Origin of the sequence: Pseudomonas sp. PA27(2017), assembly GCF_001945445.1 — a bacterium.
Classification (GTDB): Bacteria; Pseudomonadota; Gammaproteobacteria; order Pseudomonadales; family Pseudomonadaceae; genus Aquipseudomonas.
The window spans coordinates 1-88,893 of sequence record NZ_MSXW01000018.1 but is presented as its reverse complement, the minus strand read 5'-3'; the positions used below and the strand labels follow the sequence as shown (position 1 = coordinate 88,893).

Annotated in this window: 80 protein-coding genes and 1 pseudogene; 51 read left to right on the top strand and 30 right to left on the bottom strand. The window is 63.9% G+C overall.

What is annotated here, in order from left to right:
* The 6 genes and pseudogenes from BVH06_RS09910 to ggt all read left to right on the top strand — a co-directional run.
* Positions 1-305: pseudogene (locus BVH06_RS09910) on the top strand (hydrolase); the annotation flags it as partial.
* A 171-nt stretch (positions 306-476) separates the two neighbouring features.
* Positions 477-860 (top strand): phosphopantetheine adenylyltransferase, encoded by a 384-nt coding sequence (locus BVH06_RS09905; protein ID WP_075933954.1) that lies wholly within the window; start codon positions 477-479, stop codon positions 858-860.
* A 121-nt stretch (positions 861-981) separates the two neighbouring features.
* Positions 982-2,403 carry a coniferyl aldehyde dehydrogenase gene (locus BVH06_RS09900; protein WP_075933953.1) on the top strand — a complete coding sequence of 474 codons (1,422 nt, stop codon included), beginning with the start codon at positions 982-984 and terminating at the stop codon, positions 2,401-2,403.
* Positions 2,404-2,516: 113 nt separating this feature from the next.
* Positions 2,517-2,999 carry a pantetheine-phosphate adenylyltransferase gene (gene coaD, locus BVH06_RS09895; protein ID WP_013789299.1) on the top strand — a complete coding sequence of 161 codons (483 nt, stop codon included), beginning with the start codon at positions 2,517-2,519 and terminating at the stop codon, positions 2,997-2,999.
* A gap of 127 nt (positions 3,000-3,126) precedes the next feature.
* Complete coding sequence (locus tag BVH06_RS09890; protein ID WP_075929801.1) at positions 3,127-3,378, top strand: YfhL family 4Fe-4S dicluster ferredoxin; 252 nt, start codon at positions 3,127-3,129, stop codon at positions 3,376-3,378.
* Positions 3,379-3,380: 2 nt separating this feature from the next.
* On the top strand, positions 3,381-5,075 hold the full coding sequence (gene ggt, locus BVH06_RS09885) for a gamma-glutamyltransferase (protein ID WP_083651967.1): 1,695 nt from the start codon (positions 3,381-3,383) through the stop codon (positions 5,073-5,075).
* Positions 5,076-5,136: 61 nt separating this feature from the next.
* Here the strand turns inward: ggt and BVH06_RS09880 are convergent, their stop codons facing one another.
* From BVH06_RS09880 to BVH06_RS09870, 3 genes are all read right to left on the bottom strand, one after another.
* Positions 5,137-5,478, bottom strand: coding sequence for a multidrug transporter (locus BVH06_RS09880; RefSeq protein WP_075929802.1), 342 nt, complete (start codon positions 5,476-5,478; stop codon positions 5,137-5,139).
* Positions 5,479-5,595: 117 nt separating this feature from the next.
* On the bottom strand, positions 5,596-6,408 hold the full coding sequence (gene mutM, locus BVH06_RS09875; protein WP_013789295.1) for a bifunctional DNA-formamidopyrimidine glycosylase/DNA-(apurinic or apyrimidinic site) lyase: 813 nt from the start codon (positions 6,406-6,408) through the stop codon (positions 5,596-5,598).
* A gap of 32 nt (positions 6,409-6,440) precedes the next feature.
* On the bottom strand, positions 6,441-7,253 hold the full coding sequence (locus BVH06_RS09870; RefSeq protein ID WP_168172900.1) for an HDOD domain-containing protein: 813 nt from the start codon (positions 7,251-7,253) through the stop codon (positions 6,441-6,443).
* 220 nt (positions 7,254-7,473) lie between these two features.
* On the opposite strand from BVH06_RS09870, the gene BVH06_RS09865 reads away from it, so the two are divergent.
* From BVH06_RS09865 to gloA, 17 genes are all read left to right on the top strand, one after another.
* Positions 7,474-8,013: a type 1 glutamine amidotransferase domain-containing protein gene (locus BVH06_RS09865; protein WP_075933952.1), complete on the top strand. Its 540-nt coding sequence runs from the start codon at positions 7,474-7,476 to the stop codon at positions 8,011-8,013.
* A gap of 102 nt (positions 8,014-8,115) precedes the next feature.
* Entirely contained in the window at positions 8,116-9,312 is a 1,197-nt protein-coding gene (locus BVH06_RS09860; RefSeq protein ID WP_075933951.1) for a class I SAM-dependent rRNA methyltransferase, read from the top strand.
* A 521-nt stretch (positions 9,313-9,833) separates the two neighbouring features.
* Positions 9,834-10,556: a sensor histidine kinase gene (locus tag BVH06_RS09855; protein WP_075929806.1), complete on the top strand. Its 723-nt coding sequence runs from the start codon at positions 9,834-9,836 to the stop codon at positions 10,554-10,556.
* Positions 10,557-10,566: 10 nt separating this feature from the next.
* Entirely contained in the window at positions 10,567-11,205 is a 639-nt protein-coding gene (locus BVH06_RS09850; protein ID WP_075929807.1) for a response regulator transcription factor, read from the top strand.
* Between the two features lie 183 nt (positions 11,206-11,388).
* Positions 11,389-12,546 (top strand): methyl-accepting chemotaxis protein, encoded by a 1,158-nt coding sequence (locus BVH06_RS09845; protein WP_075933950.1) that lies wholly within the window; start codon positions 11,389-11,391, stop codon positions 12,544-12,546.
* Positions 12,547-12,554: 8 nt separating this feature from the next.
* On the top strand, positions 12,555-12,923 hold the full coding sequence (locus BVH06_RS09840) for a response regulator (RefSeq protein WP_013789289.1): 369 nt from the start codon (positions 12,555-12,557) through the stop codon (positions 12,921-12,923).
* The gene (locus tag BVH06_RS09835) at positions 12,920-13,240 is read left to right on the top strand and encodes an STAS domain-containing protein (RefSeq protein ID WP_075929809.1); all 321 of its coding nucleotides are present in this window, start codon (positions 12,920-12,922) and stop codon (positions 13,238-13,240) included. Before BVH06_RS09840 ends, BVH06_RS09835 begins: the two co-directional genes overlap by 4 nt.
* A gap of 5 nt (positions 13,241-13,245) precedes the next feature.
* Positions 13,246-15,429 (top strand): chemotaxis protein CheA, encoded by a 2,184-nt coding sequence (locus tag BVH06_RS09830; protein WP_075933949.1) that lies wholly within the window; start codon positions 13,246-13,248, stop codon positions 15,427-15,429.
* Positions 15,422-15,955, top strand: coding sequence for a chemotaxis protein CheW (locus tag BVH06_RS09825; RefSeq protein WP_075933948.1), 534 nt, complete (start codon positions 15,422-15,424; stop codon positions 15,953-15,955). The genes BVH06_RS09830 and BVH06_RS09825 overlap by 8 nt, the downstream gene beginning before the upstream one ends.
* 33 nt (positions 15,956-15,988) lie before the next feature.
* Positions 15,989-17,632, top strand: coding sequence for a methyl-accepting chemotaxis protein (locus BVH06_RS09820; RefSeq protein WP_075933947.1), 1,644 nt, complete (start codon positions 15,989-15,991; stop codon positions 17,630-17,632).
* 3 nt (positions 17,633-17,635) lie between these two features.
* Positions 17,636-18,154: a chemotaxis protein CheW gene (locus BVH06_RS09815; RefSeq protein WP_075933946.1), complete on the top strand. Its 519-nt coding sequence runs from the start codon at positions 17,636-17,638 to the stop codon at positions 18,152-18,154.
* Positions 18,154-18,975 (top strand): protein-glutamate O-methyltransferase CheR, encoded by an 822-nt coding sequence (locus BVH06_RS09810; RefSeq protein ID WP_075929814.1) that lies wholly within the window; start codon positions 18,154-18,156, stop codon positions 18,973-18,975. Before BVH06_RS09815 ends, BVH06_RS09810 begins: the two co-directional genes overlap by 1 nt.
* Positions 18,968-19,486: a chemotaxis protein CheD gene (locus tag BVH06_RS09805; protein ID WP_075929815.1), complete on the top strand. Its 519-nt coding sequence runs from the start codon at positions 18,968-18,970 to the stop codon at positions 19,484-19,486. Before BVH06_RS09810 ends, BVH06_RS09805 begins: the two co-directional genes overlap by 8 nt.
* Entirely contained in the window at positions 19,483-20,544 is a 1,062-nt protein-coding gene (locus tag BVH06_RS09800) for a chemotaxis response regulator protein-glutamate methylesterase (RefSeq protein ID WP_075929816.1), read from the top strand. The genes BVH06_RS09805 and BVH06_RS09800 overlap by 4 nt, the downstream gene beginning before the upstream one ends.
* Positions 20,545-20,770: 226 nt before the next feature.
* Complete coding sequence (gene ilvD, locus BVH06_RS09795) at positions 20,771-22,609, top strand: dihydroxy-acid dehydratase (protein WP_075929817.1); 1,839 nt, start codon at positions 20,771-20,773, stop codon at positions 22,607-22,609.
* Positions 22,610-22,727: 118 nt separating this feature from the next.
* Entirely contained in the window at positions 22,728-23,186 is a 459-nt protein-coding gene (locus BVH06_RS09790) for a metallophosphoesterase family protein (protein ID WP_075929818.1), read from the top strand.
* 195 nt (positions 23,187-23,381) lie between these two features.
* The gene (gloA, locus tag BVH06_RS09785) at positions 23,382-23,909 is read left to right on the top strand and encodes a lactoylglutathione lyase (RefSeq protein WP_075929819.1); all 528 of its coding nucleotides are present in this window, start codon (positions 23,382-23,384) and stop codon (positions 23,907-23,909) included.
* 33 nt (positions 23,910-23,942) lie between these two features.
* Here the strand turns inward: gloA and BVH06_RS09780 are convergent, their stop codons facing one another.
* The 10 genes from BVH06_RS09780 to BVH06_RS09735 all read right to left on the bottom strand — a co-directional run bounded on the left by BVH06_RS09780 (position 23,943) and on the right by BVH06_RS09735 (position 31,863).
* Positions 23,943-24,443 carry a DUF3060 domain-containing protein gene (locus BVH06_RS09780; RefSeq protein ID WP_075933945.1) on the bottom strand — a complete coding sequence of 167 codons (501 nt, stop codon included), beginning with the start codon at positions 24,441-24,443 and terminating at the stop codon, positions 23,943-23,945.
* A gap of 93 nt (positions 24,444-24,536) precedes the next feature.
* Positions 24,537-25,430, bottom strand: a complete 894-nt coding sequence (locus BVH06_RS09775; protein ID WP_075933944.1) for a LysR family transcriptional regulator — start codon at positions 25,428-25,430, stop codon at positions 24,537-24,539.
* 1 nt (position 25,431) lies between these two features.
* Complete coding sequence (locus BVH06_RS09770; protein ID WP_168172899.1) at positions 25,432-26,100, bottom strand: DUF3592 domain-containing protein; 669 nt, start codon at positions 26,098-26,100, stop codon at positions 25,432-25,434.
* A gap of 90 nt (positions 26,101-26,190) precedes the next feature.
* Complete coding sequence (locus tag BVH06_RS09765; protein WP_075933942.1) at positions 26,191-26,796, bottom strand: cupin domain-containing protein; 606 nt, start codon at positions 26,794-26,796, stop codon at positions 26,191-26,193.
* A gap of 129 nt (positions 26,797-26,925) precedes the next feature.
* On the bottom strand, positions 26,926-27,636 hold the full coding sequence (locus BVH06_RS09760; RefSeq protein WP_075933941.1) for a DUF1989 domain-containing protein: 711 nt from the start codon (positions 27,634-27,636) through the stop codon (positions 26,926-26,928).
* Positions 27,637-27,663: 27 nt separating this feature from the next.
* Entirely contained in the window at positions 27,664-28,896 is a 1,233-nt protein-coding gene (locus BVH06_RS09755; RefSeq protein WP_075933940.1) for a M20 family metallo-hydrolase, read from the bottom strand.
* On the bottom strand, positions 28,893-29,699 hold the full coding sequence (locus BVH06_RS09750) for an amino acid ABC transporter ATP-binding protein (RefSeq protein WP_075933939.1): 807 nt from the start codon (positions 29,697-29,699) through the stop codon (positions 28,893-28,895). Before BVH06_RS09750 ends, BVH06_RS09755 begins: the two co-directional genes overlap by 4 nt.
* A gap of 4 nt (positions 29,700-29,703) precedes the next feature.
* Positions 29,704-30,339 carry an amino acid ABC transporter permease gene (locus BVH06_RS09745; RefSeq protein WP_256575160.1) on the bottom strand — a complete coding sequence of 212 codons (636 nt, stop codon included), beginning with the start codon at positions 30,337-30,339 and terminating at the stop codon, positions 29,704-29,706.
* Positions 30,340-30,350: 11 nt separating this feature from the next.
* Entirely contained in the window at positions 30,351-31,007 is a 657-nt protein-coding gene (locus BVH06_RS09740) for an amino acid ABC transporter permease (protein ID WP_075929831.1), read from the bottom strand.
* Positions 31,008-31,017: 10 nt separating this feature from the next.
* A complete protein-coding gene (locus BVH06_RS09735) occupies positions 31,018-31,863 on the bottom strand; it encodes a transporter substrate-binding domain-containing protein (RefSeq protein WP_075933937.1) in 846 nt (281 codons plus the stop codon).
* 351 nt (positions 31,864-32,214) lie between these two features.
* On the opposite strand from BVH06_RS09735, the gene trpB reads away from it, so the two are divergent.
* Entirely contained in the window at positions 32,215-33,426 is a 1,212-nt protein-coding gene (gene trpB / locus BVH06_RS09730) for a tryptophan synthase subunit beta (RefSeq protein WP_075929833.1), read from the top strand.
* A complete protein-coding gene (gene trpA, locus BVH06_RS09725; protein ID WP_075933936.1) occupies positions 33,423-34,235 on the top strand; it encodes a tryptophan synthase subunit alpha in 813 nt (270 codons plus the stop codon). The genes trpB and trpA overlap by 4 nt, the downstream gene beginning before the upstream one ends.
* Before the next feature lie 62 nt (positions 34,236-34,297).
* Here the strand turns inward: trpA and BVH06_RS09720 are convergent, their stop codons facing one another.
* Positions 34,298-35,248, bottom strand: coding sequence for a 2-hydroxyacid dehydrogenase (locus BVH06_RS09720; protein ID WP_075933935.1), 951 nt, complete (start codon positions 35,246-35,248; stop codon positions 34,298-34,300).
* 282 nt (positions 35,249-35,530) lie between these two features.
* On the opposite strand from BVH06_RS09720, the gene BVH06_RS09715 reads away from it, so the two are divergent.
* Positions 35,531-36,832: an Nramp family divalent metal transporter gene (locus tag BVH06_RS09715; protein WP_075929836.1), complete on the top strand. Its 1,302-nt coding sequence runs from the start codon at positions 35,531-35,533 to the stop codon at positions 36,830-36,832.
* A 122-nt stretch (positions 36,833-36,954) separates the two neighbouring features.
* Here the strand turns inward: BVH06_RS09715 and BVH06_RS09710 are convergent, their stop codons facing one another.
* The gene (locus BVH06_RS09710) at positions 36,955-37,566 is read right to left on the bottom strand and encodes an NAD(P)-dependent oxidoreductase (RefSeq protein WP_075933934.1); all 612 of its coding nucleotides are present in this window, start codon (positions 37,564-37,566) and stop codon (positions 36,955-36,957) included.
* A 149-nt stretch (positions 37,567-37,715) separates the two neighbouring features.
* Here BVH06_RS09710 and BVH06_RS09705 point away from each other — a divergent pair, with 149 nt between their 5' ends.
* Complete coding sequence (locus BVH06_RS09705) at positions 37,716-38,618, top strand: LysR family transcriptional regulator (protein ID WP_075933933.1); 903 nt, start codon at positions 37,716-37,718, stop codon at positions 38,616-38,618.
* Positions 38,619-38,666: 48 nt separating this feature from the next.
* On the opposite strand, the gene pbpG is transcribed toward BVH06_RS09705, so the two are convergent.
* The 4 genes from pbpG to BVH06_RS09685 all read right to left on the bottom strand — a co-directional run bounded on the left by pbpG (position 38,667) and on the right by BVH06_RS09685 (position 41,968).
* Positions 38,667-39,572, bottom strand: coding sequence for a D-alanyl-D-alanine endopeptidase (pbpG, locus tag BVH06_RS09700; protein ID WP_075933955.1), 906 nt, complete (start codon positions 39,570-39,572; stop codon positions 38,667-38,669).
* A 168-nt stretch (positions 39,573-39,740) separates the two neighbouring features.
* The gene (locus tag BVH06_RS09695) at positions 39,741-40,604 is read right to left on the bottom strand and encodes a carboxylate/amino acid/amine transporter (protein WP_075933932.1); all 864 of its coding nucleotides are present in this window, start codon (positions 40,602-40,604) and stop codon (positions 39,741-39,743) included.
* Between the two features lie 54 nt (positions 40,605-40,658).
* Positions 40,659-41,018 (bottom strand): DOPA 4,5-dioxygenase family protein, encoded by a 360-nt coding sequence (locus BVH06_RS09690; RefSeq protein WP_075933931.1) that lies wholly within the window; start codon positions 41,016-41,018, stop codon positions 40,659-40,661.
* Entirely contained in the window at positions 41,015-41,968 is a 954-nt protein-coding gene (locus tag BVH06_RS09685; protein WP_075933930.1) for a LysR substrate-binding domain-containing protein, read from the bottom strand. The genes BVH06_RS09690 and BVH06_RS09685 overlap by 4 nt, the downstream gene beginning before the upstream one ends.
* Positions 41,969-42,078: 110 nt before the next feature.
* Here BVH06_RS09685 and betC point away from each other — a divergent pair, with 110 nt between their 5' ends.
* The 3 genes from betC to BVH06_RS09670 all read left to right on the top strand — a co-directional run bounded on the left by betC (position 42,079) and on the right by BVH06_RS09670 (position 46,429).
* Positions 42,079-43,587: a choline-sulfatase gene (gene betC / locus BVH06_RS09680; protein ID WP_075933929.1), complete on the top strand. Its 1,509-nt coding sequence runs from the start codon at positions 42,079-42,081 to the stop codon at positions 43,585-43,587.
* 91 nt (positions 43,588-43,678) lie between these two features.
* A complete protein-coding gene (choX, locus tag BVH06_RS09675) occupies positions 43,679-44,608 on the top strand; it encodes a choline ABC transporter substrate-binding protein (RefSeq protein WP_075933928.1) in 930 nt (309 codons plus the stop codon).
* A 255-nt stretch (positions 44,609-44,863) separates the two neighbouring features.
* Positions 44,864-46,429: a SulP family inorganic anion transporter gene (locus BVH06_RS09670; RefSeq protein ID WP_075933927.1), complete on the top strand. Its 1,566-nt coding sequence runs from the start codon at positions 44,864-44,866 to the stop codon at positions 46,427-46,429.
* Between the two features lie 541 nt (positions 46,430-46,970).
* Here the strand turns inward: BVH06_RS09670 and BVH06_RS09665 are convergent.
* Positions 46,971-48,221 (bottom strand): MFS transporter, encoded by a 1,251-nt coding sequence (locus BVH06_RS09665; protein WP_075933926.1) that lies wholly within the window; start codon positions 48,219-48,221, stop codon positions 46,971-46,973.
* Positions 48,222-48,584: 363 nt separating this feature from the next.
* On the opposite strand from BVH06_RS09665, the gene BVH06_RS09660 reads away from it, so the two are divergent.
* The 5 genes from BVH06_RS09660 to BVH06_RS09640 all read left to right on the top strand — a co-directional run bounded on the left by BVH06_RS09660 (position 48,585) and on the right by BVH06_RS09640 (position 53,271).
* Positions 48,585-49,487: an alpha/beta hydrolase gene (locus tag BVH06_RS09660; protein ID WP_075929849.1), complete on the top strand. Its 903-nt coding sequence runs from the start codon at positions 48,585-48,587 to the stop codon at positions 49,485-49,487.
* Positions 49,488-49,493: 6 nt separating this feature from the next.
* Entirely contained in the window at positions 49,494-49,823 is a 330-nt protein-coding gene (locus tag BVH06_RS09655) for a hypothetical protein (RefSeq protein ID WP_075933925.1), read from the top strand.
* Between the two features lie 326 nt (positions 49,824-50,149).
* A complete protein-coding gene (locus tag BVH06_RS09650; protein WP_075929851.1) occupies positions 50,150-50,803 on the top strand; it encodes a hypothetical protein in 654 nt (217 codons plus the stop codon).
* Positions 50,804-50,832: 29 nt separating this feature from the next.
* Positions 50,833-51,870 (top strand): energy transducer TonB, encoded by a 1,038-nt coding sequence (locus BVH06_RS09645; protein WP_075933924.1) that lies wholly within the window; start codon positions 50,833-50,835, stop codon positions 51,868-51,870.
* Between the two features lie 252 nt (positions 51,871-52,122).
* Positions 52,123-53,271, top strand: a complete 1,149-nt coding sequence (locus BVH06_RS09640) for an aldose epimerase family protein (RefSeq protein ID WP_075933923.1) — start codon at positions 52,123-52,125, stop codon at positions 53,269-53,271.
* Positions 53,272-53,397: 126 nt separating this feature from the next.
* Here the strand turns inward: BVH06_RS09640 and BVH06_RS09635 are convergent, their stop codons facing one another.
* The 4 genes from BVH06_RS09635 to BVH06_RS09625 all read right to left on the bottom strand — a co-directional run bounded on the left by BVH06_RS09635 (position 53,398) and on the right by BVH06_RS09625 (position 62,631).
* Positions 53,398-53,847, bottom strand: a complete 450-nt coding sequence (locus BVH06_RS09635; RefSeq protein WP_075933922.1) for an SMI1/KNR4 family protein — start codon at positions 53,845-53,847, stop codon at positions 53,398-53,400.
* 159 nt (positions 53,848-54,006) lie between these two features.
* The gene (locus tag BVH06_RS25370; RefSeq protein WP_139315608.1) at positions 54,007-54,237 is read right to left on the bottom strand and encodes a hypothetical protein; all 231 of its coding nucleotides are present in this window, start codon (positions 54,235-54,237) and stop codon (positions 54,007-54,009) included.
* The gene (locus BVH06_RS09630; protein WP_075933921.1) at positions 54,227-60,913 is read right to left on the bottom strand and encodes a DUF637 domain-containing protein; all 6,687 of its coding nucleotides are present in this window, start codon (positions 60,911-60,913) and stop codon (positions 54,227-54,229) included. The genes BVH06_RS25370 and BVH06_RS09630 overlap by 11 nt, the downstream gene beginning before the upstream one ends.
* Positions 60,914-60,939: 26 nt before the next feature.
* Positions 60,940-62,631 (bottom strand): ShlB/FhaC/HecB family hemolysin secretion/activation protein, encoded by a 1,692-nt coding sequence (locus BVH06_RS09625; protein WP_075933920.1) that lies wholly within the window; start codon positions 62,629-62,631, stop codon positions 60,940-60,942.
* Between the two features lie 305 nt (positions 62,632-62,936).
* Here BVH06_RS09625 and uvrD point away from each other — a divergent pair, with 305 nt between their 5' ends.
* The 4 genes from uvrD (at position 62,937) to BVH06_RS09605 (ending at position 68,163) form a co-directional block, all read left to right on the top strand.
* Positions 62,937-65,138, top strand: coding sequence for a DNA helicase II (gene uvrD, locus BVH06_RS09620; RefSeq protein ID WP_075933919.1), 2,202 nt, complete (start codon positions 62,937-62,939; stop codon positions 65,136-65,138).
* A gap of 208 nt (positions 65,139-65,346) precedes the next feature.
* Positions 65,347-66,444, top strand: a complete 1,098-nt coding sequence (locus tag BVH06_RS09615; RefSeq protein WP_075929094.1) for a TRAP transporter substrate-binding protein — start codon at positions 65,347-65,349, stop codon at positions 66,442-66,444.
* A gap of 183 nt (positions 66,445-66,627) precedes the next feature.
* On the top strand, positions 66,628-67,485 hold the full coding sequence (locus BVH06_RS09610; protein ID WP_075929093.1) for a Tim44 domain-containing protein: 858 nt from the start codon (positions 66,628-66,630) through the stop codon (positions 67,483-67,485).
* Positions 67,486-67,755: 270 nt separating this feature from the next.
* A complete protein-coding gene (locus BVH06_RS09605; RefSeq protein WP_075929092.1) occupies positions 67,756-68,163 on the top strand; it encodes an SMI1/KNR4 family protein in 408 nt (135 codons plus the stop codon).
* A gap of 125 nt (positions 68,164-68,288) precedes the next feature.
* Here BVH06_RS09605 and BVH06_RS09600 read toward each other — a convergent pair whose 3' ends face one another.
* Both BVH06_RS09600 and BVH06_RS09595 read right to left on the bottom strand, forming a co-directional pair.
* Positions 68,289-70,052: a cation:proton antiporter gene (locus BVH06_RS09600; protein ID WP_075933918.1), complete on the bottom strand. Its 1,764-nt coding sequence runs from the start codon at positions 70,050-70,052 to the stop codon at positions 68,289-68,291.
* A gap of 280 nt (positions 70,053-70,332) precedes the next feature.
* The gene (locus BVH06_RS09595) at positions 70,333-71,070 is read right to left on the bottom strand and encodes a tetratricopeptide repeat protein (protein ID WP_075933917.1); all 738 of its coding nucleotides are present in this window, start codon (positions 71,068-71,070) and stop codon (positions 70,333-70,335) included.
* A 150-nt stretch (positions 71,071-71,220) separates the two neighbouring features.
* Here BVH06_RS09595 and BVH06_RS09590 point away from each other — a divergent pair, with 150 nt between their 5' ends.
* From BVH06_RS09590 to BVH06_RS09565, 6 genes are all read left to right on the top strand, one after another.
* Positions 71,221-71,703 (top strand): acyl-CoA thioesterase, encoded by a 483-nt coding sequence (locus BVH06_RS09590; protein WP_075929089.1) that lies wholly within the window; start codon positions 71,221-71,223, stop codon positions 71,701-71,703.
* Positions 71,704-71,888: 185 nt separating this feature from the next.
* The gene (ybaL, locus tag BVH06_RS09585) at positions 71,889-73,613 is read left to right on the top strand and encodes a YbaL family putative K(+) efflux transporter (protein ID WP_075933916.1); all 1,725 of its coding nucleotides are present in this window, start codon (positions 71,889-71,891) and stop codon (positions 73,611-73,613) included.
* A gap of 89 nt (positions 73,614-73,702) precedes the next feature.
* On the top strand, positions 73,703-74,137 hold the full coding sequence (locus BVH06_RS09580; protein ID WP_075929087.1) for a DUF3301 domain-containing protein: 435 nt from the start codon (positions 73,703-73,705) through the stop codon (positions 74,135-74,137).
* 53 nt (positions 74,138-74,190) lie between these two features.
* A complete protein-coding gene (locus BVH06_RS09575) occupies positions 74,191-75,957 on the top strand; it encodes an ATP-binding protein (protein WP_075933915.1) in 1,767 nt (588 codons plus the stop codon).
* Positions 75,954-77,303: a sigma-54 dependent transcriptional regulator gene (locus BVH06_RS09570; RefSeq protein ID WP_075933914.1), complete on the top strand. Its 1,350-nt coding sequence runs from the start codon at positions 75,954-75,956 to the stop codon at positions 77,301-77,303. Before BVH06_RS09575 ends, BVH06_RS09570 begins: the two co-directional genes overlap by 4 nt.
* 185 nt (positions 77,304-77,488) lie before the next feature.
* Positions 77,489-78,793, top strand: coding sequence for an MFS transporter (locus BVH06_RS09565; protein WP_075933913.1), 1,305 nt, complete (start codon positions 77,489-77,491; stop codon positions 78,791-78,793).
* A 281-nt stretch (positions 78,794-79,074) separates the two neighbouring features.
* On the opposite strand, the gene BVH06_RS09560 is transcribed toward BVH06_RS09565, so the two are convergent.
* Positions 79,075-80,028 (bottom strand): GTP-binding protein, encoded by a 954-nt coding sequence (locus BVH06_RS09560; protein WP_075933912.1) that lies wholly within the window; start codon positions 80,026-80,028, stop codon positions 79,075-79,077.
* 98 nt (positions 80,029-80,126) lie between these two features.
* On the opposite strand from BVH06_RS09560, the gene BVH06_RS09555 reads away from it, so the two are divergent.
* Positions 80,127-80,480 carry an NADH:ubiquinone oxidoreductase gene (locus BVH06_RS09555; protein WP_075929082.1) on the top strand — a complete coding sequence of 118 codons (354 nt, stop codon included), beginning with the start codon at positions 80,127-80,129 and terminating at the stop codon, positions 80,478-80,480.
* Between the two features lie 264 nt (positions 80,481-80,744).
* Here BVH06_RS09555 and BVH06_RS09550 read toward each other — a convergent pair whose 3' ends face one another.
* Genes BVH06_RS09550 through dksA form a run of 3 tightly spaced genes read right to left on the bottom strand, consistent with a single transcriptional unit; the run spans position 80,745 to position 83,022 of the window.
* Complete coding sequence (locus tag BVH06_RS09550; RefSeq protein ID WP_075933911.1) at positions 80,745-81,389, bottom strand: DUF1826 domain-containing protein; 645 nt, start codon at positions 81,387-81,389, stop codon at positions 80,745-80,747.
* Complete coding sequence (gene zigA, locus BVH06_RS09545) at positions 81,389-82,591, bottom strand: zinc metallochaperone GTPase ZigA (protein WP_075933910.1); 1,203 nt, start codon at positions 82,589-82,591, stop codon at positions 81,389-81,391. Before zigA ends, BVH06_RS09550 begins: the two co-directional genes overlap by 1 nt.
* Positions 82,592-82,617: 26 nt before the next feature.
* Positions 82,618-83,022, bottom strand: coding sequence for an RNA polymerase-binding protein DksA (gene dksA / locus BVH06_RS09540; protein ID WP_075929079.1), 405 nt, complete (start codon positions 83,020-83,022; stop codon positions 82,618-82,620).
* Positions 83,023-83,101: 79 nt separating this feature from the next.
* On the opposite strand from dksA, the gene folE2 reads away from it, so the two are divergent.
* From folE2 to BVH06_RS09510, 5 genes are all read left to right on the top strand, one after another.
* Positions 83,102-83,995, top strand: a complete 894-nt coding sequence (gene folE2 / locus BVH06_RS09535; RefSeq protein ID WP_075929078.1) for a GTP cyclohydrolase FolE2 — start codon at positions 83,102-83,104, stop codon at positions 83,993-83,995.
* A 113-nt stretch (positions 83,996-84,108) separates the two neighbouring features.
* Positions 84,109-85,182, top strand: coding sequence for a proline racemase family protein (locus BVH06_RS26040; RefSeq protein ID WP_083651964.1), 1,074 nt, complete (start codon positions 84,109-84,111; stop codon positions 85,180-85,182).
* On the top strand, positions 85,179-86,294 hold the full coding sequence (locus tag BVH06_RS09520) for an FAD-binding oxidoreductase (protein WP_075933909.1): 1,116 nt from the start codon (positions 85,179-85,181) through the stop codon (positions 86,292-86,294). The genes BVH06_RS26040 and BVH06_RS09520 overlap by 4 nt, the downstream gene beginning before the upstream one ends.
* Positions 86,287-86,523, top strand: coding sequence for a (2Fe-2S)-binding protein (locus tag BVH06_RS09515; RefSeq protein WP_075929076.1), 237 nt, complete (start codon positions 86,287-86,289; stop codon positions 86,521-86,523). Before BVH06_RS09520 ends, BVH06_RS09515 begins: the two co-directional genes overlap by 8 nt.
* On the top strand, positions 86,520-87,779 hold the full coding sequence (locus BVH06_RS09510; protein ID WP_075933908.1) for an FAD/NAD(P)-binding oxidoreductase: 1,260 nt from the start codon (positions 86,520-86,522) through the stop codon (positions 87,777-87,779). Before BVH06_RS09515 ends, BVH06_RS09510 begins: the two co-directional genes overlap by 4 nt.
* The last annotated feature ends 1,114 nt before the right edge of the window (positions 87,780-88,893 follow it).

Genomic DNA, 88,893 nt, shown 5'->3' with positions numbered 1-88,893 from the left:
GGGATTTCGACGGCCGCATCACCGCGCCGCTGCACGGGTTCGAGAATGCCGACGACTACTACCGACGCGCCTCGAGCCGCTATTACCTGGGCCGTATCCAGACGCCGACACTGATGATCCAGTCCAGCGACGATCCGTTCGTCTATCCGCACAGCCTACCCGAAGCCAGTGAGCTGGCCGATTGCATCCGCTTCGAGCTGCACGCCAAGGGCGGCCATGTGGGCTTCGTCGACGGCTCGCCACGCCGACCCGGCTATTACCTGGAGCGCCGCATACCGCAGTGGCTGATGGGGCTCGGAGGGTGAGGCAAGCGAACCGGCGATAGCATGCTCCGTAGCCTGGTTGACGCATTGCGACGCTTATCCTAGAACTCCAGCAGCGCCATTTTAGTATTGGCCAATGGAGCCCGCGGACAACCCGATGAACACCGAATACCGCCGGGTCGAATCGCCTGGAACCCTAGTGGAGGGCTGGAGATGAGCAAGCTGATCGGTTTTCTGCTACTGGTCGTCGGTATCATCCACCTGCTACCACTGGCCGGCGTACTCGGCGGCGAGCGGCTCAACGCGCTCTATGGCCTGAGTTTCGCCGAGCCCAACCTGCATATCCTCATGCGTCATCGTGCCGTGCTCTTCGGCCTGCTCGGTGCGCTGTTGGTAGCCGCAGCCTTGCTGCCCGGCCTACGCAGCATCGCCTTGGTCGGCGGCCTGATCAGCGTGCTGTCCTTTCTACTGCTGGCCTGGAGCGAGGCCGCTTACAACGAGGCCTTGCGCCGCGTGGTGATTGCTGACTGGATCGCCCTGGCGTGCCTGCTGGTCGCACTCATCCTGCACCTGCGCGCCGACGCCGGCACGCCCTGAACAGAACCTAGAGCCCTCCCTACCTCCAACAGGCTCCTGCCTGGAGTGCCGAATACCGCAATGGCTGCAGCCCATCGAACGTGGTACACAGCAGCTCCAGTGAGTTGATAAGGACGGCGGCGTGGTCAACCTGTCAGGCCCGTTTGAGCAGATCATTGCCGAGCTACAGCAGCGTTTTCAGGCTCAGCGCGAAGCCTTCGTGGCCAATCCCATGCCGCCTGCCGACCAGCGCATCGCCTTGCTCGACAGCCTCAAGGCACGCCTGCTCAGCGATCAAGACGCGCTGATTCGCTGCATCAGCGAGGACTTCGGCAACCGCAGCGCCGATGAAACCCTGCTCGCCGAAATGCTGCCCACGGTGCAGGGCATCCGCTACACCCGCAAACGCCTGCGCCGCTGGATGAAACCTTCGCGACGACACGTGGGCCTGGCGTTCATGCCCGCCTCGGCGCGGGTGATCTACCAGCCGCTGGGCGTGGTCGGCATCATCGTGCCGTGGAACTACCCGCTGTTCCTCGCCATCGCCCCGCTGGTCGGCGCACTGGCCGCCGGCAACCGGGTGATGCTCAAGCTCAGCGAAGCCACGCCGCGGACTTCACAGCGCCTCAAAGAGCTGCTGGCCAGCATCTTCCCCGAGGACCTAGTTGGCGTGGTGCTTGGCGAGGCCGAGATCGGCATGGCCTTCGCCAAACTGCCGTTCGATCACCTGTTGTTCACCGGCGCCACCAGCATCGGCCGCCACGTGATGCGCGCAGCAGCTGAAAACCTGACGCCGGTGACGCTCGAACTGGGCGGCAAGTCCCCAGTCATCGTCTCAGCAGACGTGCCGCTGGAACACGCCGCCGAGCGCATCGCCTTTGGCAAGACACTCAACGCTGGGCAAACCTGCGTGGCCCCGGACTACGTACTGGTACCTCGCCAGCGGGTCGAGGCGTTCGTCGAAGCCTACCGCCGTGCGGTGCAGCGCTTTTATCCACAGGTCGAGGGCAATCCGGACTACACCAGCATCATCAACGCGCGCCAGCAGCAGCGCTTGCAGGGTTATCTGGACGACGCTCGCGAAAAGGGCGCCGAGGTGATCGCCCTGACTGCCGAGGCCGCGGGCAGGCGCATGCCCCAGGCCCTGCTGCTCAACGCCGACGACAGCATGCTCGTGATGCAGGACGAAATCTTCGGGCCGCTGCTGCCCGTGGTGCCTTATGACCGCCTCGACGACGCCCTGGCCTACATCGCGGCGCGCCCGCGTCCGCTGGCCCTGTATTACTTCGGCTACGACCGTCGCGAGCAGGAGCACGTGCTGCAGCACAGCCACTCTGGCGGGGTTTGCCTCAACGACACTCTGCTGCACGTGGCGCAGGACGACATGCCCTTCGGCGGCATCGGCGCCTCGGGCATGGGCCACTACCACGGGCACGAAGGTTTTCTCACCTTCAGCAAGGCCAAGGGCGTGCTCGTCAAGCAGCGTCTCAACCTCGCCCGGCTGATCTATCCGCCCTATGGCAAAGCCTTGCAGAAGCTGGTCTACAAACTGTTCATCCGCTGAGCGGTAGCGCGATTAACGCCCACATCCGGCACCATCGAAAGGCCGCCGACTTGGCCCGCCCCGGCGTGCTGCGCTACCATCCGACTCCCTAACGCGCCTGCCAGGACGTCACGATGAATCGAGTGTTATACCCAGGCACCTTCGACCCCATTACCAAGGGGCATGGCGATCTGGTCGAGCGCGCCGCGCGTCTGTTCGACAGCGTGGTGATCGCGGTCGCTGCCAGCCCGAAGAAGAACCCGCTGTTCTCCCTCGAGCAACGCGTGGCGCTGGCCCGGGAAGTTACCAAGCACCTGCCCAACGTCGAAGTGATCGGCTTTTCCACGCTGCTCGCCTCATTCGCCAAGGAACAGGGGGCCAACGTGCTGCTGCGCGGCCTGCGCGCGGTGTCGGATTTCGAGTACGAATTCCAGCTGGCCAACATGAACCGCCAGCTGGCGCCGGACCTGGAAAGCCTGTTCCTCACGCCATCGGAAAAGTATTCCTTCATCTCTTCCACCCTGGTGCGCGAGATCGCCAACCTGGGCGGCGATATCAGCAAGTTCGTTCACCCGGCCGTCGCCGATGCGCTGACCGAACGCTTCAAGAATCGCTGATCCGCAACACTGGCATGCTTGCGCGCCATATGGCGCGCGGGCGTGCGCTAGCGGTGACAATCCGGCACAATCGCGGCTATCCGTTTGAATATGTCGGGGCCGCTGGCCCGGCGGGAGCTTGCCTTTCATGTCCCTGATCATTACCGACGATTGCATCAACTGCGACGTCTGCGAACCTGAGTGCCCGAACGCGGCGATTTCACAGGGCGAGGAGATCTACGTGATCGACCCCAACCTGTGCACCGAATGCGTCGGCCACTACGACGAGCCGCAGTGCCAGCAGGTCTGCCCGGTAGACTGCATCCCCCTCGACGAGAACAACGTCGAGAGCAAGGAGCAGTTGATGGACAAGTACAAAGCCCTTACCGGTAAGGCCTGAGGGTGCGCCGCTCCCTTCGCGGCCTCCATTCACTGCGCGCCCTGTCCGGCGCGCTGCTCCTGCTGCTCGGCCTCGGCCTGCAAGCCGCCGAGCGCCCCGGCAGCAGTGCCATCGCCACCGCCCACCCAGCCGCGACGGTCGCCGGCAAGGAAACCCTGGCGCTGGGCGGCAATGCTTTCGACGCGGCAGTAGCCATCAGCGCCGCCTTGGCGGTGGTCGAGCCCTATGGCTCGGGCCTGGGCGGCGGCGGATTCTTTCTGCTGCGCAGCGCCGACGCCCGTTACGAATTCATCGATGCCCGCGAGCGTGCCCCCGGGGCCGCCCATGCCGATATGTATCGCCGCGACGGCCAGGTGCAGGCGTCGCTGTCCCGTGACGGCGCGCCGGCCGCCGCCATTCCGGGCTTGCCCGCCGCACTGGTCGAACTGGCCGAGCACCACGGTAAATTGCCACTGCGCGATAGCCTGGCGCCGGCCATCCGCCTGGCCCGCGAAGGCTTCCCGGTTGATCGCGTGTACCGCGATCGCGCCACCATGCGCCTGACGGCCATGCGTGACGACGCGGAAACCGCGCGGCTGTTCCTGAGCGGCGGCGAGGTGCCCGCTGAAGGCGCGCTACTGCGCCAGCCGGAGTTGGCCGATACCCTGCTGGAGCTGGCCCATCATGGTCGTGACGGCTTCTATGCCGGCCCCGTGGCCGAGCGCCTGGTGGCCGGTGTGCGTGCCGCAGGCGGTATCTGGACGCTTCAGGATCTGGCCGACTATCGCACCGTAACGCGCCAACCGATTCGCGTACCGCTGGCCGAAGGCCGCGAGCTGATCAGCGCCCCGCCACCCTCAGCCGGCGGCGTGGCCCTGGCCCAGAGCCTGCTGATGCTGCAGCACCTGCCTTGGCGAGCGGCCGACCCGGTGCAGCGCACCCACCTGGTGGTGGAAACCCTGCGCCGGGCTTATCGCGACCGTGGCCAACTGGGTGACCCGGACTTCGTCGACAACCCTGCCGCCGCCCTGCTCAATCCGGCCTACCTGAAAAGCCTGAGCGACGGCATCGACCCGCAACGCGCCACCCCGAGCAGCCAGCTACCACCGGCCAGGCCCTGGAAGGAAGGCGATCACACCACCCACTTCACCGTGCTGGATGCCGACGGCAACGCGGTGAGCGCTACCTTGTCGATCAACCTGCCGTTCGGCGCCGCTTTCACGGTGCCCGGCACCGGCGTGCTGCTCAACGATGAAATGGACGACTTCGCCGCCGATCTCAGTGGCGCCAACGCCTATGGCCTCGCCGGCAGCCAGGCCAACGCCATCGAAGCCGGCAAGCGCCCGCTGTCGAGCATGAGCCCGACTTTCATCGAAAGCCCGAGCGAATTCACCAGCTTCGGCACACCGGGCGGCAGCCGTATACCGAGCATGGTACTGCTGTCGATCCTGCAATATCTGGACGGCCAGCCAATCGCCAGCTGGCCAGCCGTGCCGCGCTACCATCACCAGTACCTGCCGGACGTCATCGAGCACGAGCCGCAGACCTTCAGCGCTGCCCAGGCCGCCGAATTGCAGAAGCGTGGCTACCAGCTCAAGGATGTGCAGCGCGAGTACGGCAACGGGCAGGTGCTGCGCTGGAACAAGGCCAGCGGCCAGGTCGAAGCGGCCAGCGATCCGCGGGGTATCGGCAACAGCGCAGTGCAGGTCACTCGCTAAAACTGGCAGACAACAAAAAGCCCCTCGTCGAGGGGCTTTTCAATGGACACGAGATCCGCGATCACTGGCGCTGGTTGTAACCGTCACCCGTGCAGCCCAGGCAGCGCACGAATGCCGCCTTGCCCGGCTCGACCACCAAGGCACGACCGGTAGCGCCGATGCCGCCGCCCATGGCCGAGAATGGCAGGGCGACGACGAATGCCGCGGCGCCGATGGCGGTAGCGCCGATCAGCAGCGGGCGGGCGATCAGCAGGTCACCGATCATGGCGAAACCATCCGGGGCCTGAACGGTGTAAAGCGGGTCACCGCTGGCGTTCTGCTGCACTTCTTGCGCATGGGCGGTCAGCGCCAGCGAGGCAGCAGTCAGCGCCAGAACAGCAGCGCAAGAGCGAAACAGTTTCATGGGGCGATCCTTCAGAGGTATACGGGGCGATGCCGGTAACTATAACAGCGCGCCGGCAATTGTCGCGTGATGGCCGTCAATCGCTGAACAAGTGGTCACGTTATCGGACGAAGCGACTCAGCGCTGACATTTCGGGCAGTAAACGCTGGCCCGCTGGCCCAGTTTCACCTCGCGCAGGGTACTGCCGCACACCTTGCAGAACTCGCCACCGCGACCATAGGCGAACAGCTCCTGCTGGAAGTAGCCGGGCTGACCATCGCCGCCGATGAAATCGCGCAGCGTGGTGCCGCCACGCTCGATGGCGTGGGCCAGCACGCGCTTGATCTCCTGAGCCAGGCGCACGTAGCGCGCCCGCGACACCGTACCGGCGGCACGCCGCGGGTCGATGCCTGCGGCGAATAGCGCCTCGGTGGCGTAGATGTTGCCGACGCCGACCACCACCGCGTTGTCCATGATGAACGGTTTGACTGCCACCGCCTTGCCACGCGACAGCTGAAAAAGACGCTCGCCATCGAACAGCTCGGTCAGCGGCTCCGGGCCGAGGCGCACCAGCAACTCATGCTCCAGCGGCAGTTCGCTCCACAGCAGCGCGCCGAAGCGGCGCGGGTCGGTGTAACGCAGCGCCAGGCCGGACTCCAGCTCGATATCGACATGCTCGTGCTTGGCTGCCGGCAGCCCCGCTTCGACCAGACGCAGGTTGCCCGACATGCCCAAATGACTGATCAGCGTACCGACCTCGGCCTTGATCAACAGGTACTTGGCGCGCCGCTCCACGGCTTCGATGCGCTGGCCGGAAAGCCGCACGTCGAGGTCTTCGGGAATTGGCCAGCGCAAGCGGCGTTCACGAACGATGACCCGGCTGACACGCTGGCCGATCAGGTGGGGCGCAATACCCCGGCGCGTGGTTTCGACTTCTGGCAATTCAGGCATGGCGGACTCGAAGCGGATTCAGGAATGGCGCCTCAGGCGGCGCCCAGGTCGCGGATGCTCTCGCGCAGGCTCTCGAAGTCGTATTCGGAGAGCCCCACGTACTCGAGGATCAGCGGCTCGATGGCTTGCCATTCGTGGTCTTCGCTCTGGTTGCCCAGTACCTGATAGCTGCGACATATGTGCTCGGCCATCTTGAGGATCGCCAGCAGGTTCTTGAGCTGGGCGTCGTTGTCGTTCTCTTCGGCGAAGATGGCCAGCACGTTGTGGTGGTTGGCGATGGCCTGGCACAGGTGCAGCGGCAGGTTCCACGACTTGGCGGTGTAGTAGCCGACCACTGCATGATTGGTGTTGAGCAAGCGGTTCTCGGTGTCGACGATACGCCGCTCGGCACTGGCGCTGGCGTAAGATTCCTCGAGCACGGTCATGTAGTCGGGGAAGCGCTTGAGCATCAGCGGAATGCCGCAATTGTGGAACAGGCCCAAGGTGTAGGCCTCGTCGACGGACTCGTAACCGATGCGCTTGGCCAGGGTCAGGCTGGTCATGGCCACGTCCTGGGCGGTATCCCAGAAGCGGTTGAGGGTGACGATGGTCTCGTCGCTCATCTCGCCGCGAATCGACAGAGCGTTGACCATGTTGATCACCGAGCGGCTGCCCAGCAGATTGACCGCACGTTGAATGGAGCCGATGCGGTTGGCCAGGCCGAAATACGGCGAGTTGACGATTTTCAGCAAGGCGCCGGACAGCCCCGGGTCCTGGCTGATCAGGCGCGCGATGGCCTTCAGGTCCGGGTTGGGCATGTACTGCTCGAACTGCAGATCGACCATGATCTGCGGTTGCGGCGGCACGCTGATGCCTTGCAGAAACGTCTGTATCTGCTCGGCCGAAAGTTCTTTGTCCATGGAGGCGCAAGGTAAAAGAGTGATGGAGCACGCAGTCTACCCTGAGCGTGAGGACTTTTGAGCCAGCGGTTACAGAACAAATCTGCAGGTAGTCGCCTGGCCTGAACTTAGCGGCCCGCAGCGCCCCGAATATTGCTCACTCAGCCTATTCAGAAAGGTGTTTACGATGAGCAAGTCCCTTGCAGGCAAGCGTGTCGCTCTGCTGGTTACCGACGGTTTCGAGCAGGTCGAGCTGACCGGCCCCAAAAAGGCGCTCGAAGAACTCGGCGCCACCGCTGAGATTCTTTCCAGCAAATCCGGCAAGGTCACCGGCTGGAATCACACCACGCCAGCCGACACCTTCACCGTCGACAAAACCTTCGATACGGCGAAAATCGATGATTACGACGCCATCGTGTTGCCGGGCGGCGTGGTCAACGCCGACACCATCCGTCTCGACGAGATGGCCGTGGAGTTGGTGAAGGACGCCGCCAAGGCCAACAAACCGATCGCCGTGATCTGCCATGGGGCCTGGATTCTCGCCAGCGCCGACCTGCTCAAGGGCAAGACCCTGACCAGCTACCCCTCGCTGACCGACGACCTGAAGAACGCCGGTGCCAACTGGGTGGACAAGGAAGTGGTGGTCGACGGCCAACTGATCAGCAGCCGTACGCCGGACGACCTGCCAGCTTTCAACGAGAAACTGATCGCCGCGCTCGCCGCCTGAGTCAGCGCCGCGGACCAAGGATGTGCGTCCACGGCATGCAACGCGGCAAGCAGCTGGCGCGCTCCTCGTTTAGAATGCGCGTTTTTTGCGACGGAGCCCACCATGTCCCTGCCCAGCCTGCGCCTGAAAGCCAACGCCGACCGACGCCTGCGCGCCGGCCACCTGTGGGTCTACAGCAACGAGATCGACGTTGCCGTCACGCCGCTCAATGCCTTCGAAGCCGGTGACCAGGCCATTCTCGAAGCTGCCGGCGGCAAGCCCCTGGGCATCGTTGCCCTGAGCCCCAACAATCTGATCTGCGCCCGCCTGTTGTCGCGTGACGTCAAGCACGTGCTGGACAAATCCCTGCTGGTGCACCGCCTCAACGTGGCCCTGAGCCTGCGCGAGCGCCTGTTCGACCAGCCCTGCTACCGCCTTGTATACGGTGACTCCGACCTGCTGCCGGGCCTGGTGGTTGACCGTTTCTTCGACATCCTCGTAGTGCAATTGGCCTCGGCGACCATGGAGCGCCACAAGGACGATGTGCTGGCCGCGCTGATCCAGGTGCTCAAGCCCAGCGGCATCCTGCTCAAGAACGATTCCGCCGCCCGTGATGCCGAAGGCCTGGAGCGCTATGTGGACACCGCCTTCGGCGTGGTGCCGGAGTGGGTCGCCCTGGAAGAGAACGGCGTGAAGTTCGAAGCGCCGGTGATCGAGGGCCAGAAGACCGGTTGGTTCTATGACCACCGCATGAACCGCGCGCGCCTGGCGCCCTACGTCAAGGGCAAGCGCGTGCTCGACCTGTTCAGCTATATCGGCGGCTGGGGCGTGCAGGCCGCGGCGTTCGGCGCCAGTGAAGTGTTCTGTGTGGACGCCTCGGCGTTCGCCCTCGACGGCGTGGAGCGCAACGCTACGCTCAACGGTTTCGCCGAGAAGGTCACCTGCGTGGAAGGCGACGTGTTCGCCGCCCTGCGTGAACTGAAGGCGGCCGAAGAGCGTTTCGACGTGGTGATCGCCGACCCACCCGCCTTCATCAAGCGCAAGAAGGACATCAAGAACGGTGAGGCCGCCTATCGCCGCCTCAACGAAACCGCCATGCGCCTGCTCAACAAGGACGGCATCCTGGTCAGCGCCAGCTGCTCCATGCACCTGGACGAAGACAATCTGCAGAACATCCTGCTGACCAGCGCCCGCCATCTGGATCGCAACATCCAACTGCTCGAACGCGGTGCCCAGGGCCCGGACCATCCGGTGCACCCGGCCATCGGCGAAACCCGCTACATCAAGAGCCTGAGCTGCCGCCTGCTGCCCAACAGCTGACGGCACGGTCTATCCGTTCGGCGGCTGGCATCTCGACAAGCACCACGGATATCGGGCCCTGGCGAACCCAGGCCCGCTATCGTGGTCTCTGCTGGCATGCCTGAGTGCTCGACGTGCCGTCGCACGCGTTATCGCCGTCACAGATAGCCCGCAAGATGGGCCGGATCTTCAGCCGACCAGAGCCCTGTCGATGATCACTTGCTCTTCTCCAGCCAGCCTTCGACTCATCGTCACGGCGCTCGCCCCGCCCACTATTACGGCAAGCCCCTGCACTGGCCCGACTAATGCAAGCCGGCACCGCTGATACCGCGGGCTAGGCTTAGCAGGCAGACGAACGTGTCGGTCGGCGCGGCAGCACTGCAGCGAGTGCCCCGGCAGCGATCGCCTCGTACCGATGCCGCTGCGCCAGGTCAGTGATCGTTGTCGCCAGGACAGTACAGGGGCATTACCCTCAATCACATCCTGCATGACCTGGCCGTCGACATTCGACAGCCGGTCAATAACAAGAGAGAAGAGCCCAGGTGACTGACACGAAGACGCTCTCCCAGCATGGCAACCGGACGCAAACGCAACAGAACGAGGAAACCGAAGACGCCCGCCACCGCGAACACCGGGCCAAGCTCTATGCCGCCATTCGGGACAAGGAGCGCAAGCGTATTGCCCGCGAGTTGCATGATGAATTGGGCCAACAGCTGACGGCTCTGCAACAGGGCCTGGGAGTTCTGGGCATCCGCCTCAAGCGTGACCGCCCGGATCTGGAAGAAGAAATCCAGCGCCTGATCGGCATCACCCACAGCGCCATCGAAGCGATTCGCGACGTGCAGTTCGGCGGCCCCATAGGCCGCCTGCACCACAGTCTGGAAAACAGCCTGAAGCACCTCGTCGACGACTTCAAACGCCTGTCCGGCATCGACTGCCGTTGCAGCCTGCCGCCCACCCTCGACCTCAATGCCGACCAGGCCTCGCACCTGTGCCGCATCGTGCAGGAATCGCTCACCAATATCCTGCGTCACGCCCACGCCAGCCGCGCGGCGGTCAGCCTCGAACAACGCGACAACGACTACGTGCTGGAGATCTCCGACGACGGTCGCGGCTTCACCCTGAGCGACACCCTCCCCGATTCAACCGGACTTTCCGGCATGCGTGAGCGCGGCAAGCGACTCGGCGGGCCGGTGATCATTTTCAGTCATCCCGGCCAGGGCACCATCGTCCAGGCGATATTCCCCGTGGCCCACCGTGTTTAAGGATTCACCGATGATCAAGCTGTTGATCGCCGACGACCACATGATCATGCGCGAAGGGCTCAAGCGCCTGTTCGAGCTATATGATGACGTGCACGTCGTCGCCGAAGCGGCCGATGGCGCCCAAGCGCTGGAAAAGCTGCGTCTGGTTCCCGTAGACCTCCTGCTACTGGACATCAGCATGCCCGGCCTGAGCGGCGAAGCCCTGATCGCCCGCATCACTCACCAGTACCCCAAGTTGCCCATTCTGGTGCTCAGCATGCACGGTGACCCGCATCTCGCCCTGCGTGTGCTGCGCTGTGGCGCAACAGGCTACCTGACCAAGAGCCAGTCGCCCTCGATCCTCGTCGAAGCGGTGAGAAAAGTCAGTGCCGGCAATCGCTACATCGACCCGGCGCTGATGGAGCCCATCGCCCTGAGCAGCATCAAGCCCACCAACCGCAGCGGGCTGGACAGCCTGACCAATCGCGAGTTCCAGATCATGCGACTGCTTGCCGCGGGGCTAAGCGTCAACCACATCGCCAAACAATTGACGATCAGTAACAAGACAGTCAGTACCCATAAGATAAATCTGATGGAAAAAATGCGTTTTTCCAGCAATGCAGACCTGATCAGGTTCACATCCACGCTGATGAATTCTGATAACGCCTAGGAAAATCCTTAGTTCTTTGCAGCGGTTAAAGCCAAGCAAATATCAGCCAAAGCCGATGCACCCACCGATGATGCTTCATGCATGCTGCCGACATCCAAAGGAATGCTTGGTCACCGTGCTGGAGCTTTGCCCGCCTGCTGCCTGTTCCGTGGAGTCTGAGCCCAGTCCGCCACGGAGCTTTACATGCGTGATCTTTCCACCTCCCTCCTCGCTCCCCTACTGACTCTGATCGCTGGCATCGCCGCCGTAACGCTGGTCGGCCAGCAGATGCTCGGCATGCTGCCGGCCCTGGCCATCCTGCTGGTGGCGGGCGTGATCATCATCCTCGCGCTGCGCCGCCAGAGCCCCGGCCAGGCGTCAACGGCACAGCTCGCCAGCCATGAGCAGCCACCGGCCAGCCAGGACGACAGCGTCGAGCAGCTTTGCGGCCAGGTTCTGCCGCTGTGGTCGCAGCATATCGAGAACGCCCGTAGCCACACCGAAGAATCCATCAGCTCCTTGAGCGAGCGCTTCGCCCAGCTGGCCACGCGGATCCAGAGCAGCCTGGGTGGCAGCACCGAACGCGAGGCTGGAAAACGCCTGGTGGCGCTGTTATCGAGCTGCGAGTACGAGCTGGACATGATCATCGTCGCCCTGCGCGATGCCCTGGCCAGCAAGGAATCGCTGCTCAAGGAAATCACCCAGCTGTCCAGCTTCACCGACCAGTTGCAGGACATGGCCCAGGACGTCGCCAATATCGCCAAACAGACCAACCTGCTGGCCCTCAACGCTGCCATCGAAGCGGCACGGGCCGGTGAGAGTGGCCGCGGCTTCGCAGTGGTCGCCGACGAGGTGCGCAAGTTGTCGTCGATGTCGGGCGACACCGGTCAGCGTATCGGCGAAACCGTAGTGATCGTCAATGACGCCATTCACAAGACTCTGGACATCTCCCAGGAATACACCAAGACCGACACCGTTACCCTGAACAAGGCCAGCGACGTCATCGCCGGGGTGATCAGCCGCTTCAACCAGAGTGCCAGCGACATCGTTCACCACAACGAAACCATGCGCACGCAGAGCGAATCGGTCGCCCAGGATATCTCCGAGGTGCTGGTCTCGCTGCAATTCCAGGACCGCATCAGCCAGACCCTCGGCCATATCGCCGCCGACCAGGACAAGCTGCACGCGCATATCCAGAATCGCCATGCGCAGCGCCAGCAAAGCCTCGCGCCATCGCCTCTGGACATCGACCGCTGGCTCAGAGAGCTGGCGCAGACCTACACCACCCCCGAGCAGCACGGCATCCATCGGGGTGAGAAAAGCAGCGCCAAAAGCAACGATTCCGACATCACGTTTTTTTGAGGTTTCCCATGAGCAAGACCGTACTCATCGTCGACGACTCCGCCTCCATCCGCCAGGTCGTCAGCATTACGCTCAAGGGAGCCGGCTACCAGGTCATCGAAGGCTGCGACGGCAAGGATGCGCTGAGCAAGCTCGACGGCCGCAAGGTGCACCTGATCATCAGTGACGTGAACATGCCGAACATGGACGGCATCACCTTCGTGAAGAACGTCAAGCAACTGCCCGCCTACAAGTTCACCCCAGTGATCATGCTCACCACCGAGGCCGGCGAAGCGAAGAAGGAAGAAGGCCGCGCCGCAGGTGCCAAAGCCTGGGTGGTCAAGCCCTTCCAGCCAGCCCAGATGCTCACTGCCGTCTCCAAGCTGATCCTGCCATGACCGACGCGCCGGCAGAGAACCTCTACCGCATCCTGCCCCTGGAAGGCGGCCTGACCATCTACAGCGCCACCGAGCACATGCAGTTGCTGACGCAGGCCCTGGCCTGCGATGTGGAAGTGGAGCTCGATCTCGGCGCCGTCGACGAACTGGACTGCGCCGGCCTGCAGTTGCTGATCCTGGCCAAGCAGGAGGCGGCGCGCATGAACTGCGACCTGCGCCTGACCAATCACAGCCCGGCGGTGATCGAGGCCTTCGAGCTGAGCGGGCTGGGTACCTTCTTCGGCGACCCCATCCTGATCAAGCCGGCGAGCGAGTAACCACCATGAACATGGACGAAGTGCTGCAGGTCTTCATCGCCGAGAGCCAGGAACTGCTGCAACAGATGGAAGAGGCCCTGCTGCAGCTGGAAAACGACCCGGACGACGCCGACACCATCAACGCCGTCTTCCGCGCAGCCCACACCATCAAGGGTTCGGCCGGCCTGTTCGGCCTCGATGTGATCGTCGCCTTCACCCATATCGCCGAAAGCGTGCTGGACCGGGTGCGCAACGGCGAGCTGCGCTTCGACAAGGACATGACCGCCCTGTTCCTACAGGTCGGCGACCACCTGGCGCGCCTGGTGGCACTGGTCGACAGCGGCGCCGACCTGGAAATCCTCGAGCCCGATACGCAGATCGCCCATCAGCAACTGGCCGAGCAACTGTCCCATTACCTGGAGCCCGCCCCGGTCAGCGAACCGATACCGGCGGCCACTACGCGTATCGAGCGGGGCCAAGCCGAGGGCGTGGGCGCCGACCACTGGCACCTGTCCCTGCGCTTCGGCCCGGATACCCTGCGCAACGGCATGGACCCGCTCGGCCTGTTCCGCTACCTGAGCACTTTCGGCAAGATCGTCAGCATCGTCCCGCTGCTCGACCGCATTCCGGTGGCCGCCGAAATGGACCCGGAAACCTGCTACCTGGGTTTCGAAATGGCCTTCGTCAGCGACGCCGACAAGGCCACCATCGAGGGCGCCTTCGAGTTCGTGCGCGAAGACAGCCTGATCCGCATCCTGCCGCCCAACAGCAAGTCCGAGCAATATCTGGAGCTGATCCGCGCACTGCCGGAAGAAGACATGCGCCTGGGCGAGATCCTCATGCGTTGCGGCACCCTGACCGCCAACGAACTGCAGGAAGTTCTACAAGCCCAGGTGCAGGGCCAGGAACGCGACGAGCCGCGCCCAATCGGCCGCGTGCTGGTCGAGGAAAGCCTGGTGCAGCCACCAGTGATCGCCGCTGCGCTGCAGAAGCAACAGCAGATCAAGGAAAACCGCAGCAACGAGAACAGCCTGATCCGTGTCGACGCCGGCAAGCTGGACAAACTGATCGACCTGGTCGGCGAGCTGATCATCGCCGGTGCCGGTGCGCGCATGACTGCACAGAATTGCGGCCACCCGGAAATGCTCGAAGCCACCGAGCTGCTGTCACGGCTGGTCGAGGAAGTCCGCGATTCCGCCCTGCTGCTGCGCATGGTGCAGATCGGCAGCACCTTCAACCGCTTCCAGCGCGTGGTGCGCGACGTCGCCGGGGAGATCGGCAAGGACATCGCCCTGTCCATCAGCGGCGGCGAAACCGAACTCGACAAGACGGTGGTCGAGCGCATCACCGATCCGCTCACCCACCTGGTGCGCAATGCCATGGATCATGGCATCGAGTCGGTAGAAACCCGCCTGGCGCGCGGCAAGCCAGCCCAGGGCAACGTATCCCTGAATGCCTACCACGATGCCGGCAGCATCGTTCTGGAAGTCAGCGACGACGGCGGCGGCCTCGACGCCCAGCGCATCCTCGCCAAGGCCCGCGAGCGCGGCCTTATCGGCGAAGGCCAGACGCTGTCGGAAAAGGAAACCTTCGCGCTGATCTTCGAGCCCGGCTTCTCCACCGCCGAGCAGGTCAGCAACCTGTCCGGTCGCGGTGTCGGCATGGACGTGGTCAAGCGCAACATCACCGCCCTGCGCGGCACCATCGAACTGGACAGCACCCTCGGCCAGGGCACGCGCATTCGCATCCGCCTACCGCTGACCCTGGCGATCATCGACGGCTTTCTGGTCAGCGTCGGCCAGGCCGGCTACGTGATTCCCCTGGAAATGGTGGAAGAATGCATCGAGCTGCCGGCCGGGACCGCGTTCCAGCGCGGCCACCTGGAGTTGCGCGGGCAGATGCTGCCCATCGTGCGCCTGCGTGAGCTGTTCGAGGAGGAGAGCCAGCCGCCACGCCGTGAAAGCGTGGTGGTGGTACGCCAGGCCGGTCTGCGTGCTGGCCTGGTGGTCGATCAACTGGCTGGCGAATTCCAGACGGTAATCAAGCCACTGGGCAAGATCTTCGCCGGCTGCAGCGAACTGGGCGGTTTCACCATTCTCGGTGACGGCACCGTCGCGCTGATTCTCGACATTCCCCGCCTGCTCAGCCAATTGGCCACGCCCCGCAGCGCCTCGCATCACGAATCCGCCCAGGTCTACGCCCATGAGTGAGCTCGCCGTAACCACCGCAAATGCCTTGAAAGCTGCCGCCGACGAAGAGCTGGTGCACCAGTACCTGAGTTTCATCCTGCACGAGCGGCGTTACGCTTTGGACGGGTTGTGCGTGCGGGAAATCATCGAGTACCAACGCACCACCAAGGTGCCGATGGCCAACCGCTGCGTACATGGCGTGATCAACCTGCGCGGTGCCGTGGTGCCGGTCATCGACCTGAGCTTGCGCTTCAACCACGCCAGGACGCAGATCGACCGGCGCACCTGCATCATCATCGTCGAAGTGCCCCAGCCCGAGGCCCCGCAAATTCTCGGCATTCTCGTCGATGCCGTCAGCGAGGTGCTGGAGATCGCTCCCCAAGAGATGAATGCGGTACCGGCCTTCGGCAACTCGATTCGCAGCGACTTCATTCAGGCGATGGTCCACCGCGAGGGTGACTTCATCATCCTGCTGGCCATCGAAAACGCCCTTGCGGTCGCCGAGTTAGCGGCTCTGCCAGACGGAACCAAAGCATTGTCCGCCTGACCGGGCAGCCAAGCATCACAGAGGGAAGCAACCATGTTCAAAGACCTACGCGTGTCCACAAAGCTCGGCCTCGGTTTCGGTACGGTCATCGTGCTGCTGCTGATCGCTCTGGTGCTGGGCCTGACCCGCATGAGCGCAATCAACGATTCCAATGACATGATCATCAAGGATCGTTATGTGAAGATCCGCCAGGCCACCACCATCAAGGAAGAAACCTCCAACCAGGGTCGCTACGTACGCGACATCATTCTGGATGAGGATGAAGCGGCCGATCAGCGCAACCTGGCGCTCATCAATAGCAGCCGTGAACGGCGCCTGGCAGCCGCAGAAGAGCTGAGCCGCACCATCGCCAGCCCAGAAGGCCGTGAGCTCATGGCTCGCGTCAACGCCGCGCGTGACGTTGTGGGTAAGCGCTATGACGAGCTTTTCAAGCTGCTGGATGACCCGGAGCGTGCAGAAAACTATCTGTTCGCCAGCATGATCCCGGCCAACGATGACCTGCTTGCCGCCGCTGACGCGCTGATCACCTATCAGAGCGGCCTTATGGATCAGGATGCGGCAGACGCCAGCGCGCTTTACCAGGAATCACGCCTGCAACTGTCGCTGATCGGCGGTATCGCCATTCTGGTTTCCATCCTGCTCGGCTGGCTGATCACTCGCAGCCTGCTCAAGCAACTGGGCGGCGAGCCCGCCTATGCCGCCGAAGTGGTCACCCGCATCGCCGAAGGCGACCTGCGCACCCAGGTGGTGGTCAAGCCCAATGACACCACCAGCATGCTGGCCTCGATCAGCAACATGTCCACCCGCCTGACGCAGATCATCGCCGAGGTACGTAGCTCCGCCGACTCGCTGTCCAGCGCTTCCGAGGAGATTTCTTCCACGGCCCAGAGCATGAGCCAGGCCGCTTCCGAACAGGCCGCGTCGGTCGAGGAAACCAGCGCCTCGATGGAGCAGATGTCGGCGTCCATTTCCCAGAACACCGAAAATGCCCGGGTTACCGACGGTATGGCCAGCAAGGCTGCCAACGAAGCTGGTGAGGGTGGCCAGGCGGTGAAAGACACCGTACGTGCCATGAAGACCATCGCCGACAAGATCGGCATCGTCGACGATATCGCCTACCAGACCAACCTCCTGGCCCTCAACGCCGCCATCGAAGCGGCCCGCGCCGGCGAGCACGGCAAGGGCTTCGCCGTGGTCGCCGCCGAAGTGCGCAAGTTGGCCGAACGCAGCCAGGTGGCCGCCCAGGAAATCGGCGAAGTGGCCAAGAACAGCGTGGCCCTGGCCGAGCGTGCCGGCACCCTACTCGACGAAATCGTGCCGTCCATCGCCAAGACCTCCGACCTGGTGCAGGAAATCGCCGCCGCCTCCGACGAGCAGAGCAGCGGTGTCGGCCAGATCAGCACGGCGATGAACCAGCTCAGCGAGCTGACCCAGCAGAACGCTTCGGCCTCCGAAGAGCTGGCAGCCACCGCCGAGGAAATGAGCGGGCAAGCCGAGCAACTGCAGCAACTGATGGACTTCTTCCGCCTCAGCGGCACGGGCGAGCGCATCACCGTCGCCAATCCGCCGCGCACTCGCCAGCCGAACGCTCGCGGCAACGGCCCGGCTCGCCAGGGGCGCGATGACGACGGCCACAGCGGTGGCCTGCCGGCCGGCTACGTGCGCTTTCAGGAGTAGCCCATGAGTTGCGAACCACGGCTGCTCGACGGCGCCACGGCAGGAGCGGGCCAGTACCTGACCTTCACCCTGTCACAGGAGCTGTTCGCAGTAGAGATTCGCGCCGTACGCGAGATCATCGAGTACGGCCGGCTGACCACGGTGCCGATGATGCCGCCGAGCATCCTCGGCGTGATCAACCTGCGCGGCGCCGTGGTGCCCGTGATGGATCTGGGTCAGCGCTTTGGCGGCCAGACGACCCGGATAGGCCCACGCACCTGCATCGTGATTCTGGAAATCACTGGGCCCAGCCATACCCAGGTGATCGGCATCGTCGTCGACGCGGTCAACGAGGTACGCGAGCTCGGCGCCGAGCAGATCGAGCCGGCGCCGTCCTTCGGTGGCAGCATCCGCGCCGACTTCATCCGCGGCATGGGCAAGCTCGATGACCGCCTGGTGGTGATGCTCGATATCGGCCGAGTGATCTCCGCTGAAGAACACCTCGCCATCAGCCAGGCCCAGCAGCACGGTGCTTCCAGCTGATGCGCGAGACGACCCAGGCCACGCTTTCAGATCTCGAGTTCAGCCAGTTCCGCCAGCTCATTCACGACATCGCCGGCATTCACCTCTCCGATGCCAAGAAACCGCTGGTAGCCGGGCGCCTCAACAAGCGCCTGCGTGCTCTTGGCATGGCCACCTACGGCGAATACTTCCGCCTGGTCGGCAAGGACAAGGCCGAGCTGCAGACCTGCGTGGACCTGCTGACCACCAACGAAACCTACTTCTTTCGCGAACCCAAGCACTTCGATTTTCTGCGCGAGCTGCTGCAAAAGCCCGACGCGATTCCCAGCGGTCGCCCGCTGCGGATCTGGAGCGGCGCCTGCTCCAGTGGCGAAGAGCCGTACACCCTGGCCCTGTTACTGGCCGAGCGCCTCGGCGAGCGGCCGTGGGAAATCCTCGCTTCGGACATCAGCCAGCGCATCCTCACCCAGGCGCGCAACGGCGTGTACGAATTGGAGGACGCCGAGAACATACCGCGCCATCTGCTGGTCAAACACTGCCTGCGCGGCATCGACGAGAACCATGGGCGAATGATGATCGCGCCGGCCTTGCGCCAGCGCGTGCGCTTCACTCAGATCAACCTCAACAGCGCGCTACCGGACGTCGGCCTGTTCGACGTGATCTTCCTGCGCAACGTGATGATCTACTTCGACGCCGACACCAAACGCCAAGTGGTGGCGCGCCTGCTCAAGCATCTGCGCCCGGGTGGTCACTTCATCATCAGCCACTCGGAAAGCCTGAACGGCGTCAACGATACGCTCAAGGTCGTGAAACCCTCGATCTACCGCAAGCCTGATGACTAAGAGTCCTTCGATCGCCGAGGTGTACCTGAACCCCGGCGACTATCACTTTGGCGGGCCCTACACCCGCGTGCGCACCCTGCTTGGCTCCTGCGTGTCGATCGTGCTCTGGCATCCCCATGCGCGCCTGGGCGGTATGTGCCATTTCATGCTGCCCACCCGCGGGCGCCCCACCAAGCAACGTGATGGCCGCTACGCCGATGAAGTGGTGAGCCTGCTGTGCGAGGCAATCGCACTGAGCGGCACCCGCCTGGCCGAATACCAGGCGCGTATCTTTGGCGGCGGCCACATGTTTCCTGGCCTGGCGCAAAGCCGTCGCCATCATGTCGGCCAGCAGAACATCGACATCGCCCGCCGCCTGCTCGCCGAGAGAAAGCTCGGCTGTCACGGCGAACATGTCGGCGGCGTCGGCCACCGCAATCTAATCTTCGATATCTGGAGCGGCGAGATCGCGCTGAAGCAAACCCAGCCCCTTGCCACTCAAGAGCCCCCTGCTGGAAAGCGACCGCTATGAAAAACATAAAAGTCATGATCGTCGACGACTCCGCCGTGGTGCGCCAGGTGCTCTCCCAGGTACTGGCGGCTGACCCGGCGATCGAGGTGATCGGCACTGCCGCCGACCCGCTGTTCGCCCTCGACAAGATGCAGCGCCAGTGGCCCGACGTGATCGTGCTCGACGTCGAGATGCCGCGCATGGACGGCATTACCTTCCTGCGCAAACTGATGGCAGAGCGCCCCACTCCGGTGGTGATCTGCTCGACGCTGACCGAAAAGGGTGCCACCACCACCATGCAAGCGTTGTCGGCGGGCGCGGTGAGCATCGTCACCAAGCCCCAGGCCAGCCTCAGCAAATTCTTGGTCAACGCCAGCGATGATCTGGTCAACGCGGTCAAGGCCGCCGCCCGGGCCAATGTGAAGCGCCTGACCAACAAGGCGCAACCCACGGCGCCCCAGGCCAAACTCAGCGCCGATGCCATCCTGCCACCGGCCACCGGCGCCATGGCGCGCACCACCGAGCGTATCGTCGCCATCGGCACCTCCACCGGCGGCACCCAGGCGCTGGAATACATCCTCACCCGCCTGCCGCGGGTCTGCCCGGCAATCGTCATCGTCCAGCATATGCCCGAACGCTTCACCGCCGCCTTCGCCGAGCGCCTCAACGGCCTGTGCGAGCTGGAGGTGCTGGAAGCGCGGCATGGCGATCGCGTGGTACCCGGTCGCGCGCTGATCGCGCCCGGCGGCCGCCACCTGCTGCTCAAGCGCAGCGGCGCCCAGTATGTGGTCGAGGTGGTCGACGGCCCGCCGGTCAGCCGCCACAAGCCCTCGGTAGACGTGCTGTTCCGCTCCACCGCCCGCGCCGCTGGCGCCAACGCCACCGGTATCATCATGACCGGCATGGGCGACGACGGAGCCCGCGGCCTGCGCGAAATGCATGAAGCCGGCGCCCTGACCCTCGGCCAGGACGAAGCCAGCTGCGTGGTCTACGGCATGCCCAAGGAAGCCATGAAACTCGGCGCGGTCAGCAAGGAAATCCCCCTGGATCAGATCCCCGCCGCCATCCTGCGCGGCTAGGGCTCTGCAGCCGGCGGGGACGGCCGGCTGCCAGCAGCCTTTCCTCCCCCGCCTCGCGCGGCGTAGAATCGGGGCATTTCCCGCCAGCCACCCTTCGGCGGGCCTGTGAGCCCGGGCAGGCAGACGGAGATCCCGTCGTGCGCCATGCCACCTTGCTTCGCGGCCACCTGCCGCTGACCCGCTCACCCACATCCAATGCCTACCTGATTAGCCGCAGGAATCCGTCATGCCTGATTACCGCTCGAAGACCTCCACCCACGGCCGCAACATGGCCGGCGCCCGTGCCCTGTGGCGCGCCACCGGGATGAAGGACGAAGACTTCAAGAAACCGATCATCGCCATCGCCAACTCCTTCACCCAGTTCGTACCCGGCCACGTACACCTCAAGGACCTGGGCCAGCTGGTCGCCCGCGAGATCGAGAAAGCCGGCGGCGTGGCCAAGGAATTCAACACCATCGCCGTCGATGACGGCATCGCCATGGGCCACGACGGCATGCTCTATTCGCTGCCGAGCCGCGAGATCATCGCCGACTCCGTGGAGTACATGGTCAACGCCCACTGCGCCGACGCCATCGTCTGCATCTCCAACTGCGACAAGATCACCCCCGGCATGCTGATGGCCGCCCTGCGCCTGAACATCCCGGTGATCTTCGTCTCCGGCGGCCCGATGGAAGCCGGCAAGACCAAACTGGCCAGCCACGGCCTGGATCTGGTCGACGCCATGGTCATCGCTGCCGACAGCACCGCCTCGGACGAGAAAGTCGCCGAATACGAGCGCAGCGCCTGCCCGACCTGCGGTTCGTGCTCCGGCATGTTCACCGCCAACTCGATGAACTGCCTGACCGAAGCCCTGGGCCTGGCCCTGCCGGGTAACGGCTCGACCCTGGCCACCCACAGCGACCGCGAGCAGCTGTTCCTGCAGGCTGGCCGCACCATCGTCGAGCTGTGCAAGCGCTACTACGGCGAAGGCGACGACTCGGTGCTGCCGCGCAACATCGCCAACTTCAAGGCGTTCGAGAACGCCATGATGCTCGACATCGCCATGGGCGGTTCGACCAACACCATCCTGCACCTGCTGGCCGCCGCCCAGGAAGCCGAGGTGGACTTCGACCTGCGCGACATCGATCGCCTGTCGCGCCTGGTGCCGCAGCTGTGCAAGGTGGCGCCGAACATCCAGAAGTACCACATGGAAGACGTGCACCGCGCCGGCGGCATCTTTTCCATTCTCGGCTCGCTGGCCCGAGGCGGCCTGCTGCACACCGACCTGCCGACCGTGCACAGCCGCAGCATGGCCGAAGCCATCGCCAAGTGGGACATCACTCAGACCTCTGATGAAGCCGTGCACCACTTCTTCAAGGCCGGCCCGGCGGGCATCCCGACCCAGACCGCGTTCAGTCAGTCGACCCGCTGGGAAACCCTCGACGACGACCGCGAGAACGGCTGCATCCGCAGCTTCGAGCATGCCTACTCGAAAGAAGGCGGCCTGGCCGTGCTGTACGGCAATATCGCCCTGGACGGCTGCGTGGTGAAGACCGCCGGCGTCGACGAGTCGATCCACGTGTTCGAGGGCAACGCGAAGATCTTCGAAAGCCAGGACAGCGCGGTGCGCGGCATCCTCAATGATGAAGTGAAGGAAGGCGACATCGTCATCATTCGCTACGAAGGCCCGAAAGGCGGCCCGGGCATGCAGGAAATGCTCTACCCGACCTCGTACCTGAAATCCAAGGGCCTGGGCAAAGCCTGCGCCCTGCTCACCGACGGCCGTTTCTCCGGCGGCACCTCGGGCCTGTCCATCGGCCACGCCTCGCCGGAAGCCGCTGCCGGCGGCGCCATCGGCCTGGTGAAGGATGGTGACAAGGTGCTGATCGACATCCCCAACCGCTCGATCAACCTGTTGGTCAGCGACGAGGAAATCGCCCACCGCCGCCACGAACAGGACAAGAAGGGCTGGAAACCGGCGGAGCAACGCCCGCGCAAGGTGACCACCGCTCTGAAAGCCTACGCCCTGCTCGCCACCAGCGCCGACAAGGGCGCGGTGCGCAACAAGGCGCTGCTGGACGGCTGAGCCTGCTGTGCTGAAACGGAAACCCGGCCTCGCGCCGGGTTTTCTGTTTCTGGGCCACGGCTTTGTGTGGAACGGATCGCAGGCAAATCCGCTCCTACCTCAATACGCAGGAGAACCCATGAAGATTGGCCTGATTGCCGACACCCACGGCCTGTTGCGCCCCCAGGCGCTGGCGGCGCTGCAAGGCGTCGATCACCTGATTCATGCTGGCGACATCGGCGGGCCGCAGATTCTTGCCGAACTCGAACGCATCGCGCCGCTGTCGGTGGTGCGCGGCAACAACGACGCAGAGGCCTGGGCCGACGCCATTCCAGAAAGCCTGACCCTGCGCTTCGGCGCGGTCAGCCTGTACGTGCTGCATGATCTCAAGAAGCTGGCCATCGACCCCAGGGCCGAAGCTATCGACGTGGTGATTGCCGGGCACTCCCACAAGCCGCTGCATGACGTGCGCGATGGCGTGCTTTATCTGAACCCTGGCAGCGCCGGCCCACGGCGATTCAAGTTGCCGATTGGGGTGGCCGTTTTGCATATCGATGGCGACAAGGTGCGGGCTGAACTGGTGACGCTGGATGTTTGAGGCTAACCCGAGGCTGACATTCGATGCAGTACCTGTAGGAGCGGGCCCTGCCCGCGATTTTTTCGCGCGCATGGCGCGCTCCCACAGGTTGTAGGAAAGCGACTTCAATCACCCACCTTGAAAAAACCATCCCACGAGGCCATCTACTGACCTCATGACTTCTTGAATCGTCCACTCACCTGATGGAGACGCCCCATGACCCTCGACGAACTCAACTCCCTGCCCGGTGTGACCGGCAAGCCTGACGTCGCCACCGCGGACTTCGTCTACAACCACACCATGATCCGCGTGAAGGATCTCGACAAGTCGCTGGACTTCTACACCCGCGTGCTGGGCTTCACCCTGCTGGAGAAGAAGGATTTCCCGGATGCCGAATTCAGCCTGTACTTCCTGGCACTGATTGCCGACAAGTCGCAGATCCCAGCCGACCCGGCAGCTCGCCACCAGTGGCGCAAATCCATCCCCGGCGTGCTGGAGCTGACCTACAACCACGGCACCGAGAAAGATCCGGAGTTTTCCTATCACAGCGGCAACAGCGACCCGCGCGGCTTTGGCCACCTGTGCGTCGCGGTGCCGGACATCAAGGCCGCCTGCCAGCGCTTCGAAGAACTCGGCGTTGACTTCCAGAAGCGCCTGACCGACGGGCGCATGAGCAACATCGCCTTCATCAAGGATCCGGACGGCTACTGGGTGGAAATCATCCAGTTCACCGAAGTGGACTGACGAATACGGCGCCCCGGCCCGGGGCGCCCGCTTTCACTGGCGCTCGACCTTGTTGTCGATGCCGCTCATCTGCACCTCGGGCTCATCGCCACGCCAGCGTACCTGTTGCTCGGTGCCGCTGACATCCAGCTTCACCGGCCCGTCGAACTGCAGGTCCAACACCTGATCAGCGCCCGTCACCTCGACCACCGCCGGCTGCTCGCCGCCCGCAACGGTGGCCCGCACCTGATTATCCGTGGTGTCGACGCTCAGTGCATTGACGCGCTTGGCCACCACTTCATGCTCGGCACCCGACACGCTAAGCGACCTGGCAGTGTCCAGCGTGACCTTGTGCTGCGAACCGTAGACCAGCACCGCGCCACAATCCCCGCTCAGCTCGATCACATTGGCATTGCCGGTGATGTTCACGTCCTGGCCCTTGCACGACACGTCGCGCGACAGACCGATCCCCTCGATATTCAGCGGTTCGGCGTGCGCCAGGCTCGCCAATGCCATCGCGGCCAGCAGGCCACCCACCTTTTGCATTCCATTCATCGCCAATCCCTCTCTCGGTAACGGCCCAGGGCACATGACAGGGCCGAAGCTATGACCGATGCGGGGTAGCCAAGGTTCTCGCCAGCCTGAGGCTCACTGCGCGATTTGCAACTCACTTCGCAACCAGTCGGCCAAACGCTCGGCCCGCCCGCCACTGCGCCGCTCCGGCACCCAAAGTGCCAAGCGCGCCTCGGTCTCGACGAACCCCCAGGGCGCCACCAGGCGCCCTGCAGCCAGGTCGTCGGCCACCAGTTGCAGCGGCGCGATGGCCACGCCTAGGCCGGCTCCCGCCGCTTCGAGCAGGTAGTAAAGGTGCTCGAAGCCCTGGCCCAGGCGCATCGCGGCGGGGTCGAGGTTCATCGCCGCCAGCCACTGCGGCCAGGCCTGGGGCCGCGAGGTGGTGTGCAGCAGGGCTTCATGCAGCAAGGCGCCCGGAGCCGCCGCGCTCAGCTCGGCGAACCGCGGGTGTTGCGGGCTGAGCACCGGGCCGATGGATTCGCGCGCCAACTCGAAGACCTGCATATCCGCCGGCCAGGGCGGCTCGGCGTACAGCAGGGTGGCGTCGACCTGGGGGCTGCGCGGGTCCAGTTCGCCCTGGCTGGTGGACAGCTGCAGGCGCAAATCCGGCAGCGCGCCGTTGAGTCGATCCAGGCGCGGGATGAACCAGCGCGCCAGCAGGCTGCCCGGGCAGCCCAGCACAAAGGGCGTATCGGCTTCGCGCTGGCGCAGCTCGCCGCACACCTGGCGCAGTCGGGCAAAGGTCTCACCGCTCACGTCCCGCAGGCGCATGCCAGCATCGGTCAGCTTCAGCCCGCGCCCGTCCTTGACGAACAGCGCCACGCCCAGTTGCTCTTCCAGGGTACGGATCTGCCGGCTCACCGCGCCGTGGGTGACGTGCAGCTCCACAGCCGCACGGCTGACGCTGCCCAGCCGCGCTGCCGCCTCGAAGGCGTGCAGGGCATTGAGTGATGGCAGGTCCTGGGCCATGTCAGTCTGCCAACTCGGGCAGGAAGCGGGTGTCCATGCTGTAGCGTTTGGGGTTGTTCGGGTCGATCATCACCGTGACCAGCGACTCGCTGATATAGGGGCCCGGATCGAACCACAGGTTGGCGCTACGAAACACATGCAGCTTGTTGGTCTGCGGGTTCAGCCACTGGGCGACGATGCGATACGGGTTGCGGCCGTTGATGCTCAGCGAACCATTGAGCTCGACGTCCACCACTTCGGCCTGCACCGGCGTCCCGGTCGCCAGCAACCGAGCGGCGCGGCGTTTGCCGAACAACGGCGGCAGCACGAAGACCAGGCCGATCGCCAGAAACACCGCGCCGATGCCACCGACGACCAGGCTACCTATCCAGTTCTGCTCGAAGCTGTCGATGCGCGCGCGCTCGGAATCCTGCGGATCGTAATACACCGCTACCCGCTCACCGATATCGAAAGACGGCGGCGTGCTGCAGGTGCTGCTCTGGTACTCGCCCAGGGTACCATCCAGGGTAGTGAAGGACACCGTGGGGCAACCGCCCTCGATGTCCACGATGAAACCTTCGGTACGCGTCATCTGCGCCTCGGCGCTGAAGCGCGCCATCTGAATACCCAGCGCGCCGGCCAGCATCAGCGCACCGATACCCGGGAATATCCACAACCAGCCTGTTTTCATGGCATTCCTTACCCGCATGGCGATTTCAAGAAGCGCGATTATCCGCCATCGGGCGATGCCGTCCAGTCGCAGCGACTCTGACCACCGCCTTCAGAATGTCGCCGGGGTGTTGACCCACAGAATCCGAGCCTCGACGGTGCCGCTGTTGCGGTAGCCGTGGGGCAGGTTGCTGGGGAAGTGAAAGGCGTCACCAGTGGCCAGGCTGTAGCACTGATCGCCAATGGTCAGCTCGATGCTGCCGGCCAGCACGTAGCCCATCTCCTCGCCCGGATGCTCGATCAGCCCATCGCTGGCCACCCCCGGCGCTACGATGTGGATGTTGCCCTGCAGCAGCCCGCCCTTTTGCAGGTGGGTGATGCGCTCCAGGCCGATATCGCCATCCTTGTTGCGCTTGACGAAGCGTTTCACGGGCCGCTCACCTGCACGCAGCACCGGCTCGTCCGAAACCCAGTCTTCCGAGGTCAGCTCGGAAACGTTGCTGCCCAGCGCACCGGCCAGGCGATGAAGCATGGCCAGCGATGGCGAGGCGGCGTCGTTCTCCAGTTTGGAAATCAGGCTTTCCGAACAACCGGCCACCGTGGCTAGCTGCTTGAGCGTTAGCCCGGCAACTTTCCGAGCGTGGCGCAGGCGTACGCCCAGGCTGGGTAAACCATCAGTGTGACTGGCTTTTGCCGGTGGTGTATGAGATTTGAGCATGCACGTCTCGATCAATGGATACCGACCCTGGCGGCAAAGGTGCGGCAGCAGGGTTTCACCCGTCTGCCGCACAGTATCGCCCAAGCGCGCGGGAATTAATCCCCCTGCCAGCAGGGTTGCCGATGCGGCTCAGCGCATGACCGAAAAATGCACTTCCACCGGGTTCAGGTCATTGATCGGCACGATGTCCTGCGGGCAGGCCGACATGACCACCACGCAATCCATCACGGCTTCGATCTCCACGTAGTCGCCGGCCTTGGACACTGGCGGCAGCCACTCGATGCTGTAGTCCGCCTTCACCGGGATGTTCATCCACAGGTTGAACGGCTGCGGCACTTCGCGGGCGCGCAGGCCGATGGCCTGCAGGGCCAGGCGCATGTTGTCGGCGCAGCTGTCGTGGTAACCCTCGACACCGAGGTTGGTGTAGCGATGCAGGTCGCAGGCGGCGATCAGGGTGTCGTGCACGCCGGGCGAGGTATCGGTGAGCAGTTTGCCGATGGCGCGCCGGCGGTTGCTGAACAGCTCGTCGCCCGGCTTGGGGATGACCCGGTCGATATGGGCGCGGGCGTGCTCCATGGACAGGAATTCGCTCAGGTCTTCGGCATTGAACAGCCAGGTGTCGCACACCTGGGTGCCGTGGGTGTTGACGATGCGGATCACCTCGCCCGCTTTCAGGCGCACGGCGCGGCCGCAGCGGGCCGGCACGGTATAGGTCTTGCCGAGCTCCGGCGTACCGTCAGCCGACAGCGGCTCGGCGAGGGTGGCGTTGGTGCCCAGCGAGGCGCCGTTGTCGGGCTGGCAGCAGGCGGGGTAATCGTGGGCGTGGTTGGAATGGCTCATGGTAGCTCCTGGTTGGGCGAGTACGGGTCAGGCCTGATCGGCCAGTTGGACGAGGCTCCAGGCCAGCGCGCGGGCGCCGGCTTCGAGCTGGGAGGGTTCGGTGTATTCCCTGGGGTTGTGGCTGATGCCATCGCGGCTCGGCACGAACAGCATGCCGGTGGGGCAATGCGTGGCCAGGTACATGGCATCGTGAAAGGCTCCCGAGCGCAGGCTCAGGGACGCTTCGCCGGTGGCCTCGACGGCGCGCTGCAGCATGTCGACGACGGCCGCATCGAAGGCCACGGGCGGGTGACTGAACAGCGGCTGCAGGTCGGCGGCATCAGGAAGGCAAGCGGGCAGTTCGGCGTCGAAGGCCGCCAGCACTTCGGGGTCGGCGTGACGGAAGTCGATGGTGAAGGTCGCCTCACCGGCGACGGTGTTGATCGAGTTGGGCAACACCTGCCAGCGCCCGAAGGTCAGGCGCTTGTCGGCGCCGGCCAGGCGTTCGGCCAGGGCGTCGATGGCCGGCAGGCAAGCGGTGGCCAGCAGCAACGCATCCTGGCGCATGTCCATCGGTGTGGTGCCGGCATGGGCCGACGCACCGCGGCAGCGCACCTGATACCAGCGCACGCCCTGAATCCCGGACACCACGCCCAGCGGTACGCCGGCGCGCTCCAGTACCGGCCCCTGCTCGATATGCAGCTCGACGAAGGCATGCGCCGCGATCCGTTCGCGCAGCGGTAGCCCGGAGAAACGGCGGCCATGCTCGTCCAGCGCCTCGGCGACGCTGACGCCGGCGGCATCACGGCTGTCGCGATAAGCGCTCATGCGCTGCGGCTCGACGAACGCGCTGGAACCCATGGCGCCGGGGCTGAAGCGACTGCCCTCCTCGTTGGTCCAGACCACCAGTTCGATCGGCCGACGGGTGCTCAGGTCCAGCTCATGCAGCGCCAGCAGGCACTCCAGCCCCGCCATCACCCCGTAGCAGCCATCCAGATGCCCGCCGCTGGGCTGGGTGTCCATATGGCTGCCGGTCATTACCGGTGGCAGGTCTTCCAGGCCATCGCGGCGGATGAACAGGTTGGCGCAGACATCGGTCCACACACGACAGCCGATGCGCTGCGCCTCACCGATCAGCCAGGCACGCGCCGCGAAATCCTCGTCGGAAAGCGCCTGGCGGTTCATTCCACCAGTCGGCAGCGCACCGAAACCGGCCAGGGTATCGAGCAGGCCGTGCAGTCGCTCGCCACGCACCGCCGCCATCACGTTCTCGGCCTTCATGGGCTGACCTCCTGACGCGGCGTGAGGCTGCGATTGAACCAGGGTTTGAGAAATTGCTTGAGGCGGTCGGTGGCGGGCGCCTGGAACAGCGTCGCCGGCTCGCCGGTCTCGACCACCTGGCCGGCCTCCATGAACACCACCTGGCTGGATATCTGCGCCGCGAAACTCATTTCGTGGGTCACCATCACCATGGTCATGCCATCGTTGGCCAGGCCGCGAATCACCTGCAGCACCTCTTCGACCAGTTCCGGGTCGAGTGCCGAGGTCGGCTCATCGAGCAGCATCAACCGCGGCTTGACCGCCAGCGCCCGGGCAATGCCGACGCGCTGCTGCTGGCCGCCGGACAGACGTGCCGGATAGGCGCCCAGCTTGGCAGCCAGGCCGACCCGCTGCAGCGCCGATTCGGCCAGGCTACGTGCCTCGCTGCGATTCAGGTGTTTGCCCAGCAGCAGCGGTGCCATGACGTTCTCCAGCACGGTCATGTGCGGCCACAGGTTGAATTGCTGGAATACCATGGACAGTGGTCGACGCACCTCGGCGATGCTGGCCGCACTGTCCTGGTCGGTTGGGCGCCGGCCACTGCCGCTGTAGCCGAGCAGTTGACCGTCGATCCACACCTCGCCCTGGTCGTAGGCTTCGAGGAAGTTCATGCAGCGCAGGGCGGTGGTCTTGCCGGAGCCGGAAGGGCCGATGAGCGAGACGATCTCGCCGGCGTGCACACGCAGGTCGAAGCCGCGCAGCACGGTGTTGGCGCCGTAGGACTTGCCCACGCCGCGCATTTCAAGAAGGGGACGATTGCTCATCAGGTCATCCTCGCTGGTAGCGGGTTGCGCGACGGCCAAGCGCGGCGGCGGCGAAGCCGATCAGCAGCGTCAGCAGCCAGTACGAAAGCACCAGCAGCACATAGGGCGCGACGTAGGAAAAGGTGCTGGACACGATCTGCCCGGCGGTCATGGTCAGTTCCGGCACGGTGATGATCGAGGCCACCGCGCTCTCCTTGATGGTCAGAATCACCTGGTTGCCCAGAAGCGGCAGGGCGAACGCCAGGGCCTGGGGCGCCTGGATGTGCCAGAACGTCTGCAGGCCGCTGAGGCCGTGTACCCGCGCCGCCTCCAGCTGCCCCGCAGGCACGCTGGCCCAGGCCGAGCGCAGCAGCTCGGCGAAATACGCAGCGCTGTACAGACACAGGGCGAGAATGCTCGCCTCGATGGCGTCCAGGGTCAGCCCCAACACCGGCAGGCCGAAGTAGATCAGCAGCAGCTGCGCCAGGAACGGCGTGCCACGTATCAGCCAGACGTACAGCCGGTAGAGGCCGATGCAACCGGGCACTGCCAGACGCAGCGCATTGAGGGCGAAGCCCAGCAGCAGGCCCAGGGCTGCGCCGGCAAAGCTGATGCCCAGGGTGACGAGCAGCGCCTGGCCGAAATCGGGAAGGTAGTTCATCCAGTTCTCCATCAGCTGCGGGCCTGCCAGCGACGCTCCAGCTGCCGCCCGAGCAGAGCCAGCAGGCTGGTCAGCGCCAGGTAGAACAGCGCCGCGACCAGGTAAACCTCCAGCGGCCGGTAGGTCTGCGAGACCAGTTGCTGGCTGACCCGCATCAGGTCGGTGATGGAAATCACCGAGACCACGGCCGACACCTTGATCACATCGATAAGCTCGGAAATCAGCGCCGGCAGAGTCAGGCGCACCACCTGCGGCAACTGGATATGCAGCAGCGTCTGCCAGCGGCCGATGCTGAACACCGCCGCAGCCTCCAGTTGCCCGGCGGCAATGGCGGCGAAACCGCTGCGCAGGATCTGCGATTGATAGGCCGCGGTATTCAGGGCCAATGCCAGGGCTGCCGCCACCAGCGCCGGCACGTCCATGCCCAGCCCGGCCGGCAGGTAGAAGAGCAGCAGCAGTTGCGCCAGCATCGGGGTGCCGCGGAAGAAGCTCACGTAGACCCTGGCGAACGCCACGCAGCCCCGGCTGCGGCTGCTGCCCAGCAGGTAGATCAGCACGCCGAGGGCGAAGCCCAGCAGCATGCCGGCCAGGCACAGCCACAAGGTGGTGAGCGCACCGTCGAGCAGGGCTGGCCAGTAGAGCGCCAGGCGGTCGCCGAAATCAGTCATGGTCGGCCGCTCAGATGCTCGGCGTGGGCATGGTGTCTGCCGGCACGTCCATGGTGAAGCCGAACCATTTTTCCTGCAGGCTCTTCATGGTGCCGTCGCGGTTGGCGCGGGCGATGCCGTCGCTGAACAGCTTAACCAGGCTGGCACTGTCGGCATCCTTGCGGCCGACCCAGCCGTAGTAGGTTTTCGGGCCCAGCATTTCGTCGAGGGTGGTGAACATGCCAGGGCGCGACTTGATCAGCGGGCCAAGGTTGGACAGCGATTGCGCCACGCCATCCAGGCGCCCCAACGCAAGGTCGGCATAGGCTTCGTCGAAGCTGACGTACTGACGAATGGCCTTGAGCCCCGACTGGCCTGCATCCTTGAGCTTCTGGTCATAAGCCTGCAGGATCTGCAGCTGGCCCGAGCCGCTTTGCGAGCCGACGACCTTGCCGTTGAGGTCGCTCAGGCTGTTGATGGAATCGTCGTTGCCGCGCTTGAGCAGCGCCACGGTGGATTCGGCAATCGGCACGGTAAAGGCAAACTGCTCGAAGCGCGCCTTGTTGACCGTCACCGAAGTCACCACGAAGTCGAACTTGCCGGTGTCCAGGCCCGGGAGAATGCCCTGGAAGGGCAGGTCCAGCTGCTTGACCTTGACACCAGGCAGGTCGGCCAGCACGTAACTCATCAGGTCCGCACCGTAACCGACGATCTTGCCGTTCTCCACGGATTCGAACGGCGCGAAGCGCGCCTCGGTGGCGACGGTGATCTGTTTTTCCTGGGTGATGCGCTGCAGCAGATCGCCGGCCTGGGCCAGGGAACTGACAAACACGGTGGCGAGCGCAAGTGACAGATTTTTCACGGCACGACGGTTCATGGCGAGGCCTCTTGAATGCTTGGATATTTATTCAAGTAACTTGAATAAAAGTACAAAAGCATGAAGCGTGCCAGCCAACTCGACCGGTAAATCCTGCGGATAAAGGCCTGTGGATAAAATATTCCGCACCCTTTATGGGCACCGACAGAAAACATGTTCCGCCCCGGTGCGCCAGCGAGCCAGCAGAAAAGCGCGAGCTGAAACAGGAAATATGTGAGCTTTACTCACCTGTTAAATCAAACTACTCGCTTTTCCAAGTGCCCTACTGGCGTTAGTCTGCATGCCATCAGCCTTTACGAGCAGCGCTCGGGCGGTATCTGCCGCCGGCCTCTGAATTCACAGGAGAATCCCATGACTTCACTACGCAACGGCCCAGACGCCACCGGCCTGTTCGGCGCGTTTGGCGGTCAATACGTCGCCGAGACGCTGATGCCGCTGATCCACGACCTGGCTGCCGAGTACGAAAAGGCCAAGGCCGATCCCGAGTTCGCCAAGGAGCTGGCCTACTTCCAGCGCGACTACGTGGGCCGCCCGAGCCCGCTGTACTTCGCCGAGCGGCTGACCGAGCATTGCGGCGGCGCGAAGATCTACCTGAAGCGCGAGGAGCTCAATCATACCGGCGCGCACAAGATCAATAACTGCATCGGCCAGATTCTGCTGGCCAAGCGCATGGGCAAGCAGCGCATCATCGCCGAGACCGGCGCCGGCATGCATGGCGTGGCCACCGCCACCGTCGCTGCGCGCTTCGGCCTGCAGTGCGTGATCTACATGGGCACCACCGATATCGATCGCCAGCAGGCCAACGTTTTCCGCATGCGCCTGCTCGGCGCCGAGGTGATTCCGGTCACCGCCGGCACCGGCACCCTGAAGGATGCGATGAACGAAGCCCTGCGCGACTGGGTGACCAACGTCGACAGCACCTTCTACATCATCGGCACCGTGGCTGGCCCGCACCCGTATCCGGCGATGGTGCGCGACTTCCAGGCCGTCATCGGCAAGGAAACCCGCGACCAGTTGCAGGAGCAGGAAGGCCGCCTGCCAGACTCGCTGGTCGCCTGCATCGGCGGCGGCTCCAACGCCATGGGCCTGTTCCACCCGTTCCTCGACGACAAGTCCGTGCAGATCATCGGCGTCGAAGCAGCCGGCCACGGCGTGGAAACCGGCAAGCATGCCGCCAGCCTGAACGGCGGCGTGCCTGGCGTGCTGCACGGCAACCGCACCTTCCTGCTGCAGGACGACGACGGCCAGATCATCGACGCCCACTCGATTTCCGCCGGCCTCGACTATCCCGGCATCGGCCCGGAACACGCCTGGTTGTTCGACATCGGTCGCGTCGAGTACACCTCGATCACCGACAAGGAGGCGCTCGCTGCCTTCCACCAGTGCTGCCGCCTGGAAGGCATCATCCCGGCGCTGGAGTCGTCCCACGCCCTGGCTGAAGTCTTCAAGCGCGCGCCGACCCTGCCCAAGGATCACCTGATGGTGGTCAACCTGTCGGGCCGCGGCGACAAGGACATGCAGACCGTCATGCACCACTTCGACGAACAGGAAGAACACATATGAGCCGCCTGCAGACGCGCTTCGCCGAGCTGAAAGAACAGAACCGCGCCGCCCTGGTGACCTTCGTCACCGCTGGCGACCCGAACTACGACGCCTCCCTGAAGATCCTCAAGGGCCTGCCCAAAGCCGGCGCCGACGTGATCGAGCTGGGCATGCCGTTCACCGACCCGATGGCCGATGGCCCGGCCATCCAGCTGGCCAACATCCGCGCCCTGGCCGCCAAGCAGAACCTGGCCAAGACGCTGCAGATGGTCCGTGAATTCCGCCAGGACGACAGCACCACGCCGCTGGTGCTTATGGGGTACTTCAACCCGATCCACAAGTACGGCGTCGAACGCTTCATTGGCGATGCCCAGAAGGCTGGCGTCGATGGCCTGATCGTGGTCGACCTGCCGCCGGAACATAACCGCGACCTGTGCGACCCGGCCCAGGCCGCAGGTATCGACTTCATTCGCCTGACCACGCCGACCACCGACGACAAGCGCCTGCCGACCGTGCTCGCCGGCAGCTCGGGCTTCGTCTACTACGTGTCGGTGGCCGGCGTTACCGGTGCCGGCTCGGCGACCGTGGAGCACGTGCAGGAAGCGGTCACCCGCCTGCGTCGCCACACCGACCTGCCGATCAGCATCGGCTTTGGCATCCGCACCCCGGAACATGCGGCGACCATCGCCCGCCTGGCCGACGGCGTGGTGGTTGGCTCGGCACTGATCGACCAGATCGCCAAGGCGGCCGGCAATGATCAGCAGGCCATCGACGGCGTGCTGGAGCTGTGCAGCCAACTGGCCGAAGGCGTCCGCAGCGCTCGCCGCTAAGCAACTCGCGCATAAAAAAACCGCTGCTCCGGTTACGGGCAGCGGTTTTTTATTGCCGGGCGTTATACCGGCGTCACTGCCTTGCCGTGCTTGAAGAAGCCGTCGAGGTTGGCGAAGAACAGGTCGGCCATGGCCTGGCGGGTTTCATGGGTGCCGCTGCCGATGTGCGGGGTGAGCACCACGTTGTCCAGCGCAAGCAGCTCGGCCGGCACCTGGGGCTCGTCGGCGAACACGTCGAGCGCCGCGCCGGCGATGGTGCCGTTCTGCAGCGCCTCGACCAGAGCCTGCTCGTCCACCACCGAGCCGCGGGCGATGTTCACCAGATAGCCCTCTGGGCCGAGGGCACGCAGTTGCTCGGCGCCGATCAGTTTGTCTGTCGAGCTGCCACCGGGCACCACCAGCACCGCGTAGTCGGCGGCTTCCAGCAGCCCCTCCAGGGTTTCGTGATAAGCATAGTCGACGTCATCGCGGCGCCGGCGATTGTGATAGGCGACGGTCATGCCGAACGCTTCAACTCGCTTGGCGATCGCCCGGCCGATATTGCCCATGCCAACGATGCCGCACACCTTGCCGCCGATGCTGCCGGCCAGCGGAAAGCGGCCGCTCTGCCACTCACCCGCCCGTACGAAGCGATCAGCCTCGCTGATCCGACGCCCTACATCGAGCAGAATCGCCACCGCCGTATCGGCGACGCAGTTGTCCAGCACGCCCGGCGTATTGGTCACGGTAACGCCACGTTTCTTTGCCGTATCGACGGCAATAGCGTCATACCCCACGCCGAAGCTGATGATCGCCTTGAGGTTCGGCAGGGCCTCGATGAGTTCGGCCTTGGCGCCGAACACGCCGCTGGTGGCGATGGCATCGATGCTGCCGGCGTTGGCTTGCAACCAGGCGGACGGGTCATCGACTTCCCAGAAACGATGGACGCGATACGACTGTTCGATACGGGCGACAAGCGCTGGCAGCAAAGGGCCGATCATCAGCAATTGCGCAGCGGGGGCGGGTGACGTCATGGGCTCTCCTGAAGGCGATACGGAGCGGGCACGCTGCATGGGGGCAGCAAGGTCTCCAGGAAACTAACACAAAGACATCATACATCCGCAACATCTGGAAACAGCTAGATAATCACCCCTGAACCCGCAGAAACCGCTGAAGCTCAGTGATTACAAGCCTTCATGCCGCTTATCGGCTAACCGGCGGTGATTCTCATTGCTACTTTGCAACAAAGTAATTTGTATGATGTCGTATCTCACAGCGTGCTACTCCCAACAAAAACAACGATAGAGGCTCCTCCCATGGCTCGTACCGACGTTGCCGACAAAGGCGTGTCCGCAAGCTCCTCAAGCAATCCCCTCAGCAGAATGGCCAAACTGCTCGGCCCCGGCATCATCGCGGTGCTTTCCTGGCTGGGCGCTGGCGACCTGATCACTTCGTCCGTCGCCGGCGCCAACTATGGCTACGCGATGATGTGGGTATTGGCGGTTTCGCTGCTGCTGCGCTTTCTGATCGTCAACATCATCGCCCGCTTCCAGTTGTGCAATAACCAGGGCATGTCCATCCTCGGTGGCTACGCGCAACTGCACCCGAGTTTCGCCTGGTTCCTGTTCGGCTACGCGCTGTTCATGGGCCACCTGATGAACGCCTACATGATCAAGGGCGCTGGCGAGGCGCTGTCCACGCTGCTGCACCTCAACCAGCCGCTGCTGTGCTCCTTCGCCGTGGTGCTCGGTGTCTGGCTGCTGGTCGGCCGCAGCATCTACAGCCTCATCGAGGGCGTGATGAAGGTGCTGCTGGCGATCATGACCCTGGCGTTCCTGTCCCTGGCGGTGATGTCCGGCCCGGACCTGGGCGGCATCGTTTCCGGCACCTTCGGTTTCAGCATTCCGAAGGACGAAGGCGTGCATGGCGCGCTGTTGGTCGCCGTGTCGGTCATTGGCGCCGTCGCCGGCTCGATCGCCAACTTCGTGCATCCCTACGTGATGAAGCAGAAAGGCTGGACCGGCCCAGAGCACAAGCGCATCCAGCGCAACGACCTGCTGTTCGCGGTGTTCGTCGGTATCGTCATCAACCTGGCGATCTGGGTAGTAGGTGCGGAAATCCTGCGCCCCAATGGCCTGAAGGTGGAAACCCTCGATGACCTGGGCGCCGCCCTGCAGATGTTCTTTGGCCCAGGCGGCTGGTACATCTTCTTCATCGGCGTGTTCGCCACGCTGTTCGCCAGCGTCGTGGGCAAGACCACCGCGTTCCCGATGCTGATCACCGATGCCTTGCACCACATCCAGCCCAAGCGCCGCCAGCAGTATGGCGAGACTCCGCAGCAAGACCCGCTGCACAAGTGGTTCCTGCTGTTCATTCTGGTCACCCCGCTGATCTGGTCGCTGCCGGGCATGCCGGACTTCGTGACCCTGACCATTGCGGTCAACGCACTGAACATCGTCGGCCTGCCGATCATTTCCCTCGGCCTGCTGATCATGTCCAACCAGAAGAAACTGCTCGGCCAGTACTGCAACAACTGGTTCGAAAACCTGGCCCTCGGTGCCGCGACTGTCCTGGCGGTGTGGGTTGCCATCCAACTCGGCATGCAGATGCTGGCCTGACGTCAACAGCCCCTAGCAACTTGCCTTGAGTGACTCGAGGCCCTGCACGCGGCCAAGCCGCTCCCCCGCATTGCCGAGTGGGGGTAGCGCTTGAGCCGCGTTTTTTTGCGCTGGCGAAGTGGTCAGTAACCCACGGTAAAGCGCTGGCGCGAGTGCTGGGGTTCTTCCAGCTCGTCGACCAGGGCGATGGCGTAATCCTCCATCGAGATAGCGCTGCTGCCGTTGGCATCGACCAGTAGGCTGTCCTTACCGATGCGGAAACGCCCGGTGCGCGGGCCCGGCTCGAACAGCGCCGAGGGCGACAGGAAGGTCCAGTCCAGCTCTTTCTCGCCACGCAGCACGTTGAGGAAATCACGCCCACCACCCGCCTCGCCCTTATAGGCAGCAGGAAACTCCGGCGTATCGATAAGCTGGATACCTGGTGCCACCTCCAGGCTACCGGCACCACCGACCACCAGCAGACGCGGCACACCCGCCGCTTTCACCGCGCCGATCAGGCTGGCCGCATCACTGCCGACGAAGCGCGTGGTGCTGATCACCGCATCATGGCCCCGGAGTAGCGGCACCAGACGCTCGACATCGGCCACATCCGCGCTGGCCAGGGTCAGGCCATCCTGGGCGGGCACCGCGCTGACATCGCGGGCGATCCCGGTGACCTTGTGGCCACGCTGCAGCAGTTCATGACGCAGACGCGAACCGGCACGGCCGCTGATACCCAGAATGACGACGTTCATGTGAGGCTCCACTGTGACAGGCAAGTAGGCATCGGCCAGCCGACGGCGGTTGCCGCTGGTGCCGATAGACGAGCCATGAGCTTAACCACCTGCAGCGCCACAAAAAGCCGCATAATCACCACAACACAGTTGCATGAAACAGGCGAATCATGGACAGACTCACGGCAACCCGCGTTTTCGTCGAAGTGGTGGATCGCGGCAGCCAGACCGCGGCAGCCGAGCACCTGGATCTGTCCCGGGCCATGGTTTCGCGCTACTTGGCCGAGCTAGAGGACTGGGTCGGCGCACGGCTGCTGCATCGCACCACGCGCAAGCTGAGCCTGACCCAGGTGGGCAACGAACTGCTGCCGCACTGTCGGGAAATGCTGCACACCGCCGAGATGATGCAGGCCACCGGCATCAAGGCCACGGACGGCCCGAGCGGCAACCTGCGCATCGCAACCAGCCAGTCCTTCGCGCAAACCTGGCTGAGCCCGGTGCTGGTGGAATACCTGGCGCGCTATCCGAAAACCTCGGTGGATGTGCTGGTCGGCAGCCATGCCGTGAACCTGGTCGAGGAACGCATCGACCTGGCCCTGCGCATCACCAACCAGCTCGAACCCAACCAGGTCGCTCGCCACCTAGGCGACTGCCATTCGGTGGTATGCGCCGCCCCCGCCTACCTGGCCCGCGTCGGTACCCCAGCCCAGCCCCAGGAGCTGGCCGGGCACAACTGCCTGACCTACAGCTATTTCGGGCGCAGCCTGTGGCACTTCACGGGGCAGCAAGGGCCGCTGCAGGTGCCGGTGGACGGCAACCTGAGCAGCAACGACACCGCCGTGCTGCTGGAAGCGGCGATCAACGGCGGCGGCATCTGCCTGCAACCACTCTACGCTGCCGCACCGCTGCTGGAAGACGGGCGCCTGGTGCGCCTGCTGCCCGCCTGGCAACCGCAGTCGCTGGGTATCCACGCCATCTACGCCTCGCGCCGACAGATGCTGCCGGCGCTGCGCACCCTGCTCGACTTCATCGCCGAGCGCCTGGCAGCCGATCCACGCTGGCAGGTGAATTAGCCTACGATCTGGCAGGCGCGAACTCGCTCGCGCCTGCCAAAACTCGACTTACTGCGACGCCTGCAACTGACGCTGCGAGGCGCGCTGCTGCTTGTAGGCCAGGGCGGCGGGCGCCACCGGGGTGACCTTGCCGGTTTCCACCCACTTGCGCAGGCGGCTAGCATCGGCCATGTGGGTGTACTTGCCGAAGGCATCGAGCACCACGAAGGCCACCGGCTTGCCGGCCATGGTGGTGCGCATCACCAGGCAGTGGCCGGCGCTGTTGGTGAAGCCGGTCTTGGTCAGTTGCACGTCCCAGCCGGCCTTGCGGGTCAGGGCGTTGGTGTTGCGAAAGCCCAGGGTGTAGTTGGGCTTGCGGAAGGCCACGGTCTTTTCGCCCGTGGCGCTCAGTTCACCGATCAGCGGGTAGCTACGGGTTGCCTTGAGCAGCTTGACCAGGTCGTTGGCGGTGGAAACGTTGTGCTCGGACAGGCCGGTCGGCTCCACGTAGCGGGTCTGGGTCATGCCCAGGGCGCGGGCCTTGGCGTTCATGGCCGCGACGAAGGCGGTGACGCCGCCCGGATAATGATGCGCCAGGCTGGAGGCAGCGCGGTTCTCGGACGACATCAGGGTCAGCAGGAGCATTTCCCGGCGGCTGATCTCGCTGCCGATGCGCACGCGCGAATACACGCCGCGCATGTCGTGCACGTCACGGATGATTACCGGCAGTTGTTCGTTGAGCGGCAGCTTGGCGTCCAAGGTGACCATGGCGGTCATCAGTTTGGTGACCGAAGCGATGGGCACCACCATGTTGGGGTTACTGGAATACAGCACCTTATCGGTGGTCAGGTCGACCAGCAAGGCGCTGCCGGAGGCCAGCTCCTGCTTGGCGGGAGCGGCGGCTTCGGAGGCCAGAGGGGCGACGAGAAACAGGCAGGCCAGGGCGAGGCTGGCGAAGGGGCGACGAATATTCACGATGGCATTCACAAGGCAAGAGATGACTGGAAAGGCGCTCCATGCCGGTGAAGGAACTTCGTCCATGCCCTAATGGCAATAGGGTTTGAAAAACAGCTAATTGCATTCGCAATTGAAGGTGCGATGTTAGCACCCGTCAAGGCAGGTTCCTATTGTCCGATAAATGGATCAGGCCGTTGCCAGGCGCCGCCTGCCGAGACGATTGAGCCACAGCGATGCGAGGATGATCGCGCCGCCCATAGCAAGGCGCGGCAGGTCGGCGTCGCGGTTCCAGATCAGCAGGTTCACCACCAGGCCGGCCGGCACGTGCAACTCGTTCATCACCGCCAGGGTGCCCGCATCGACCTTGACGCTGCCCTTGACCCACCAGAACAGCCCCAGCGCCGTGGCGAAAAGGCCCATCCACAGCAGGATGCCCCACTGCAGCGCGGTGCTCGGCAGTTTGTCCGGGTTGCCGAACAGCAGGAACGAAGGCACCACCAGTACCAGCGCACCGAGAAAGAAATGCCCGAAGAAGCGGTGCAATGGCTGCTCGGTCGGGTAGCGCATGAGCAACTGGCGGCATAGCACCTGGCCCGCGGCGAAGGTCAGGTTGGCCAATTGCAGCAACAGGAAGCCGATCAGGTACTCGCCTTCCAGGCGCTCGAAGCGGATCACCACGCCGCCGCCGACCGCCACCAGCGCAGCGACCAGAGCCCAGGGGCTGAAGCGCCGCGCCAGGGCGTCGTCGAGCAGGGTCACGTAGATTGGCGTGAGCACGGTGAACAGCAGTACCTCGGGTACCGTCAGTACCTGGAAACTGCGGTACAGGCACAGGTAGGTGACGCCGAACTGCAGTGCGCCGGCCAGCCAGAAGCCGGCCAACAAACGCCGCGGCAGGCCACGCCAGAGCGTGAACGGAAGGAACACCAGCGCTGCAACCGCCACCCGCGCCAGCACGGCGAAGTCGCTGTCCACCCGACCGGCCAGGTATTCGCCGATCAGGCTGAAGGAAAACGCCCAGAGGACGGTGACGGCGAGCAGGTAAGGCATGGCGCGGGCTCTCGGAAAATCAGCCGCGGATCATACCTTGCCCGGGCCTGGGCGTCAGAGCTCGAAGGTCACCGGCCCGCCCGACAACACGGAAATATCCAGGGGCTGTGCAGCGCCCAGCCAGAAGGCGTGGTCGCGGTGGTCGATCAGGTCATCGCCGGTAATCGGGTGAACCAGTACCACCAGCTCGCCACGGTGGAGCATCAGCCAGGGAATCACTTCGCCGAACAGCTCGGCGCGCATCGCCAGCTGGCAACTCCACTGCGGGTGCGGGCCGACCCGTTTTTCGTGCATGCGCCCCATCTTCAGCGCGAAGCGGGCGGCGGCCGCTTCGCACAGCGCCCGGGCCTGGCTGATGCTGCTGGCATCGAAATACACGTGGGCATGGTAGCCGCGGATTCTGGTTTCGCTCATAGGGCAAGTCCTTTGGGGTCGATACCACCCGGCCGATCCGGCAGGGGTTCGCGCTGCAGTTCATCCTGCAGCCAGGCGACGAAATGCTCCACCAGGCGAATGCGCCGTTTGCGCTCGGGCAGCACCACGTAATAGCCGAAGCGCGAGGTGGCCGAGCGCGAATCGACCCGCACCAGCAGGCCCTGGCCGATCAATTCGTCGACCAGATGCCGCCAGCCGATGGCCACGCCGCGCCCGGCGATGGCCGCCTGGATCAGCAGCGTGTAGTTGTCGAAACGCAGGCTGCCGGGGCTGGGCATCTCGGCGATGCCCAGGGCGCGGAACAGGCCGCTCCAGTCGAACCAGCGCGAGCGGCTTTCCGGGCGCAGGTGCAGCAAGGGCAGGCGCGCCAGCAGCTCACCCGCAGAGGCCTCGACATCCTTGAGCAGCAGCGGGCTGCAGACGGCGAACACTTCCTCGCTGAACAGCAGGTGCTGCTCGCCGTGCTTGAAGCGCCCGTCACCAAAGGAGATGGCCACGTCGATATCCGCCGGCAGGCTGGCCAGGTCGCGCTCGCTGGTGACCAGGCTGACGTCCACGTCCGGGTACCTCTGGTGAAAACGCTGCAGGCGCGGCATCAGCCAGTAGGCAGCAAAGGCGAAATCGGTCGCCACCTGCAGCACCTCGTGCTGCTGGCGGCCGGCAACCGTCGTCAGCCCGGCGTCCATGGCCGCCAGGCCCTCCTGCACCGGCGGCAGCAGCGCCTCGCCGGCATCCGTCAGCACGATTCCGCGGTAGACGCGGTCGAACAGGCGGGTCGCCAATTGCGCCTCCAGCCGTTTGATCTGCTGGCTGATTGCCGGTTGGGTGCTGCCGAGCTCGGCCGCTGCGGCGGTGAAACTCAGGTGCCGCGCGGCCGACTCGAACACCCGCAGCGTGTCGAGCGATATGCCCTCGAGCGCTTCAAACATAAGCGCTGCTTATCCGAGCCATGTGCTGCATCCGGGTTTACCCCCGTTCATCGAGCCTTGATCATCGACTGATCAATTTCGCATAAAACAACGATATGGAATACGCCGCCATGAAACGCCCCAACATTCTCTTCATCATGGCCGACCAGATGGCCGCGCCGCTGCTACCCCTGCACGACGCCAACTCACCGATCAAGGTGCCGAACCTGCAGCGCCTGGCCGCCGAGGGCGTGCTGTTCGACTCTGCCTACTGCAACAGCCCGCTGTGCGCGCCGTCGCGCTTCACCCTGGTCAGCGGCCAGCTGCCCAGCCAGATCGGCGCCTATGACAACGCCGCCGACTTCCCCGCCGACGTGCCGACCTACGCCCACTACCTGCGCCGCCTCGGCTACCGCACGGCGCTGTCCGGCAAGATGCACTTCTGCGGCCCGGACCAGCTGCACGGCTACGAGGAACGCCTGACCAGCGATATCTACCCCGCCGACTACGGCTGGGCAGTGAATTGGGACGAACCCGAGGTACGCGCCAGCTGGTACCACAACATGTCCTCGGTGCTGCAGGCCGGCCCCTGTGTGCGCACCAATCAGCTCGACTTCGATGAAGAGGTGGTGTTCAAGGCCCAGCAGTACCTCTACGACCACGTGCGGGTGACGCCCGACCAGCCGTTCTGCCTGACCGTGTCGATGACCCACCCCCACGACCCGTACACCATCCCCGAGGAATACTGGAATCGCTACAGCGATGACGACATCCCCCTGCCCCGTCAGGTGATCGACCAGGCCGAACAGGATCCCCATTCCCAGCGCCTGCTCAAGGTGATCGACCTGTGGGACAAGCCGCTGCCCGAGCATAAGATCCGCGACGCACGGCGCGCCTACTTCGGCGCCTGCAGCTATATCGACGACAACATCGGCAAGCTGCTCAAGACGTTGAAGGACTGCAAGCTGGCCGACGACACCATCATCGTGTTCTCCGGCGACCACGGCGACATGCTTGGCGAGCGCGGCCTCTGGTACAAGATGCACTGGTTCGAGATGGCCGCCCGGGTGCCGCTGCTGGTGCATGCGCCAGCGCGCTTCGCGGCGCATCGGGTGAGGCAGTCGGTGTCCACCGTCGACCTTCTGCCGACGCTGGTGGAACTGGCCGGCGGCGAGGTAGATGCCGGCCTGGCCCTGGACGGTCGCTCGTTGCTGCCGCACTTGCAGGGCAATGGTGGCCACGATGAAGTGCTCGGCGAATACATGGCCGAAGGTACCACCAGCCCGCTGATGATGATTCGCCGCGGCGAATGGAAATTCGTCTACAGCGAGGAAGACCCGCTGCTGCTGTTCAACGTCGCCAACGACCCCCAGGAGCGCGAGAACCTCGCCGCCTCGCCGGATCACCGCGAGCAGGTCACCGCCTTTCTCGCCGAGGCGCGCAGCCGCTGGGACATGGCCGCCATCCACGGCGCCACCCTGGCCAGCCAGCGCCGTCGCCGCCTGGTCGCCGAGGCACTGACCAAGGGCCGCCTGAAGAGCTGGGACCACCAGCCGATGATCGATGCCAGCGAGCAATACATGCGCAATCACATCGACCTCGACGACCTGGAGCGCCGCGCCCGCTTTCCCCAACCGTGACGTCGCGCGCCGGGGCCAAAAAGCGGGAACCTGGCGCGCTCGCTTGCGTCGCATAGCCTGCCCAACCGAAAACCAACATAAGGACAGAGGCATGAAAACGTTCAAGAAAGCCGTTGCGGGCAGCCTGCTCCTGGCCGTCACCTTGGCCAGCCAGGCCCACGCCGAAGACGCCAGTTGCGCCACGGTGACGCTCGGCGATCCGGGCTGGAGCGACATCGCCGTGACCAATGGCATCGCCAGCCTGGTGCTCGACGGCCTGGGCTATGACGTGAAGACCCAGACCCTGGGCGTACCGATCATCTTCGCCGGCCTGCAAAAGGGCCAGGTGGACGTGTTCCTCGGCAACTGGATGCCAGCGCAGCAGGCCAACTACGACAAGTTCGTCGCCAATGGGGCTGTGGATAAAGTCGCCGAGAACCTCAGCGGCACCGAGTACACCCTGGCGGTGCCGACCTACGCCTATGACGCCGGCGTGAAGACCTTCGCCGACCTGGAAAAGCACGCCGACAAGTTCGACCGCAAGATCTACGGCATCGCCTCCGGCGCGCCGGCCAACGAGTCGATCAAGGAAATCATCGCCGCCAACGAATTCGGCCTGAAGGACTGGAAGCTGGTCGAGTCCAGCGAGCAGGCCATGCTGGTGCAGGTCGGCCGCGCAGTGAAGCGCAACGACTACGTGGCATTCCTCGGCTGGACGCCGCACCCGATGAACGTGCAATACGACATGAAGTACCTCAAGGGCGGCGAGAAGTATTTTGGCGACAGCGGCAGCGTCAACACTCTGGCCCGCAAGGGCTACGCGGCGCAGTGCCCGAACGTCGGCAAGCTGCTCGGCAACCTGAAGTTCACCCAGGACATGGAGAACGCCATCATGGACCAGGTGCTGAGCAAGCAGGCCAGCAACGACCAGGCCGTGAAGGCCTGGCTCAAGGCCAACCCCGAGGTGCTGAACGGCTGGCTCGACGGCGTGACCACCCGCGAGGGCGGCGATGCGCTGGCGGCGGTGAAGGCCAAGTTGTAGGGCCGTTAGGTGGCGGAAACGGTCATTATGCGATCCACTGTAGGAGCCGCGACCTCGCGGCGATTCGCTCAGGCACCGCCGATAGGCAGTCAGGCAGCAATCGTTTCGCCCCGAGGTCGGGGCTCCCACAGGCTGGTTTGAGTATCTGCTTCTGGCTTTCCAAGCCCTATACGATGTACTCGAACACGCTAGGAAAACCAAGACGAGCACCTCTGCTACCCTGCCCCACCTCCGAACCACTTAACGAAAAACCGCATGCGCCTACCCAGCCGTTACAGCCTGTTGCCCTTCCTGCTCTGGTGGCCGACCGTCACCCGACGCAGCCTGGGCACGGACCTGTTGGTCGGGCTGAGCGGCGCCATTCTCGCCCTGCCGCAATCGATCGCCTACGCGCTGATCGCCGGGCTGCCCGCCGAGTATGGCCTCTACGCGGCCATCGTGCCGGTGATCATCGCCTGCCTGTGGGGCTCGTCGTGGCACCTGATCGGGGGGCCGACGGCAGCCATTTCCATCGTCCTGTTTACCAGCGTCAGCCCCATGGCCCGGCCGGGCAGCGACGAATTCGTCGCCCTGGTGCTGGTGCTGACCTTTCTCGCCGGGCTGTTTCAGTGGCTGCTCGGGTTACTGCGCTTCGGCAACCTGGTCAACTTCGTCTCGCCGTCGGTGATCCTCGGCTTCACCCTGGGCGCGGCGCTGGTGATCGCCCTTGGCCAACTACCCAACCTGCTGGGCCTCGACGTGGACAGCCAGCGCACTGCCGTGGCGACCTTGCTCGACCTCGGCCAGCATCTGGGCCAGGCCGACTGGCACGCCATGCTGGTCGCCGCCTTCACCCTGGCGGTCAGCCTGCTCTGCCGGCGCCTTTGGCCGCGCCTGCCGGCATTACTGATCGGCGTGGTGGCTGGCAGTCTGCTGGTTGCCGCCCTACCCGGCTTCTTCGCCGGCATCCGCCTGGTCGATGCCTTCGAGGGCTCACTGCCGCCGTTCACCCTGCTGCATGTCGAGGTCAACAGCCTGCTCGGGTTGCTGCCCGCCGCCATCGCCTGCGGCATGCTCGGGCTGGTCACCAGCCTGTCCATTGCCCGTTCCCTGGCCGCCCGCTCCCAGCAACTGCTGGATGCCAACCAGGAAGTGCGCGCCCAGGGCCTGTCCAACATGATCGGCCCATGGTTCTCCGGCTCGCTGTCAGCCGGCTCCTTCACCCGCTCGGCGCTGAACCTGCAGGCAGGCGCCACCTCGCCGATGGCCGGGGTATTTTCGGCGCTGCTGGTGGCCGCCTTCGCGCTATTCTGCGCGCCCTTGATCGCCCATATCGCCCTGCCCAGCATGGGCGCGGCGATCCTGTTGATCTGCTGGGGGTTGGTGGATGTCGAGGGCGTGCGCGCGTTATTGCGGGTCAGCCGCGCCGAGTTCGTGGTGATGCTGCTGACCCTGCTCGCCACCCTGGTGCTGGAGCTGCAGACCGCCATCTACGCCGGCGTGCTGGCTTCGCTGTTCTTCTACCTCAAGCGCACCTCGCAGCCGCGCTTCAAATACACCCGCGACGGCGACGACGAACTGCTGCGCCTGGAAGGCTCGATTTTCTTCGGCGCCTGCCACTACGTGCAGCAGGTGCTGCAACTCAGCCGCGGCGAGCGGGTGGTGGTGGACGCCCGGCATATCAACTTCATCGACTACGCCGGCGTGGAGATGCTTCATCTGGAAGCGCGCCGCCTGATGGCGCAGAACCGCCAGCTGGTGCTGCGCCACGCCCGCCCCCACGTGATCGAGGAAATCCAGAAACTCGAAGGCGCGACCTGCCCGGTGCAGTTCGAGGAGTGAGCCGGCAGCCGCCCGTAGTCTGGCGTTGAGCGTAGCGATACCCAGGAAGCAATATCCACCGCACGCCAGACTCGCCTAGTGCCAACGACACTGTAGGAGCTGCGACCTCGCAGCGAATGGTGGCCATAACGCCGCTCTGCAGGATGGCCAGGATCGTTTCGCCCCGGGGTCGGGGCTCCTACAGCCCTAGCCCGAGACCGGTCAAGGCACCCACCAGACGCTGCTCCGGCACCTCACCGGGCACCGCCAACCCTGTAGGAGCTGCGACCTCGTAGCGAATGGTGGCCATAACGCCGCTCTGCAGGATGGCCAGGATTGTTTCGCCCCGGGTCGGGGCTCCTACAGCCCTCGCCCGAGACCGGTCAAGGCACCCACCAGACGCTGCTCCGGCACCTCACCGGGCACCGCCAACCCTGTAGGAGCTGCGACCTCGCAGCGAATGGTGGCCATAACGCCGCTCTGCAGGATGGTCAGGATTGCTTCACCCCGTGGTCGGGGCTCCCGCAGAATAAGGGCTCTCTTGCGATAGAGAGGGCGCGCCTTACCGCCAACCGTGCCGGAGAAAATAACGTCCCACCAGCATCAACGCCGCCAACCCCAGCACCCCGGCACACACGAACAACCCGTCATAGCCCAGCGCCTTGGCCAGCACCCCGCTGGCCGCGCCGACGAAGCCGCCAAGCAGAATCTGCGTGGAAGCCTGCAGGGTGAAGTCCGCGCCTTCGTGGCCGGGGCGGCACTGGCGCATCATCGCGGCGAACAAGGCGACTGTGGATAACCCGTCGGCCGCCTGCTCGCTCAGGGTCAAGGCGTACACCAGCGATGCATCGCCACCACGGCTGACCAGCAGCGCCAACGCGGCAAGGCTCAGCGCCTGCAATGCACCAAAGATCAGCAGCGCGCGCAGCACACCGAGGCGTGCATACAGCAGGCCGCCCAACAGCGCGCCGCCGATGCCGACCAGGCTGCTGACCAGCGTCAGTTGCCCCAGCTCGGCGTTGCTCCAGCCCTGGTCCACCAGCATGGGCTTGATCATCGGCGAGCCCAGGGCGTCGCCGAGCTTGAAGGTCAGCACCACCGCCAGCCACAGGCCCATGCCCGGCAGCGCCAGCAGGCCGCGGTAGTGGCGCCATAGCAGGCCAACGCCCATTGGCTCGGCTGCCGTAGCGACCGGCGGCAGCTGCCGCGCTTCGGCAAAGCGCCACACCGGCAGCAGCATCAAGGCCACCAACAAGGTCAGCGCCAGCAACGACAGGTTCCAGCCGAAGCGGTCGATCACCAGCAACAGGCCGCTACCACTGACGATCATCCCAACCTTGTAGCCGCCCACCTGCAGACTGTTGCCCAGGCCGCGCCAGCGTTCGGGCAGCAGCCGTACGGTCAGGCCGTCGGTGGCGATGTCCTGGGTCGCCGCCGCCAGGTTGACCAGCACCAGCAGGCCAAGCAGCAGCGGCAGGTGGGCGCCGAACAGCGCATCCGGCGAGAGCAGCGCCAGGCCCAGCAGGATCGCCACCACCGCGCCCTGCAGCGGCAGGATCCAGCCGCGGTGATGGCCCAGACGCCGCGATGACAGGCGATCCACCCACGGCGCCCACAGCACTTTGAACAGCCAGGGCAGCGCCAGCAGCTTGAGCAGACCGATCACCGCCAAGTCCACGCCATGCTGACGCAACAGCACCGGTAGCGCATGGGCGATCAGCCCGGATGGCAAACCCTGGGCACAATACAGCGAAGCCAGCAGCACCAGAGTGGCGCCGGCCGGGCGGCGCAAATCGGCAGGATTGGATGACATGGTGGCGTCCGCGAGAGGTCAGCGGGGCAGCATAGCGCAGGCTTGAAAGCGCCAGCAGCCCCAGAATCTTTTCCCGTCTCACGCAGGGCCGCGCAGGAGCCGGTTATTGCGCGAGGCGTGCCCTGCCGGTGGGTTTGCGGTACCTCACACATTCATGTGAGGCACACAAGTGCAGAGTTCGACAGGCCAAATAAGCGGGACAGACCCTGTCATACTTCGGAAACAACTCGATACCCGAAACCGCTGGAGCGGACGAACGCCGACAGGGCGTTTCGGTCTATTCGCCTATCACCTTCCCATGCCCCTGCGCCGCCCGTGAGCGATGCGCAGCGTGCGCCACGTTCGCAACCTCCGCGGAGAGCCATGGCCACTTCACTTATCCACACCCTGCGTCGTCGCTGGCTGGGCATCGGCCTGCTGCTGTGCCTGGCCGTCGGCCTGCCGGTCGGCTGCGCCAAGCTCGAAGAAAAGGAGCGCGAGCTGGTGTTCCGCATCGAGCCGGGCACCGCCAGCTGGTTCCACGGCCTGCCTGCGGGCGTGAAAGACATGACCCTCAGCGTTCCGGAGTTCGGCGACAGCCAGAGCATCCATGCCTGGTGGTGGCCAGCGCGTCGGGCCGACGCGCCAACCCTCTTGTACCTGCACGGCTCGCGCTGGAACCTGACCGGCCAACTGTTTCGCATCGAGCAACTGCACGCCATGGGCTTTTCGGTGCTGGCCATCGACTACCGCGGTTTCGGCGAAAGTCGCGGCGAGCTACCGTCCGAGCGCACCCTCTACGAAGATGCCGAAATCGCCTGGCAGCGCCTCACCGAACTGCAGCCCGACCCGGCCAAACGCTTCATCTACGGGCATTCCCTGGGCGGCGCGGTGGCGGTCAACCTGGCCGACTCCCTGGGCCGTGATCGCCACACGCCGCCGCTGGCCGGGTTGATCATCGAATCGACCTTCACCAATCTGGCCGATGCCGCCACCGCCGTGGCCGCCGAGTACACCTCGCTGCCGGTACGCTGGCTGCTGTCGCAGAAATTCGACTCCCTGAGCAAGATCGGCGACATCAAGGTGCCGGTGCTGATCGCCCACGGCACTGGCGACCGCTACGTGCCGGCGCGCTTCAGCGAAAGCCTCTACCAGGCCGCCAACCAGCCCAAACGCCTGCTGCTGATCGACGGCGGCAACCACAACAACAGCATGCGCACCGGTAGCCGCGAATACCGCGAGGCGATTCGCACGCTGTTTTCCCAGCAGATGATCGGCAAGGGCTGACGGGCCATGAAAGTCATCGACCACCAACCCCACGCCTGGCTTCTGCTGGAAGACGAAAGCGGGCTACTGATCGACGTGGACTGCCACCACGGCGCCGTCAGCTGCAGCGTGCTGATCCGCCTGAATGACCAGGAACTCGCCGAGTATCGCCGCGACGGCCACGCCTATCTAGATCGCCTGGCCCAAGCCATCCACTACAGCGCGCCGATCCTGGCGATCAGCGACTCACCGTACAAACCACGCAAGTTGCGCGGCTACGACGATCAGGTGCTGCAGGCGATCCGCCAGTGGCAGGCGCAGGGTCGGCCCGGCGGTGCAGCCAACAGGCACGACTGAAGATCCGCCAGTTGCGTGGCGGACAGGCAGCACGTGAGGGTCAGCCGATAGGGGCGTATCTGTCTCGCAGAGCAAAACCCACCTTCGACTCTGTCGCACTCGGCAGATCAGTTCGCGGACGAAACGCCTGTAGAACGCGCAAGTATGCAGGCGACTACTCACCCATCCGCCAACCCAGCTCGTTATAATCGCCCCCCGCTACATTGCTACTGCAATGATATCGCCAAGGATTGGTGTGCTATGCCCCCTCCGCTTCACACCTTGTGTTCACTATTGGCTCCACCGGCTTCGCGCTCGGATGGTGCTGCCTGCACGCGAGTGTAACGATGCCGCTGTTCCGCAACCTCTTTTGCGCCCTGCTGTTTCTCAATTTGGCCGGCTGTTACAGCCTGTCGCCCATCGATATCGATAAAAGCATCCGCCCTGCCAAAGACGGCGCCACCAGCTATTTGGTGGGCGTAGTCGGCGTCTGGCCGGACGCCAAGTATTCGCTCCACGAACAAAGCCTCCTGCTGCGCCAGAAAGGCGGTGGCGGCTCTGCCTCGGCACGCCTGCGCAACAACGTTCACCTGCGCACGCCACGGGACATCCGTGACGGGCGCCGTGGCATCGGTACGCTGTTCGTCATGCCGCTCAAGCCCGGTCGCTACGAGCTTTACAACGTCCTGTTCAAACGCAGCGACGGCACCACTACCTGGAAGCGAGAAGACTTCTCCATCCCTCTACAATTGGAACCCGGCAAGGCTTATTACATCGGCGATTTCCGTGCCGCCTGCCTCGACTACAACGCCCGTTGCGCCTTCATCCACAGCTACGACATCAAACGAGACCAGGCGTTGGTTACCAGCAAGCATCCCGAATTGCCGCCGTTACAACTGATCGAGCTGGAGCATCTGGATGGCGCCTATCCCATCCTGCTCGACAGCGATGCTGCAAATGCCGTGGTTTTCAAAACAATTTTGTCGGGGCAGGCCAAATGAGCAACTTATTACGCTGCCTCAGCCTTGCCATGTTGATGCTTCTGGGCGGTTGCCAGGTCAACCACACGCTGCCCGAGCCAATGCTCGATCACGAGCTGACGCTGCCGCAGGTAAGCGTCCAGACCCTGGGCTCGGTGCCCGGCCCGCTCATCCGAAACCATCTGCGCAGTACCGGCGTCTTCGAGCAAGTGCGCGAGGGCTTCGACCCCGCCGGGTACAACATCCAGATAGTGTCGGTCGGCGACTACTATGGCTTCAGCAATTTACCCAATCAGTTCCTCAGCGCATTCAGCCTGTTCATCATTCCCGCCTCCGTGTCCTGGGACACGGTACTGACGTTCCGGGTGACCCGCGGCAAACAAGAAGTGGCCACCTACCGTGTCGACAACAAGACCACTCATTACAACGGCCTATTCGTGCACCCGGATGGCCGCGATGACAACATTCGCCGGATCGTCGATAGCTTCGCCGCACGGGCTCAGGCCGATGCCGCGTTGTTCAAGCTCACCCCACTGAAACCCGTGCACACGCCGATGCCTGTAGCGCCGGCAACCCTGCAAAAGCACACGGTATTGATCGTCAGCTATCAAGTGAACGCCGATGGTTCGGTGAGCGACGTGAAGGTCGTCGGCGACGCCCCTGAACTTGCTCGCTCGGTGGTCGAAGAAACGCTACGCACCTGGCGCTATGAGCCCTGGACGCCCAGCTCCGAAGCACCAGCGAAGCAGCGAACCAGCCAGCCGATAATTCTCAAGCCGCAATCGCTGGTGCGCACCCAGGAACAAAGTTGCGCCCAGGTCATTCAGGAGCTGGATGCCTTCGAACAGAGCTCTCCGGGCAAGCCAGCCAGCGACCTGTCCACCTTCCAGCAGACCTCGGCAATGCTGTTTCTCACCGAGCTGCGTCAGCAGGACAGTGCCTCCGCTACCGAGGTCGACAAGGCCTTCGCACGCGCACTGCCGTGGATCATCGAACAGTGCCGGGCCAATCCGCAGGCCGATTACTGGCAATACGTGCATCAAGGCGTGAAGCAACAGAAAGCGGCTACAGGCGAAACACCTCGGTAACAGCCGCACCAGAGCACGTAACGACAGATTGGTCGTTACGTGCCTACATGCTTCGCCAAATGCCCGGCCCTGGGCTGAGGCACCTCCCTCCCGCAGCACCCCATCCCTAGTAAGCGCATCGAGACGAATGGTCTACCCAGTCGTCAGATAACAGCTAACCTGATTTTTCGTATCAAGATTATTCCGGCCCAGCTCTCACCGCTATGGCCCGCCTATTAGAACGATCCCACAACAATAAAAGGAAGTTCGACCATGACCAACCCTCATCACCTGCTATCCGGCCTGGCCCTCTCACTGGCGATCGCCAGCGCTGGCGCCAACGCGGCAGGGCTGACCAGTGAACACAAGCCATTCGGCAAGACCCGCGATGGCACGCCCGTCGTGCAGTACCAGCTGCGCAACAGCCATGGCATGCAAGCCACCATCATCACCTACGGCGGCGTGCTGCAGGCCCTGGAAGTGCCGGACAAGAACGGCAAGCTCGAAGATGTGGTGCTGGGTTTCGATGATGTGCAGGGCTATGAAGCCGGCACCGCATTCTTCGGCGCCACCATCGGCCGCTTCGGCAATCGCCTGGCCCGCGGCGCCTTCGAGCTCGATGGCAAGCGCTTCCAGGTGCCGCTCAACGACGGCCCCAATGCCCTGCACGGCGGCGCCGAGGGCTTCGACAAGAAGGTCTGGGAAGCCAAGCCGGTGAAGGACAAGGATTCGGTCGGCGTGACCCTCACCTACCTGTCCAAGGACGGCGAGATGGGCTTTCCCGGCAACCTGAAAACCGAAGTTACCTACCGCCTCACCGACAACAACGAACTGCACATCGACTACAAGGCCACCACCGACAAGCCCACTGTGGTCAACCTCACCAACCACAGCTACTTCAACCTCGCCGGGGCAGGCAACGGCGACATCCTCAAACAGGTCGCCACCCTGCACGCCAGCCATTACACGCCGGTCAACAAGACGCTGATCCCCACCGGCGAACTGGCCCCGGTCAAAGGCACGCCGATGGACTTCAGCAAACCGACGCCCATCGGCCAGCACATCAAGGACGACCACGAGCAGCTCAAATTTGCCGAAGCCAAACAGGGCGGCTTCGACTTCAACTGGGCGCTGGACAGCAAAGGCGACATCAAGCAACTCGCCGCCGAAGTCCACGACCCCGCCTCCGGCCGCCTCCTGCAGCTCTATACCAGCGAGCCGGGCGTGCAGTTCTACACCAGCAACTTTCTGGACGGCTCGGTCAAGGGCAAGGCCGGCAAGACCTACGCCCACTGGAGCGCCTTTACCCTGGAAACCCAGCACTTCCCGGATGCACCGAACCAGCCGAAATTCGCCTCTACCCGCCTGGATCCGGGGCAGACGTATACGCAGAATACGGTGTTCAAGTTTTCGGTGAAGTAAGAAGAAAAATTTAATAATGAGAAAAAGGGCAGCTTTAGATCTGCCCTTTTTCTTTTAGGTCAATTGGTTAACGCTTAAGTAAGTTCCATTCAAATCTGTCCCCTTTTCCACATAACTTTGGATCGATCAGTTGTTAGCTCGCCAACCCACTAAACCTTCAAGATATTTCAATTTATTCAAAATGAACGTCGAGAAATCATCACACACCATTTCAGCTCTATCTAGCTCAGCACTTAACTCGACTATTGCCCAATGACTCTGCGAATCAAATCCATACAAAATCTCTCCTGAATTACCAGCAAATATATAAACCCCTTCGAAAGCTTCTATATTTTTTCCACATATTGATGAATGGGTACTTAAACCGTCATCGATGTAGAACGCCGAATCTAACTCACCAAACCCAAAACTTTTCAAAAAATCTAGGTAGTCCTTGGGTACATTCTCACGGTCAGACTCTTCAACGTTACTAAGAACTAGATCCTCATTATCAATAACATCTCCATAGTCGCCTTCATAATATTCACTCGCGACAATCTTATCTACAATTCTCTGGATCTCTACCTTGTCAAGCATAATCACCTTCCAAATAGCTTCTCTGCAGGGCCATCAGCTCTATGAATTCCCCCTTGGTGTTCTATACCTCTCACAAAAAAGGGGACAGATTTATTTATTCAGCCTAAGCCAAAAATAAATCTGCCCCGTTTCTCACTTTTACCTACGCTCTCGCCTTTATCATTTAACGTATATAGCTATTTTTTTATAATTCCACACACCTAACAAAAACAGCCCTAAAAAAAACCCGCCACCGACATATAAAACTGCGACACGCTCGCTTAACTCAAAAAATAATCTTATTATGCCTACAGCCACTAGACTCCAAAATGTAGACATAAAAGCAATCATCAGCAGAACCACAAATAATTCCCAGATTGCTCGACCTGTGATTAACCGCTTATTTTTCATTACTGCTGTCACCATATCTTTTATAGAAGTCTATTGTTTTACCACCGGCATCTAGCAGAAAAATTCCTTCAGTGGTGTATGCAGGTAGCTTGGATCCAATAATAGGCACAAGTGTCGGATTGTCTAGCTGGCGTTCCATCACACCAAATATTGAATTTGGCCGGCCCAAACCATCCTTAACACCCATAGCCAATGGAACTCTCACTGTTGCACCTAATAAAGAGGTTGCGATATCAGCTCCTGAATATATCAACGCACCATATTGGGGAGACACTATTTCTGCGGCATAACGGCCAGGATTAAAACCCTGACCACCAGTACTATTTACATAGCTTGCCAAACCACTCGCACCTTCATAAACATTACTAAGGCCTATACCAACCATGCCGCTTCCGACCACACAGCCCCACCCAGTAGTGCATATTCCCCCACCCCCTAAGGCAGCCGCTCCTCCACCCGCTAACAAAAGACTATTACTGGCAACGGGAGCTACATGCCCACTTCCAAAGTCGTACGCCTTGTCGATCCAAGAGTATTCAAATAACCCATCATATTTCTTTGCTCTGACCCAGCTTAATTCACCACCTAGATAAGACGCTTCGAGGTCACTTACGAATTTTTCGTTGTAATCTTTACTACCAGGTACATATTCAGCCCAGCACTTAACCTCATAACACGCCGCACGTATTAACTTTTCATCTTCGAAATCACCATGACTCAACTCTTCGGCGATGGCATTCCACTCCTGAATATGTAATCCGCGATTGTAATTGGTAGCACTTCCTGTCACGGCAGAGGCCACCTGCATGTCTTTTACATCGCCGCCTTGCAATCCAGCGGTCATCACTCCAATTAACTGCGAGTTCATAACCAGTAGTCGCTGCTTTTCGTCAGGCTGCATCTTTCCATATTGCCCAGCCAGCTTCTCCGCAAGCAATTCATTCACACCTGCCGCTAACGCACCGGTTTTAAAGTCGCTACCCATGGCTTCAGCGGCAAGACCACCCATAACGGCATGTAACCCAGCCTTCGTGAGAGTTCCATCTTTCATCTCTAACTTGCCGCCAGGCGCGGTAACATCTCCAACCCAGTTGAAACCAGCTGCCGTAAAGGTATTAGCCAAGGTGCTCTGCAATGCGTCGCTAAAGCTGCCGTCCTGACCGACGAGTTTGCTCAGGGCGGCAGAGGTGCTGTTCTGCAGGGCTTGGTTAGCCGCGAATCTGCCGACTCCCGACCAGGTGCTCAAACTTGATCCCGAGTTCGCAACACTTACGGTGCCGGAGTTACTCAGCGGCGTATTTGCGCCGACCGCATTGCTGGTGCTGGTGTTGGTTGTCTCCGTGCCTGTCCAACTGTCATAAAGACCCGCCGTCAGACCTGCGGTCGCTCCCGCCACCATGTAGCCTTTCAATGCATCGCTGGAGGTGACGTCCTTAAAAACTGCGTCGAGGTTGCCCCGGTTGTTCACAGTACTGATGGCAGCACCGCTGGCTGCGGATGTTGCGACTGCAGTAAGCGCCACGTTCGCCCAACCTGCAGCAGCCGTTGAGCCTACTGCTGCACCGCCGGCTACCGCTGAAGCACTAGCCGTGCCGGCTGCAGCCATGGCGGTTCCGGATCCCGCCGTAGCACCTGCTGCACTTCCAATCAGCCCGCTAGCGGCGCCTGCTGTGAAGTAAGCCACGATGATGGCAATTACCATCATTGCCGCCCCACCCAACCCCGAATGGCTGTACTTGAAGCTGTCGTGAATCTCCTTCACGCGGTGCCAGTCGACGTCGCCGCGCTCTTCGGCGGCTTTGAGCCAGGCCAGTTGCGGGTCGGCTTCGGCCATCGCATCGATGGTCTGGGTGACGGTTTGCTGGTCGACGTCCTTGATGTCGATGTTCAGGCCTTCCACCGCTTTGATGGCGATTTCGCCCTGGGCGATCATCTGGGTCTGCAGCAGGGTTTCGTCGGTGGTGCCTTTGCCTTTGGTGGAGGTCCACACCAGGCTGTTGCTGCTCTTCTCGTGGCTCTTCTGGTCGAGGTCCTTCACACCTTCGAAAGTGATGCCACCGCCACTCTGCAGGTTCAGGTCGGCGCCACTATCGAGGCGCGCGCGCTGGTACAACTGGTCGCCGGCGCTGGACAGGGTCAGGTCGCTGCCGGTGGTGATCTCGGTGCCGATGTGGCGGATGGTGGTGACTTCGTCACGGCGCGTGGCCTTGGCGCCGAAGGAGCCTTTGGACTGTTTGTCGTAGAGCGAGTAGTCGCTGTTCTGCGCGGCCAGCAGGTTGAGTTGCCCGCCGCTGTAGAGGTAGGCAGAACCATCCGCGTCGATGCGGCTGGCGCTCAGGTTCATGTCCTGGCCGGACACCGCACGGAAGTCACCGCCAGCGCTCAGCTCGCTGGCGATCTGGGTGACGCTATCCTGTACGGCCTCGACCTTCTTGCCGCCGCCTTTGCGCTTGGCGTCGTAGTGGTACTCATTGGCAGCGGAAGCGATGGTCATGCTGCCACCGGCCTGCAGGGCCATGTCGCCCTCTGCCGCAACCTGGCTGCCGACAATGGCCATGTCTCGCGTGGCAGCGGCCTGCAGGTCACCGCCGACTTGTACGTCGCTGCCGTACTGGTCGATCTGCTGGCGAATGCTGTAATTGCGCGCGTTCTGGTAGCGCGAGGTGCTGTTCTCGGTTTGCTGACTGGCAAGCAGCAAATCCTGGCCGGCCTGCAGCGTGGCATTGCCGCCTGCGGAGAGTGCGCCGCCGACATTGAGCAGGTCGCGCCCGGCCACCATGCTCAGGTCACCTTCGGCCTCGATCCGTGCGGCGCTGTCGGCCATCTGCCGCTGGTGCTCATAGGCCTTGCCGCTGGCGGACTGGTGGGTGGCGACGCTGCGCTCGTTGAGGATGTCGTTGCCGGCCTGCAGGCTGACGTCGCGGCCAGCAATGATGCCGCCCTTGGCGTTGCGGATGCTATCGGTGGCCAGCAGTTGCAGGCGCTGGTTCGCCTGCATCAGCCCGCTGTTGCCGATGGACTCGGCCTGAATGCCCAGGTTGGCAGTGGCGCGCAGGGTGCCTGCGTTGCTCAGGCCGCCGCCACTGATCAGGGTCAGGTCGCGGCCTTGAATCAGCGCGCCATTGGGCGCCAGACGACCGTCGGCCTGGGCGAGGTAGAGCACGGGCGCCAACACCTTCTGGCCGCTCACTTCGCGCTCTTCCATCCACACGATGTCGTGGGTCAGCGCGGCGACCTGCTCGGCGGAAAGCCCGACGCCGACGGACAGCTGCAAGGCATCCTGGCTCGCGATGGCGTTGTCCATCAGGTAGCGGAACTGCGCTTCGTCGCTGCTCAGCCCGGCCAGGAAGCGCTGGCCGGTGCGGGCCAGCACCGCATCGCGGATCAGCCGCTGCTCAACGAGACCGTCGCCGAGCAGTTTCTGCGCGTGATCGGGGTCGTAGTTCAGTTGATCGAGCAGGTAGCTGGAATTGAGGAAGTTGCCCAGCTCGGCGAACGCCGGATCGGTCTCGATCAGGTAGCGGTGGTCGGGATTGGTGCTGAGGCTGAACAGGCCGTTCTGGCCAGTGGGCAGTTTGAAGCTCGGCAGGCCGAGCGGGTCGACCGCCTTCTGGGCTAGGTCTGGCGGCAGCTGCGGGTTGAGGGTGATGGCGGTGGCGATATCGCTGCCGGGCGTGCTGGTGTCGACCCGGGTGCCGCCGCCGACGTATGCGTAACTGCTGCGGATAACACGGCTGTCGAAATCGTCGCGGGTATTGACGTTGATGTCGCCGCCACTCTGGATGACGGCGGCATAGGTCTGCCCATCGACGCTCACGCGCTCGACCTTGTTGGCAGGGAGGTATTCACGCTCCATGGCGCCGACTACCCGATTGAGGTCGGATTCCAGCGAGCCGAGGTTGCGCGAGCCGGCATGGTCGGCGTTGAAGCCATACACCAGGCCGCGGTAGAACCAGTAGCTCGGCTTGCGGCCGGATACCAATACCCGCGTGGTGTGCACCTCACTGGTTTCCACGCCAATGTTGTCCAGGCTGCCAAGCTGCATCTGCAGGTCGCCAGCCGCGGCGATGGTGCTGCTGCTATTGGTCAGACGGTCGCCCAGCACGTTAAGCGAACCGCCGGCTGTGATATGCGACGCGCCGCTGTCGGCGGTGACGATCAACCGATCGTACTCATCGAGCTGCCAGACCCCGACCTTGCGCCCGTTGCTGCCCAGGTCGCAGTCGCCTGCGGGGTTGTAGGGGCCACGGCAGGCCAGTTCGGTGAATACCGCGTCGTATTTGCCTTGTTCGGTTTGCAACTCGTCGCGTACGTTGGCGATGATCGCGGCGCGCAGGCTCATGTCGCCCGCGCTGTCGATGGTGCCGGAGCGGTTTTCGATCAGGCTGGCGAGGCTGCCCTGGGCGTCCCTGGCGATGCTCAGGCTGCCCAGGCTGTAGAGCGCCGCGAGACGATTGGTAAACCGATCAGCCAGCAGTTGCAGGTTGCCGCCGCTGAATATCAGCCCGCCATCGTTGCGTATGCTACCCGCCTGCAGCAGCAGGTCGCCACCGGCGCCGAGGGTGCCGCGGTTGTCGATTTTCTCGGCGGCCATGCTCAGCCAGGCAGCAGCGGTCATGCGCCCCTGGCTGACCAGCTCACCTAGCGCCGTCAGACGACCAAAGCCACCGCTACTGACCTCGGCGTCAGTGCCGAAGGCAATGTTGTCGGCCTGCAGGTCAATGTTGCCGAGCGCCAGCAGGCTGCCGTTGCCGCGGTAATCACCGCTCAAACGCAGATCGAGGTTGCCGTTGGTTTCGATACGGCCATCGTTGATCCAGCTGTCGCCTATGGTGCTGAGGCTGTTGACCGCCAGCAGGCCGCCGCCAGCGGTCTGGGTCAGGCGATCGATATCCAGGGTGATGGAGGCGGCCTGCAGCAGGCTGTCGTTGACCCATTCCTCGGCGCTCAGGCTCATTGCGCTGTTGGTGATGAATTCACCGCCGGCCTGGCCAAGCAGCTGCATGTCCAGGCCCAGGCCGGCGCTGCCGAGATGACGCACCACGCCGCCCTTGTTGCTCAGGGCCGGCGTGTCGAAAGTCAGTGCCGCGCTGGCCACCTCCAGCACACCGCCGTCGTTATTCAGCATGGTGCCGATGGCGAAGCGGCTCTCACCGCTGCTTCCCAGGGCACGCAGGCGGCCCCTGGCATTGCTCAGGCTATCGGCTTGCACATCGAGATGACCGCCGGCCTCCACCAGGCCGTCGTCGTTGTTCAGCGCGTTGGTGACCTTCGCGGTGATGGCACCGCCGGCTGCCAGGGTGCCGGCTTGGTTATCCACAGCCTCGGCCTGGATGGCCATGGCCTGGCCCGCCAGGGCGCTGCCTTGGCGGTTGTCCAGCGTGTCGGTGTCCAGGTTCAGCTTGCCCTGGGCGACAACCTGGCCCTTCTGGTTGTCGAGCTCCTTGGCCTTGAGCGTGGCGCTACCTGCCGCGGCGATCTGGCCATCGGCGTTGTCGAGTGTTTGCAGGTCGGTATTCAGGCTGCCATGGCTGACGAGCTGGCCCTCGTTGCGCACGCCGCCGCCGTTCAACTGCAAATGCCCGGCGCTGTTGGTGCTGCCATCGGCGCGCACGCCGGCCTCGATGGCACCGGCATTGTTCAGGCGCTCGGCCTGCACCCTGACCTGCTCACCGGCGGCGAGGCTTTCGCGCACATCCACCTGCCTGGCCTCGACACGGGCAGTGCCGCCGGCGTAGGTATCGCCCTTGAGGTCGACGCTGCCGGCTACCAGAGTGGTGTTACCGCTGGCGGCGCTGCGGTTCATGGTCAGCTGGCCGCTGGCATCGATCTGGATATCACCGGCGGTGGCCGCCATGTCGCCGGCAAGATTCACGCCGACGCCCTTCTCGGTGCCAACCAGGCGAATGGCGCCGGCGTACATACCGCCCAGGGCGGAGCTGTCGATGGCCACCTGGGGCTTGTCGCTGCCATCGTCGGCCTTGGCCGTGGCCTGCAGAGTGGCAACGTCCACCTCGTTGCGGCCGGCAATGATGTTCAGGCGCTTGGCATGGATATCAGCGTTGATCTTGGCGGTGCGGGTGATCAGGTCGAATTGGTCGACGTTGCTGGCGTTGAGGCCGGCGCCTTCGATGGCGATATCGCCGCCATCGACATCGAAGCCTTTGAGACGGCCATCCTCGATCTGCGGCGCACCGGTGCTCAGGGTCGCGCGCGGCGTGTTGATGAAACCGCAACCATCGCAGGTGATGCCGTGCGGGTTGGCGACGATGACATGGGCGCCCTGCCCGGCCACCTCGGTATAGCCCTTGAGCTGGCTGCGGTTGCTGCCCGTCACCTCATTGAGGATAACGCCCGCGGCGCCGCCCTGCAGGTTCGGATTGCCCTTGATGTAGCCGCCCAACTGGCTCGGTACGAAAGCCTGGGCGCCGTTATTGAGGATCAGGCCCTGCTGGTCGACGTTGTAGTCGGTGAATTTGTTGTGCGACAGGCCGCTGCCGTTGGGCGTGGCGATGTTCACCACGGGTACGCCGTTGCCGGCCTGGCCGATGCTGGTGTTGCCACCAGCGGTAGCGTCGACTGCGAGGTCGGCGGCCAGCGACTTGACCGGGTCGAACAGCATGACGCCGATGAGTACGCGGGCGATGGCACGGTTCAGTGGGCTGCGAACGTCCATGTGGATAACTCCGTTACGCGTTGAAATCAGAAGAACACATCGAGGCGGAAGTACACCGGTCGTTCACCCTCGGTGAAGGCGTCGGGGCGCTCCAGGGAATGGGCGAAGGTCACCGAGGCGGCCAGGTGCTCGCCGCGGGCGCTGAGCTCCAGGGCATGGCCGCTCAGGCGACCGCTGGCGCCACTGTTGTGGCTGTCATGGCTGATCACGCCAACGTCATAGGCCAGCGCAGCGCCGTACTGCTGCACGAAAGGCTGCAACGGCTCCCAGGTGACCGGTCGGGTCCAGCGCAGCTGGTTGCGCCAGTAGCCGCCGCTATTACCAGACAGCGATTGATCCTTGTAGGCCCGCACCGAGTTGAGGCCACCAACGCTGATACGTGCTGGGCTGAACAGCTGGTCTTCACTCTTCTGGCCAGTGGCCAAACTCTCGAAACTGAAGCGCTCGCCACCCAGATTGAAGGGCTGCAGGTAACTCAAGGTGAGGGTGTATTTGTTGTAGCGGGCAACCGGATCCTGGCCATGGGGATGGCCGTTGCCCTGGGCGTCGAAAGCACCGATACCGCGCTGCCAACCGATGTCGGCGTTGACGAAGGCGCTGCCCACCCGCCGGCCATGGTTGAAGCCCAGCTGCCATTCGCTGAGGCGGTTGCTGGAAAACTCCAGGCGGTTGTCTTCGATGAAGTTGTTGCTGCGAATGTGGCTCAGGCCGGTGCTGAAGGCGGTCTTGCTGACGCTGTCGCGGTGCAGCACCCGTTCGGCCCGCAGGCTATGGCTCTGGTAGTCGCCATCGGTCTCTACCGGAAAGCCGTTGAGGTCGGCGGTGGTGCGGTAGTAGGACTGGCCGTAGTTGTAGCTGAAGGTCCACCAGCCATAAGGCAGGCTGTAGTAGAGGCTCTGGCTATGCGAATGGCGATAGCTGTCGCTGACCGCATCGCGGCTAGCGCGCAGGCTCAACTGGTCGGCCAGGCCCAGCGGGCTGTCCCAGTCCAGGCCGACGCCCCACTGCTGTTCGCCGGTGCTGCGCTGGCCGTCGTTATGGCGCGACAGGCTGGCGCGCCACGGCTTGCTACGCTCGCCCTGCAACTGCACACGGCTGCCACCGACCTGCTCGCCGGGCACCAGCTCCAGCTTGGCGAAACGCGATGGCAGGCGGTTGAGATTCTCGACCAGCTGTTCCAACTCGCGCAGGTCGAGTACCTCGCCGGTCTTGCCGGGAAAGCTCATGGCCAGCTCACGGTCGCTTGCCAGGGCGGAACTGTCGAGACCTTCGAGGCGGCCTTCGACCACGGTGATCTTCAGGGTACGGGCAGACAGATCCTGCTGGGGCAGATAGGCGCGCGTGGTGACATAGCCGCGGTCGATGTAGTGATTGGTAATGGCCTTGAGCAGCGCGTTGAGCTGGCTGACGCCCAGGCAGTCGTCAGCGAAAGGCGCGAGGATCGCGGCGCGGTCGGCCTCGGACAACAGGGTGGCACCACTTATCTCGATATAGTCGATGGCGAAACAGCGTTCGTCATCCGCGACAGGCTCGGCAGGCTGTTGCGCCTCACGGCCCGGGAGCTGTTGCAGCTCTTGCAACCGTTGCTGCTGCTCTTGCAGCAAACGCTCCTGCCTGTCGCGGTACAGCTCGCGTTCACCAGGACTCTGAGCGAACGCCAGAACAGGAAAAACAGCCAGACAAAACCCTACAACCGCAGCTCCGTTGCGTACAACCATGCATCCCTACCCGTGGTAAAACTCGTTCGTCGCTACGACGGGCTCATGCCGGGTGGGTTCCCGCACGCGTCAAAAAACCGCTGAACGGTCATTTTGTATGGCATAAAAATGGCGATTGGCTGGCAAATGGATTGCACCAGGCGCTTCAATCTCGATGTTCTTCGTTCTACTGTTCGAGCTGCTTCTTAAAGCTCGGGGCAATCTGCCGGCGCACTGATCGCAGTCTCCAGCGGCTTGCATCGACAGCTGTCGACCTCACCGTCACCAGCGTTGCCCATCCTGCCCCGCCCCCCTAGAATGCCGCGATGCAAAATGACCTCGATCAGCGACTCGCCTCTCTCAACCCAGCCCAGCACCATGCGGTCACCACGCCGCCCGGTCATCAACTGGTGCTGGCCGGTGCCGGCTCCGGCAAGACCCGCGTGCTGGTGCACCGCATCGCCTTTCTGATCCAGCGCCTGGACGTCTCGCCGCACAGCATCCTGTCGGTGACCTTCACCAACAAGGCGGCGGCAGAGATGCGTCATCGCATCGAGGACGTGCTCGGGCAAAGCCCGGCGGGCATGTGGGTCGGCACCTTCCACGGCCTGGCGCACCGCCTGCTGCGAGCCCACTGGCAGGAAGCCGGGCTGGTCGAGAACTTCCAGATTCTCGATTCCGACGACCAGCAACGGCTGATCAAGCGGGTGATCCGCGAGCTGGGCCTGGATGAGCAGCGCTGGCCGGCCAAGCAGGCGCAGTGGTTCATCAACGGCCAGAAGGACGAAGGCATTCGCCCGGCCGGCATCCAGGCCAGTGGCGACCTGTTCCTGGCCACCATGCGCAGCATCTACGAAGCCTACGAGGCGGCCTGCGCCCGAGCCGGCGTGATCGACTTCGCCGAGCTGCTGCTGCGCGCCCTCGACCTGTGGCGCAACAACGCCGGCCTCCTGGCGCATTACCAGAAGCGCTTCCGGCACATCCTGGTCGACGAATTCCAGGACACCAACGCCGTGCAGTACGCCTGGCTGCGCTTTCTCGCCATGGGCGGCGAAAGCCTGATGGTGGTGGGCGACGACGACCAGTCGATCTACGGCTGGCGCGGCGCGAAGATCGAGAACATCCAGCAGTTCGACAGCGACTTCGCCGACGCCGAGATCATCCGCCTGGAGCAGAACTACCGCTCCACGGCGAACATCCTCAACGCTGCCAACGCACTGATCGCCAACAACCAGGGGCGCCTGGGCAAGGAGCTGCGTACCGATGTCGGCGATGGCGAGCTGATCAGCCTGTACGCCGCCTTCAACGAACACGACGAAGCGCGCTACGTGGTCGAGACCATCGAGGACGCCCTGCGCAAGGACGGCCTGCGGCGTAGCGACATCGCCATCCTCTACCGCTCCAACGCCCAGTCGCGGGTGCTGGAAGAGGCCCTGCTGCGCGAGAAGATTCCCTACCGCATCTACGGCGGCCAGCGCTTCTTCGAACGCGCGGAAATCAAGAACGCCATGGCCTACCTGCGCCTGATCCACCAGCGCGGCAACGATGCGGCACTGGAGCGGGTCATCAACGTGCCAGCCCGCGGTATCGGCGAGAAGACGGTGGAAACCCTGCGCCAGTTCGCCCGCGCCAACGACCTGTCGATGTGGGCCGCGCTGCACGAAGCGGTCGGCACCAAGGTGATCGCCGGCCGCGCCGCCAGTGCACTGAACGGCTTCGTCGAGCTGATCGACACCCTGGCCCTGAAGGTCGAGGGCCTGCAATTGCACAGCACCGCGCAACTGGTGATCGAGCAATCCGGCTTGCTCGCCTATCACCGCGACGAGAAGGGCGAGAAGGCCCAGGCTCGCGTGGAAAACCTCGAGGAACTGGTGTCCGCCGCCCGTGCCTTCGACTCCTACGAAGGCGAGGAAGGTGACGACGCGCAAACGCCGCTGGCGGCCTTCCTCGATCACGCTTCGCTGGAAGCCGGCGACACCCAGGCCGCCGAACATGAAGACAGCGTGCAGATGATGACCCTGCACAGCGCCAAGGGCCTGGAGTTCCCGCGGGTGTTCCTGGTGGGCATGGAAGAAGGCCTGTTTCCCCACAAGATGAGCCTTGAAGAACCCGGCCGCCTGGAAGAGGAACGCCGCCTGGCCTACGTGGGTATCACCCGGGCCATGCGCAACCTGGTGATCAGCTACGCGGAAACTCGCCGCCTGTACGGCAACGAGACTTACAACAAGGTTTCGCGCTTCGTGCGCGAAGTGCCGCCACATCTGGTGCAGGAAGTACGCCTGTCCAACAGCGTCAGCCGCCCGTACGGCAGTGGCAGCCGCAGCATGAGCGGCAGCAGCCTGTTCGCTGGCAGCGCCGTGCCGGACACGCCGTTCAACCTCGGCCAACGTGTGCAGCACTCGCTGTTCGGCGAAGGCACCATCCTCAACTTCGAGGGCTCGGGGCCCCAGGCGCGGGTGCAGGTGAACTTCGAAAGCGAAGGCAGCAAGTGGCTGATGCTGGCGTACGCCAAGCTCGAAGCTATCTAAGGAGCCTGTTCAAAGGCAGCTGCGCGTCGGCCCTGCTGCGTTGAAATCAGACTCGGAATGCTCATGTACAAAAGTACACTCCGCTTCCTCGCCTGATTTCGCCTTGCAGTGCTCTAGCTCGCAAGCCTTTGAGAAGACTCCCTGAAATCTTGGCGCGAATCTTTTAATAAAAAACGGGCACGCTGCTCGACACTCAAGGGAGAACACCATGAACCGCCGCAATCTGTTCGGCGCCGCGATGGCGCTGTTCGCTGCCATCGGCCTGGCCGGCTGCAAGGAAGAAACACCCGCCGGGCAAGGCAGCGCCGCCGCTGCCAAAGCCGAAACCTTCCACTGGAAGATGGTCACCTCCTGGCCGAAGAACTACCCGGGCCTGGGTACTGGCGCCGAACGTCTGGCCGAACGCATCAATGCCATGAGCGCTGGGCGCCTGACCGTCAAGGTCTACGCCGCCGGCGAGCTGGTTCCCGCCCTGGAAGTGTTCGACGCGGTGTCCCGCGGCACCGCCGAGATGGGCCATGGCACGCCGTACTACTGGAAAGGCAAGGTGCCGGCGGCGCAGTTCTTCTCCTCGGTGCCGTTCGGCCTGTCGACCCTGGAAATGAACGCCTGGCTGAGCAAGGGCGGTGGCCAGGCCCTGTGGGACGAAACCTACGCGCCCTACGGCGTGAAGCCCCTGTCGGCGGGTAACACCACCATGCAGATGGGCGGCTGGTACAACAAGGAAATCAATTCGCTGGACGACATCAAGGGCCTGAAGATCCGCATGCCGGGCCTGGGTGGCGAGGTGTGGACCAAACTCGGCGCGATCACCGTCAACCTGCCTGGCGGCGAAATCTTCACCGCACTGCAGACCCACGTGATCGATGCCACCGACTGGGTCAGCCCTTACAACGACCTGGCCTTTGGTCTGCATAAAGCGGCCAAGTACTACTACTTCCCGGGCTGGCAGGAGCCACAGGCGGTGGTCGAATCGATGGTCAACCAGAAAGCCTTCGACAGCTTGCCGGCCGACCTGCAGGCCATCGTCGTCGAAGCCGCCCGCGCCGCGACCCTGGACATGATGGACGACTACGTCTTCCACAACGCCAAGTCCCTGGCGCAGTTGAAGGAACAGGGCGTTACGATCAAGCGCTTCCCCGACGAAGTACTGGCGGCAATGAAGCGCGAGTCGCAGACCGTACTCGAAGACCTGGCTGGCCAAAACGAGCTCAACGGCCGCATCTGGAAATCGATGAAAACGTTCCAGGACGAAGCCACGCCGGTGGGCGAAGTGACCGAGAAGGAACTGTACAACTGGCGCTGAGGTGTCAGCGGATGTGCAGTGAAACGGAGCCTGCGGGTTCCGTTTCACCTCCCATTTTCATTGACCTGGCGTAGCGCGAACCGTTTCGCTGGGCAAAAGCTCGAAACATTCTGTTGCTGGTCATGCCCACCCGCCACGGGCAAGATGTCTAACAGTGTTTCAATAACCGAGAGAAAACCGATAATGCAGCGTTTCCTCAGCATCGCCCTGGTAATCTGCCTGGGCCTGTCCTTCAGCCTGACTGCCGACGCCAAGCGTATGGGCGGCGGCAAATCCTTTGGCGCCGCGCCGAGCCACCAGACCCGGCAGGCCACGCCGCCATCCCAACCTAATGCCAATGCCGCTGCCCCGGGCCGCACGCCTGCTGCCGCCAGCGGTGCTTCGCGTTGGCTCGGCCCGCTGGCCGGCCTGGCCGCCGGTGGCCTGCTGGCCTCCATGTTCATGGGTGACGGCTTCGAAGGCCTGCAGATCATGGATATGCTGATTTTCGGCCTGATCGCCTTCCTGTTGTTCCGCTTCCTGGCCGCACGTCGCCAGAAGCAGCAGCCGAACGTCGCCGCTGCCGGTGGTGCTCCGTTCCAGCGTGAGGCCCATGGCCAGCCGCAGCCGGCTCAGCCGTCGATCTTCGGTGGCAGCAGCACCGCGGCGATCAAGCCGGTGATCAACGCACCTGCCTGGTTCAACGAGGAAAACTTCGTCAACGCCGGTCGCGAGCACTTCCTGAGCCTGCAGCAGCACTGGGATGCGAACGAGATGGACAAGATCGCCGAGTTCGTGACCCCGCAACTGCTGGAGTTCCTCAAGCGCGAGCGCGCCGACCTGGGTGACGGCTTCCAGTCCACCTACATCGACAACCTCGACGTGCAGCTGGACGGTGTCGACGATCACGCCGACAAGACCATCGCCACCCTGACTTTCAGCGGTGTTTCGAAGACTTCGCGCTTCGACCAAGGCGAAGCCTTCAGCGAAAGCTGGCGCCTGGAGCGTGCCGTTGGCGAGAACCAGCCTTGGCTGGTCGCCGGTATCCGCCAGAACGGCTGATCCCACACGCACTGAAAGAACCCGGGCTTGCCCGGGTTTCTTTTTTGCAGCGTTTTTTCGGAACCTCCAGGCACCCGGCTGACTCAATGCGCTGCAAGCGCAGTTACAAGCCCATATGGCCTTTTGCCCCTGGCTGCTTGTGACGGCCTTCCATTCAGCGTAAAAAGCTGCGTTATCGAGGAGCAGCAGTGCAGCCGCGGCCAGCAGGCCTGCGTCTGCGTCGTGCGCTCCGGAATCTGATGAGAATCGCCAGACTCAGGTGGAGCCGCCGTGGAAGAAGTCATCGAACAACTGCGTGAATTGAACGAGCCGGTGCCGGTACCGCTGGAGCTGCCCGAGGAAGAACTGCTGGTGGAGATCGAGGAGCAGATCCTCATCAACCTGCCCTTCGAGCTGCGCGAATTCCTGCTCAAGGTCAGCGACGTGGTGTACGGCCGCCTGGAGCCGGTCACCGTGACCGACCCACAATCGCACACTTATCTGCCCGAAGTGGCTTCGGTCGCATGGTCCCTGGGCGTACCACGCGAGCTGGTACCGATCTGCGAAGACCAGGGCAACTACTACTGCGTCGAACAGGATGGCACCGTCCTGCTCTGGGACGGCGAGGAAGAAGACCTCACCGACGAAAGCTGGGATTCGGTGTGGCACTGGGTGCGGGAAGTCTGGCTGGAGGAGTGATGCCGGCCAGCCTTGTAGCTCGGTGAGCACAGCGATACCCGGGCAATGCTGTCCTGGGTATCGCTTCGCTCAACAGCAGGCTACGACCAATACGACAAGGGCGCCTTCTGGCGCCCTTGTCGTTTTCAGTGATGTCCCGGTGTGTCGGGCTTGTCGAGGGTTTCGAACAAAGCGATCTGCAGGCGCGTGTGCACGCGGATGAACCAGCGCCACAGCACGGCGACCACGCCAGCCGCGACCACACCGACCAGCAGCAGCATGTCGTTGGACGGCAGGATGCTCGATGACAGCGCGGTGAGCAGCACCATGATGCCGACCAGCGACAGCAGCGGAATCACCTCGGAAATTACCTTGCGCACCCGCGCCGTGTGACGGCCGGCCTTCTCCTGGCGCACGCCCATTTCGGCGAGCAGCATGGAAAGTGCCTTGATCTTGCGGTAAGCAGCGATCAGGCATGGCAGCGAGAGAATCAGCGCGGCGCCCCAGATCACCGCCTTGCGCAGGTTTTCCTGGTCGATCCACTCGGCCAGCCAGGCACCGATCTGCGCGGCGAAGAAGGCGATACCCAGGAAGATCGCCACCACGAAGGCCAGGTTGACCAGCACCTGCAGAACGATCTTGCGGATCATGCCGGCCAGTACCGCGCCCTGCCCCTGCGGCTGGATGCTGCGCAGCCACTCACCGTACAGCGAGAACACCCGCGACACGCGCTGCGGCATCACGTTGCCAAGGCTCACCGCCAGCGGGTCGGCGGCGCGGATCAGGTAGGGCGTGGTCAGGGTGGTGATCACCGACACGGCCACCGCCACCGGGTACAGGAAGTCGCTGGTCACCTGCAGGGTCATGCCCAGGGTGGCGATGATGAACGAGAACTCGCCGATCTGCGACAGGCCCATGCCGACCCGCAGCGAGGTGCGCCCGTCATTGCCGGCGATGAACGAGCCGACGCTGCACGACAGCACCTTGCCGACGATCACCGCCACGGTGATCACCGCGATCGGCCAGGCGTATTCGATCAGTACGTTGGGGTCGAGCAGCAGGCCGATGGCAACGAAGAAGATCGCGCTGAACATGTCACGTACCGGCTCGATCAGGCGCTCGATCTGCAGCAGTTGGCGCGACTCGGCCATGATCGCACCGATCAGGAAGGCGCCCAGTACCATGCTGTATTCCAGCTTGACCACCAGCAGGCAGAAGCCGAAGCACATGCCCAGCACCGCCACCAGGAGCATCTCGTTGCTTTCGAACTTGGCCACGTAGGCCAGGATGCGCGGCACCAGGATGATGCCGATGACCAGTGCGACGATCATGAACAGCGACAGCTTGCCGACGGTGGCGAACACTTCACCGGTCTCCACCGTGCCGCTCAGGGCGATACCGGACAGCAGCGCGATGATGCCGATGCCGAGGATGTCCTCGACGATCAGTACGCCAAAGATCAGTTGGGCGAAGCGCTCGTTCTTCATCTTCAGGTCGCCGAGCGCCTTGATGATGATGGTGGTCGAGGAAATCGCCAGGATCGCGCCGAGGAACAGCGAGTCCATGGTGCTCCAGCCGAAATAGCGGCCGATCTCGAAACCGATCCAGATCATCAGGATGATTTCCAGGAACGCGGCGATGAACGCCGTGGCACCGACGTTGAACAGCTTGCGCAGGCTGAACTCCAGCCCCAGGCAGAACATCAGGAAGATCACCCCTAGCTCGGCCAGGGTGCGGATGGTCTCTTCATCGTGGATCAGGCCGAACGGCGGCGTATGCGGGCCGATCAGGAAACCGGCGAGGATGTAGCCAAGTACCACCGGTTGCTTGAAGCGGTGGAACAGCACGGTAACCACGCCGGCTACCAGCATGATCACCGCTAGATCCTGGATGAAGCTGATGGCATGCATGAGGAAACGGCTCCTTGTTTTGGGCAGGCACGAACGCGCTCGGGCGGTTGCTCGATGGCGCATTGGGGCCTGCTGGAATGGGGAAGATCAGCCCATTTGCTGGGCCATATTGACCGCAGGTTAACATTCGCGCCCGACGCGTCGCGGCGCGGAAATATTCAGAAATATTTGCCGCAAACCACGAGGTGGTGCGCGTTACAGCGGTATCCGGAAAAGACGCTGGGCGTCCCTTCGAGGTCACCTGCCAGAGGCAGACACAACGTGCATGCCACGCAAGCGATCAGCGCATCGGCTCTTGTGCCTCGGCACTGACCTTCAGGTAGCTGCCGGCCACGCTGATACCCGCACCACCATACTCCTGGCAGCGCTGGTCGATGACTTCCAGCACCTGGATATCCAGTCCCTCGTGCAGCAGCTCGACGGCACAGCCGCTGGGCAGATTGGCCGATGCCAACTGAAAGTAGGCTTTCTCGCCCTGCAGCGCGCCCTGCAGGTTGCCAATGGCCGCCGGGCCATACTCCTCCACCTTCAAGCCCGCACGCAGGGGCGAAAAAATCGCCTGAAAGCTGCCATCCGGCTGGCGGCTGATGTCCAGGCTGCTCCATACCGCCGCGCCGGCATAGCGCAGATAGCGGCCTTCGATGCTCTCGCCCAGGGCCTGGTAGTCCACGGCGCTGGCCACCGAGCGCAGGTTGTTGCGCGTGGCGGTGCCCTGCATGCCATCGGCCAGGGCGACGTTCAGCCAGGCGCGGGCCTTGCCGGGCTGCTTGAGCCTCAGGCTGGTCACCACCAGGTTGTTCAACGCCAGTTCACGGGCCGCGAGGCTGTCCGAACCCTGCTGCTCGGCACGCCGCAGCTGCCGTTCGAAGGCTTCGGCGGCATCGTCGTAGCGGCCTGCCTGATAGGCCGCGGTGCCGGCTGCGTTGCACAGGCTGACGCTGTCGCAAGGCTGGGGGGCGGCCTGGGCAATGCCGGCGAACAGGGGCAGCAGGGCCAGGCAGATAACGGAGCGCGTCATGGGATCGTCCTAATGATTGAGAGACTATGGCTCTAGGAGTGAAATGCCGGTACATACGTTGCAGCAATCGACCGCATAGACACAATCGACCAGCCGAAGCCGCGCAGACGGCCGACAATCACGCCCCGTCCACCTGATGAGCGAGACCTTATGGAACCCGGCAACGCGCAACTGACGATGACCGTCCTGATGACCCCGGACATGGCTAATTTTTCCGGCAATGTACACGGCGGCACCCTGCTCAAGTACCTCGACGAAGTGGCCTACGCCTGCGCCAGCCGCTATGCCGGGCGCTACGTGGTCACCCTGTCGGTGGACCAGGTGACCTTTCGCGAGCCGGTGCACGTCGGTGAGCTGGTGACCTTCCTGGCCTCGGTCAACTACACCGGCCGCACCTCCATGGAGGTGGGCATCAAGGTGATCACCGAAAACATCCGCGAACGCTCGGTGCGCCACACCAACAGTTGCTTCTTCACCATGGTGGCAGTCGACGAAAACGGCAAATCCACCGAAGTGCCGCCTCGTCAACCGGAGAGCGCAGAGGAGCGCCGACGTTTCGAGCAGGGCCGTCAACGCCGGGAGATCCGCCAGGAATTGGAAAACCGTTACCGCGCGCTCAAAGGCGACGCGTGACGCGGCTTACAGCATCGACGGGGCTAGGTGACACATTTTGTATAAAGACCTTTTAGTTATAAGTAATAATTTAATATAAAATATCGGTCTTTATGGTCGGGCAATCCGACCCTGGCCGTTACGCTGTTCTGCACGGTATCCGCTGCCGCGCAGGCATGCCAGGCCCTCTTCACCAAGGAGACCGCATGCCGCATCACACACCCTTGATTGCGACGATCGCTGCCGGCTTCGTGCTGGCCTACCTGTTCGGCAGCCTGGCCAACCGCCTGCGCCTGTCGCCACTGGTAGGCTACCTGCTGGCTGGCGTGATCGTCGGCCCCTTCACTCCTGGCTTCGTTGCCGACAAGGAGCTGTCCCACGAAATCTCCGAGATCGGCGTGATCCTGCTGATGTTCGGCGTGGGCCTGCACTTCTCCCTCAAAGACCTGATGTCGGTCAAACACATCGCCATTCCCGGCGCCGTGGTGCAGATCGCCGTCGCCACGCTGATGGGCATGGGCCTGTCCTGGGCGATGGGCTGGGGCTGGGGGGCCGGCCTGGTGTTCGGCCTGGCGCTGTCGGTGGCCAGTACCGTGGTGCTGCTGCGCGCCCTGGAAGAGCGCCAGCTGATCGACACCCGCCGCGGCAAGATCGCCGTCGGCTGGCTGATCGTCGAGGACCTGGTGATGGTCCTGGCCCTGGTGCTCCTGCCGGCGCTGTCCGGCGTACTCGGGGGCATTCCCCAGGGCGACGGCTCCAGCAGCATCGGCATGCAGTTGCTAATCACCCTCGGCAAGGTCAGCGCCTTCGTGGTGCTGATGATCGTGGTCGGCCGCCGGGTCATTCCCTGGCTGCTGGAGCGCAGCGCCGGCACCGGTTCGCGCGAGCTGTTCACCCTCGCCGTGCTGGCCATCGCCATGGGCATCGCCTACGGCTCGGCGCAGCTGTTCGGCGTGTCTTTCGCCCTCGGCGCGTTCTTCGCCGGGATGATCCTCAACGAGTCGGAGTACAGCCACAAGGCTGCCGAAGATTCGCTGCCGCTGCGCGACGCCTTCGCGGTGCTGTTCTTCGTTTCGGTGGGCATGCTGTTCAACCCGGCGATCCTGCTCGAGCAGCCGCTGCTGGTGATCGGCACCTTCCTGGTCATCGTGCTCGGCAAGTCGCTGGCGGCGATGCTCATCGTGCTGGCCTTCCGCAAACCGCTGAGCACCGCGCTGACCATCTCGGTGAGCCTGGCGCAGATCGGCGAATTCTCGTTCATCCTCATCGGCCTGGGCATCGGCCTGAATCTGGTACCGGAAGCGGCGCGTGACCTGGTGCTGGCCGGCGCGATCCTGTCGATCCTCTGCAACCCGCTGCTGTTTCTGGTCATCGACCGCCTGCAGCCGTGGCTGGACCGCCGCGAGAACACCACGCCGGCCGACCAGGTCACCGTGGAGCCGGACGAAGATCACGACCTGCACCCGATCACCGAGACCGGCCACGCCATCCTCATCGGCCATGGCCGGGTGGGCAGCCGCATCAGCCGGCGTCTGCGCGAGGAAGGCGTGCCGCTGGTGATCATCGACGACAACCGCACCCGCGCCCAGGAACTGCGCGAGGAAGGTTTCAGCGTAGTACTCGGCAACGCCGCCAGCACTCACGTGCTGGAGCTGGCCAACGTCACGTCGGCGCGCTGGCTGATGATCGCCATCCCCAACAGCCTGGAAGCCGGGCAGATCGCCATTCACGGCCGCCAGGCCAACGCCGATCTGGACATCATTGCCCGCGCTCACTTCGATGACGAGGTCGACTATCTGCAGACCCACGAAGCCGATCTGGTGGTGATGGGCGAGCGGGAAATCGCCCGGGTGATGTTCGAGCGTCTCGGCCTGCAGGCGCCCGCACCGGTTTCCCCGCTACAGGTCATCCCGCCCGGCCTGGCGAGCTGACGCCCAGGCAGCCCGGCACCCGATTCACGGCGGCAACTGTCACCGTGGATCGGGTAAGCTGGGCGCTCCTCGTCATGAGTTCGCCTGCCATGCTGACCCTCGGCAACCTGTTCATTCTGATGCTGCTCGCGGCCGGCGCCGCCTGGCTGTGGCACGGCCACGGCATTCGCGAACGCGCGCTGATACGGGTCAAGCAGCACTGCGCCAAGCTGGATATCGAACTGCTCGATGGCAACGTGGCCTTCCAGCGCTTCGCCATCGTGCGTGATGGCAGCGGCAATCGCCGCTTCGCGCGGGTCTACGGCTTCGAATTCACGGTAACGGGCGAACAGCGCCATGCCGGGCGCATCGTCATGTTCGGAGCCCACGTGGGCACCATCGAGCTTGACCCCTACCCGTTTCGTGAGCCGCCAGAGGCCTTGCCACCGGTAGTCGAAGCGACGCCGGCACCAGCGCCGCGCAAGACCGGCCAGGTGATCGAACTGCAACAATGGCGCCGCGATCACCCCGCTTCGCGCGACTGATTGGCCTGGCCCCTGTGCTATCGTCGGCCGCCCACCTTCCTGGCTGACCCGCATTGACGTCCTCCCGCCCCCTGCGCATCGCACTGCTGACCGCCCTGTTGCTGGCCGGCCTGTGCCTGAGTGCCTACCTGGCCGAACGCCAGGCCGAGCGCCAGCGTCTGCAGGAGGCCGGGCAACAGGCGCAGGAACAACTGGCGGCCTACGCCGGCACACTGCAGACGCTGATCGACCGCTACCGCGCCCTACCCGCCGTGCTGGCGCTCGACCCGGAACTCGTCGAAGCACTGCAAAGCCCGCTCACCGCGGTGCTGCAACACCGTCTGAACATCAAGCTGGAGGCCATCAATGCCGCGGCGCACTCCTCCACGCTGCAGGTGATGAACGCCGACGGCCTGGGCGTTGCGGCCAGCAACTGGCGCCTGCCGACCAGCTACGTCGGCCATGACTACAGCTTTCGCCCCTACTTCAGCGAAGCCCGTGATCACGACACCGGGCGTTTCTACGCCGTGGGCGTGACCAGCGGCATTCCCGGCTACTTCCTCTCCCACGCGGTGCGCGATGCCCGCGGAAGGTTCCTCGGCACCGTGGTGGTCAAGCTGGAGTTTCCCAGCATCGAGCAGGCCTGGAGCCAGAGCCCCCACGTACTGCTGGTCAGTGATCGCCAGGGCATCACCTTCATCGCCAACCGCCCGGCTTGGCGCTACCGCGAGCTGCAGCCGATTGCCGCGCCGGTGCGCGAGACTCTGGCCGCCACCCGCCAGTACGACAAGAAACCGCTGGCACCACTGAGTTATCGACAGCGCCAGGCCCTGGGCGATGATGGTCGCCTGGTGCGCATCGTCAACCGCGAACTGGCCGGCGATTACCTGTGGGAAACCCGCGAACTGGCCAGCGAGGGCTGGACCCTGCACCTGCTACGCGATACCCGCAGCCTCGCCGGCAGCAGCTACACCGCGGCCCTGGCCGCAGGCGGTACCTGGCTGGCGCTGTTCCTGCTGGGCCTGGTGCTGCACCAGCGCTGGCGCATCGCCCGCCTGCGCCAGCGTACCGCCGATGAGCTACAGGCCCTGGTCGAACAGCGTACCGCGGCGCTGCGTACCGCCCAGGACGGCCTGGTCCAGGCGGCCAAGCTGGCGGCGCTGGGGCAGATGTCGGCGGCGCTGGCCCATGAGATCAACCAGCCGCTCACCGCCCTGCAGGTGCATCTCGGCACGCTGCGCATGATCCTGGCCGATGGCGAACTGGAAGAAGCGCGCCAATCGCTGGTGCGCCATGAGGAACTGCTGCAGCGTATGGCCGCCCTGGCCGGCCACCTGAAAACCTACGCCCGCAAAAGCCCCGGTGGCCTGCGCGAAACCCTGGAACTGGGCGCCGTGCTCGACAAGGCCCTGCAGTTGCTGGAGCCGCGCCTACGAGACGTTGCGGTGCAAATCCAGCGCACGCCCGAGCAGCCGGCCTGGGTCGCCGGTGATGCCATCCGCCTGGAGCAGGTGCTGGTCAACCTGATCCGTAATGCGCTGGATGCCATGCAGGACTGCCCGGCGCCGCACCTGGGCCTGGAACTCGCGCTCGATGGCGATCACTGGCTGCTGCATGTCGACGACTCCGGCAGCGGTATCGCCGCCGAGGCCCTGCCGCAGTTGTTCGATCCTTTCTTCACCACCAAACCGGTGGGCGACGGCCTGGGCCTCGGCCTGGCGGTTTCCTACGCCATCGTCCGTGAACTGGACGGCCACCTGCAGGCCGACAACCGTCCTGAGGGCGGCGCGCGGTTCACCCTGCGCCTGCCCGTCGCCACTGCCCCACAGGAGCTGCCATGAAACCCAGTGTGATATTCGTCGACGACGAGGCACCGATCCGCGACGCCGTGCGCCAGTGGCTGGAGCGTTCAGGCTTCGAGGTGCACCTGTGCGCCAGCGGCCGCGAATGCCTGGAGCGACTGCCCGAGGATTACCCCGGCGTGGTGGTCAGCGACCTGCGTATGCCGGGCATGGACGGCATGGCGCTGCTCGAACAGGTGCAGGCCCGCGACCCCGAATTGCCATTCCTGCTGGTCTCGGCCCACGGCGACGTGCCCCAGGCCGTGGAAGCCATGCGCCTGGGCGCCTATGACTTCATCGAGAAGCCGTTCACCCCGGAACGCCTGCTCGGCAGCCTGCGCCGCGCCCTGGAGAAACGCCAGCTGACCCGCGAGAACCACCAGTTGCGCCAGCAGGTCGAGCACAAGGACGAACTGGCCGGGCGCCTGCTCGGCTCGTCCGCCACCATGGTACAGCTACGCCGCCAGGTGCTGGAGCTGGCACAAACGCCGGCCAACGTGCTGATGCGCGGTGAGACCGGTAGCGGCAAGGAGCTGGTCGCTCGCTGCCTGCACGACTTCGGCCCGCGCGCCAAGGGCCCCTTCGTGGCGCTTAACTGCGCGGCCATCCCGGAAAACCTGTTCGAAAGCGAGCTGTTCGGCCACGAAAGCGGCGCCTTTACCGGCGCTCAGGGCAAGCGCATCGGCAAGATCGAACACGCCAACGGCGGCACCCTGTTTCTCGACGAAATCGAAAGCATGCCCCTGGGCCAGCAGGTCAAGTTGCTGCGCGTACTCCAGGAGCGCCAGCTGGAGCGGCTCGGCTCCAACCAGGTGATCAGCCTCGATTTGCGGGTGGTCACCGCCACCAAGCCGGACCTGCACGAGCGCGTGCGCGAGGGCAGCTTTCGCCAGGACCTGCTCTACCGACTCAACGTCGCCGAGCTGCAACTGCCGGCGCTGCGCGAGCATCGCGAGGACGTGCCGCTGCTGTTCGAGTACCACGCCCGGCAGATCGCCGAGCGCTTCGAGCGACCGCTGCCGCCGGTCACCCCGGCATTGCTCGCTCAGTTGCTGGCCCACGACTGGCCGGGCAACGTGCGCGAGCTGGTCAATGCTGCCGAACGCCACGTACTGGCGCTGCCCGCGTCGGCTAGCCAATCGGCCACTGTGGATAACTCCCTCGGTGCACGCATGGAAGCCTTCGAGGCGCAATGCTTGCGCGAGGCCCTGGCCAGTTGCCACGGCGACATGAAGCAGGTGACGGAACTGCTGCAGCTGCCGCGCCGTACCTTGAACGAAAAGATGCAGCGCCACGGCCTGCTACGCACCGACTTTCTCGACAGCGAGCAGCAACCTGCCAGCTGAGCCGCACCTGGCAGCTTTCCGCTAGCACTCGAGTTGCACTGGCGGATTCCCGCTAGCAAAACCTCCGTCGATCTCGCCGAAAGGCCCGTACCACGGGCCTTTCGCACCCTGGCACAGCCCCTGCAATAGGCCCTGCCAGCGCCGTCTCCGGCGTACAAGAATAATGACGAGATCGAGGTTCCCCGATGGAAAGCACCAGCACGCTGTCTGCCTCTGCGCCCACGCGCACCACATCCCAACGCGTCAAATCGATTTTCAGCGGTTCGGTCGGCAACCTGGTCGAGTGGTACGACTGGTACGTCTACGCCGCCTTCTCCCTGTACTTCGCCAAGGCCTTCTTCCCGCAAGGCGACCTGACTGCCCAGTTGCTCAGTACCGCCGCGATCTTCGCCGTGGGCTTCCTGATGCGCCCGATCGGCGGCTGGCTGATGGGCATCTACGCCGACCGCAAGGGCCGCAAGGCCGCGCTGCTGGCCTCGGTGCTGCTGATGTGCTTCGGCTCGCTGATCATCGCCCTGACGCCCAGCTATGAAACCATCGGCGTCGCCGCACCAGTCTTGCTGGTAGTCGCACGTTTGCTGCAGGGCCTGTCGGTCGGTGGCGAATACGGCACCTCGGCCACCTACCTCTCGGAGATGGCCACCAAGGAGCGCCGCGGCTTCTTCTCCAGCTTCCAGTACGTGACGCTGATCTCCGGCCAGCTCATCGCCCTGGCGGTGCTGATCATCCTGCAGCAGACCCTGACCGTCGAACAGCTGGAAACCTGGGGCTGGCGCGTACCATTCGTGATCGGTGCGCTGTGCGCGGTAGTGGCCATGTACCTGCGTCGCGGCATGGAAGAAACCGACTCGTTCAAGAAGACCGAGGCGCCGAAGGAAAACATCATGCGCACCCTGCTGCGCCATCCTAAGGAGCTGCTCACCGTGGTCGGCCTGACCATGGGCGGCACCCTGGCCTTCTACACCTACACCACTTACATGCAGAAGTACCTGGTCAACACCGTGGGCATGAGCAAGAACGACTCGACCATGATTTCGGCCGCCACGCTGTTCCTGTTCATGCTGCTGCAACCACTGGTCGGTGCGCTTTCCGACAAGATCGGCCGTCGCCCGATCCTGATCGCCTTCGGCGTACTGGGCACGCTGTTCACCTACCCGATCCTGACTACCCTGCACACGGTGCAGAGCTGGTGGGGTGCGTTCTTCCTGATCATGGCGGCGCTGATCATCGTCAGCGGCTACACCTCGATCAACGCGGTGGTAAAGGCCGAGCTGTTCCCCACCGAGATCCGCGCCTTGGGCGTCGGCCTGCCGTACGCGCTGACCGTGTCGATCTTCGGCGGCACCGCCGAGTACGTGGCGCTGTGGTTCAAGAGCGTGGGCATGGAGAGTGGCTTCTACTGGTACGTGACTGGCTGCATCGCCTGCTCGCTGCTGGTGTACATCACCATGAAGGACACCCGCACCCACTCGCGGATCACCACGGACTAAGCCTGCCAGGCCGGGCGCCCTGGGCGGCGCCCTTCTAGAACCTGTTGACGATCTATCGGCTCGGCATCAGCGCTTTGGCTGCAAAGCGGCGGGAGCGGCCGTTATCCGATCCATTGTGGGAGCCGCGACCCCGCGGCGAATCGCTCAGGCACCGCCGAAATAGGCAGTCAGGCTGCAATCGTTTCGCCCCGAGGTCGGGGCTCCCACAGGTTGGTTTGAGTGTCTGCTCCTGCCTTGTAGCAGACTCTTTATGCCGCCTAAAAAAGATCGTCAACAGATCCTTAGAGCCGGCAGGCTGCCATGCTGGTCTGTAGCGCCGCTTCGTTCTGAGGGCCGGCGAAGATCAACTCCAGCCGCGAGTCCTTGCGCCACTCGCTGTTCTGCCAATGCAGCGCCTGGCCTTTCAGGGCATTGGCCGACAGCCAGCCGGCATTGGTTTGCAGCACCAGCTTGGCGCGCCGCCAGGGCAACGTCGCCAGCCATTGCTGGATGGCCAGCAGGTCGAAGCGCTGGCTAGAGTGCCAGCGCCAGCCGATGCTCCAGCCTTCGGGCTGACTCTGGATCAGGCAAATCGGCTCATCCGCGCTACGCCAAACCATAGACGGTGGGAGTGGTCCATCGGGCAACGCGTCGCCCGGACTCGCCGCGCGTGCTTCGGCCTGGGGCAGCCCCTCGAACGGCAGGCGGCCCTGGCTGGTCCAGTACGGTACCAGCGGCAGCTCGGCTTCCAAACGCACACGGCTGGCAGCGTCCAGCCCCTCGCTCTTGTTCAGCACCAGCAGTCGGGCATGGGGAAATGCCTCACGCTGGCTGTCAGACAGCGGCTCACCGGCGGCCAATGCTGCGGCGTCGAGCACCATCACCAAGGGTTGCACGGCTAGCACGCCTTCCCAGGGCACCTGGCCAAGCTGTTCGAGCAAGCTCAGCGGATGACCGAGCCCGGACGGTTCGATGAACAGCCGATCCGGTTTGGCCTTGCGCAGCAGCCGGCCCAGGCCGACCTGGAACGGCACACCGTTGACGCAGCACAGGCAGCCACCGGCCACCTCGCTGAAACTCAGGCCATCTTCATCGCGGGCCAGCAGGGCGGCGTCCAGGCCGATCTGTCCGAACTCGTTGATCAGCACCGCCCAGCGCTCATGGGCAGGGCGCTGCGCCAGCAGCTGACGGATCAGGCTGGTCTTGCCGGCGCCCAATGGGCCGGCGATCAGGTGGGTGGGGATCTGGTTCATCATGGCGCTATGGTGAAGGCTCCGCGCCCCTGGGAAAAGCCCGGCTTGCGCTGATCGAGCAGCCCACCTAAAGTCGCCGCATCTCTGATGGAGTCGTTGCGATGCGCCGTTTGCTGCCCCTGCTGTTGTGTGGTTTGTCCGGCCTGGCCTGGGGCGAAGCCTGCGTGGTGCACAGCCAGGCCGAACGGCTGGACGTGAAGGTCTGCCAGCAGAACCGCAGCATCCCGCCGAACCTGTTCCGCACCGGTTTCTGCCAGCCGCAGCTCAAGGGCCAGAAGGTCGACGTCAGCTTCGTCGAGCAATGCCCGGTCGGCGCCTTCGGTGTGTGCCGCAATGCCCGTGTCGGCGGCACGCCGTATCAGCAGGACATCCACTACTACGGCGTCGCTGAAGACGCCGCGTACCTCAAGCCCTTTTGCGAAAGCCAAAGCAAGGGAGTGTGGATGGCCTACTAAGAGCCTGTTCACAATCTTTCAAACCCAGGTTCGCCGATTTTGGCAGCCAAGCGGCAGGGCGGTCATCGGTGCAATATCTATGGGAGCGGCGAACGGCTGCCATTGCCTTGTAGCTGCGGCTCCATGCACACACAGATCGTGAACAGATTCCAAGCCGTCATTCAATCGTCATCTCCATCGGCGTTAATACAGTCTCTCTTGGCTACCGGACAGGCCCGGTGGCGATGTTGCTGCGCCCAGGCGCAGCATTTTTTTGTCCGCGATTCAGGCCAGCCAGTCCAAGGTCAGCAGCAGACGACGCTCACCGGCCGGCAAGGCCGGCGAGCGATGGATCAGCCCGCGCCCTTCGTTGCCTACCCAGCGCTCACCTTTGACCAGCGCCACATGGCCACAACCGATCTGCTCGATCATTGCGTTCGCCTTGGGCAACGCCTGCGTGCCGCCCAACAGCTGACGCGGCAGGTCGCCTTCGGCCAGCCACTGACTACCGGGGCCGGCGTAGCTGGTGATCAGCCGGAGCGGCACGTGGTCGACGTGAAAGCGCGGGCACATGGCGCCATCCAACGCGCGCAGGCGCAGGCCGATACGGCGCGCATCGAGCAGGCAGGCATAGGCACGCACCAGCCAGGCGACGTCCGCCAGAAACGCCGCTTGGCCGGGCAGGTCGCTGTAGCCGCCGAGCAGCCCATGCAGCACCGGCTCGGCCTCCGGATCGGCCAGTTCGATGCTCAGCGATTCGGCCAGCGGCTCGCCCTGAGCCAGCAAGCTGCTGGCGAATGTGGCCAGATGCTCGGGCAACTGACGCTGCCAGACTGCCAGGTTGACCTCATCGCGCAGGGCCTCGCCCAACACGTCGATGCGCTCGCTGCTGACCTGCAGCGGCGCCGGCTTGGTCTTCAGTGCCAGCATCAGGCGGCCTCCTGCCAGGGGCCGAACGGGTCGGGCAGGCGCAGCCAGTTCTCGGTACCGGCGGCCATTTCCGCATCGCTGAGCAGGCAGTCGTCCAATTCGGCGTGCAGTTGGGCGAAGTCGATGTGCTGGCCGATGAACACCAATTCCTGGCGGCAATCACCGCTGGCCTTGTCCCACTGGCGGATGATGCCCTTGAGCGCGTCATCGTCCTGGGGCCACTGGCTCTTCGGCACGAAGCGCCACCAGCGCCCGGCGAGGCCATGGCGCATCAGGCCGCCGGCCTGGGACCAGCTGCCCGCCTCCTGATACTTGCTGGCCAGCCAGAAGAAACCCTTGGAGCGCAGCAGCCGGCCATTGGTCCACTCGCGGCTGAGGAAATCGAAGAATCGCTGCGGGTGGAACGGCCTCCGCGCCCGGTAGGCGCTGGACGCGATGCCGTATTCCTCGGTCTCCGGCACGTGCTCGCCACGCAACTCCTTGAGCCAGCCGGGCGACTCGGCGGCGCGCTCGAAGTCGAACAGGCCGGTGTTGAGAATGGCCTCCAGCGGTACCGCGCCCATGCTCATCGGCACGATCCTGGCGCGGGTGTTGAGGCCGCGCAGGATGGCAGTCAGTTCTTCGCGCTCGGCCTGGCTGATCAGGTCGATCTTGCTGATCAGCAGTACGTCGGCGAATTCGATCTGCTCGATCAGCAGGTCGGTGATCGAGCGCTCGTCTTCCTCGCCCAGGGTTTCACCGCGGCTGGCCAGGCTCTGCGCGGCCTGGAAGTCGGGCAAGAAATTCACCCCGTCGACCACCGTGACCAGCGTATCAAGGCGCGCCAGATCGGCGAGGCTCTGGCCCTGCTCGTCGCGAAAGGTAAAGGTCTCGGCCACCGGCAGCGGTTCGGAAATGCCGGTGGACTCGATCAGCAGATAGTCGAAGCGACCGTCGCGGGCCAGCTTGCTGACCTCCTCGAGCAGGTCTTCGCGCAGGGTGCAGCAGATGCAGCCATTGCTCATCTCGACCAGCTTCTCTTCCGCGCGGTTTAGGCTGACGCCCTTCTGCACCTCGCTGCCGTCGATGTTGATTTCACTCATGTCGTTGACGATCACCGCAACGCGCAGGCCGTCGCGGTTCTTCAGCACATGGTTGAGCAGAGTGCTCTTGCCGGCTCCGAGAAAGCCGGAAAGCACGGTAACGGGAAGGCGGTCGGGCATGGCGGGGTCCTCATCGGCATCAGGGTTCACAGGTCACGTTGGTGGCGTTCGCGCTGTTCTTCGCGCTCTTTCGCCTCGATACACAGGGTGGCGGTAGGCCGCAGCAGCAGGCGCCGCAGGCCGATCGGCTCGCCGGTCTCCCGGCACCAGCCGTACTCGCCTCGAGCCAGGCGTTCGAGGGCCTGGTCGATCTTGTCGAGCAGCTTCTTTTCCCGCTCCAGCAGGCGCAGTTGCCACTGGCGCTGTTCTTCGCGGCTGGCGATATCGGCCTCGTCGGCGGGGCGTTCCTGCTCCCGCAGCTCGCCGAACTCTTCGTCGATGCGCTGTTGCAACTCCTCGCGCTGGCGGATCAGCAGGTCACGGAAGAACGCCTGCTGAGCGTCGTTCAGGTAGGCCTCGGCAGGCAGGGCCAGCAATTCATCGGCAGTCATGATGGGCTCGAACTCGATTCAATTGTTATAACATAACATTAAACCAAGTATTGTCATGCCGAACATTCAGAGGAAGCCGATGAACAGCTCGACCACCCTGCCCGATATCGCCGCACAACGCAGTGCTCACCCAACCCCGCCGCTGGACTGGGTGGGCATGCGCGGCATCGCCCTGCCAGTGCGACTGGGCGAGCATCCGATCAACGCCCGGATAGACGCGGGCGTCAGCCTGGACGATGGCCAGACGCGCGGCATCCACATGTCGCGTCTTTATCTGGCTCTGGCCGCGTTGCAGGACGAACCGCTGTCGCCCGCTCTGTTGCGCCGGGTACTAGAGGATTTTCTGGGCACTCACCACGGGCTTTCGCAATGCGCATACCTGAAGTTGCGTGGCGACTGGCTGATCCCCCGTCCGGCGCTGATCAGCGCACTGGCCGGCTACAAGGCCTACCCGCTGACCCTCGACGCCCGCCTCGACCCGGCGGGTTTCCACCTGGAGCTGGGTCTGCAGGTGGCCTATTCATCGACCTGCCCCTGCTCGGCCGCCCTCGCCCGGCAGTTGATCCAGCAACGCTTTAGCGATGACTTTGCCGATCGCCCGCTGGATTTCGACGCCCTGCACGCCTGGCTGGGCAGCACCGGCATCGTCGCCACGCCCCACAGCCAGCGCAGCGATGCACATATTCGTGTGCGCCTGGCCGACGAAACCGACGCGCTGCCCTTTATGACGCTGCTCGACGGCGCCGAAGCCGCCCTGGGTACCGCCGTGCAGACCGCCGTCAAACGCGCCGATGAACAGGCCTTCGCGTTGGCCAACGGCCAGAACCTGATGTTCTGCGAAGACGCCGCTCGCCGCCTGCACCAGGCGTTACTGGCGATGCCGGACATCGCCGCCTTCCATATCCAGGTGACCCACGCCGAAAGCCTGCACGCCCATGATGCGGTGGCGCGCGTTAGCCACGGCTGGTGCTGAGGCCCGCCTGCGCTATGCCGATTTCGTCATCGCGCCGATGCAAATCCCTCAAGCCGCGCGTCTCGCCCGGCGTCACCCTGTGAGCCTACGAAGGGCATACAGGCGCAGCGTCCATGAAACGCATCGAGGTGATCGATTCCCACACCGGCGGCGAGCCGACACGGCTGGTGATCAGCGGTTTCCCCGACCTGGGCACAGGCAGCATGGCCGAGCGCAAGCAGCGCCTGGCCACCGAGCATGACCACTGGCGTACTGCGGCGGTGCTCGAGCCGCGTGGCAGCGATGTGCTGGTCGGCGCCCTGCTCTGCGAGCCAGTGGATCCCGATGCCTGTGCCGGGGTGATCTTCTTCAACAATACCGGCTACCTCGGAATGTGCGGCCACGGCACCATCGGCCTGGTGGTGTCGCTGGCCCACATGGGCCGCATCGGCCCCGGCGTGCACCGGATCGAAACGCCGGTGGGCACCGTGGAGGCGACCCTGCACGAGGATCGCTCGGTGAGCGTGCGCAACGTGCCGTCCTACCGCTATCGCCAGGGCGTCGAGCTACAGGTGCCGGGCTACGGCCTGGTGCAGGGCGACATTGCCTGGGGCGGTAACTGGTTCTTCCTGATCGCCGAGCACGGCCAGCGTATTGCCGGTGACAACGTCGAAGCCCTGACCGCCTACACCTTCGCCGTGCAGAAGGCCCTGGAAGACCAGGGCATTCGCGGCGAGGACGGCGGCCTGATCGACCATATCGAGCTGTTTGCAGAAAATGAACAGCCGGAAGGCTCGCAGCCAAGCGTCGCGAGCGACGAGGAGGCAAGGCGGGAGCTGGCGAAAAAGCGCAGTTTACTGGCTGTAAATGAGCATTTTTCACCTGCTCCCAACGCCGCATCATCGAGCGCAGCAGCTTCGCTGCGAGCCGACAGCCGTAATTTCGTGCTTTGCCCCGGCAAAGCCTACGACCGCTCGCCCTGCGGCACCGGCACCAGCGCCAAGCTGGCCTGTCTGGCCGCCGACGGCAAGTTGCAGCCTGGCCAGACCTGGCGCCAGGCCAGCGTGATCGGCAGCCTGTTCGTGGGCACTTACCAGTGGCAGGGCGACAAGGTGATTCCGACCATCCGCGGGCGCGCCCATATCAGCGCCGAAGCCACCCTGCTGCTCGACCCGGAAGACCCCTTCGCCTGGGGCATTCGCCCATGAACCCGACGCGGGTCGCCGATGCGATCGTCATCGGCGCCGGCATCATCGGCGCCGCCTGCGCCCGCGAACTGGCCCGCCGTGGCCAGCAGGTGCTGGTGATCGACGCCGGCCTGCATGGCGCCACCGCCGCCGGCATGGGCCACCTGCTGGTACTCGATGATAACCAGGCCGAACTCGATATCAGCCGCTACTCGGTGCGCCGCTGGCGCGAGCTGGGCCCGCAACTGCCGGACGACTGCGCCTACCGCAACAACGGCACGCTGTGGCTGGCCGCCAACGAGCAGGAACTGGCGGCGGCCGAGGCCAAGTGCGTCAACCTGCGCGAAGAAGGCATCCACTGCGAAATGGTGGCGGGCCATGCGCTGCAGGCGATGGAACCGATCCTGCGCGACGGTTTGCATGGCGCCCTACGCCTGCCGGACGACGGCATTCTCTACGCACCAAACACCGCACGTTGGATGCTCGATGCCCCCGGCATTAAAGAACGGCGCGCCAAGGTGACGGAGCTCGACGGCAACCGCGTGCGACTCGACGACGGCAGTTGGTTGATTGCCGATGCCGTGGTGCTCGCCAACGGTACTCAAGCCGTGGAACTGTGCCCGGAGCTGCCCATCGCGGCGAAGAAAGGCCATCTGCTGATCACCGACCGCTACCCGCATCCGGTCACCCACACCATCACCGAGCTGAGCTACCTGAGCAGCGTGCACAACACCACTGGCGCCTCGGTGGCCTGCAATATCCAGCCGCGACCGACCGGCCAGCTGTTCATCGGTACCTCGCGGCAGTTCGATAACCTGGATCCCGAAGTGGATGGCTGGCTGCTAGCGCGCATGCTCAAACATGCCGCGAGCTATGCGCCCGGCCTGGCCCGCCTCAATGGCATTCGTGCGTGGGCGGGCTTTCGTGCAGCCACGCCGGACGGCATGCCGCTGATCGGCCAGCACCCCGCACAGCCAGGCCTGTGGCTGGCGGTCGGCCATGAGGGGCTGGGTGTTACCGCCGCCCCGGCGACGGCCGATCTGCTCGCTGCGCTGATGGGGGGCGAGGCCGAACCCATCCCGGCGGCCGCTTATCTGCCCGAACGTTACCTGAGAGCACACGCCCATGCCTGACTTGCACCTGGACGGCCGGCCACTCAGCGTACCGTCGGGCACCACGGTCGCTGCCGCCCTGGCACTGAGCGGCGACGGCAGCACGCGCACCTCGCTGAGCGGTGATCGCCGAGCGCCCTTGTGCGGCATGGGCGTGTGCCAGGAATGCCGGGTGACCATCGACGGCCTGCGCCGCCTGGCCTGCCAGACCCTGTGTCGCGACGGCATGCAGGTGGAGACCCGGCCATGAACCAGAGCACCGATGTGCTGATCATCGGCGCTGGCCCGGCCGGTCTGTCGGCGGCCCTGGCTGCGGCCAGCGACGGCGCCCGGGTGGTGCTGGTCGACGACAACCCACTGCCCGGCGGGCAGATCTGGCGTGATGGCGCGCAGACCAGGGTGCCGGCTCAGGCGCGGCTGTTGCGTGAAGGCGTGGATAACCACGCTGCCATCCAGCGCCATGCTGCCACGCGCGTGGTGGCCAGGGCGGGGAGCGACGGCCTGCTGGTCGAGGATGCCGAGCGCGGCTGGGTGATCGGCTATCACCGGCTGATTCTCTGCACCGGTGCGCGCGAACTGTTACTGCCCTTTCCCGGCTGGACGCTGCCCGGTGTTACCGGAGCAGGCGGCCTGCAGGCACTGATCAAGGGCGGGCTACCGGTGACAGGCGAGCGTATCGTGATCGCCGGCAGCGGCCCGCTGTTGCTGGCCAGTGCCAGCACCGCGAAACAGGCTGGCGCCAAGGTGCTGCGCATCGCCGAGCAGGCCGCCGCAGGATCGGTCGCCGGCTTCGCCCTGCAACTGCCGCGCTGGCCGCACAAATGGCTGCAGGCCTTCGGCCTGTTCGACCGTGGCTACCGGCCCGGCACGCGGGTGACCACCGCGCTGGGCAGGGATCGCCTGGAAGGCGTGCGCCTGCAGCGCGGCGCTCGGGTCGAGGAACTGGAGTGCGATCGCCTGGCCTGCGGCTTCGGGCTGATCGCCAACACCGGGCTGGGCCAGGCCTTCGGCTGCGCGCTGGCCAACGACGCCATCGCCGTGGATACCTGGCAGGCGACCAGCGTGGTAGGCATCCATGCCGCCGGCGAATGCACCGGCTTCGGGGGCAGCGAGCTGGCGCTGGTGGAAGGGCGTATCGCCGGGCATGTGGCGGCCGGCAACCGCGAGGCCGCCCAACGGCTGTGGCCAGCACGCGCCCGCTGGAAGCGTTTCGCCGATGCGCTGCACCGGTACTTCGCCCTTGACCCGGCGTTCAAGAACTTTGCCAATGCGGACACCTTGCTGTGTCGCTGCGAAGACGTGCCCTACGCTGCCGTGGCCGGCCATGGCAGCTGGCGTGAGGCGAAACTGGCAACGCGCTGTGGAATGGGAGCCTGTCAGGGCCGGATATGCGGTGCGGCCACGCGCTATCTGTTCGATTGGCAGCCAGCGGCGCCCCGCCCGCCCTTCAGCCCAGCGCGAATCGACACGCTGATGAAGCTGGAAACGCCATCCCAGAGCGGTTGAGATGGGAATCAATCCTATTCTTCACTACCTATTGGGTTGCACACATCAAACGGTAACAAAGCGGGTAGTGCGGTAACGCTTTTGTGCTCAAAAACACACCAGGGAAAACGCTGAAAATTCTAAGCCATTGATAAATATAGATATTCTAAAATTGGCACAGGTTATGCTCTATGTCTCGCACAACAAAAATAACAAGACACATCTGATAACAAGAACAAGACAACGGCTCTAGCATAAGAAAGACAAAAACGCAGAGACGCAGCTAACTGATTTCTTTGGAGAGGACCGCCCTCGGGCTTGTACCGCAACCGGGTCGAGAACAATAAAACTGCTTTGTAAGGCAGCGACAGACGGGTTGGATCTCAGGATCACGGCAACATCAGCGTCCAAACAAATCCGTTCGCTCTTGGCCTCGCTTGGAGGCCTCGGCTAAAACAAGAACAAAAGGCCGGTAGCACTAATAAGAACGATGATTCGAACAAGATTTGGGGGAGCCTCGGCTCCCCCTTCTGCTTTCTGGCGTTCAGCTTTTCCCCCACCTCCATGGCTACGGCCAGCTCCTTCTTTTCGAACGCCTCCGGCGTCAATCCGTAGCCCTGACGCGGCCCCAGCGGATAACGCATGCGCCCTGCGAAAGCGTGTTTGCCCTCGATCGACTGCCGTGACGACAATTCTGTCGGATGGCCACAATAGATTCGCCCCGAGTCGGGGCACCTACGTGTCTGATGATCTCTCGCGATCCGGCGGGAGCCGTGACCTCGCGGCGAATAGCGGCCGTGACGCAGATTCTGTCGTATGGCCACAATCGCTTCGCCCCGGGTCGGGGCTCCTACGGGCCCGATGATCTCTCGCGATCCTGTGGGAGCCGTGACCTCGCGGCGAATAGCGGCCGTGACGCAGATTCTGTCGTATGGCCACAATCGCTTCGCCCCGGGTCGGGGCTCCTACGGGCCCGATGATCTCTCGCGATCCTGTGGGAGATTCTATGTCAAGGATCCCCCTTTTTCGGGGTTGTAATCGACCTGCTTCTGCATCAGCGCAAAGGCGATACGAGCGAGTTTACGGGCCAGGATGGTCAGGGCTTCTGTTCGCTTGAGCCCACGCTTGAGGTAGC

Coding starts and splice junctions, on each gene's coding strand:
- BVH06_RS09905 (WP_075933954.1), top strand. CDS start 477: ATGAGCAAGCTGATCGGTTTTCTGCTACTGGTCGTCGGTATCATCCAC.
- coaD (WP_013789299.1), top strand. CDS start 2,517: ATGAATCGAGTGTTATACCCAGGCACCTTCGACCCCATTACCAAGGGG.
- BVH06_RS09890 (WP_075929801.1), top strand. CDS start 3,127: ATGTCCCTGATCATTACCGACGATTGCATCAACTGCGACGTCTGCGAA.
- BVH06_RS09880 (WP_075929802.1), bottom strand. CDS start 5,478: ATGAAACTGTTTCGCTCTTGCGCTGCTGTTCTGGCGCTGACTGCTGCC.
- mutM (WP_013789295.1), bottom strand. CDS start 6,408: ATGCCTGAATTGCCAGAAGTCGAAACCACGCGCCGGGGTATTGCGCCC.
- BVH06_RS09865 (WP_075933952.1), top strand. CDS start 7,474: ATGAGCAAGTCCCTTGCAGGCAAGCGTGTCGCTCTGCTGGTTACCGAC.
- BVH06_RS09860 (WP_075933951.1), top strand. CDS start 8,116: ATGTCCCTGCCCAGCCTGCGCCTGAAAGCCAACGCCGACCGACGCCTG.
- BVH06_RS09850 (WP_075929807.1), top strand. CDS start 10,567: ATGATCAAGCTGTTGATCGCCGACGACCACATGATCATGCGCGAAGGG.
- BVH06_RS09845 (WP_075933950.1), top strand. CDS start 11,389: ATGCGTGATCTTTCCACCTCCCTCCTCGCTCCCCTACTGACTCTGATC.
- BVH06_RS09840 (WP_013789289.1), top strand. CDS start 12,555: ATGAGCAAGACCGTACTCATCGTCGACGACTCCGCCTCCATCCGCCAG.
- BVH06_RS09835 (WP_075929809.1), top strand. CDS start 12,920: ATGACCGACGCGCCGGCAGAGAACCTCTACCGCATCCTGCCCCTGGAA.
- BVH06_RS09830 (WP_075933949.1), top strand. CDS start 13,246: ATGAACATGGACGAAGTGCTGCAGGTCTTCATCGCCGAGAGCCAGGAA.
- BVH06_RS09825 (WP_075933948.1), top strand. CDS start 15,422: ATGAGTGAGCTCGCCGTAACCACCGCAAATGCCTTGAAAGCTGCCGCC.
- BVH06_RS09820 (WP_075933947.1), top strand. CDS start 15,989: ATGTTCAAAGACCTACGCGTGTCCACAAAGCTCGGCCTCGGTTTCGGT.
- BVH06_RS09815 (WP_075933946.1), top strand. CDS start 17,636: ATGAGTTGCGAACCACGGCTGCTCGACGGCGCCACGGCAGGAGCGGGC.
- BVH06_RS09810 (WP_075929814.1), top strand. CDS start 18,154: ATGCGCGAGACGACCCAGGCCACGCTTTCAGATCTCGAGTTCAGCCAG.
- BVH06_RS09805 (WP_075929815.1), top strand. CDS start 18,968: ATGACTAAGAGTCCTTCGATCGCCGAGGTGTACCTGAACCCCGGCGAC.
- BVH06_RS09800 (WP_075929816.1), top strand. CDS start 19,483: ATGAAAAACATAAAAGTCATGATCGTCGACGACTCCGCCGTGGTGCGC.
- ilvD (WP_075929817.1), top strand. CDS start 20,771: ATGCCTGATTACCGCTCGAAGACCTCCACCCACGGCCGCAACATGGCC.
- BVH06_RS09790 (WP_075929818.1), top strand. CDS start 22,728: ATGAAGATTGGCCTGATTGCCGACACCCACGGCCTGTTGCGCCCCCAG.
- gloA (WP_075929819.1), top strand. CDS start 23,382: ATGACCCTCGACGAACTCAACTCCCTGCCCGGTGTGACCGGCAAGCCT.
- BVH06_RS09780 (WP_075933945.1), bottom strand. CDS start 24,443: ATGAATGGAATGCAAAAGGTGGGTGGCCTGCTGGCCGCGATGGCATTG.
- BVH06_RS09775 (WP_075933944.1), bottom strand. CDS start 25,430: ATGGCCCAGGACCTGCCATCACTCAATGCCCTGCACGCCTTCGAGGCG.
- BVH06_RS09770 (WP_168172899.1), bottom strand. CDS start 26,100: ATGAAAACAGGCTGGTTGTGGATATTCCCGGGTATCGGTGCGCTGATG.
- BVH06_RS09765 (WP_075933942.1), bottom strand. CDS start 26,796: ATGCTCAAATCTCATACACCACCGGCAAAAGCCAGTCACACTGATGGT.
- BVH06_RS09760 (WP_075933941.1), bottom strand. CDS start 27,636: ATGAGCCATTCCAACCACGCCCACGATTACCCCGCCTGCTGCCAGCCC.
- BVH06_RS09755 (WP_075933940.1), bottom strand. CDS start 28,896: ATGAAGGCCGAGAACGTGATGGCGGCGGTGCGTGGCGAGCGACTGCAC.
- BVH06_RS09750 (WP_075933939.1), bottom strand. CDS start 29,699: ATGAGCAATCGTCCCCTTCTTGAAATGCGCGGCGTGGGCAAGTCCTAC.
- BVH06_RS09745 (WP_256575160.1), bottom strand. CDS start 30,339: ATGAACTACCTTCCCGATTTCGGCCAGGCGCTGCTCGTCACCCTGGGC.
- BVH06_RS09740 (WP_075929831.1), bottom strand. CDS start 31,007: ATGACTGATTTCGGCGACCGCCTGGCGCTCTACTGGCCAGCCCTGCTC.
- BVH06_RS09735 (WP_075933937.1), bottom strand. CDS start 31,863: ATGAACCGTCGTGCCGTGAAAAATCTGTCACTTGCGCTCGCCACCGTG.
- trpB (WP_075929833.1), top strand. CDS start 32,215: ATGACTTCACTACGCAACGGCCCAGACGCCACCGGCCTGTTCGGCGCG.
- trpA (WP_075933936.1), top strand. CDS start 33,423: ATGAGCCGCCTGCAGACGCGCTTCGCCGAGCTGAAAGAACAGAACCGC.
- BVH06_RS09720 (WP_075933935.1), bottom strand. CDS start 35,248: ATGACGTCACCCGCCCCCGCTGCGCAATTGCTGATGATCGGCCCTTTG.
- BVH06_RS09715 (WP_075929836.1), top strand. CDS start 35,531: ATGGCTCGTACCGACGTTGCCGACAAAGGCGTGTCCGCAAGCTCCTCA.
- BVH06_RS09710 (WP_075933934.1), bottom strand. CDS start 37,566: ATGAACGTCGTCATTCTGGGTATCAGCGGCCGTGCCGGTTCGCGTCTG.
- BVH06_RS09705 (WP_075933933.1), top strand. CDS start 37,716: ATGGACAGACTCACGGCAACCCGCGTTTTCGTCGAAGTGGTGGATCGC.
- BVH06_RS09695 (WP_075933932.1), bottom strand. CDS start 40,604: ATGCCTTACCTGCTCGCCGTCACCGTCCTCTGGGCGTTTTCCTTCAGC.
- BVH06_RS09690 (WP_075933931.1), bottom strand. CDS start 41,018: ATGAGCGAAACCAGAATCCGCGGCTACCATGCCCACGTGTATTTCGAT.
- BVH06_RS09685 (WP_075933930.1), bottom strand. CDS start 41,968: ATGTTTGAAGCGCTCGAGGGCATATCGCTCGACACGCTGCGGGTGTTC.
- betC (WP_075933929.1), top strand. CDS start 42,079: ATGAAACGCCCCAACATTCTCTTCATCATGGCCGACCAGATGGCCGCG.
- choX (WP_075933928.1), top strand. CDS start 43,679: ATGAAAACGTTCAAGAAAGCCGTTGCGGGCAGCCTGCTCCTGGCCGTC.
- BVH06_RS09670 (WP_075933927.1), top strand. CDS start 44,864: ATGCGCCTACCCAGCCGTTACAGCCTGTTGCCCTTCCTGCTCTGGTGG.
- BVH06_RS09665 (WP_075933926.1), bottom strand. CDS start 48,221: ATGTCATCCAATCCTGCCGATTTGCGCCGCCCGGCCGGCGCCACTCTG.
- BVH06_RS09660 (WP_075929849.1), top strand. CDS start 48,585: ATGGCCACTTCACTTATCCACACCCTGCGTCGTCGCTGGCTGGGCATC.
- BVH06_RS09655 (WP_075933925.1), top strand. CDS start 49,494: ATGAAAGTCATCGACCACCAACCCCACGCCTGGCTTCTGCTGGAAGAC.
- BVH06_RS09650 (WP_075929851.1), top strand. CDS start 50,150: ATGCCGCTGTTCCGCAACCTCTTTTGCGCCCTGCTGTTTCTCAATTTG.
- BVH06_RS09645 (WP_075933924.1), top strand. CDS start 50,833: ATGTTGATGCTTCTGGGCGGTTGCCAGGTCAACCACACGCTGCCCGAG.
- BVH06_RS09640 (WP_075933923.1), top strand. CDS start 52,123: ATGACCAACCCTCATCACCTGCTATCCGGCCTGGCCCTCTCACTGGCG.
- BVH06_RS09635 (WP_075933922.1), bottom strand. CDS start 53,847: ATGCTTGACAAGGTAGAGATCCAGAGAATTGTAGATAAGATTGTCGCG.
- BVH06_RS25370 (WP_139315608.1), bottom strand. CDS start 54,237: ATGAAAAATAAGCGGTTAATCACAGGTCGAGCAATCTGGGAATTATTT.
- BVH06_RS09630 (WP_075933921.1), bottom strand. CDS start 60,913: ATGGACGTTCGCAGCCCACTGAACCGTGCCATCGCCCGCGTACTCATC.
- BVH06_RS09625 (WP_075933920.1), bottom strand. CDS start 62,631: ATGGTTGTACGCAACGGAGCTGCGGTTGTAGGGTTTTGTCTGGCTGTT.
- uvrD (WP_075933919.1), top strand. CDS start 62,937: ATGCAAAATGACCTCGATCAGCGACTCGCCTCTCTCAACCCAGCCCAG.
- BVH06_RS09615 (WP_075929094.1), top strand. CDS start 65,347: ATGAACCGCCGCAATCTGTTCGGCGCCGCGATGGCGCTGTTCGCTGCC.
- BVH06_RS09610 (WP_075929093.1), top strand. CDS start 66,628: ATGCAGCGTTTCCTCAGCATCGCCCTGGTAATCTGCCTGGGCCTGTCC.
- BVH06_RS09600 (WP_075933918.1), bottom strand. CDS start 70,052: ATGCATGCCATCAGCTTCATCCAGGATCTAGCGGTGATCATGCTGGTA.
- BVH06_RS09595 (WP_075933917.1), bottom strand. CDS start 71,070: ATGACGCGCTCCGTTATCTGCCTGGCCCTGCTGCCCCTGTTCGCCGGC.
- BVH06_RS09590 (WP_075929089.1), top strand. CDS start 71,221: ATGGAACCCGGCAACGCGCAACTGACGATGACCGTCCTGATGACCCCG.
- ybaL (WP_075933916.1), top strand. CDS start 71,889: ATGCCGCATCACACACCCTTGATTGCGACGATCGCTGCCGGCTTCGTG.
- BVH06_RS09580 (WP_075929087.1), top strand. CDS start 73,703: ATGCTGACCCTCGGCAACCTGTTCATTCTGATGCTGCTCGCGGCCGGC.
- BVH06_RS09570 (WP_075933914.1), top strand. CDS start 75,954: ATGAAACCCAGTGTGATATTCGTCGACGACGAGGCACCGATCCGCGAC.
- BVH06_RS09565 (WP_075933913.1), top strand. CDS start 77,489: ATGGAAAGCACCAGCACGCTGTCTGCCTCTGCGCCCACGCGCACCACA.
- BVH06_RS09560 (WP_075933912.1), bottom strand. CDS start 80,028: ATGATGAACCAGATCCCCACCCACCTGATCGCCGGCCCATTGGGCGCC.
- BVH06_RS09555 (WP_075929082.1), top strand. CDS start 80,127: ATGCGCCGTTTGCTGCCCCTGCTGTTGTGTGGTTTGTCCGGCCTGGCC.
- BVH06_RS09550 (WP_075933911.1), bottom strand. CDS start 81,389: ATGCTGGCACTGAAGACCAAGCCGGCGCCGCTGCAGGTCAGCAGCGAG.
- zigA (WP_075933910.1), bottom strand. CDS start 82,591: ATGCCCGACCGCCTTCCCGTTACCGTGCTTTCCGGCTTTCTCGGAGCC.
- dksA (WP_075929079.1), bottom strand. CDS start 83,022: ATGACTGCCGATGAATTGCTGGCCCTGCCTGCCGAGGCCTACCTGAAC.
- folE2 (WP_075929078.1), top strand. CDS start 83,102: ATGAACAGCTCGACCACCCTGCCCGATATCGCCGCACAACGCAGTGCT.
- BVH06_RS26040 (WP_083651964.1), top strand. CDS start 84,109: ATGAAACGCATCGAGGTGATCGATTCCCACACCGGCGGCGAGCCGACA.
- BVH06_RS09520 (WP_075933909.1), top strand. CDS start 85,179: ATGAACCCGACGCGGGTCGCCGATGCGATCGTCATCGGCGCCGGCATC.
- BVH06_RS09515 (WP_075929076.1), top strand. CDS start 86,287: ATGCCTGACTTGCACCTGGACGGCCGGCCACTCAGCGTACCGTCGGGC.
- BVH06_RS09510 (WP_075933908.1), top strand. CDS start 86,520: ATGAACCAGAGCACCGATGTGCTGATCATCGGCGCTGGCCCGGCCGGT.